Consider the following 115,343-nt stretch of genomic DNA (forward strand, 5'->3'; position numbering starts at 1 on the left):
AAATAAGGAATTAGTTAGTTTAGAATATGTTCATTTTGTATGGTTAAATGGGGGAAGATTATGGATAAATCAGCAATGCTAGATGAAATTAGACTCGACGTAGGACTTGTTTCGAATTATGCTAAGACACAATATGAATTTTACTATGGTATTATTCAAGCCTTCGGTAAATCCATGTTAAAGGGCCATAGTGCAGGAATTTATAAAACGAATGAAGGATATTTTGAATTAATTACGAGTGTGGGCGAAGATCTATATGAAGAAAGAGAGAAATTTGGTCAAGGTTATTTGAGTATATGTGCCATTAAGGGGCAGTTCTACACCATTCCTTTAGGAAGTCGTATCCGAATATTTGCTCCCTTTTATGAAGGTCATCATTTGATGGGAGTGTTAGTTTTTAATGTACCTCAATCAGAGTATATGATTACGGAAGAAGATAGGATATTTCTCCGTGAGATTTGTAGGCATATTGAATTACATCAAGGTCAATATAGTAGGTAGGAAATTAATAATTCAAAATATTTTCACAATTTATACCAAGGCCCTATTGAACGCGAAGGGTTATTGAGTTATAATGATATTAGAATATTAAAAAAATTATCTTTTTAATTACTGGACATAACTATAAGTAAAAAGACGTCTCCTTTTTGTTTATAGTTGTCAATATATTTTTAAAAAAATTTGGAGGTGGACTAAATGAATTTGTTTGAGCGTTTATACGACGAGCAAGAAAATGTGAAAGTACAATTTATTGGGTTTACTACTGACGATGTTCGTTATGATTTTGGCATTGTCTATACAAACATGTTCTTTGGTAAACCTCTTGTGGTTTGCATGCAAACGGGCCGATCTGGACTACTTTGTGCTGATGATGTTAAGAATGTAGACCACATTCAAAAAGTGTTTCATATTAGATCTGCTAAAGAAGCAGAAGATTTAGCGACGTTTTTTGAACAAACGTTGCCGACAATGCCATTGGAGCCGCAATATTAATAAGACATACTAATTAATATAATAGGTTCGATAAGAGAGGCTGGCAAAAATAGTGCCGGCCTCTTAATAATTTATTAAGCGGTTCTTTCTTAAATAGTATAGTTGTTTGAAGTACATTAAACATAAAAAAATAAATGAATGTGTCATACAAATTCGTATTGACAATATGAATGTGTCATATTATTATAAGTACATAGAGATTATAGAAAACGGTTACAAATACATGAATGAAAATAAAGGGGATGGAAATTGTGGGAATTATCGTATGTCAGACTTGCAACACAACAATTGAACATTTCGAGGATGAAAAGGTAACGACTTTATACGCAAAATGCACAGGCTGTGCCAAATGTAAAGAAAAAGCAAAATAATATTAAATAATGAAATGAGGAACTCTGATAACAGAGTCCTCATTTTTTGTGTCTAACAAGTGTATCGATCGAAGAAGGAAACCTCCCAAGTTCCTCATTATTATAATAGATGACGATCGTTTGAGGCTCCCTCCCGTTTTTATCCCCGTATATCTAGAGTTAAGACTCAGACTTTCCAGCTTTGAGGAAATCGGGAATAATTAAATGAACAGAGACGTTGTTACCTCCTTAAAAACGTCTGTGGGACCCACGCCGTGTAGGCCCCTTAACTAATATTCAGTTGGTGATGAGGAAAACCCCTAGTGAATAAAGTTTCACTTTATTGTATTGGTCTTCTTTCTTTGATTACGCGAATTTGTTTAAAAGATGAGTCCTCAGGACCTTGTACTGGTAAACCAGCTTGAAGATTTTCATTAATATAATCAATATTTTCATCGGTAATTACTTCCCCTGGAATAAGAATTGGGATCCCTGGCGGATATACCATCACGAATTCAGCGATAATTCTTCCTGCAGAATATTCAAAAGGTATAACTTCGGTTTCTGAATAAAAAGCATCACGAGGTGTTAGAGCAAGTGTAGGACTATTTGGAACATAGACATAAGCGGTTTCTCTTTCTGCAATTTTTTCTTGATGAATTTCAGATAATTCACGTAAAGCATGAATGAGCGCTGACGTTTCCTTTTCTGTGTCACCGAAAGTGATGATACACAAGATGTTATATAAATCAGAAAGTTCAACTTCAATGTTATGTTGCTCGCGTAACCATACCTCAACTTCGTATCCTGTAATTCCTAAATCTTTAATTGAAATAATTAATTTGGTTGGGTCATAATCATGAGCAGCTTTTGAGCCTAATATTTCTCTTCCTACACAATACATTCCAGGAATTGTATTAATATCTTTTCGTGTATTTTGTGCTAATTGAATAGAATTTTCAATCATTGCTTTTCCAACAGTTGCTAATTGTTTACGAGCAACATCAAGAGAAGAAAGTAATAAATAAGATGTTGACGTTGTTGTTAACATACTAATAATAGCTTGCACTCGTTTAGGGGACACGAGCCCTTCTTTTACATTAAGAACAGAACTTTGTGTCATTGAACCGCCAAGTTTATGGACGCTAGTCGCTGCCATATCAGCACCTGCTTGCATCGCGGATAAAGGTAACTCATCATGAAAGTGAATGTGAACCCCGTGGGCTTCATCTACAAGTACAGGAATGTTAAATCGGTGTGCGATGTTTACAATTTCTTTTAAATTAGCAGATACGCCAAAGTACGTTGGATTAATTACGAGTAATCCTTTTGCATCTGGATGTTGTCTCAATGCTTTTTCTACTGATTGGGTAGTAATGCCATGGGAAATGCCTAAATGCTTGTCAATTTCAGGATGAATAAAGATTGGGTTAGCTCCTGAAAAAATAATGGCAGACATGATTGATTTATGAACATTCCGCGGTACGATAATTTTATCTCCAGGTCCACACACACTCATAATCATTGTCATAATTGCCCCACTTGTACCTTGAACAGAAAAGAAAGTGTGGTCAGCACCAAATGCTTCTGCAGCAAGTTCTTGAGCCTCTTTAATAATTCCATGTGGGTGATGTAAATCATCTAGTGGTCCGATATTTATTAAGTCTATCGATAAGGCATTTAAACCTATAAACTCTCTAAATTCTGGGTCGATTCCATTTCCTTTTTTATGGCCAGGAATATGAAATTGAATAGGGTCTTTTTTAGCGTGATTTTTTACTCCTGAATAAAGGGGAGTTAAATGTTGTTGCGACAACCGATTCACCTCTTCTATCTTCTAATTGCAAGTTGTCACCTTGCACATAAAACAAGATTGAGTATATCAAAAATCAAGTGAAAATCAATCAAAATTTTACGTTTTTCATCAATGGTTATCGATATTTTTTGTAGGGTTTTCCAAAGTGCGTGTCGAAATAAAAAGAGACGGCTTTTATTATTCAATTTGATCAATTCTATATTAGTTTGTTTATTGGAAGAAATGATATACAACATAAGGAGGAATTCAGGTGAATTGGGAAACGAAAGTAACAAAGATGCTAAATATTAAATACCCCATTATTCAAGGTGGATTAGCCTATTTAGCATATTCGGATTTGGCAGCAGCAGTATCAAACGCAGGTGGTCTAGGTCAAATAACAGCAATGTCTCTAAGTACTCCAGAAGAGTTAAGAAAAGAAATTCAATCGGTAAAAAAGAAAACTGACCTTCCATTTGGAGTGAATTATGCGATTGGTCAGCATGGAAGACCATTTGAACATATGTTGGAAGTTGCCATAGAAGAAGAAGTGCCTGTAATTACAATGACAGGTGGTAATCCTGCACCCATTTTTGATATGCTTAAAGGAACGAATACAAAGAAGCTCGTTTTAGTTGCTGCAAGAAGACAGGCTGAAAAAGCGGAAGAGCTTGGTGCAGATGCAGTAATGGTAGTTGGACAAGAAGGTGGTGGACACCTTGGAAGGTCTGATACAGGTACGATGGTCCTTATTCCACAAGTTGTAGATTCTGTGTCTATACCTGTAATTGCTTCAGGCGGGATTGGTGATGGTAAAGGAATGATGGCTGCACTTGCTTTAGGGGCAGAAGGAATTGAAATGGGAACACGTTTTATTGCGACAGAAGAATGTATTCATGCACATGAAGTCTATAAACAAAGACTCGTTGAAGCTAGTGAAATGGATACGGTAGTGATTAAGCGCTCAATCGGTGCGCCAGCAAGGGCAATAAAAAATGAATGGACCGATAAAATCCTTCAAGCCGAAGAAGTAACGCCAACATATGAAGCAATAAAAAACTATATTAGTGGAGAAGCTAATATGAAGTATATCTATGAGGGCAAGGAGTCTGAAGGCTTTGCTTGGGCTGGACAAGTAATGGGGAGAATTAAAGATGTACCATCTGTTCAAGAACTATTTGATCGCATGATGAAAGAAGGAGAAGACATTCGATCGAAATGGAGCAAATAACCTTAAAAAAGGGTGAATTATTAATATGGATATGCCAATGTCCTTAGATTGGAGTAAAGAAGAGGTAATTGATATTATGGCTTTCTTTCAAGCGGTCGAAGACGCTCACGGAAGTGGAGTAGAACGAGCAAAATTATTATCACTATACCGGCGCTTTAAGGAGATTGTTCCTTCAAAGAGCGAAGAGAAACAGCTATTTAAACAATATGAGCGAGAGTCTAGGGTTTCTTGCTATCATGTAATAAAAAAAGCAAAAGAAAATGAAGAGAATCCAAAAATAAAAATGTAAAGAAAAATATAAAAGCCAAGCGTTTGCTTGGCTTTTATAAATGTTCTAAACACACATCGTATAGTCTATTTGTGAACAGGGGTAGTTAATCGATAAAGTGGTGAGAGTGTTGTAAATGTCTTATTTATTTTTTGAATTAGTTTTTCGCCGTCTGAGATGACTGGATCATTTCGATCAATATGTATTCCACATAAAATTTCAGCTTTTTTAACATCACGTAGGCGTTCAAATAACGCTTGTAAATCAGCTTCTCTATGAGAGGTTGCTTCAGGTTTTGTATGATCGCCAGACCAAACAAAATGATCAGGTATTTGTTGTTGGACGTTTTTTATTTCTGATAATAATTGCTCAGCAAATTGTTGCTTGATTGGGCATTCGTAAATAACAGCAAACCAGACAAATAAATGCGTCTCAAACAAGCCAATTTGAAAATGAGGGAGCATTTTATACCCTCGATTGCTATTTGCAATTGCGACCCAAGTGTCTTTCGGTGGGTTTACTTTTCTTCTTGCATGTTTTGCGACATGATAAAACATTTCATCACCAACTAATGATGATAAAGTCGGTGCAAAATGATGACCTAATGCTTCTAGTTTAGGACGAATTTTCTCCTTTAGTTGATCCATTCGAGGTTCTAATCCTTCAATTATAAAAACATCAAAGTCTTCTTGGGTAAATCCAGTAAATGACATACAAATCACCTTCAAAGTTATTTTTTCATTAGTTTACCACAAATATTAAATCGGTTGTGCCATTTTGCAGTGTACCCTCATATGCTATAATAACAAATCAATAATCTGAAAATTCGGTTAAATCATTTTTGGACCCGGTTTAAAATTAATGGAATTTTAAGGGGTGTGTGTTTCTATGGAACAAGTAATCCAAGCGTTCAAACGAAGGGATGCAGAAAAAAGAATCCCAGTCCTCCGTCTAGAAATTGATTATGAGTTAGCAACTCTTCACGATGCAATGTTAGTAGAAGATTTAGAGGTAATAAACAAATGCAAGAGTAAGCTGAAAAAACTTAGTCAAGAATTACTATTATTAGAAGCGTAAACAATCATAGTAGTGCGGATCGATACGGTCCGTACTTTTTTGTGTTTTATATTGATATTCTTTAAAGGGTTAAAGTAACATTGTTTATTTTTAATATCTGTAATTTAGAATTTAGTCGTTGACTCTTTGAACTATGTATACGTTTTCTATCGTGTTCATCCATACCTAATTATAGTATTCTTAATCTTTAGAATTTGTTCATGAATTTTGCCTTTTCTTGAAATGATTATTTGTGTCATAATAAAATGAGTTTACTTGCTGTAGTCAAATAGGGGGTCTATTTTTAATGAATGAATATGATTGGCATAAAATAAAGGAATTGGCGATCACATGGGTAAAGGAAGCAAGTAATCAATTAAAGGCATCATTAGAAGAAACAATACATGTTGAAACAAAGTCTAGCCCTGATGATCTTGTTACTGAAATGGACCGTAAAATAGAACAATATTTCCTTCAAAAAATTCAAATGAACTTTCCGAATCATGCCTTTCTAGGAGAAGAGGGTATTAGTAGTGAGGAATTTGATAATCGTGATACAATCTGGATTATTGATCCCATTGATGGGACGACGAACTTCGTTCATCAACAATATAATTTTGCTATCTGTGTCGCCGTTTACCATAAAGGGGAAGGGAAGGTCGGTATCATTTATGATGTCATGAATGATGAGTTGTTTCATGCAGTGGCAGGGCAAGGTGCATTTAGAAATGAAGAGCGATTAGAATCTTTAGCCCCTGTGAAGGTGGACAAAGCAATTATTGGACTGAATGCGCGATGGCTTCTATATAAAGGTAAAGCGTTTCAACCTATAGTTGTCGATTTAGTCCGACAAGTTAGAGGGGTTCGCTCCTACGGTTCTGCTGCTTTGGAAATGGCATATGTAGCATCTGGACGCTTGGACGGTTATATTAGTTTGAGATTATCCCCTTGGGATTTTGCGGCTGCCCTCGTCTTACTTAATGAAGTAGGTGGATGTTATTCTACTTTTTATGGTGAGCCTTTAGCTATCTTAAAAGCAAGTTCAGTATTTGTAGGTAAACCGCAATTTCATGACGTTGTCATACGTAAATTTGTACAAAAAGAATTAAATTCATGAAATTAGGATGTGTTAGTCCTTATGATATTGTACCTACCTATGGCAACCGTATTAAACTGCACGGAATAATACATACCGAGTAGAAAATGGACGTAATTGGTGTGTTTGTGTAACATCGGCAAGTAAAAATGAAAAAAAGTCGGTAGAGTTTATGATACTCTACCGACCCTTTTTATATTTCTTCGGTTTCTCTAAGTTTCTTTTTTAGTGAGAAACCAATTCCGCAAGCAGCTGTAATGCCAATTAGTGAAAGTAAGCCGATAAAAATACTACGTTCAGCGATTGCAACACCTATAGCCATAATACCGATCACGGTTACAATAGCAAGCGTTAAAAAAAGTACGTTTTCTTTTTTCACTCTATTTCCCCCTGATTTATTTAATCAATTCATAAGTAATTCTATTTTACCTTGAATTGGACAAAAGAAAAAGGCAAAGAATATGACAATATAGTTAAACATCATCGAAATAGTGGAATATTTATATATATTTCATGATAAGTTATCTCTTAATTTTAATTTGTGATATAATTAGACAGTTATATTAACCTGTAAAAGGATAGGAGCGTTTATTTAGAATGAAATTACGTGAAGATATTAGAAATATAGCCATTATTGCCCACGTTGACCATGGAAAAACGACGTTAGTAGACCAACTACTAAAACAATCAGGAACTTTCCGCGAAAATGAACAAGTTGACGAGAGAGCAATGGATTCAAATGCCATTGAAAAAGAGAGAGGCATTACGATTTTAGCAAAAAATACAGCGATTAATTACAATGACAAGCGAATTAATATTTTAGATACACCTGGTCACGCTGACTTCGGTGGTGAAGTTGAACGTATTATGAAGATGGTAGACAGTGTCTTATTGGTGGTCGACGCTTATGAAGGTACGATGCCACAAACAAGATTTGTTTTAAAAAAAGCATTAGAGCAAAAGTTAAGTCCGATTGTAGTTGTGAACAAAATTGATAAACCTTCTGCTCGTCCAGTAGAAGTCGTTGATGAAGTTGTTGACTTACTAATCGACTTAGGGGCAGATGAAGATCAATTAGAATTCCCTGTTGTTTATGCTTCTGCTATTAATGGAACAGCTAGTGAAAATGCAGAGCAGCAAGATGAAGATATGACTTCTTTATTTAATGCAATAATAGAACATACGCCTGCTCCTGTTGATAATAGTGATGAACCGCTTCAATTTCAAGTAACGATGCTTGACTATAGTGACTACTTAGGTCGTATCGGAATTGGGCGAGTTTTCCGTGGAACGATGGAGGTCGGTCATCAAGTAGCATTAATGAAACTAGATGGATCAGTTAAACAATTCCGAGTAACAAAAATCTTTGGTTTCTTAGGCTTAAAAAGAATCGAAATCCAAAAAGCAAAAGCTGGAGATTTAATCGCTGTTTCGGGAATGGAAGAAATTAATGTTGGTGAAACAGTATGTCCTGTTGATAAACAAGAAGCGTTACCAATTTTACGAATTGATGAACCGACATTACAAATGACCTTCCTAGTTAACAACAGTCCGTTTGCGGGTCGTGAAGGAAAACATGTAACAAGTCGTAAGCTAGAAGAACGTTTGAAATCTCAGCTTGAAACAGATGTTAGTCTTCGTGTTGAAGATACAGATTCACCTGATGCATGGACAGTTTCTGGTCGTGGTGAGCTTCACCTTTCCATATTAATTGAGAACATGCGTAGAGAAGGGTATGAATTGCAAGTATCGAAACCAGAAGTAATTATTCGTGAAATTGACGGAGTGAAGAGTGAGCCAGTTGAACGAGTTCAAATTGATGTTCCAGACGAGTATACTGGTTCTGTTATGGAATCACTTGGAGCACGAAAAGGTGAAATGATCAATATGACGAATAGTGGCTCAGGTCAAGTTCGTTTAGAGTTCATGGTTCCTGCACGTGGTCTTATTGGGTATACGACTGAGTTTCTATCGCAAACGCGTGGTTATGGTATTATTAACCATTCATTTGATTCTTACCAACCTATGATTCAAGGTCAAGTTGGTGGTCGTCGTCAAGGCGTGCTCGTTTCTATGGAAACTGGAAAAGCGAGTCAATATGGAATTATGCAAGTTGAAGATCGTGGACAAATTTTCGTCGAACCAGCAACGGAAATTTATGAGGGTATGATTGTTGGAGAACATAATCGTGAAAATGACATAACAGTTAACATTACAAAGGTGAAACAAGCAACAAATATCCGTTCTGCTAATAAAGAACAAACAGTGAGTATGAAGAAGCCGCGTATTTTATCATTAGAAGAAGCGCTTGAATATTTAAATGAAGATGAGTACTGTGAAATTACGCCAGAATCAATTCGCCTTCGTAAAAAGGTCTTAGATAAAAACGAACGGGAACGAATTATTAAAAAGAAGAAGTTGGCTAATCAGTCTAATTAAATAACATACTACTCATCTTGAAAGGGAGAGGATCAGTATGGAAGAAAGACCTGAAATTGATATTGAGGCATTATCATGGTTACCACGAATAGTTGCTGAAAACCCACAAATGGGTCTTTGGGTGTATTTGGCTATTGTCGCCTTATCGATCTTAGTGTTTAACCTGGGATTTGCTCGTAAGCTTCCAGTTTTAAAGTTAGTTATAGTTTATGTGGCACTTTTCGTCGGCTGTATTATCATGTTTTTCTTAGCTTTAATGGGAGCTCCAATTATTGAGGTACTGTTAATTTCAACGGTAATTCTAGGTATTTATAAGTTAAGAATGCTGCAAAGAAAACGTGAAGAGGCAAGAGGGTAATTACGATGAACCTGCAAGATGCATTATATAATTGGTTATCCATAAAAGTAGTTCATGAAGCTAGAACTGATGATAAAGCAGCTTTAGATACGTATGAATTTTTCACGACGATCTTAACGGAAGACCATCGATTAGAAAATATTGAAGTTGAAATTGTAGATCCGATGTATATTGTTCATTATGTGAAAGAAGGACAACAGGAACAAAAACAATTTCCTATTGATCTAATTGAAGCATTATTAGAGCAAATTCAATCAGAACCAAAATATAATTAAGAAAAGACTACTGAGAAATTTCTCAGTAGTCTTTTGCTATGAGGCTCATCGTAGTGTCTAGCAACAGGCTCTAGCTCCTCGAGGTCAAATAACCTGTCAGGACAAAAGTCAAAGAGCGGACTTTAGCCTGCCAGAACATTAGCTTGTCGGAGCTACCCAAGAGCCTTTTGCTTTTCGTAGTGTCTAGCAACAGGCTCTAGCTCCTCGAGGTCAAATAACCTGTCAGGACAAAAGCAAAGAGCAGACTTTAGCCTGCTAGAACATAGCTTGTCGGAGCTACCCAAGAGCCTTTTGCTTTTCGTAGTGTCTAGCAACAGGCCCTAGCTCCTCGAGGTCAAATAACCTGTCAGGACAAAAGTCAAAGAGCAGACTTTAGCCTGCCAGAACATTAGCTTGTCGGAGCACCAAGAGCCTTTCGCTTTTCGTAGTGTCTAGCAACAGGCTCTAGCTCCTCGAGGTCAAATAACCTGTCAGGACAAAAGTCAAAGAGCGGACTTTAGCCTGCCAGAACATTAGCTTGTCGGAGCAGTCAAGAGCCTTTCGCTTTTCGTATCACCAGTCGTTTTCTGTTTTTTTTGGTCTGTATAATCGAAAGTTTCCAGAAGCTTTTCTTTCTTCGGTTCGGTCTGATATACGGTCTGCACATTCATTACACAAATAGGTATGAATAGGCCGATTTCGTAGCTTTTTAGCTAATGGACTAAAGTCTTCTATTTTGTCAATCTTATCACATATAACGCATTTAACTCTCATTTTTCACCTCACAAAAGACGATTTTCAATACTTTTCTCCATTGTATAAGAATACCATTTTATTTATTAAAAATAAAAAAGACTTATTTTGCAGGCAAGGCACTTACTTCACATTCTATTATTTTAACGGTATTTTAAGAAAAAATAAATGAAAAATAAAGCATATATGTTTGAACTGCGATTAAAAATAGGTATAGTATACATATTATGATATTAAGTGGAGGGATTTTATATGGGAAACCAAGTAGAGCCTAAATTAACGGAAGAACTATTACCACTATTACAATCGGAGCGTTTTGTCACTCTAGCTACAGTTGATTATGAGACAGGTACACCAAATGTAAACGCAATTTCTTGGGTTTTTGCTCCTTCTCAAGAGAAAGTACGTTTCGCAGTAGATAATCGTTCAAGAATTGTTGAAAATATTAATAAGCATAATGGTGTAACTTTAAATCTGATAGGGAATGGATCTACATATTCTATAGTTGGCGACGCAGCTGTAATTAAAGAAAAGATGGATAATGTTCCTTTAAAGCTCGCTTTAGTAGAAATTACGATAAAAGAAGTTCGTGATGTGATGTTTTATGGCTCTCGAATTGCTGTTGAGCCTAAGTATGAAAAAACATATGATGCAACTGCTGCAGCGAAATTAGATAATCAAGTAATGGAATCAATGAAACAAGCTTAGTCCTTAGACTAAGCTTGTTTTCTTAGTGCGCCCAGCATGGGTGCAATCTATAGGGTGAAAGTCCCGAACTGTGAAGGCAGAAGTAGCAGTAGCTTAACGCAAGGGTGCCTGTGGTGACGCAGGATCTGAAGGAAGCGAGCGGCAAACTTCCGGTCTGAGGAACACGAACTTCATATAAGGCTAGGTATCATTGGGTGAGTCTGCTAAACAAGACAAAGTCCTTTCTGCCAAAGGTGATACAGAGTAAATGAAGCAGATAGATGGAAGGAAAGATTGTACTCTTACCTGGGGAGGTCTGACTGATAAGCCGAGCACACTCGGTAACCTATTTAGCGATAAATAGCTGAACAGTCAGAAGTCAGCAGAGGTCATAGTACTCGACTAGCTTAAGATAGTCGAGGAAGGGCCGAACATTTAGGAAGAATGTGCGCTAGGCGTTCATTGTTTATGATGATACAGACAATCCAAATTGGACTTACTTAAAGGAGGAAACGGTGAATCCCGTGGGGGACTTTAAGAGGGTGGAATAAACAATGGCACAAATAGAACGGACATTCACGCGAGAGGATGTATCGAAATGATGAAACAACTGTTGTCACGGGACAATCTGATTTCGGCTCTAAAGCGGGTCGAAAAGAATAAGGGTAAGCACGGTGTAGATGAAATGCCTGTAAAATCCCTACGAGCACATCTTCTACTTAACTGGGACGACATCCGAAATTCAATTAAAGACGGAACCTACGAGCCTATGCCAGTCAGGCGGGTCGAAATCCCGAAACCGAATGGTGGCATAAGGTTACTAGGCATTCCTACCGTGACCGATCGTCTCATCCAACAAGCGATTGCCCAAGTCTTAACCCCGATTTATGATCCAACCTTTTCTAAACATAGTTATGGTTTCAGACCAAGAAGAAGAGCCCATGACGCTGTAAAGGAAGCGAGGGCATATATAGAGGAAGGGTACAGATGGGTGATAGACATGGACTTAGAAAAATTTTTCGATAGAGTGAATCACGATATGCTTATGGGTCTTTTGGAGAAAAGAGTCCATGATAAAACGATTCTAAGGCTAATTAGAAAATACTTAGAATCAGGAATCATGATAAACGGTGTGGAAGGTATCAGCGAAGAAGGTGTCCCGCAGGGCGGGCCGTTAAGTCCGTTATTATCTAATATCATGTTAGATGAACTTGATAAGGAACTGGAAAAGAGAGGGCACAAGTTTGTCAGGTACGCAGATGACTGTGCGCCACGAAAGTGTGCGTGAGTAGCGAGACTACTCAAAGCAACTATGCTGTACAAATGATGACGGTGGGCCCGTCGGAGTCGCCATACAGGTGGAGATTTCAAACTACCTTAAGGTGCTGTAGTCAAAAGCTATGGTATTGAGCGTTAAGGAAAAGGCAGTCAATAACTGTCAAGTGCGTGTTATGGAGATGAATGGTCATGTGAACCACTTACGGAAATGTCGAAAGCGTAGAGACTCCATCAAAACTAGGGGGTAGTCGTTAACTTAGGATGAGCTTAGAGGAAACCTGTTTACTGTCTAAGTGGTGGGCGGCATAAAGGTGGCATGAACATAACACAGGCGTTTGTACGGAACGTGGGAACCTACGGACTGATGTTAAGGGAGTATTTCAAGTGGAAGACCCACAAGAAAAGAGTACCGATGCAGTCATAGGGGCAGATTGGGTTGTAGTAGTTATGAAACTTCTGTAATAGAAGCGGAGCAAAGAACCCGAGTTATTCAGTTTCAAAGATAGGTCAACTTTGAAAGGAGGAGGAACCTATGCGAGAAACAAAACCGTTTAGTATTTCAAAGAATGCAGTTCTGACTGCATTTGAACGAGTAAAAGCCAATAAAGGGACATACGGGACTGATGAACAGTCTATTGAAAGTTTCGAACTAGACTTGAAGAATAATCTGTACAAACTATGGAATCGTATGTCCTCAGGAAGCTATTTTCCAAAACCAGTAAAAGCAGTAGCTATTCCCAAAAAGAATGGTGGAACAAGAACACTTGGAATACCTACAGTCGAAGATCGAGTGGCACAGATGGTTGCGAAACTATATTTTGAACCAACAGTGGAAAAATTGTTTTATGAAGATTCTCATGGATACCGACCAAACAAATCGGCAATCCAAGCGATCGAGGCTACAAGGAAAAGATGTTGGCGAAAAGACTGGGTGCTAGAGTTCGATATTAAGGGACTGTTTGATAATATCCGACATGATTACCTCATTGAAATGGTAAAACGACATACAAATCAAGAATGGGTCATCTTATATATACAAAGATGGCTAACTACCCCTTTTCAAATGGAGGACGGGACGTTAGCAGAGCGAACTTCTGGCACTCCGCAAGGAGGAGTCATCAGTCCAGTTCTTGCGAATCTATTTCTTCATTATACATTTGATGATTTTATGGCGAAGGAATTTCCAAGTATTCCTTGGGCAAGATACGCCGATGATGGAATAGCACATTGTACTTCATTGAAACAAGCAAAATATCTTCAACGAAGACTGGAAGAAAGATTTCAATTATTTGGATTGGAGTTGAACTTGGAGAAAACGAAAATTGTCTACTGTAAAGATGATGATAGACAACGGAACTATCCGACTATTACTTTTGATTTTCTCGGATACACATTTCGACCAAGACACTCAAAGAACAAATATGGAAAATTCTTCACAAACTTCTTACCAGCTATTGCTGATAAGGCAAAGAAAGCAATCAGAAAAGAAGTGAGAAGTTGGCGATTACAGCTCAAAGCAGATAAAACTCTGCAGGATATTTCCAACATGTTTAATAAGAAAATCCAAGGATGGATTAATTATTATGGACATTTCTATAAATCAGAAATGTATAGTGTATTGCGTTACATCAATAGCTGCTTGGTAAAATGGGTTCGCCGAAAATACAAGAAGCGAAAACATCGAAGAAGAGCAGAATATTGGTTAGGAGCTATTGCTCGGCGAGAACGCAAATTATTTGCGCATTGGAAATATGGATTACTACCGGCAATGAATAATGGGAGCCGTATGAGCTGAGAGGTTCACGTACGGTTCTGAGAGAGACTGAGGGGGAGGTTCCCTCGGTCTACTCACTGTAATATCTACGTGAAAACACAGAAGTCAGGTCTACGAGTGAAGAGTTCCCTCACAACTTTCATTGAAAAGAAACTCAAGCTGAAAGTGAATGATGAGAAAAGCGCAGTAGATCGACCGTGGAAACGAAAGTTTCTAGGTTTCAGTTTTACTCCTCACCCGTCACCAAAGATCCGTATCGCCAAAGAGAGTATAAAGAGAGCGAAAAGCAAAATCAAAGAACTAACATCACGCTCACACTCCATCTCAATGGAAGAGCGTATTGAGAAGATCAATAAATACCTCGTTGGATGGTGTGGATATTTTGCCTTGGCGGATACGCCAACTCCCTTTAAACGCCTTGATGAATCACTGAGAAGAAGACTTCGGATGTGTTTATGGAAGCAATGGAAATTGCCTAAAACTAAAATAAAAAGGCTTATCTCTCTTGGAGTTCCCAAGGAGAAAGCTTATGAATGGGGTAATTCCCGCAAGAAATATTGGCGCATCTCGAACAGTCCTGTTTTAAACACGACGCTTAACCTAGAGTTTTGGCGAAATAAAAAGCTGAAAAGTCTAGTAGACAGATATAACCACTTACGTCATACCTAAGTGAACCGCCGTATACGGAACCGTACGTACGGTGGTGTGAGAGGTCGGGGGTTAGTCACCCCCTCCTACTCGATTAAGAACTAATTTTTGATTTCCTGATTTATAAAAAGGAGAATTGAAATCAGAGGTAGAAGTTGTATTATATATTGCCTTATTCTTTATAAAGAATAAACATGTCTAATTTAAATAAGGAATGATGACTGAATTTTCTTCTATCTTGGGCTCCATTATCATACAACTATACTATAAGCCATGTTCGCTTAGCTAACGGATTCATTCTAACGTGCATAGAATGATTATAAGTAATGTTGACAAATGAACTTTTAGTCAGGAGGCGCAAATATTGAATAAAGTTTACGTCTTGGATACGAATGTATTACTACAAGATCCTCATGCGATTTATGCTTTTGAAGATAATGAAGTTGTCATACCAGCGGTCGTGTTAGAGGAAGTAGACTCAAAAAAGCGTTATATGGATGAGATTGGCCGCAACGCTAGGCATTTCTCAAAAATGATGGACAGCCTAAGAGGAAAGGGAAAATTGCATGAAGGAGTTGTTATTGAAACAGGTGGTAAGGTACGAGTTGAACTTAACCATCGCTCATTTCAAAAATTAAAAGACTCATTTGCAGAAATGACAAATGATAACCGTATTATTGCTGTTGCTCTTAATTTAATGATTGAAGAAAAGGAAAAGGAGTATGGCAGAGAAGTTATTCTTGTTAGTAAAGATGCGTTAGTCCGCGTAAAAGCAGACGCCTTAAAAATACCATCAGAGGATTATTTGAGTGATCGCGTAATTCAATTTAATGATGTCTACCCTGGTTATGTAGAAGTGTATGTTGAAAAAGAGATCGTCAATCAATTCTTCGTTGATAATGAGATTGCTATTTCAGAATTAGCGAAGCACCCCTTTTATCCTCACCAATTCATTATTATGAAAGATGCGCTCGGAGGTTCCAGTTCAGCTTTAGGAAAAGTTGAACCTGATGGAAAAAAAGTAAAACCATTTCAAGTTGACCCTGATCAAGTTTGGGGGATTAAAGCAAGAAATGTACAACAAAAAATGGCTCTTGAGCTCCTTCTCAGACGAGATATCCCGTTAGTAACATTAATTGGGAAAGCAGGAACAGGAAAGACCTTGCTATCTCTAGCTTCAGGTTTACTCCAGACAGAAGACTTAGGTTTATATAAAAAGTTATTAGTCGCGAGACCTGTCATTCCTGTAGGGAAAGATATCGGCTTTTTACCAGGTGAAAAAGAAGAAAAACTTAGACCGTGGATGCAGCCAATTTATGATAACTTAGAATACCTCTTTAATACTAAGAAGCCAGGAGAATTAGATCAAATATTAGCTGGAATGGGTTCCATTCAAGTAGAAGCATTAACATATATACGTGGTCGAAGTATACCAGATCAATTTATTATCATTGATGAGGCTCAGAATTTAACAAAGCATGAAGTGAAGACCATTCTTACTCGAGTTGGTGAACGAAGTAAAATTGTTCTTATGGGAGATCCAAAACAAATTGATCATCCATATTTAGATGAATATAATAATGGTTTAACCTACGTGGTGGAAAAGTTCAAGGATCAAACGATTAGTGGGCATATTAAGCTTGAAAAAGGTGAACGCTCTGGGTTAGCTCAGCTTGCTGCAGATTTACTTTAAACTTTAACGATGAAATATGGAATAAGGCTGACAATGTCAGCCTTATTTAAATGTAAATTGCTTAACGTTTTTTATAGGTTTCTCTTGATTTGATCCATCACCAAATAAAATGTGAACAGGGCCATCTGCTTTTAGTGGTTTACCAATATGTGAAAATTTTAATATAAACTGTTTGGCCATTTCAAGAGAAAAATTTTCTTTTTTACCATCTTGGGTTTCGACAATCAATTCTGAAACATCATCATAAAGCTGGGCATTATTAATAAACGGCAGAAATGGTATGCCGAACGTTCCATTCTCAAGTTCCTGACGCTTATATTTAATAACATTATCATTTGTTTGTTTTGGTGGTTCTGAGCCTTCTGTTATCTCTTTATCCCATTGTTTTGAGATCGCTTTTGTATATTTAGTTAACTCGTCTTCTTCCTCTCTAGGTAAATCAAAATATGTATTCAAATCAACCTTTCTTTCATCAAAGATCCATACGGATGGATCGATGGTTAAAGGATGGTTGACCTTACCATTAATAAATACTACAAATTCCATGTGTATCCCCCTTGTGCTTTTGACTATCCTAAGTATAAAGGGATAGTCGGATTTTGTCACATCGTGGCTACTAAAGGAGTGGAAATGGTGAATTGTTATCAAAAAGAAGATTTGATTAAAATGGTAGAAGACGCTAAACAGTTAACTCAGAAAGGGAAAGTTGCAGATTACATACCAGCTTTAGGTGAAGCAGATCCATCTACATTAGCTGTAGCTATATATAGTGGAGAGCGAGAATGTATCTATGCAGGGAATATAGATGAAGTTTTCACATTACAAAGTATTTCTAAAGTGTTAACACTGGCTCTAGCACTTATGGACCGTGGAGCTGATTACGTGTTCCAAAGAGTAGGGATGGAACCAACAGGTGATCCATTCAATTCTATTTCTAAACTAGAATCGAGTGTTCCATCGAAACCTCTAAATCCGATGATTAATGCTGGGGCATTAGCAGTTACTGATATGTTGGTTGGAAACACGATAGAAGATAAACTTGAACGTTTATTGAATTTTATTCGTCAGCTAACAGGAAATGATCGTATAACCTATAATCCAGTTGTTGCTCAATCAGAATTTGAAACCGCCGACTTAAATCGGTCGTTATGCTATTTTATGAGACAACATGGTATTGTAGAATCTAATGTTGAACAACTAATCAATCTATATACGAAGCATTGTGCAATTGAAATGAACTGTAACGATTTAGCAAAGTTAGGATTTGTTATAGGAAATGAAGGAAGAGACCCTAATTCAGATCAAAATATTATTCCTTTAGAAATTGCGAGAATTGTGAAGACGTTTATGGTAACTTGTGGCATGTATAATGCCTCTGGAGAATTTGCCATTAAAGTAGGAATACCTGCAAAAAGTGGAGTGTCAGGTGGGATTCTTGGTTCAGTACCGCATGGAGTTGGAATTGGTATTTATGGTCCTGCACTTGACGATAAAGGGAATAGTATTGGTGGTTTAAGGTTATTAGAATTAATAGCAAAACAAAGTAATTTAAGTATTTTTTAACCTGTGATTTGTTATTTCAATTGTAAAAACTGTTAACAATAGGCATTATCGAGCAAAAGGGAGTTCCAACGTTTCTCGGTAAACTGAAGATTGAAAAAATGTGATAAATATCAACACTAAATATTAAAAACATAAGTCAGAATAAATTGCTGCTTTTTCTTCTATGAAAACCATTGCATTTTTTGATTATAGAATATACTATTAGAGTTAAGGCGCTTTATACTAACAATAAAATGATCTCAAGAGTTTTATGTTTAAAGGAGGGATCACGTTCTATGAACACGATGACAGGACATATCGAGAAAGCATATGCCCTTCTTAAATCGGATGCAGAAAAAATCCAAAAACTCATAGAAGTACAGATGGAGAATTTAACAATGCCTCAATGTCCTCTTTATGAGGAAGTTTTAGATACACAAATGTTTGGACTTTCAAGAGAAATTGATTTTGCGACCCGGTTAGATTTAATTGATGAGGAAACAGGTAAGCAAATTCTATCTGATTTAGAACGGCGACTTGCTGCATTACATGAAGCGACAACTAAGAAATAATAAAGAGACTGACTCAAGTAGTGATGTAGGCACTTCAAGTGGGAAATAGTTGCTAGTTATAATAAGCACTATAGTACTTGAGGAGTGTCTTTATCTATAGAGTCAGTCTCTTTTTTTGTTTAATTTAGAATATAAACTACATACAAAGCAAAAGGTATGATACTATAATAAAAATTGTTTGAAAGATTTGAATACAAGAATTATACTAAAAGTATGAATTTTATCATCGGATTATCTGGTTATCAGATGTTTGAAGGGGAATCAAAAAATAATACTCTTGATTTCCACTGAAAACATTTTTAAAATAGTAGAAACAAAACTGAAAATTCTTTCATTTGATCAGGGGGTTTATATGAACAGTTTAAAAAACATTAAGAAGGTATTAGTAGCAAACCGTGGAGAAATCGCCATTCGTATTTTTCGAGCGTGTACTGAACTTCATATACGCACGGTTGCAATTTACTCAAAAGAGGACACTGGCTCTTATCATCGTTATAAAGCAGATGAAGCCTACCTTGTAGGAGAGGGAAAAAAACCGATAGATGCCTACCTTGATATTGAAGGAATAATTGAGATTGCAAAACGTAATGGCGTTGATGCCATTCACCCAGGGTATGGATTTTTATCTGAAAATATTGAATTCGCGAAACGTTGTGATGAAGAAGGAATTATTTTTATCGGGCCAAAGCAAGAGCATTTGATGATGTTTGGTGATAAAGTTCAAGCTCGTCAACAAGCAATTCAAGCGAACATACCTGTTATTCCTGGTAGTGATGGACCCGTCAATAGTGTTTCGGACGTTATGGAGTTTGCTAGTCAGCATGGTTATCCATTTATTATTAAAGCCGCACTCGGTGGTGGCGGTCGTGGAATGCGAATCGTCCGTAGCGAGGGAGAATTACAGGAAGCTTATGATCGAGCCAAATCAGAAGCTAAATCAGCATTTGGTAACGATCAAGTGTATGTAGAAAAGTTTGTTGAAAATCCAAAGCATATTGAAGTTCAAATTTTAGCAGATGCACATGGGAATATTGTTCACCTTTATGAACGCGATTGTTCCGTTCAGCGTCGTCATCAAAAAGTAGTTGAGATCGCACCAAGTGTGTCTCTATCGGATGAGTTACGTGAACAAATATGTGATGCAGCCGTACAGCTTACGAAAAATGTAGATTATGTTAACGCTGGTACTGTAGAATTTTTAGTTAGTGAAAATTCCGAGTTTTATTTTATAGAAGTAAATCCAAGAGTACAGGTGGAGCATACCATTACCGAGATGGTGACAGGAATTGATATTGTTCAATCGCAAATTCTTATCGCGGATGGCGAAGAGCTTCATAGCCCAACTGTCGGTATTCCAACACAAGATAAAATCGTATGTAACGGTTATGCTATTCAATCTCGTGTAACAACAGAAGATCCAAGTAATAATTTCATGCCTGATACAGGTCGAATTAATGTGTACCGCTCAGGTGGTGGATTTGGAGTTCGTTTAGATGCAGGAAATGGTTTCCAGGGAGCTATTATTACGCCATATTATGACTCTTTACTCGTGAAAGTTTCAACTTGGGCATTAACATTTGAACAAGCTGCTGCCAAGATGCTAAGAAACTTGAGAGAATTCCGAATTCGCGGGATTATTACTAATATCCCATTCTTAGAGAATGTCGTTCAACATGAAAACTTTTTAACAGGACAATACAATACTTCATTTATTGATTCGTCACCTGAATTATTTGTGTTTCCTATTAAAAAAGACCGTGGAACTAAAATGTTGACGTTTATTGGTGAAACGATTGTTAATGGTTATCCAGGCTTAGAAAAAATGAAGAAACCAGTTCTTGATAAACCTGTTGTTCCAGGTGTTAAATACACAGATCCAATTTCACCAGGTACGAAACAAATTTTAGAAGAACGAGGAGCTGAAGGTCTTGCGAAATGGGTAAAAGAGGAGAAAAAGGTCCTCTTAACTGATACAACATTCCGGGACGCTCATCAGTCATTACTAGCAACGCGTGTACGTACACATGATTTAAAGAAAATTGCGGAGCCGACAGCAAGATTAGTCCCTAATTTATTTTCGGCAGAAATGTGGGGCGGGGCTACTTACGATGTTGCAATGCGTTTCTTACATGAAGATCCGTGGGAGCGACTCCTTACATTACGAGAGAAAATGCCGAATGTTTTATTCCAAATGCTTCTACGTGCGTCTAACGCAGTAGGATATACAAATTATCCAGATAATTTAATCCGTGAGTTTGTTGACAAATCTGCAGCGGCAGGGATAGATGTTTTCCGTATCTTTGATAGCTTGAACTGGGTTGAAGGTATGAAGTTAACGATCGAAGCTGTACGCGACTCAGGAAAAATCGCTGAGGCTGCAATGTGTTATACAGGAGACATTTTAGATTCGACGAGAAGTAAATATGATTTAGCATATTATACAAACTTAGCGAAAGAGCTTGAGCAATCAGGAGCACATATTCTAGGAATTAAAGATATGGCAGGGTTGTTAAAACCAGAAGCTGCTTATCAGCTCATTTCAACACTAAAAGAAACGGTTGATATACCAATTCACCTTCATACGCATGATACAAGTGGTAATGGATTATTTATGTATTCACGTGCGATTGAAGCAGGTGTCGATATCGTTGATGTTGCCATTAGTTCGATGGCAGGATTAACGTCACAGCCAAGCGCTAATAGTTTGTACTATGCATTATCAGGTTCAGACAGGCAACCTGACGTAAATATTGGTTCGTTAGAAAAATTAAGTGAGTTCTGGGAAGGAACAAGGAAATACTACAGTGGTTTTGAAAGTGGAATGAATGCACCTCACACAGAGGTATACGAGCATGAAATGCCAGGTGGACAATACAGTAACTTACAGCAACAAGCGAAGGCCGTCGGCTTGAAAAACCGATGGGAAGAAGTAAAGAAAATGTACCGAACTGTTAACGATATGTTTGGTGACGTTGTAAAAGTTACACCATCATCTAAGGTAGTTGGTGATATGGCCTTATACATGGTTCAAAATAACTTATCTGAAGAAGATGTATATGAGCGAGGAGCATCGCTTGATTTCCCTGATTCGGTTGTTGAGTTTTTCCAAGGGCAATTAGGTCAACCTTACCAAGGCTTTCCTAAGAAATTACAAGATATTATTTTAAAAGGAAGAGAAGCATTGACTTGTCGCCCGGGAGAATTAATGGATGCTGTAGATTTCGCTCAACTAAAAGAAACGCTTAATGATGAAATTGGTCGTGAAGTATCAGATTTTGATTTAATTTCGTATGCGTTATATCCAAAAGTGTTTATGGAATATGAGCGTTTCCGCCAACAGTTTGGAGATGTCTCTGTTTTAGATACTCCAACTTTCTTCTACGGTCTCAGACTTGGAGAAGAAATAGAGGTGGAAATTGAACAAGGGAAAACATTAATTGTTAAACTTATTTCAATTTCTAAGCCACAAGATAATGGGGATCGTATTGTTTACTTTGAATTGAATGGACAACCACGTGAAGTCATGATTAAAGACCAAGATGTAAAAACTTCTGTTGTGGTACGCCCTAAGGTAGATAAAGGCAATCTTAACCAAATTGGAGCTTCTATGCCTGGTACTGTCGTAAAAACATTAGTAACAAAAGGGGACAAAGTAAAGAAAGGTGACCATCTTATGATTACAGAAGCAATGAAGATGGAAACAACAGTTCAAGCACCATTCGATGGTGAAGTTGTTGATTTGTATGTAAAGAATGGTGAAGCGATACAAACAGGAGATTTACTAATCGAGTTATCGAAGTAATAAATACACAAGTAGGCTGACTCATAACATAATGTTAGGCATTGAACTCAACAATGCTGCATTATGAGTCAGCCTGTTTTCATTTTTTTTTATGTTTTTCCGAAAGAAGTCTCCCTCTTCAAACAACCAGTAAGGGTGGTAAGTGGTGGGTAGTTCACACTTCACATTTTAGTGTAATATGGTTAAATGACCTAATTGAAGAATGATAAGGAGTTGATGGAGTGGAGTTTAGGAAATTAACAAAAAATGATATGGATGAAAGTTTAAATCTATCTGAATTTGCTTTTCAGTACAAATTATCTGATGAAGAACGAACACATCGTCTAAGGGTGACTCGACCAAAGGATACGATAGGATGTTTTTCTGATGGTGAATTAATAGCGAAAATGACAATACTTCCTTTTCAAGTACGAATTAATGGTATTGACTATGAAATGGGTGGTGTGTCAGGTGTTGCAACATATCCTGAACATCGTCGAAGCGGTATAGTAAAGAAACTATTACATATAGGGTTAAAAGAAATGAAGGAAAAAGAACAATATTTATCCTATTTATTTCCTTTTTCAATACCGTTTTATCGAAAATTTGGTTGGGAACTTTTTGTCGACTATCAGAATTTAACATTAACTAGAGAACAGTTACCTCATTTTCAAAATTTTCAAGGAAAAATGAAGAAAGTAGATGAAAAATCATTAGAAGTCATACAAAAAGTGTATGATCAAAATGCATTAACTTATACAGGGATGTTAAAACGTAATAATAATTGGTGGAAAGATTGGGTTTTGTATAGAAAAGGAGGAAGAATAGCTGTCTATAATAATTCTATGGGGGTTCCCCAAGGCTATATAATGTACGAAGTAAAAGATCTGAAAATGACAGTCAAAGAGCTAATAGCTCTTGATGAGGATAGTAGAAGAGGACTATGGAACTTTATTTCAAATCATGACTCGATGGCAGAAGAGTATGTTATTCAACAGCTCCCTTTACATGAACCTTATCCTTATTGGTTGGATGATCCGAAAATAAAAAAAGAAGTCGTACCATACTTCATGGCTAGAATCGTTGATGTTGAGGCGTTTCTCAATCGTTATCCATTTAAAAGTAAAGCAGAGTGTTCGCTATTCCTTCACGTTTCCGATGAATTCGCGGATTGGAATGAAGCGACTTATCAAATTAAGTTTCAAAATTCTGGAAAAGTACAGGTAAAGAAGCATGAACCGAAAAATAAAGGGGTTTGTCAGCAAAAACCAAAGCGGGGAATTATTTGTGATATAAATGCGTTATCTACAATGTTTCTAGCTTATCAAAGTCCAACACAGCTATTACATACTGAACGAATTAAAGGATCAATGGATGAAGTAGAGTTGTTAGAACAAATTATTGTGAAGCAACCACCAGGTTTTATTGACTTTTTTTAATAGAACATTTCCTTAATAGCAAGAAAAAAACGAGGGAGGCTGGGACAAAACTCAGTAAATTGAATTAAAAAAGGCCCCGAGAACATTTTTTGTTCTCGGGGCCTCTTTCGTATGTATTTAAGTTTTTTCATTTTACAAAATAAAAAAAGGACAACCACTGATAAAATTAAAGTTCCTACACAATAACCATCGGAGGTGTGCCCTTATGTATAAACACTATAACATGAATCAAGTAATTTTGCCTTTAAATTTAGAAATGAAACTTCAAGAAAATGATATTGCACTTGCGGTTCATCATCTGGTAGAGCAGATTCCAGAAGAAGCCTTTGCTGGCTTCTTAAGAAAGACCGGGTGTCCTGCTTATCATCCGCGCATGATGATGAAAGTCATTTTATGTGCATACACACAATCTGTTTTTTATGGAAGGAAGATTGAATGCCTACTTAAAGACAGTATACGCATGATGTGGCTGGCTCAAGGTTATGAGCCAAGTTACCGAACAATTAATCGGCTCCGTGTTCATCCGGAAGTTAAAGAACTCCTCCGTAAGTGCTTTGTTCAATTTCGATGTCAAATTGTCGAAGAGAAGGTGATTGACAATGAAGCCATTTTTATTGACGGGACTAAGATTGAAGCCAATGCCAATAAATTTTCATTCGTTTGGCGAAAATCGATTGAAAAATACAGTGCCAGCCTGATCGAAAAATTTTAATCAATGAAAAATGGGAACAGCAAAAGAAGCGAATTCAACAGCTGCTTACAGAAGAGAAAACGGGTGAGATCTATGGCCAACGTAAGGTGGACGTAGAACCAGCTTTTGGATATCTGAAGGCTAATTTGCGTTTCACTCGAATGTCCGTGAGGGGCAACTAGAATGTCAAAAATGAATTAGGGTTTGCATTCATGGCGGTGAACATACGAAAGTACACCGCCATGGACGCCGATCAAGCATCGGATAATAGAATAAATCAACAGAAAAAGGGTTCCAATCATTTTATTTTTATGATTGGAACCCTTTTTTATTATTTTTGGCTAGTTATGTCCCAGCCTCGTTTTACATAGATTTAGTTATCTTTTTTTCTAGTTAAGACCATTGTTAGGTAGCATAATGTGGTAAACAATAAGGAAATAATTAGAGCATGTAACATAGCTGTAAATAGTGACGCTGCAGTAAATACGATAGCAATACCACTAACCAATTGGGCTGTAATGAATAATAGTGATAGACCGGCGCCCCATACAACCGAACGTTCATGGCGGTAATGTCGTAACACCCAAATGAACATTACCAAAATTACAAAGAATAACGCAATTCCTACGATACGGTGAAAATAGTGGGAACCGATAGGTCCTGTAAAACCTGGGAATATTTGACCGTTACATAGCGGAAAACCTGCACAAGCTAATGTTGCTTGAGTATGTTTGACATAAGCGCCTGTGTAGATAACTAAATAACAGTAAATGATGGCAAAAAATACATAATTTCTAAAACTTTTTGACACATTAGGTACAGGTACATTACGCTTGCCATCTTCAAATGCTAATACGGTTAGCAATACTACTGTAGCTAATGAAATGGCTGATATCCCGAAATGTAACGCAAGGATCGCTTTAGATTGACCGAATACAACTGCTCCAGCACCTAGTAAACCTTGGAAAATAATGAAGAATACTGCCATGATTGCTAAAAATTTAGTTTCTCTTAAGTGGGATAGTTTCTTCCATGCCCATATGGCAAAAATAATAATTAAAAGTCCCATAAACCCTGAAACAATCCGATGGCTATATTCAATAATCGTTTCAATTGCTGGAGATGTAGGGATGACTTCACCAAAACATAGTGGCCATGTTGCGCCACACCCTTCACCAGAACCTGTCTTAGTAACTAGTGCACCTTGCATCAGAACAATTAACATTCCAACTGATGTAATGACACCAAATATTTTTAAAAACCTATGCAATTAGTTCACCTTCTTTTCCTTCTTTTCATTTTGAGATAGATGTATTAAACTATATGAGGCTAATATTGATCTTAAAAAAAAAGAGCGGCATAGTCAATTTCTGAGGGATGAACATTTTATGTACACTTAAAAATGTGAAGATAGTGTGAAACTTTGGAATTTGATGAAACAAACTAGATTTTAAGATATAATGTGGTTATGACTCGATAGGTAAAAGATTATTATATTCTTAAAAGAGTCAGCCGTTCTCGAAAAGGGGGTGAAAAGGAGATGAATAAGACCAACACAGTGATAGAAGCTACGAATGTAATTACCACTGAATCAAGTCCTATGACTACATATCAACAAAAGTCATGGAAAGATTACCTTACTTTAGGGAAGATAGGGATTGTTACATCTAATCTTATCACTACATTTGCTGGTCTATTTCTAGCAGCAAAGTATTCGGGTATTAGCTTGACAGATAATCTTCATATCTTTGTTTTCGCACTAATTGGTGCAGCTTTGGTTATGGCTGGTGGGTGTACTCTTAACAATTTTATTGATAGAGACATTGATCCTGTAATGGAGCGTACTAAAGAGAGACCTTCTGTTAATGGAAGATTTCAAGCAAACCATATCCTTTGGGTAGGTCTTATCCAGTCAGCGATTGGTATAATGTTTTTAGCATTAACCAACTCAGTCGCAGCTGTGATCGGAATTTTGGGTTTGTTTGTTTATGTCGTTTTATATTCAATGTGGTCAAAACGCACTCACTCTTTAAATACTGTCGTTGGAAGTATTTCTGGTGCAGTACCTCCTTTAATTGGTTGGGCTGCCATTGACCCGAGCCTTCACACGTATGCTTGGCTGTTATTCTTTATCATGTTCTTTTGGCAACCACCACACTTCTTAGCTTTAGCAATGAAGAGGTGTGAAGAATATCGTGCTGCAGGTATCCCTATGTTACCTGTTGTTGCTGGTTTTGCAGTTACGAAGCGACAAATGGTTCTTTATGTAGCAATATTAATTCCAGTTTCATTAATGTTAGCTCCATTTGGTCTCGTATATACGATTGTAGCTGCAGCATTAGGAATAGGTTGGTTAATTTTAGGAATAGCAGGTTTTAAGATGAAGGATGATATAAAATGGGCACGATTGATGTTCGTTTATTCCCTTAATTATCTTACTATCTTGTTTGTTCTTATGGTCATTGTCCACATATAGAGAGAAAACTATGAGGGGAATAGTGACTGTAAAAATATAAAAACGTAGTATTCACTACAAAGCGAAAGTGAGGATTGATTGTCAGATGAGTAAATGGAAAAATGCATTACGTTTGCTTCCACTTACACTTCTTGTATTTTTTATGACAGGGTGTGGTGAAGCGAACCTTACTGCGCTTGATCCGAAAGGACCACAGGCTCAGTGGATTTATGACAAAATGCTATTGTCATTATTTGTCATGATTTTCGTGGCAGTATTTGTTTTTGCGATATTCTTTATTATTCTAATTAAATTTAGAAGAAAACCTGGCGATGATACGTATCCTAAACAAGTTCATGGAAGTACAACGCTAGAAATTATTTGGACAGCTATCCCTATTCTTCTATTAGCGATCCTAGCTGTACCGACAATTACTGGTTCTTTCATGATGGCAGATACAGAGCCTGAAGGAGATCACACAGTTCACATTAAGGTAACTGGTCATCAGTTCTGGTGGCAATTTGATTATGAAGATGAAGGCTTTACTGCTGGTCAAGATGTCTATATTCCAGTTGGTGAAAAAGTTATCTTTGAATTGCATGCGAGTGATGTACAACATTCATTTTGGGTACCAGCTCTTGGAGGTAAAATAGATAATATTCCAGGAATTACGAACCACCTATGGTTAGAAGCTGACGAGCCTGGAATTTATAAAGGGAAATGTACAGAGCTTTGTGGCCCTGAACATGCTCTTATGGACTTTAAAGTTATTGCTTTAGAACGTTCTGAGTATGATGCTTGGGTAGAAAGTATGCAAGCTAGAGCTGAGGATACTTCTGAAGTAGTTGCACATCAAGGTTATGAAGTATTTGAAACTCAAGGTTGTATCGGTTGTCACGCAATTGGCGGTATGGGATCTGATCTTGGTCCAGCACTGACAAACTTCGGTGAGCGTACTGTTGTTGCAGGATATCTAGAATACAATGATGAAAACCTTGAAGCATGGATCCGTGATCCTGAGTCTTTAAAACAAGGTAATAACATGCCAGCATATCCAGACCTTAGTGATGAGGATATGGCAGCGTTAATTGCTTTCTTAAAATCATTAAATGTACAAGAATAATAAAAATATTGAAAATAAGGAGGTTACCCTCATTGGCTACGACTACATTGGCTAATACAAAGTCAAAAAGTGTAATTTGGGATTGGTTAACTACTGTTGACCATAAAAAGTTAGGCATCCTCTACTTAGTAGCTGGTACGCTTTACTTCGTACAAGCTGGTGTAATGGCATTGTTAATGCGCATCCAGTTGATGTACCCAGAAAGTACATTTATGACTGGTCAAACTTTTAATGAATTACTTACAATGCATGGTACGGTTATGCTTTTCTTTGCAGCCACACCTTTGCTCTTTGGATTTATGAACTATATGATTCCATTACAAATAGGGGCTCGTGACGTTGCTTTCCCATTTGTAAATGCATTAGGTTTTTGGATTTTCTTCTTCGGTGCAGGACTTACTAGTATGAGTTGGTTTTTCGGCGGAGCACCAGATGCAGGTTGGACTGCTTATGTACCACTTGCAGGCCGTGAATATGCAGGTCTAGGTCTTGACTTCTATGTTTTAGGTTTACAGGTTGCTGGTATTGGAACACTAGTATCTGGTATCAACTTCTTAGTAACGATTATTAACATGCGTGCACCAGGGATGACAATGATGCGTCTTCCATTATTCGTGTGGACATCATTTATTACATCGATGCTAATTTTATTTGCTTTCACACCATTAGCAGCTGGTCTTGCTTTACTTATGTTAGATCGTATCTTTGGAGCACAGTTCTTCATTCCAGGTATGGGTGGTAATACTGTGTTATGGCAACATATTTTCTGGATCTTTGGGCACCCAGAAGTATATATCTTAGTACTTCCAGCATTCGGTATTATTTCTGAAGTAATACCTGCTTTCTCGAGAAAGCGTCTGTTTGGTTATACAGCAATGGTTTTCGCAACCATCATTATCGCTTTCTTAGGGTTCATGGTTTGGGCTCACCATATGTTTACAGTAGGTATGGGACCAGTTGCTAACGCAATCTTTGCGGTTGCAACGATGACAATTGCAGTACCGACGGGTATTAAAATATTTAACTGGCTCTTCACGATGTGGGGCGGTAAAATTACATTTAATACAGCAATGTTATTCGCATCTTCATTCGTACCAACTTTTGTACTTGGTGGGGTAACGGGTGTAATGCTTGCTATGGCACCTGTAGACTACTTGTATCATGATACGTATTTTGTAGTTGCTCACTTCCATTACATCATTGTTGGTGGTATTGTACTTGCATTATTTGCTGGTCTATTCTATTGGTATCCAAAAATGTTTGGACATAAACTAAATGAAAAACTTGGTATCATTATGTTTATTCTTTTCTACATTGGATTCCATTTAACATTCTTTATTCAACATTTCTTAGGTTTAATGGGGATGCCACGTCGTGTCTACACATACCTAGGAGATCAAGGTTTAGATACTTTTAACTATATTAGTACAATTGGTGCATTCTTTATGTCTGCTGCAGTTATTGTCCTTGTAATCAATATTGTATATTCTGCAGTAAAAGAAGAGCGTGTGGGTGCTGACCCTTGGGATGCACGTACATTAGAGTGGGCAACTGCTTCACCAGTACCTGAGTATAACTTTGCACAAACACCTCAAGTACGTTCATTAGATCCATTATTCTATGAAAAAATTCATGGTGATGGAAAAATGAAACCAGCTGAGCCAATTGCTCCTATTCATATGCCTAATGGATCTATCATTCCATTTATTATGTCTGTTGGTTTATTTATTCTTGGATTTGGTTTTATTATGATGAATATGGAAAACCCAATTGTTCCTCCATATGCGGTTGTTGCTTTAGGTGCTATCGTAACATTTGGATCAATGATTGCTCGCTCAGTAAAAGAAGATCATGGGTATTACATTCCAGTTGAAGAAATCAAAGAGAAGGAGGTAAGCTAATCGATGGGACACGCGGTAGATACTTCTAAAGGGCTTCCTCCTCATCCGGAGAGGGCAACACTCGAAGGTAAAAATAAGTTTTTAGGCTTTTGGTTCTTTTTAGGTGGAGAAACTGTACTATTTGCTACATTTTTTGGTACGTACCTAGGACTACGTAATGGAGTTGCTGATGGACCAACTGCAGCAGAAATATTCCAGTTACCATTAGTATTTATTATGACAATGCTACTTTTAACAAGTAGTTTAACGAGTGTACTGGCAATGTATGCCATGAAAAAGAATAAATTCAAGGCAATGATAGCATGGTTATGGGTAACAGTATTATTAGGACTTGGGTTCTTGGGAATGGAGATTTACGAGTTCTATGAATATTCAGTACACTACGGTTTAGGTTATACGACAAGTGCATTTGCATCATCATTCTATACATTAGTTGGATTACATGGTGCGCACGTTGTGTTTGGTTTATCATGGATCATCTGTTTATTAATTCGATACAGACGATCTGGTATTACGTTAACAAACGCTCCAAAATTCTATGTGGCCAGCCTATACTGGCATTTTATCGACGTAGTTTGGGTGTTTATCTTTACTGTAGTATATCTTATGGGAATAGGAGGTTAAGTTTATGGCAGACAACTTAAGTACTTCTTTTTCTAAAAGTGCAATGTCAGAAGAAGAGTTAAGGAAGACAAATCAGGAACAGAAAAGGCAAATAATTGCTTTTGCCTTAATGATTTTCCTAACATTATTAGCTTTTGTAGCTGTGGGAGCAGAGCTTATTCCAGCTTCATTTGCTATTCCTTTCATCTTAATCTTAGCTTTTATTCAGCTATTCCTTCAACTGCTTTACTTCATGCATTTGAAGGATAAGGATCATGGATGGGCAAATGCGTTTATGGCATCTGGTATGGTTATTGCAATTCCAGTGATTGCAGCATTAATGCTTTTAATTGGAGTAGTAAAGTACTAATTTGAAAAAAAGTCGGTTGTAATTTTTACAGCCGATTTTTTTTATTTTTTGGACGTTTCACTTTTTCAAAAGCAGTTGGTAATAATGGTTTATGTTGCTCTCGAACTTTTAATTGTTCAATGATTTGTAAAATAAGTCCGTGCAAATAAACCGTTATTTTGTCTAAATTTGTGTATAATAAGAGTGGCTTAGTATTATATAATATGGGAGTGAAACTAATGAAGGATTACGGTCAAAATACGATCAACGGACCGTCATTTAAAAAAAGAAATTATAAACCATGGATTATAGCGATTACCATTGTTATTAATGGCTTAGTTATTATTCTGTCAGGGTTACCTGGTATAGAAAATTTTGATTTATTCGATGTTAAGATATTACCGTTAATGAATGCCATCTTTAATAGTTTTACATTCATATTTTTATTTTTGGCCTTAATTGCAATAATAAAGAAAAATATAACATGGCATAAGCGATTTATTTACTTAGCATTTACAACCACTACATTGTTTCTTGTCACCTATGTTGGTCACCATTTTCTATCTGCGTCTACAACATACGGTGGGGATGGCTTTCTGAAATATTTTTACTATTTTATCTTAATTACTCATATTATTTTAGCTGCAGTTATCGTTCCTTTAGCTTTAACTACAGTTGCAAGAGCTTGGAATATGGAAAATGAAAGACATCGTAAAATTGCAAGGTGGACAATGCCTTTATGGCTATATGTAAGTTTTACAGGTGTATTAGTCTATATTTTAATCTCACCATACTATTAAATAAAAAAGAACTTCTGCAAATTAAATTTGCAGGAGTTCTTTTTATTTAGATTTTCACATTTAATTTAATAATCCCAGCTTCTTTTGCTGAAGTAAATGCAATGACGATTAAAGGTCCAATAATGAAACCAATCACTCCAAAAAGCATTAAACCAACATACATAGCAATTAAGGTTGCTAATGGAGAAAGGCCGATATGCTGTCCCATTACTTTAGGCTCGACAACTCTTCGGATAATTAATAAAACCCCAGCTAGTATTAATAATTGTGTCCCTAAGCTTATGTCGCCTATTAATAAATGAAATAAAGCCCAAGGACCTAAAATTGCAATTGAACCAATAATCGGTATAAAGTCAATGATCCATATAATAAAAGCCATTAGTAATGCTACTTCAGGAACAATAATTAGTAGGCCAATTAAAGAAACAATGAAAATAATAATACTTACTAAAAATTGTGCTTTAAAAAAGCCAGCAATCACATAAGATAGGCGAGAAACCATAAAATTGACTTTATCCGCAGTTTTTTCGGATAAATAAGAGTAGAGTTGTTGTTTTAATCTCGGTAGTTCTAATAAAAATAGAAAGAGCGCAATTAAATAGACAAGAAGGTTAACTAGAAAAGCTGGTATCGTGGTGATTAACGATGTTAAGTCACTAATTAAGTCCCGACTACTTAGTTCCAATCTAAGGTTATTTAATGTTTGTGTCACTTGCTGGTTAATTTCAAACACTACTTCTGGTGGCAAATCTTCGTACTTGTCTTCTAAATCTCGCTGAAATGTTAACCATGCGCGATTAATATCATTTATATAAGTAGGTAAATTTTCAGCTAATTGTACGCCTTGAGTTATTGCTTTGGTTACGATAAAGTAACCACTTAGCCCAATAAAGCATACAAATAAGGTAAATACAATCATTACGGCTAAGTTTCTTTTCATTTTTGTTTTCTCATAAAGAGCCTTTACAGCAGGAGATAGTATTAATGCTGTAAATAATGCTAATATCAGCGGTAAAGAAACAGGTAATATGAAATAACCTGCAATGATTAAGAGTATGACAGTAATTGCTATAATAATGTTTCGTTTAGTGAAAATGGCGGACAATTTCAAACCCCTTTCTAGCTTAAAGGCAACTACTATTATTATAGTACGAACGGAAAACGTTGAACAGACTTTGGAAAGGCTTTCTTAAAATATTAATTAATCATTCATAAAGGAGAATGATATTATGGCAAACCAAACGCTTGTAGGTGGTCAACTTTTTATAAAAGAGAAAGTTATCATCGATCTCATTTATTTTACGTTGCAGAAGCACTTTCCTTATATTAAACCATATAATGAATGGGTGAAACGAGTGAAAAGCTCATTACATCGAAATGAGAAAAACGGAATTACTGTAATTGTTGAGCAAAACTCACTAAAAATAGATGTATGCGTTTCTATATTGTATGGTACGGATATGCGGTATTTATCGAAAATGATACAAAAAGTAATTAAAACAGAAATTGAACATTGTACAGGTTTTTATGTTGATCGTATAAGTATTAAAATTGAAGATGTACATTTTGACGATTAATCGAATGAATAGGCTATTCTATTGAAGTTTAGTTGGATTTGAAGTACTCTTGTAAAAGATTAATAAAAGGAGTACTTAAATAATGAAAAAAATGATCGTAGCATTTATTAGTAGTATAACGTTCTTATTATTATTTACGGGATGTGCGAATACGGAAGAAGGTACATTTGTGCCAGCTTCAGATGAACAAACACAAACTGCAATTGAATTTGTAAATGATTATAAAGAAGATATGATTTATCATACCAATCAAGGTAGTTTTAGTGAATTAGAACCATATTTAGTACCAAATTCTACGTTCTATCATTTAGTGAGACGTCATGTAAGTGATCTTCAACAAGAAAGAAGTACTCTCACGTTAATTGAACATACGGTAAGCGATGTTCTCATCAATGAATTTGATGAATTTCATGTCAATGCTTATGAAATGATAGAAACAACAGACCGACATGGCAAAAAAGTTACTGAGGAATTAAATATCACATATGAACTTATTGAATACAATGATATATTTCGAATTGTAACGATTATGAAACGGTAAAAAGGAGGGGAATTTCCCCTCCTTTTTATTATTTCTCTAACTTTTCTTTGAATAGTTGTAACTTTTTATTACACTTATCTACAATGTTTTTTGGGAATTCTTCGTCATACTCGACACCATGTGGATAGAAATGCTTTCCTAGAATTGGTGTAAGTAATTTTACTTTTGCATCAGGAGCTGGAATATCTCCTTCTACAGCATAAGCAGGTACTCTTAAATAATATGTAACATTCTGTTCGTGCGTGTCAATTTTATAATCAAACGTCACGCGTTCATAGTCCCATTGGCCAGCGTGTACAAGACCAACGGATTCAGCTGCAAATTGTAGCGTTGAAAATTTTATTTCTTTTCCTTCTAACTCTAAACTTTCAAATTTCATTTTTTTCCCTCCTAGACAAATACCCTATACTTAACTAATCATAGTATGAAAAGAACTAAGATGCAACGAATAATGTTGAATATTTAATGAAGAAATGAATTCTAAGTAAATTGTATGGTTCTATTATTATTGGGTAAACTATTGCTTGATATTCGAAAAAGGAGGCCTGCGATTTATGGAGCTATTAAGAGATATTATGACAACTGATGTTGAATATTGTACTCCAGTGGACAATGTGTATGAAGTAGCTGTAAAAATGAAACAAGAAGATTGTGGTGCAATCCCTATTTGCGATGATGGACAATTGCTAGGTATGATTACAGACCGAGATATTGTAATCCGTGGTGTTGCAGAAAAACGGCCAAATTCAACACAAGTTACTGAAATTATGAGTGAAAAATTAATTACAGCTTCTCCAGACATGTCCGTTGATGAAGCCGCAAAAATGATGGCAGAAAAACAAATCCGACGGTTACCTATTGTTGAAAATAACAAGCTTGTAGGGATTGTTGCATTAGGTGATATTGCCATTCATAGAGGAACGATGGACGAGGCTAGCTTTGCTTTAAGTGAAATTTCAGAAAGTCCAGAAGTTCACCATTAATACGTTAATGCTAGTTACCAAATACATGACATAGGGTATTATTAATAATAGTAAATAAGCGTAATGGATAAATTACTCCATTACGCTTATTTACTATGGCTCTATAGTAAAAAAAGAATTAAAATATATCAAACAGTCATAAAATTGCAGGATTATCGCATAAAACAGAGAAAATGATTAGGTACATTAACTACAGGGAGAGGGTAAGATGAAAAGATTAGGGTGTAGCCTATTCGTTCTTATAGGCATCCTGATAATCATTCTTTTTGAATATTTTCCAGGTGAAATTTCCTCAAGGCTATCAGAGTTTAAGTTACCAGATAAAGCAGTTGAAGAACCACAAGAAATTGAACAAAATATTGCAGATACAGAAAGTGAAGACGATGAAAATCTGTATGTATTTTCGGATGGACTCCATGATTTAATGGGTGAGTCGATTAGCCACATTGAAAGCAATTTTGGAAGCCCTTCACGGATAGACCCTTCAGCCTACGGCTATGATTGGTGGATTTATGATAATTTAGAGAAAGGATATATGCAAATAGGTGTTAGCAATAATCAAGTCGTGACTATTTATGTTATGGATGTAGGGGATTTATCCCAACCATTTGTGAGTGGGACTGATTATAATCAACTTTACCATTCATTTTCATTTTCATTTTCAGATTATGTTTCTGTGAATAATAAGATGGGCTCTTATCGATTTGAATTAACTGAAGCTGAATTGTTTAGTCGTCCCTTACTTCAAATGGAAGAAGATACATGGCTCCAGCTTTATTTTGATACGTTTACGAATAAGCTTTCGAGCGTTAGATATTTATCTACTGACGTCTTGTTAAAACAGCGTCCGTATTCAGTTACTTATCGAGGGGAACTTCCGAAAGAAGAAGATTTTTCAACGGAGAAATGGAGGGCAATTGAAGAAGGTGCAGAAATTCAAATATTAGATTTTACAAACCAAATTAGACAAAGACACAATTTATCATTACTAACATGGGACAGTGAAGTTTCAATAGTCGCATATGGTCATAGTCAAGATATGTTTGAAAATAACTATTTTTCACATACTTCCCCTACTTTTGGTGAGTTAAAGGACCGACTAGAACGTGGCGATGTATCTTTTTACTTTGCAGGTGAAAATATAGCGGCACAGTATGTGGATGGTATAGAAGCTGTTGAAGGTTGGTTAAACAGTGAAGGCCATCGAGTTAACTTGTTAAATGAAGAATTTACGCATTTAGGTGTAGGTGTATATGAAAAATTTTATACTCAAAACTTTATGACCCCTTGGGCGATTCACTAAAAATGGTTGAAAATAGTTCTAATCTAAATACCAGGAACATTTATTATATTAATACTCAAAAAATCATCTAGAATTAACATGAAGGAGGAGTGAATGAAAAATCCAGGTATTGCTGCAGTGTTAAGTTTTTTCTTTGCAGGACTAGGACAGATTTACAATGGTGAAATTGCTAAAGGGATCGCATTTATCATTGCTTACTTTATTTCTGGACTATTGATGTTAATTTTAATTGGGTTTATTACAACCCCAATTCTTTGGATATGGGGAATGGTCGATGCTTACAAGTCAGCAGAGCGAATAAATGCAAGTGAATAAAAAGAAGGTGCTTCAGCAACAAATTCAATTGCAGGGAAAAGTATAAAACACTAGGAAACTCAAATGTGTCCTAGTGTTTTTTCATTTTAGAAAAGCTTGTTATGTGCTAATGCTTATTCAACTATTATTCGATTAGCTAAGAAATTGGATCCATCCCACTGTCCGTAACATTTTAAAGTGCCGTTAGTTGATACGTCTAGAGGTGGTGTATCTGATACAGCTGGTTTTTCAAAAATAACCTTTATGGTTTGTTGATGGTCTAAAATAAATAGCTGAATACTCCAAATGTATCGATGATGGTAAAATTTCTTTTTTTCTATAAAATATCGGGTTAACTTTCCCGAGACAATCACTTGCTCCTGAATTGCCCCTACTTCTTTCCACTTCTGTTCATAAGAAGCATTATTTCTTTTCACAATGAAATAAAAAACCACAAATAAAATAGGTATTACTATTGCAGTAACCAACAATTTATCACTCCTTCTCACCAAGGCACTGTCTGTTAATGATTACGGTTTTAGGGCATTAAAATTGAATTAACAGAGTTTGGATTAAGTACGAGGAATGACAAAAAAAGTTCCAGAACCTGAAGCGATTAGTTTATCTTTGTCATTGTAAACTTTAGCTTCTGAAAAACAAAGTTGTTTTCCTAAGTGTAAAATAGTTGCAATACAACGAAGATATTTCCCGCGGCCAGGTTGAATATAGTTGACTTTTAATTCTGTTGTTACACAAGCCTTATCTTCTGCAATTTTTAAATTCAGCATGGACCCCATCGCAGTATCAAGTAAAGTAGCTGTAATCCCACCATGTGTCATTTTTAGAGGATTTTCGATAAGTGGTTGTATCGGTATAATGACCTCAAAGCTACCATCGTCAAGAAATTGACTACTAACTTGAGTAATTCCAGATAAATAGGTTGCACATTCTCCTCGTTGTTTCTTTCTTATCCCTTTTATCATTGAAGATAGGGCGTCTTTATCTTCTTCTGAGCCGTTTTGAAAAATTTCTTTTATTTCATTAAGTAATTGGTTATCCATATTTTGTTCCTCTTTCTATTAGTTTCCTCACCTATTTTAGCAATATGAAGAAGATGTATCAATTTTTACAAATCAATAAATTTGGGCGAACACTAAACTGGGCAAAACGATATGATGTAGAGAGATGATTATTAGGCAGAGGAGGAAAAATGTTATGACATCTAATTCAAAAAACTTACACCCTTCCATCCAACAATTTAAGATGTTTGTAAAACAGCATCCACTATTAATCCACGAAGTAAGGAACGGAAATAAAACGTGGCAAGATTTTTATGAAGAATGGACGCTGCTAGGTGAAGAGCACCCGAATTGGGAACCGTATCGTCGAGCGGCAAACCAAGATACTTATAATACTAATAACAATACGGGAAATAATGGGAATTTTAATACGGCGAATGATACTAACAATAGTGAAGAAAATGGAGCTTCATCTTCATCTGAAACAACATCAACTAATATCCTAGGGTTATTAAAAAATATTAATTTTAATGATTTACAGCATCATATGGCACAGGTGAGCAGTGTGATTTCCAATGTACAAGGACTTATGCAATCATTCCAAGGGAAAAATCAAACTCATCAACCACAACGTCCAGATGATCCTTTCTCATTCAGAAGACATTAGAATTTGTTTAATAGGGAGGAACAAAGAATGAGGAATGATATTAACATGCTATTGAGAAGTCAACCAGAATTAAAACAATTTATCCGTCAGCACCCACAATGGTATCGTAAATTAAGTCGAGATCCTTATCAAATAAAGCAACTTGAACTTGAAGCCAATCAATTTTATGGGAAAACTTTCCCGCAACGAATGGAGAAAATCCAAAGTAATCTACAATTAGCTATGATGCTCGTTCAAATGTTACAAATGAATCCTTTTGGAGGCGCTCCAGACCAACAACCAACGAATATAGATTATTAATAAGCTAACTCTGAGTGTCTATTAATTCCAAATTAAAGGGACGAGACACTTAAACTAGAGTTTGGCTTTTTTTATACAGAAGGAAGACAAGCATCAGGATATTTTTACTCGCTCTTGGCAACAATACTGTTGAAATAAGGAGGTTCTTTTGATGAAAAAACTTATACCCTTTTTGTTAGTAGGTTGCATCAGTTTTATCAGTCCTGTTGTACAAGCAGCAGAAGATTTTCAAGATATTCAAATTGTCCCTATATATGGGAATGGAATAGTTCATGTTTCAGTAAATAAAGACCAACGATTGATGAACGTGAATCATGATGTAAAAGGGTCTGATGTTTATGTAGAGTGTGTTATTGATCAGTTTACCTTTGCTAAAGAAAAGGCGGGAAAAAACCACGTTGATGGTGAAGGGCACCTTCATTTATTTGTCGACGGACAGAAGGTTGATTCCATTTATCAAGCAGCATTTATCATTAAAGGGTTACCGAGCGGGGAACACTCCATTAAGTTAGAGCTTGTAAAAAATGATGATGAACCGTATGGAGTTTCCGAAGAGTTTTCAGTGCAAGTTCCTTAAGCTTTTCATGAAGGAGGTTCAGATGTGATTGTAAATTTCGGTTATGTTGCTATGAGTGAAATCTTATCGAATGCATCTCCTTCTCAAACAATGACGGCTCAACAATTTGCTAAAATATCTAACAAAGATGCTGGTTTGAAGAGACTGGAAAGGATTGCAATTCATAATATTGAAAATTGTCTAAGATTATTAAAACATAATAATGCACATGATATTTGTTTTTTTCGGTTTTCATCTCGACTTATCCCCCTTGTAAATCACCCATTAACTGAAGGTTGGAAATATGAGCGCCCTTTAATACCGCTGCTGCGGGAGGTCGGTGAATATGTTTCAAGTCATAACATGAGAGTTGGTTTCCATCCAGACCACTTTGTTGTCTTAAACAATTCCGATGATGAAATATTGAATCGTTCCTTACAAACATTGCTATATCATTATAAATTATTAAAAGCGATGAATATTGACCCGACTCATCGGTGTGTTCTTCATATCGGTGGAAAAAAAGAGGGGAAGGTTCAAGGGTTAGAAGCTTTCATTGAGAATTTTTCAAATATACCATCTTCACTGTCGAAAATGATTATCCTTGAAAATGATGATACAGTATACAATTTAGAGGACGCTTTATACTTGGGGGAGAAGCTTGGTATTCCCGTGGTCCTAGATCTGCATCACCATGATGTAAATTATGGAGAATGTCATTTAATTGAGTTATGGCCAAGAATTATCAAAACATGGGAAGGAAGCCCATTACCTGTCAAGATTCATATCTCTAGTCCTAAATCATCACCTGAAGATAAACGACATCATGATTATATTAATAAGGATCGACTACTCCAATTTTTAGAAATGGCTAGGGGAAGTTCTAAAAGCATAGATGTTATGATTGAAGCAAAAAAGAAGGATAAAGCATTATTTAAATTGATGGAAGAATTAAAACTGGAAAAGGGTTGTGAATTTATTTCCCAAGCAACTATTCAATTTAATCGAACGTAGTCATTCGCCTAGAAGAACATCTCATGTTATAATAAGAACTAGGAGGTGGCTAAATGGTAACGTCAATGACGTCGTTTGATATATTAGAAGAAACATACCAATTATCTCAGGCCATTTTATCTTCTGATGTTTTTTATCACTATAAAGAGTGTAAAAATAAATTACAGCAAGATAAAGAAGCACAATCTTTAATTCGACGTTTTAATCAATTAAAGGAAGACTACGAAGAGGTCCAACGATTCGGTAAATATCATCCTAATTTTCATGATACTTCTAAAAAGGTACGGGAACAAAAGAGAGAACTTGATCTTTACCCTATCATTGCGGAATATAAGAAAGCAGAAACTGAGTTAGAGCGTTTATTTAATGAAATTAGTAGCATTATTGCTAGTAATGTTTCACCACATATAAAAGTTCCTACAGGTAATCCTTACTTTGACCAAATGTCTTGTAGCGGTGGTTGTGGTAGTGGTGGGAGTTGTGGCTGTAAATAATACATGCATTAATTAAGGGGTTGATGTTATCATCAACCCCTTGTTTCTTTTTCAAAAAATATTCTATGCTTGATAGCGGATACAATCCATACAACCATTACCACAGCAAAACATTTTTTTGTTAGGCACTAAGAAACGAAACCGGTAAACGAACGTATCTTGAGATGTTCTCACATAGACCATTTCAAGAGTTAACCGTTTTCCCTTCATAACATTCATAGCTGTCATTTTTATTGTTTGTTCTAGGTCATGAAGATTGTCTTGAGATTGAATATAGAGAAAAGGAAGGTTCGCAAAACTCTTTTTTGTAACAGTAATGATACTTGGATGGTTTTTAAGTCCTTCTAAAAATTCATTCCAGACGGTTTCAAGCGCCATAATACCCTCCCTATTTTTTTGAAAACATTTATAGGACATTATTTATTAGCATTCTTACTATAAATTTGTATTTTTCTAATTGAATTGTACCTATTTCCTTTATTAATTTCCACTATAAGGACGTCATCTATTGCTCGATAGATATAATTCTGCTAGACTAAAGTAGTTATATGTTATGTGAAAAGGGGAAATATTTATGCTGACTAGTCACAGACAAGGCATGGCGGTATGGCTGCATTCGCTAAAATATGCCAGACAATTGCGAAAGTTCGGCAACGTTCATTATGTTTCAAAAAAAATGAAATATGTTGTTTTATACTGTGACCAAGAGAATATTGATGGTTTAGTTGATCGGTTACAATCTCTTCATTTTGTAAAAAATGTGGAAGTTTCGATGCGACCTTTTGTGAAAACACAATACCAAAATGCAAAGCCTGATAAAGCGAAAGAGTACGATTATAAAATGGGAATATAAAAAAAGGAGGCTGATGATCAGTCTCCTTTTTTTATACAATAATAGGTTAATCTTAAAACTTTAATGGCGGTATAAAATGGTTCATGCGTAATACACCAATAATGTATTGATAGTATAATGTTTTTTCGTTAAAAGAAGTAGAAGGTTTCACTTCAAGTTGAACAATTTCTTGGTTTAACTCATTACTTATCGTTTCAAACAACGTAAAGCGCTTATTTTCTTTCCATTCCGGCTGAGGAATTCCTTCTCGGCAAATGTAAAGAGGCATATAATTTCCGGGCTCTACAGGTTTAAGTGCGACCACTAGGGAAGTCACCTTCTGACCATCAATAGTACTATCGAGACGAATGAGATAATGTAGGCGATTTTGATTGCTTTTGGCAATTTCAATTAACTCATATAGGTCTGAATATCCTTCTCCTAATTCAATAAAACGTTGTAACATAATAAGTATGTCTCTCCTTATCCGTCCTTTTTATCATACAATTTAAATAGTAGCATCGAAAAAAAATCCTCGCAAGGATTACCTTGCGAGGTGCCCTACAACATACTACTGTATGTACAAGGCTATGGGAGAGGAGAAACCGGAGGAAGAACTTATGGGGAAACGTAAGTCTTCTCCGCGGTTGTTGCAACATCTCTCAATGTTGCTAATCTTATTATGGCCACAATAATTTTGACTAATACATCGTTTCCGAATTTTTTTCATTGATAGTGAAAGGTTCTTTTTTAAAAGGTGGTTGTTAGTTGAATTTTCTCTGGTATAGTGTCCTAAACATTTATTTTACGCACTTATTTATATAATTCACTCAACTTTCGCACCAATAAAAGTTCAATAAGTTCAACCAGCAGTAGTTGCTGAGGTCATTGAAATGCTTTCATTGACACGAAAAAATTGCATGAAAAAACACCCATTCTTTTGGTATAGTTGATTTGCCTAGAATCAAATACCATACAGAAGAGGTGTCCTCTATATGATAGCGAATAATGACCAACCTAAGCAACTACCAAATGAAATAAAATCTACATTTATAGAACTAAAAGTATTGAAACATCTTAGAAAAGCTGGAATTACTAAGTCGTTTGGCTTTACCTGTGCTTATTTATTTCAGCTCATTTTCTGTTTGATCTTTGAAAACAAAAACTGGTTTCGTACACTCGAAAGCAAGAAATCTACAGATATTCCAGCTAAAGATGCGATCTACCGTTTCTTAAACCGTTCTACTTATTCATGGAGAAGATTTCTACTTTTATTAAGCGCACACTCAATTGAAAAAGTAAGTAAACTTACGAATCATGAGCGTGTTAAAGTATTGATTGTAGACGATTCTTCCTATGACAAAAATCGAAGTAAATCGGTTGAACTCCTAGCGCGATGCTTTGATCATGCTTCTCAAAAAATACGCTTTTACAAAGGGTTTCGTATGCTTACTTTTGGATGGTCTGATGGTACAACGTTTATGCCTGTAGACTTTTCTTTATTGAGCTCTAAAAACAGTGTCATCAATGGAATATCAGATAAAATTGACAAGCGCAGTTCGGGTTACAAGCGACGCCTAGAAGCTTTACAATCTGCACCTGACCAAATTCCTACAATGATACAACGTGCATTGAACACTGGAATCGAAGCCTCTTATGTGCTGATGGATACGTGGTTTACACATCAACCGCTTATTAAAGAGATCAAAGATCAAGGTCTTGATGTGATTGGCATGGTGAAAAACTTGAAGCAACGATATATCATGAATGATAAACGAGTAAGCCTAAAGGAACTGTATCAATTAGCCAAGCCTATCCAAGGGAAGAAAGGGATTCTTCGGTCGATTCAAACGACACAAGCTAATGGCATTCCAGTTAAGATTGTATTTGTCCGTAACCGTAATAAAAAGAGCGAATGGTTAGCTATTTTAAGTACAGATTGTACACTAAGTGAACAAGAAATCATTCGTATTTACGGTATTCGCTGGGACATCGAAGTCTTTTTTAAAACAACAAAGTCATTATTAAAGCTACAAAAGGAGTTTCAAGGTCGTTCGTATGACTCCTTGATTTGTCATACCACAATCGTCTTTACTAGATACATTGTACTCTCTTGGCAAAACCGTTGCAGTACAGACCAACGGACATTAGGTGGTCTATTTTATGATCTTTGCGATGAAATCAGTGACCTCGATTGGGCTGTCGCACTGGGGCAGCTACTCGAGCTTCTTCAAGATGACTTGAAAGAAAGTAACAAAAAAATACAAAAGTTAATCAAAAGTCAACTACAACACTGGATTGCGGCCTTACCTAATTACATCAAAGTCTACCTGCCTATATCAGTGTGCGAAAGTTGAGTAATTCAGATATTCTAGAAGCTTATAGGTTTTGCAAAATTTTAAAAAGTAAAAAAATATATAAAAATAGTCAACGAAAAAACATGATTATCTTTAGTTTTTAAATTTTTTATGATAGGATAAAAAAACAAACAGGATTGCTAGCGACCCATAAAGGTAAGGTGTGTACATTGAGAGTCATTTCAGGTGAAAAGAAAGGTCAGCCGTTAAAAGCGGTACCAGGATCGACAACGAGACCAACTACAGATAAAGTGAAAGAATCGATATTTAATATCATCGGTCCTTATTTTTACGGTGGGTGGGTACTCGATCTATACGGGGGAAGTGGTAACTTAGGCATTGAGGCACTGAGTAGAGGTGTTGAAAAAGCCATTTTTGTTGACCAGAACAGAAAAGCGATTGATATTATTAAAGAGAACTTAAGTTTATGTTCGTTTTCAGATCGTGCAGAGGTTTATCGAAATGATGCGAAACGAGCATTGAAAGCGCTTATTAAGAGAGAGATTTCATTTACATATATTTTTTTAGATCCACCGTATGCAGAGCAAAAAATAGAAGCTGAAATTGGTATCATAAACGATTTTCAGTTGTTAGAGAATGGTGGAACAATTGTTGCAGAACATGCTGCATCAATTGAATTAGCTAAGTACATAGGTTCTTTCTCCTGTAAAAGACGTGAAGTGTATGGAGACACAGCTATATCATTTTATATGTATGATTAATTTTTAGATATGAAGAGGAGGAAGGAAAATGGCAAGTGTTGCAGTTTGTCCAGGGAGCTTTGATCCTGTTACTTATGGCCATCTGGATATTATTACAAGGGGATCAAGGGTTTTTGATAAAGTTATTGTTGCTGTTCTAAATAATAGAAATAAAACACCGTTGTTTACAGTTGAGGAACGGGTAAGGTTGCTCCATGAAGTAACTTCTCATATTGAGAATGTTGAAATTGACTTTTTTAACGGTTTGCTAGTCGATTATGTCAAACATAAAAATGCAACAACTATTATCCGGGGATTGCGAGCGGTTTCTGATTTCGAGTATGAAATGCAAGCGGCTTCAATTAACAGAAAACTTGACCCTGAAGTTGAAACTTTCTTTATGATGACGAACAATCAATACTCGTATTTAAGTTCTAGTATTGTTAAAGAAGTTGCGAAATACGGTGCCAATGTATCAGATATCGTTCCTGATGTGGTTGAAGCAGCATTAAAAACAAAATATATAGACCAAAAATAAAGAGGTTGACTCATAAGTGTTTTGTCCTACCATAACTGTTGTTTTTAAACAATTAGATTATGGGCGAGGGCCTGACACTTTATTATTGAGTCGCCTCTTTATTTTACGGCTAACGCTCGCTTAGAACGAATGATTATATAAAGAACCAAGGAAAAGACCGTAATCATTGATCCGAACTGTACGATTCCATTCCAACCTGTTAGTAGCCAAGACCAAGTTTGTTCTTGTAGAAATACTGGAATGGTCCCATCACTTGATGCTCCAACTTGATTTACATAAAATGGTTTCCATAAAATGATAACGACCAAAGAAGCGATAAAGCCATGCATTATTCTCGCGATGAAATAAGGTTTAAAGCGAATATCTGTATCTGCTAATATACTAGCAACTTGAGCTTGAACGGAAAAGCCACTAAAAGCTAAAATGAAGCTAACAATAATTACTTGTTGTAGTAATAGAACGTTTTCAGCTTCTGATGTCATTTGGCTTCCAAGTGTAATCTCAAACAAACCAGAAATGAGAGGTATACTTAGTTCACTTGAAATGGATAGAAAAGTAAGGAAAATGGAAGTAAAAGATGATAATACCGTGATCACTCCTATTAAACTTAAAAGCTTATTTAATACTGAAAATAAAATAATAAACCCGCCGATCATTAATAGAGTATTGATCGACGATTGAACAGCGTCACCGAGTAGTTTTCCAATGGGGCGGCCATCTTTTAAACGTTCTCTATGCAAAGAATTGAGAGCGTGCTTTAAACCCTTACCTTGATTTTTTTCTTCTTCTTTAACCAATATTTCCTTTCCACCATGAAATCGCATAATAAAACCAACACAAAAATTACCAATATAGTGTGCGAGAGCAAGAATAACCCCTAATGCTGGGTTATGAAAAAAGCCGACTGCTACTGCCCCGAATATAAAGAGAGGATTAGAGGCATTTGTAAATGACACAAGCCGCTCCGCTTCTAATCGAGTAAGCTGTTTTTCTTGGCGTAATCTTGCTGTTAATTTTGCGCCTGCTGGAAAGCCTGAGGCTAATCCCATAGCCCAGACAAAACCTCCAACTCCAGGTACTCTAAAAACAGGTCGCATGAATGGATTTAGAAGTGTCCCAATAAATGTGACGACACCAAAGCCAATAAGGAGTTCAGAAACGATAAAAAAAGGTAATAATGAAGGGAAAACAACTTCCCACCACATCGTTAAACCACGTAGAGAAGCTTCGAATGATTCTTTAGGGTATATCATTAAAGAAGCAGTTAGTGAAGTTGCTAAAATGGCAAGTACGATTGTTTTTAACATTGAAAATTTCAAGAGGGTTTCCTCCTAACTATAAATCAAATCCAACCTGTCCCATTAATCAATATACGTATAGCTCGTCAATTTAGACCATATGATTGAAAACAGGGGTTGTAAGCTGTAAGATAGGAGTTGATATTTTTGGAACGTCCTAAAATTGGATTAGCTTTAGGGTCTGGTGGAGCAAGAGGTTTTGCACATATCGGAGTATTAAAAGTATTAGAAGATGCGAAAGTCCCCATTGATGTTATTGCTGGCAGTAGTATGGGGTCTCTTGTTGGTGTTCTATATGGTGCTGGACAATCCACAGATCATCTTGAAAGGTTCGCGAAACTTTTTCGACGAAAATATTATTTAGATTTTATCGTACCGAAGATGGGGTTTGTTGCGGGGAAAAAAGTTAAGGAACTCATTCATATTTTAGCAAAAGGGAAAAACCTGGAAGACTTATCGCCTCCAGTTTCAGTTGTAGCTACTGATTTACTTAAGGGAGAACGAGTTGTTTTTAATAATGGCCCTGCAGCTCCTGCCGTTCGAGCGAGTATATCAATACCAGGTATTTTTGTTCCTGAGAAATTGAACGGACGTCTTTTAGTAGATGGTGGTGTGATCGACCGTGTACCTGTGTCCGTAGTGAGAGAAATGGGAGCAGATATAACGATCGCGGTCGATGTTTCTTTCTTTCAAGATGAGCCACCTATTTCATCGATCTACGATGTTATTTTACAAACGATGGATATTATGGAACGAGAGATGGTTCGGTATCGAGAAATTGATACGGATGTAATTATCCGTCCGATGATTAAGCAAGCAAGCTCAATTGCTTTTACGAATGTAGAAGAATATATTAAACTTGGGGAGGAAGAAGCAAAAAAACACCTTGACGACATTCACGAACAAATAGACAGGTGGAAGGAGAAACAATCCAATGGTCATTGAAAAAAAGAAAAAAATAAGTAAAGTTTGGATTATTGGTGCCATATTAATCATACTTCATTTTTATAAACTCCCTTTTTATTACTCGCAACCAGGAGATGCTAAAGAACTAGCGCCATATGTAGAGGTAGAAGGCGGATATAAGGAAGAACAAGGATCTTTTATGTTAACAACTGTATTAATGGGGCAAACGAATGTTTATTTTTATGCTTGGGCTCATTTCAGTGAATTCCGTGATATCTACCCAGAAGATCAAGTTAAGCGTCCTGAAGAAACAGAAGAAGATTATCATCACAGGCAACAAATGATGATGAATACTTCGCAAGACGCTGCAAAAATTGCTGCCTATAACTTCGCAGGGAAGGACATTGATATATCGTATAATGGAATAATGATTACCTCATTTATTGAGGGGATGTCTGGTGAAAAGTACTTAACTTATGAAGATCGAATATTAAAAGTAGATGGTTATCGTGTCCAAACTGTTAATGAATTAAATCAACGACTAGCTGGTAAAGAGTTAGGAGATGAGGTTATATTAACTGTCATGAGGAATAAAGAGGAAGTTGATCTTACAGTTCCATTATCGCTGTTTCCAGACGATATTGATGGCGGTGAAGGTAGAGTAGGAATTGGTATTATGTACCCAGTAACAGATCGAACGCTCGCCTTTGATCCTGAAGTAACGATTGATGTCCGCAACATCGGCGGTCCATCAGCGGGGTTCATGTTTTCATTAGAAGTTCTTAATCAATTAACTCCAGAAGATTTGACGAAAGGATACCATATTTCTGGTACGGGGACGATTGACGAAGAAGGAAATGTAGGTAGGATTGGTGGTGCTAAACAAAAGGTAGTGGCAGCACATAAGGCAGGATCGGACATTTTCTTTGTACCACGAGAAGGTGGTCGTGAAGATTCAAATTATGAAGAAGCGTTGGCTACGGCAAAAGAAATTAAGACTACTACTAAAATAGTAGGGGTTGACACAATAGCAGAAGCCGTTGAATATTTAGAGCAACTGGAAAGACAAGACTAATATAGGAGGGGGATAGTAGATATCACCCCTCTTTTTTAATGTTCAGTAAACCGAATAGGCGAGTGGATGGTTTCTTCTTTTAAACGTTCACTTTGGACTTCTATTGGTAGTCCGAGTGTATAAATGGAAGCCACCTTTTTATCCAATTCGAGAAGAGGATGATCAAAAGCGTTCAACTTTGTAATAAGCGGAAGTTCGATTGTTTTTTTTATTTTATTTAAGTAACTTTGTCCTTTTGAATTCATACCTAGCAAACGAAGATAAGGAGGAGGATTCCCGTTATTTGCCCACTCCATCTCTTCTTTTTTGGTGTTCGTTAAAATATGTAAACAATATCGTTGTAGTCGATTCCAAGTGTAGCGTTTTGTTTTTACTAAATTCATGAATTCCAAAAAGCTATTTGCTGAACGAATATTTCGTTTGAAGCGGTGTTCTAGCCCTTCTTCACCTTCATATATGGCAGCGAGTTCTGTTTCGGATAAAGAGAGGATCTTATATTTAAGTAATGGGAAGTATCGCTCCCAATCATGTAGTGTATCGTACACTGTCTCGTAATCTGATAATAATTTTAATGTACTAGTTGGTATGACTTGATGGATCGTATCTTTTGAGTTTTGATTTTGGTTAAATATGGCTTTCCTAATACTTGTAGCGCTAGCTATCGTTTCTGAGGCGAAACCCTCATCGTGATATTGTGCTGATTTCCTTTGGATCGTTCTTCCAATCATTTTTTGACCTAATCGGTGGATGGCTTCAACATAGTGATAACCTAAAATATTATTAGGTTGAGACAAGTCTAGCATTTGTTGATTACCTTTTATATGAAGGAAAGCTAATGAAGTTGCTTTTGGGTAACTATTTCCTTCTCGCATAAACAACTGGACCTTTTCGTTAAATGCTTGTTTGTTTTCTATCATAAACTCATATAGTTCGTAAAAAAGATGGATGTCACCTGCTTCACTTCCAAAACAAATTTCACGAACTCCAATCGCTTGTAAAAGTGAAATGGAACCGAATGCGAATATTTCTGCTTTTTGGGTAGAATAGGCATAAGGTAGTTCAATGACGATATCAACACCTGCAGCTAAGGCCATTTTCGTTCGTTGCCATTTAGAAACGATTGCTGGCTCCCCTCTTTGCAAAAAGTGACCGCTCATGACAGCAATGACAACATCGCCATTTGTTATACGTTTTGTTTCTTGTAAATGAAATAGATGTCCATTATGTAAAGGGTTATATTCAACAACAACTCCGACTGCTTTCATATTTGTACCTCCAAAATAATTACCTACTAAATTAGTATAAACTGTGTGATCAAGTAATAGACGTTGTTGGCGTAAATAAAAGGATTTGGATATAAAATCTCTTTAATAAAAAGTATAGCATCTATAAAAGAACTTGCAATTTAAAGGGGAAAAATGATAAAGTAAACACTTGAAAAGAGTGTAAAGAAAATAAGTTGACAAATATTAATTACACAGCTATAATTACTCTTGTTGCCTTGAGGTGATTCTTTTGAAATGGACAGTTCAACAACTGAATGGTTTGAAAAGTAAAGGATTAACGATTGATGAGATTGTAGATCTCAATGAATTAAAAAAGATTGATCCACAAATTCGTGAAATTAGTCCAGTTCATGTGACTGGTGAAGCGATATTTTCTAAAAATCTAATCTCGTTTCCTCTTGATATAAAGGGAGAAATGACTTTACCTTGTTCAAGGTCGTTATTAGATGTAAAGTTTCCTTTTCACATTCAAGTGAAAGAAGTTTTTAGTTTAGACGATTATGCATGGGTAAGCGAAGATGAAGCAGAAGATGTTCATACTCTTGAAGGAGATACCCTTGATCTTGTTCCATATATTATGGAGCACATTCTTCTTGAGATCCCACTCCAACTTATTAGTGAGAAAGCGGATGAAAAAGGTCTTCAATCTGGTCAAGACTGGGAATTAATTACGGAAGAAAACAAGCAAGATCGTATTGATCCTCGTTTGGCAGATTTAGCGAAATTCTTTGATAAACAATAGTATTGGGAGCATCGGCTTTTTCGGCCTTAATTGTTCTGGTTAGCACCACTAACCGCATAAATAGCATATTTGCAAAATTTAAAGTAACAGTGATAGCCCTTTAAGGAGGTGGGAATGATGGCAGTACCTTTTAGAAGAACTTCAAAAACTCGCAAAAGAAAACGTCGTACTCACTACAAATTAGCAGTACCAGGTATGGTAAAGTGCCCAGAGTGTGGAGAGTTAAAGATTGCACACCGTGTATGTAAAGAGTGTGGATCATACAAAGGCCAAGACGTTTTAAACAAATAATAAATGAGTTTCATAAATAATAAGCAGAGGGCAGAGCCTTTTGCTTATTTTTTATATTTGGAAGGAAAATTAAAAAATATGTCGAAAGAATTATTTTAAGAGATAAAGGGGGATTGGAAAGTGGAAAAAGTACAGTTAATTCGTGAGGCAGGTATAGCATGGTTAATTATTAACCGAGAAGATAAAAGGAATGCAGTAGATTATGATGTAATGGACCTACTTACAGAAAAGTTAGACGAAATTGAAAAAAATGAAGAAGACAAACTTGTTGTTATCAGGGGTACAGGGAATCAAGCTTTTTGTTCGGGTGGCGATCTTTCGATATTTCATGCATTACATACGAAAAAACAAGCAGAACATATGCTTTCGAAAATGGGAGAAATTTTGTTCCGACTATTTTTCTTTCCAAAGCCAACAGTGGCGGCAATCAATGGTACGGCTGTAGGTGGAGGGTGTGAGTTAGCCACTGCGTGTGATTTTCGGCTAGCAGCCCCGCATGTAAAGGTAGGGTTCGTTCAAGGAACACTTGGAATAACAACAGGATGGGGCGCATCTACCATGTTGTTTGAACGTGTTAATCAATCAGATGCAATGAATATGCTCATGACAGCTAAACGATATGATGCAGAAGAAGCAGTTGACGTAAATTTTGTTCAACAAATTATAAACACGGAGAACTTTGACGAAGGGTGTAAAGAATGGTTAGCTCCGTTCTTAAAACAGTCGACACCTGTTCTAAGAGCTTATAAAAAGCGTTGGAATGATCGTTTTGATAAAGCGAGTGTAAAAAATAGGTTTATAAAAGAAATTGATGAATGTTCGACACTTTGGGAAACGGATGAACACCATGCAGCGGTTGAACGGTTTTTATCAAAGTAAACGATTTAGTATCGTTCTTGACAAGTGACAGTGTTAAGCATAAACAGCGACTTAAAGCTCTCATTCTTGTCAATAGGAATACTTTGATTAAATCAAGGACATAATCCTTTAATAGAACATAAAAGTCTATCTTATCTAGTAGATGCATAAGTATAGACAAAAGATGTTTTAGGAGGGAAAATAACATGTCTATTATTCGGCAAGACGCATGGACGAATGATGAAGATTTAATCTTAGCTGAAGTGGTTTTACGTCATATAAGAGAAGGTAGTACGCAGCTTGCTGCATTCGAAGAAGTGGGCGAAAGGTTACAACGGACGTCGGCTGCTTGTGGGTTTCGATGGAACTCAGCTATTCGGAAAAAGTATGATGCGGCTATTACATTAGCGAAAAAACAACGTAAAAAAGGTAAACTTACGCAAGAGCAAGAAGTTGAACAAGCAAACTATGAAGTGGAAGCAAGTCAAGAAATGGAAGGTTCAACGATCGTAAATTCCGTAAAGAAAGAAGAGGAAACGGCTGTTCTTTCTGAAGATAAACAAGCATCTACTAAAGAGATGACGCTCGATGATGTCATTAATTTTCTTCAACAATATACTAGTAAGCTAGGACATCATGACCGATTAGAAGACGAGAACCAGAAGTTAATACAGGAAAACCAAAAATTAAAAGAATCTAATGAAAAGCTGAAAAAAGAAATAAAAGTTGTAAAAAAAGAAAAAGAAACTATTAACGATGATTATAGGACGTTAATTAATATTATGGATCGTGCAAGAAAGATGGCTGTACTACCTGAAGAAAAGAGTACTAATTAGAAGAATAACAAAAAAAGGCAACTCAACACTGAGTTGCCTTTTTTTGTTATTCTTCTGGTAACATCTGTTCTTTTACGCCTTCTGGATACCATACATAAGGGTTTTCGCCACGGTCACGGGATGATTGATAGGTTACAGATTCAAACCCCATCTTATTCCAAAAATCATCTGAACGTTGTCTTGCGTTTGTTTTAATTGGTAAATTGAAGCTTTTTGCGAAATCTACTAAAGCTTTTCCATATCCTTTTTGCTGATAGGACTCTAGTACTTCAAGTTTGAATAATTCTAAATAATCTTGTGGTGGCTCGAAATATTTATCAAATTTTTCTTCTACACGGTAAAGACTCATTCTTGCAATTAGTTTATTACCGTAATAAATTCCATAGAATGGGGATTCGCTATCATTTTCAATGATATTTGCTTGAAGGTCCTCCCTCATCGAGAGTTCTGGGGCTCCGTATTCACGAAAGTTTTGAAATTCCTCTAACGTTTTAAAATTTATAAGTAAGCGCTTAACTTCTAGTTTCTCCATAAGATGACCTCCCTGATTGATAGTAGTAAATGTGGAGCAAGCAAAAAATTATTCACCACGTGTTCTATTTTACTACAAAAAGGTAACGGTAACTTGAAAAAACTAAAAATGATACTAGAATTAAAAAAGTAAAAATTTTTAGAAAATATTATTAAATCCAAAGAAAATTATGATTTGGTCATTCGTCTTTCTTTTCAATTGTGCTATTATTTACATTAAGTAAAGCTTTAATTGGTATTCGCATTTATAAACTGAAAAAATGGTGGTTTCGCTTGGGATACATGGCTTTTCAGTTTTCAAAAAAGATGGTTTGAGCGGAGTGGTTTTGTGAACATAGGTGTTATTGGTGGTGGAGCAATTGGACTTCTTTTAGCCGCCTATTTAAGAAAATCAGGGTTTAACGTAACGTTATATACTCGGAGTCAAAAACAAGCAACGCAACTAGAGGAGTCTGGAATTAAATTGCGAACTAGGGAAGGTTCTGAAATGGTCTCAGTCGTTTCTAGGACAATGGAAGACGTATGTGTCTTAGAGGAAGATTTAATTTTTGTAACCGTAAAACAATTTCACTTAAAAAAGCTTTTCGACTCCATTGATCTTTCTAAACATCCTCAAGCAATGGTCTTCTTGCAAAATGGAATGGGGCATCTTTCAGTGATTCGAAACCTTCCTGTCCAATCGCTATTTGTTGGGGTTGTTGAACATGGGGCGATGCGGACTTCGATGACTGATGTCCATCATACAGGAATTGGGGTAATAAAGATCGGGGCTGTTAGGGGTGAGATCCAAAGATGGAGTAATGTTTGGAAAGTCTTATCAGAAAATGACTTTCCTATTACCGTATTAAACAATTGGTTAACGATAATGGAACGAAAGTTAATTGTAAATGCATGTATTAATCCGTTAACTGCGTTATATCGAGTAACAAATGGAACTCTAGTTTCGAACCCACATTTTCAAAAACTGATGCGCTCTGTCTACGAGGAAACGGTTGCGAGTCTCGAATTTAGAAACGATGATGGTATGTGGGAAGAAGTACTTGCGATTTGTGAAAAGACAGCAAACAATAGATCATCGATGCTACGTGATATTGAAAATAATAATGAAACTGAAATTGATGCTATTACAGGGTATGTGTTACAAAAAGGGGAAGAAAAAGGGATACCTATCGCTATAACGGCATTTTTATATGAAAGTATTAAAGGAATAGAAAGGGAAGCGAGGGAGAAGGTTGAGTAGTGCTTTCGCATGGTTTATTGCTACGGTTGTGACGCTACCTATTATAGGTTGGTACTTAGCGTATATTATAACAGTTAAAATTACGAAGAAAAAAAGTTATTCAGTTCGTCTTGCGGCGGATCTCTCCTTAGTCCTGTTTATAAGTGCAGTTTACTTTATTAGTTACGAAATATGGGATCAATCCTTCTTGTGGATCATTCTCATCGCTTTTTTCTTAGTTGCAATTTGTTTTACTGTCGTCCATTGGAAAGTGGCGAATGATATTCACTTTGTTCGTTTGGTTAGAGGAATATGGCGGTTTAATTTTATTTTATTTTTTATTATTTATCTTGTACTAAGTACGTATGGTTTCGTTTTGAGACTGATTAGTTAACTTAGGTAAGCATTTTATTTTGTGTACGGTTATCTGTTTGCTATAATCAAATCGTTCGAATGTTAAGTTTTTAATGAAAGGGCGTTACATAATGAATGTGAAAGAAGTTGAACTTTCACCAACAACTAAAATAGCTAAAGCGTATATAGAGGAAGATCCACAAATCCATTCGTTCTTTGAGTATGACTATTTAGAACGATCTACATATGCTTCTCGTTATGAATACATAAAAAATCGTACATATGATCGAGACCTTCTAGCGGATGCGTTAATAACGTATAATGAAAAGCTTATTTATCACGAAAAAAATTTATTGCAAATCGAACGCCTTCGTGATCCTAACAGTGTAGTCGTAGTTACAGGACAACAACCTGGATTGATGACGGGGCCTTTATACACGATATATAAAGCGTTGACGGTGATCGTATTGGCAAAAGAACAAGAGCGACAATTAGGTGTTCCTGTTATCCCTGTGTTTTGGGTAGCAGGAGAAGATCACGATTTCCTGGAAGTAAATCACTTGTTTTTGCAAGGGAAAAACCAATTGGTGAAGTATCAATTATTTGACAGAACAGATGATGTAAAATCACCATTGTCAGAGAGACCGCTCGCTTATGAAAAAACGAAGAATTGGATTGAAGACGTTTTTGCTTCAATGCCAGAGACGAACTATACAAAAGAGCTTCTTGAAGTTGTAACATCGTCACTAAAGAATTCAACGAGCTATTCACATTTTTTTAGCCAGTTAATGGCGTGGTTTTTTAAAGAAGAAGGTCTCGTTTTGCTTGATGCAGCAGACGTTAATATACGCTCGATTGAAAAACCTATGTTTTTATCGCTTATTGAGGAAAGTTATGCCATTCAGAAATCTTTTTTGACGCAGTCTGAGCAACTAGAACAATTTGGTTTTGGAACACCAATTGATCGAAATGAAGAAAATGCAAACCTTTTTATCATAGAAAATGGCCAGCGTCACCGATTAGATCGAATTAGTGAAACAACATTTGTGGCCAATCAAAAAATTTATTCAAAACAAGAATTGCTTTCTATTGCTCAAATGACCCCAGAGCGATTAAGTAATAATGTCGTTACTCGTCCAATAATGCAAGAATTTCTATTACCCGTACTTGCTTTCGTTGGAGGTCCTGGAGAAATCGCTTATTGGTCAACGTTGAAAAAGGTATTTAAATCATTAGAAATGAAAATGCCACCGATTGTTCCCCGGCTTTCTATTACGTTGCTGGAGAAAAAGCATAGTGAGTGGTTGGAGAAAAAAGGTATAATGATTAATGAGGCATTATCTAATCCGTTATCTAAAATGAGAGATGAGTGGTATGAGAAACAAAAAAAATGGGATATAGAAAAGGTCGCTACCGATGTTAAACTTCAAATAGAAAATGTTCACAATCCACTTCGTCAAATTGCTGGACAATTAGATGAAACATCAGAGAAGCTTGCAAATAAAAATATCCAAATTCTTTTGGACCAAATAGATGTACTTTATCAAAAATTAGAACGTCAACAAAAAGAAAAGTATAAGTATGAGTTCATGAAGTATGATGCAGTTGAACAAATGGTCTTTCCAAACCAGAAGCCACAGGAACGCATATATAATATATTTCAATTTATTAACCAGTTTGGTTTTGAACTTATCGATCAGGTAAAGGCACAAGAGATAAATGTAAATCGATATCATAAGATTATTGAACTTTAAGGAAATTGACGATAAAAAAATGAATAAAGATGAAAAAAATCCTGTGTAAAAGCAGGATTTTTTTTTTATGGAGAGAATTAGAAAATCTAGTGGTATAAAGTGGGGGGATGTGGTAACTTAGAGGTATAAAGTGGGGGATGGTGAAACGATTATGTTCATGGGAGAGTATCGGCATAATGTCGATGAAAAGGGAAGACTCATTATTCCTGCTAAGTTCCGTGAAGAACTTGGTGACTCTTTTGTTGTAACACGTGGACTTGATCGTTCGTTATTCGTCTATCCACAAGGCGAGTGGAAAATTCTAGAAGGGAAATTAAAGTCACTCCCATTTACAAAAAAAGATGCCAGAGCCTTTACTCGATTTTTCTTTTCTGGTGCCACGGAATGTGAGCTTGATAAACAGGGTAGAGTAAATATTGCCTCCCCACTTAGGGAATATGCACATATTGAAAAAGAGTGTGTCATTATTGGGGTTTCTAACCGGGTAGAAATTTGGAGTAAAGCAATCTGGGAAGACTATTTTATGGAATCAGAAGAATCATTTAGTGAGATTGCTGAAAACATCGTAGATTTTGATCTTTAACGAATGCATCTAAGAAAAGCATAGAAGAGGTGGTAGTAAGTGTTTAATCATATTACTGTGTTAAAAGAAGAGTCAGTAAACGGATTGAATATAAAAGAAGATGGAATTTATGTAGACTGTACCCTTGGTGGAGGAGGTCATAGTGAATTAATTTTGTCTAAACTTAATTCTGATGGTCATTTATTTGCCTTTGACCAAGATGATGTAGCCTTAGCCAACGCAAAAGAAAAGTTAAGTAAATATGAGGGTCAATTTACTTTAATTAAGAGTAATTTTCGTTATATAAAAGAAGAGTTGCAAGCTAGAGGAATAGAACAAGTCGATGGGGTACTGTTTGATTTAGGAGTATCTTCGCCTCAATTAGATGAAGCGGAACGTGGTTTTAGCTACCACCAAGATGCACCATTAGATATGAGAATGGATCAAACCGCTGCTTTAAGTGCTTCTGAAGTCGTGAATGAGTGGGAATTTGGTAAGATTGTTTCCATTATTTCAAGATACGGGGAAGAAAAGTTTGCTAAACAAATTGCTAGAAAGATCGAAGCGGCAAGAGAGAAAAAAAAGATCGAAACGACAGGTGAATTAGTTGAGATTATTAAATCAGGAATACCCGCTCCTGCCAGAAGAACAGGAGGTCATCCTGCAAAGCGAACATTTCAAGCGATTCGTATAGCAGTTAACGATGAATTAGGTGCATTTGAACAAGCATTAGCTGATTCGATTGAAATTACAGCTCCTAAAGGTCGTATATGCGTGATCACGTTCCATTCATTAGAAGACAGAATGTGTAAAGACATGTTTAAAAAAGAGAGCAAAGGTCCTGATCTTCCTCGTGGGATGCCAATGATCCCACAAGGGTATGAACCTAAACTCACCATGATTACAAAAAAACCAATTATTGCAAGTGTTAATGAACTAGAAAAGAATAACCGAGCTCGCTCAGCAAAACTACGGATTGCAGAAAAAAATTAAAGGAGGAGACATTATGAGTAATTTAGCTCGACAGTATCAGCAACACCCTCAAAAGGTTCAAGATCAGCAACAAAAGCAATTAAAGGCTCCTAAACAACGAAAGTTTTCTGTTACAAAAGGCGAAAAAGGATTAGTCTTATTAGCTGTTGTTGCGTTTTCTGTAGCCGTTACGTTCATTATTGCAAACTATGCATCCGTCTACTCAGTTAACCGAGACATTCATAATTTACAACGAGATATACAACAACAAACACAAGTAAATGATGGACTGCAACTACAGGTAATTGAGTTAAGCGCACCTGATAGAATTCTGCATATCGCAACGGAACAACTTGGTATGTCTTTAGACGACAATAAAGTAAGAGTAATACAAAACTAGTTCCGTTGTGAGCTAGTTTTCTTTTTAAGGATGTGATTATAATGGATATTCATAAACGACCTGTAACTAACAAGAGAGCTGTATTCATTATGGGTATTTTCCTCTTATGTTTTGTCATACTTATCGGGAGAATTATTATGATTCAAACAACAAAAGAAGTGGCCGGTCATGATTTAAAAGTAATGGCAGAACAAAGGTGGATGACTAAAAATGAAATTGAGGGGAATCGCGGAACCATTTTCGACCGAGAAGGAAGTCCGCTTGCCCAAGAAATTAACTCATATACAATGTTTGCGGTATTAGATAAAAGTCAAAGCCGCTATGTAGAAGACCCAAGGGAGACAGCGGAAATTTTATCACCTTATATTAATATGTCGGTTGAAAACCTTGAACGGCTCCTATCAAGTGACCGCTTCCAAGTGGAATTAGGTGCTGGTGCAAAAAATATGAGTCATGAGAAAATGAAGGCGATTAAAGATTATGAGCTTCCAGGTATTGAATTTAGAGAGGAGCCGCGCCGGTACTATCCAAAACAAACGTATGCTTCTCATGTAATCGGCTATACAGAACGAGATATGGAAAAGTCGAGAATGGGGCTAGAGCTTAGCTTGGATGAATTATTACGTGCAGAAAATGGGTCTGTCGTTTATCAGAGAGATCGGAAGGGGATTCGGTTGCCGGACCCAAAGGAAACGGTTGAACCTCCAAAGCACGGTCATGATGTTTATTTGACACTCGATTCCAACATTCAAACTGCTTTAGAACAAATTATGACGAAAGTTGAAGAAGATTACGACCCTGAAAAAATGATTGCAATTGTAGCTGACCCTCAAACAGGACAAATCCTAGCGATGAGTAATCGACCTAGTTTTAATCCGAATCAATACGAAGATATTGAAAACTATCGAAATTTTGCGGTTGTTGATCGATTTGAACCTGGTTCCACTATGAAAATTTTTACATTAGCTGCTGCTATTGAAGAAGGTGTTTATAATGGGAATGAACAGTTTCAATCAGGTCAGTACCGTATAGGAAATAGGGTTATTTCGGACCATAATCAGGGTAGAGGTTGGGGACCGATAACGTATGATGAAGGAATGCAACGTTCTTCCAATGTTGCTTTTTCAAAAATTGCCCATGAAAAATTAGGGACGGATAAATTTTATGAATATCTTGATAAGTTTGGTTTCACAAGCCAAACGGGAATTGATCTACCAAGTGAAGCGACGAGTTTAATTGCTGAAAAGACAGCTTCTAACGCGATATCTACAGCATTTGGTCAAGCGACAGCTGTCACTCCAATACAACAAGTTCAAGCCGCAACAGCGATTGCAACTGGTGGACAGATCATGAAACCTTATGTAATAGATCGAATTGTAGATGGTGAAACAGGAAAAGTCATTCAGAAAAATGAACCGACACTAGTTAACCAACCAATTTCTGAGGCTACTGCAAAACAAATGCGAGACATATTAGAAACAGTCGTAACCTCATCTGCTGGAACGGGAACGCCTTATTATATTGAGGGCTTTGATGTCATAGGGAAAACAGGGACTGCTCAAATTCCTAATCCGAATGGTCCTGGCTACTTACGAGGACATGGAAAGAACCTTTTCTCGTTTTTAGGTATGGCACCGAAAGAGGATCCTCGAGTTATCGTTTATGTGGCTGTTGAACAACCAAAATTAAAGCAGACAGAGTCAGGTTCCGCGCCTGTATCACAAATTTTCAATACGGTGATGAAACATAGTTTACAATATTTAAATATCAATCCAAGTTTTCAAGAAGTCGTTGAAAGTGAAGAAGTTGGATTTAAGTTGAAAGACTATAAAGGGAAATCTATAGAAGCTGTTAATAGTGAGTTAATGAATTCAGGAGTAGAGGTTATCATCCTAGGTGATGGAAAGAAAGTAGAAGAACAGCAACCGGTGTCAGGGCGATATGTAATGGACAATGAGAAAGTTGTTCTTGTTACATCAGGTGATCAATACGAAATGCCGAATATCGAAGGTTGGTCGTTCAGAGATGCAATGAAACTATCGAAAGCATTGGATCTCAATATGAATATATTTGGAACAGGTTATGTTACAAGTCAAAGCATATCTACAGGAAGTAAAATAGAGATGGGAGAACATATTACCATCGAATTACATTTGCCAGGTCAAGAAGGTGAATTTGAAATGACAGAAGTCGAAGAAGACGGGCGTATCGAAGGCCAATCATGACAATAGCCCCCTAATTGTTCTAATTATCTAGTAATACGCATATAAGTTAAACAAGCATGACAAGCCTTATATATGTGAAATCTAGGTTGGAAAATGGGGGTACAGGAAGTGCGAGTGTCCAATGTTACTGTACGAAAACGTTTAGTATTTGTATTAATATGTGGATTAATTATATTCCTTATCATTGCTATCCGCCTTGGGTATGTGCAATTTGGTATGGGGAACTGGCTAACAGATCGAGCAGAAGACTCATGGAGTCGAGATATTCCATTTGAAGCAAAACGTGGAGAAATTTTAGATCGAAATGATGAAATACTAGCTACAAATGTTAGTGCACCATCCATCTTAGTTGTTCCACGTCAAGTCAAAGAACCAGCTGATACTGCAGAGAAATTAGCAAACGTCTTGAATATGGATAGACAAAAAGCCTATGAATTAATTACGAAAAGTGCTTCGTCTGTAAGGATTAACCCTGAAGGTAGGAAAATTTCAAAAGAAAAAGCAAATGAAGTAAGGTCTCTTGATTTACCTGGCGTGTATGTTGCAGAGGATAGTAAAAGACATTATCCGAATGGCAAATTTTTATCACATGTTTTAGGGTTTGCGGGTATTGATAATCAAGGGTTAACAGGACTTGAATTATTTTATGATGAATATTTAAGCGGAAAAAAGGGACATGTTTCGTTTTTTTCGGATGCAAAAGGTAAGAGGTTACCAGATTTGGCAGATGAGTACACTCCTCCAGTAGATGGTCTTAACTTAAGGCTGACAATAGATACTAAAGTGCAAACGATCATTGAACGAGAGTTAGATATTGCAGAAGCAACTTACAATCCAGATGGTGCGATTGCGATTGCGATGAATCCAAATACAGGGGAAATTCTTGGGATGTCAAGTCGTCCTCATTATAACCCTGAAAACTTTAGAGAAGTTCCACCAGAGATCTATAACCAAAACAAGCCAGTGTGGATGCAGTATGAGCCAGGTTCAACCTTTAAGATCATTACGCTTGCAGCTGCTATAGAAGAAGGTGAAGTGGACTTACACAAGGAAACTTTCAATGACCCAGGATTTATCGAAGTATCAGGTCATAGGTTACGGTGTTGGAAAAAAGGTGGGCATGGTCACCAAACGTTTCTAGAAGTTGTTCAAAATTCATGTAACCCAGGCTTTGTTGTCCTTGGAGAACGATTAGGTAAAGATCGATTGTTTGATTATATTGAAAACTTTGGATTTGGCCAAGAAACAGGGATTGACCTTCAAGGTGAGGGAAAAGGAATTCTTTTTAAACGCGATAGAGTAGGTCCATTAGAATTAGCGACAACAGCTTTTGGGCAAGGGGTTGCTGTAACACCTATCCAACAAGTAGCTGCTGTTTCAGCAGCGATTAATGGAGGATATTTGTATCAACCCTTTATTGCAAAAGACTGGGTAGACCCAACAACAGGTCAAGTTGTAAATTCACAAGCACCAGTTTCAAAAAGAAGAGTCATTTCAGAAGAAACATCTAAAGAAATACGTCATGCGCTAGAAAGTGTTGTTGCCCTCGGGACTGGTAAGGGAGCATTTGTCGATGGTTATCGTGTCGGTGGAAAAACAGGAACAGCGCAAAAAGCGAAAGATGGACGATATTTAGAAAATAATCACATAGTCTCATTTATTGGAATGGCTCCAGCGGATAATCCAGAAATCGTTGTATACGTAGCAATTGATAACCCAAAAGGAACGGTTCAATTTGGTGGAGTCGTTGCAGCACCGATTGTCGGTAAAATTATAGGCGATAGTTTAGCTGCAATGGGCGTTGAAAAACGTTCGGATCAGATCGAAAAAGAAAAAGCTTGGAATGATGAGCCTATTGTTGAAACTCCAGATCTTGTTGGACTTTCCATACGAGAAATCAATCAAGCGTATTACGATTTAAAAATAGACGCTTCTGGAAGTGGGTCCAAAGTGTTAGCCCAAGCACCAGAACCTGGAGTAAAAGTAAAAGCAGGTTCAACAATACGTATTTATATGGGTGACAAAACAGACACAAACGACTAAAATGGTTCTGTAACACTTCTATTCCCTCCGGCATTTTTTCGGGGGGATTCATTGTGTAGCGGGGTTATAGTAGGAAAAGGGACTTCTTCTATGTAGATTAACATACATTTGTAAGAGTAAATCATCATAATCATCAAAAAAATGATTAAAATGATCTTGTTTGTCCTACGATAGATATTAAATGTACGTGATAGAAAGGGTTTATACTATGAAATTAGATCAATTAGTACAACGATTACAGTATGCGAATATTTCAAACGCCCAATTAAATCCGATGATTTCATCCATTGAGATGGACTCTAGAGAAGTACAAAAAGGTAGTTTGTTTATTTGTATTAAAGGGTTTACTGTAGATGGGCATGACTATGTAGATCAAGCAATCGCTAGGGGAGCAAGTGCGGTACTGGCTGAACATGAAATAGATGCGACTGTACCTGTCATTACCGTTAACGATACAAAGCGAGCCATGGCTATTCTATCTAATCATTTTTATGATTATCCAACAAAGAAGTTATCGCTAATTGGAATTACAGGAACGAATGGAAAAACGACAGTAACTCATCTCATTGAAAAAGTATTAAATGATAACGGTGAAACCACTGGGTTAATCGGGACGATGTATACCAAGATTGGGCAAGAAACATTTGATACGAAAAATACGACACCAGAATCACTTACACTACAAAAAACATTCAAACAAATGGTAGACAACAAAGTGGATACCGCTATAATGGAGGTTTCTTCCCATGCTCTTCATCTAGGGAGAGTGAGAGGTTGTGACTTCAATATTGCCGTATTCACAAATTTAACACCAGATCACCTTGACTATCATGAAACGATGGAAGCCTATAAATATGCTAAAGGTCTTCTTTTTTCACAACTAGGAAATACATATGATCAGTCAACATCAAAAATAGCAATATTAAATGAAGATGATCCAGCGTCAGAAGAATACAAAAAGATGACGGCGGTTCAAGTTTTGACGTATGGCATTAATGATACCAGTGATGTTCAAGCGAAAAATATTAAAATGACTGCAGCAGGAACTACATTTACGTTATCTTCACCAGAAGGATCTACGGAAATCAACTTGCGTCTAATTGGAAAATTTAGTGTGTATAACGCACTAGCTGCAACCGCAGCTTGTTTAGTACATGGTATCTCTTTAGACAACATTAAACAAAGTTTAGAAAGTATAGAAGGTGTTTCTGGCAGGTTTGAAACAGTTGATGTAGGCCAAGATTTTTCGGTCATCGTAGATTATGCCCATACTCCAGATAGCTTAGAAAATGTTCTAACTACTGTTAATGAGTTAGCGAAAGGGAAAATTTATTGTGTAGTAGGCTGCGGCGGAGATCGGGATCGTACGAAACGTCCAGTTATGGCACGAATCGCTGTTAAATACAGTGATCATGCTGTTTTTACGTCTGACAACCCGAGAAGTGAACAGCCAGAAGCAATTTTGAAAGATATGGAAGTAGGCATACAAAGTTCGAATTATACGTCCATCGTTGATCGGAAAGAAGCCATTGAATTTGCTATTCGACAAGCAACTGCAAATGATGTTGTTTTAATCGCAGGCAAAGGACATGAGACATATCAAATAGTCGGGAAAAACGTCTTTGACTTTGATGACAGGCAAGTAGCACAGGAAATGATCGAGGAGAGAATGAAATGAAATTACCTGGACATTTAATTGAAGCAATTTCAGAGCGGTTGCTACCAGAAAAGGCAAGTATATCATTTACAGGTGTTTATACGGATAGTCGTCAGCCGATGGAAAATGGGTTGTTTGTTCCGATAGTAGGCGAAAGATTTGATGGGCATAACTTTATTCATTCAGCTATTGAAAAAGGAGCTAATGCCTCCTTGTGGCAAAAAGATAAACCTATCCCGAAAAACATTCCTGAAAACTTTTATCTTTATTTGGTTGAAGATACGTTACAAGCATTACAACAGTTGTCAAAAGCATATTTGAAGTTTATTGATCCAATTGTTGTCGGAGTCACTGGAAGTAATGGGAAAACAACGACGAAAGACTTATTAGATGCGGTTTTATCAACTACGTATAAAACGTATAAAACGCAAGGGAACTTTAATAATCATATTGGTTTACCATTAACAATACTAGGAATGGAACACGATTGTGAACTTCTAATATTAGAGATGGGGATGAGTGGTTATGGAGAAATTGAATTATTAAGTAACATTGCTGAACCTCATTTTGCAGTTGTCACTAATATAGGAGAATCTCATATTGAACAATTAGGAAGCCGTGAAGGAATCGCCAAAGCGAAAATGGAGATAACTAAAGGCTTACGAAGAGATGGAAAAGTGATCATTGATGGAGATGAGCCTTTGCTTCACTCTTTCTATAGTGAGAATGTAAGTACTTGTGGTTTTGCTCATACGTGTAAATCACAAATTATGAATATCTCTTCTACCGAGTTTGGCTATACTTTTTCGATTAACGGGGAAGATACCCTTTTTGAAGTTCCACTCCTCGGTCGTCATAACATTAAAAATGCAGCATATGCCATTATCATTGGAAGAGAACTTGGGTTAACAGAAGAAAGTATTCAGAGTGGGTTAAAACAAGTGAGTTTAACAGGTATGAGGTTAGAAAGACTTAAAGGTTTAAATGGTTCTACCATAATAAATGATGCCTATAATGCAAGCCCAACTTCGATGAGGGCTGCTATTGAAGCGATTAAAGAATTGCCAGGTTTTTCAAAGAGAATCTTAATTTTAGGTGATATGTATGAACTTGGACCTGATGAAAGTGCGCTTCATAAATCGGTAGCTTCTGTGATTGATAAGCCGATTACACATTTATTTACAGTAGGAGAAAAAGGACAATGGATTCTCGACGCATTTAATGAGAAAAAAGACCATACGCTTATAGTACAACGTTTTTTAAATAAAGAAGATATCGTTGAAACTGCTTTAAAACTCTTAGATGAAAATACGGTTGTATTAATTAAAGCTTCAAGGGGACTCCAATTAGAAACGATCACTAAACATTTAATGTAATAGAAAGGAGGCAATGACCCATGTTTGAACAGATTACATTACTATTTACATTAATCGCGTCCTTCCTCATTGCCGTAATATTATCCCCCATTATTATTCCTTTTCTGAGAAGGTTAAAATTTGGACAAAGTATTCGTGACGAAGGGCCAAAATCACATCAAAAGAAAAGTGGTACTCCGACGATGGGCGGTATTATGATTTTATTATCTATTCTTCTTACAACGGTTATAATAATATCGAAATTCTTAACGTTTACAACAGAAATTTGGTTACTTCTGTTTGTTACTTTAGGGTATGGATTATTAGGTTTTCTTGATGACTTTATTAAAGTCGTCATGAAAAGGAACTTAGGGCTAACGTCAAAACAAAAATTAGTAGGGCAGCTTGTAATAGCAATTATCTTTTATTTAGGATTACGCATGCTTGACTTTTCAACAGAAATTGTAATTCCAGCCACGAATTTATCCATTGATTTTGGTTGGCTTTATTTCCCGCTTATTATTGTTATGCTAGTTGGGGCATCTAATGCAGTCAATTTAACAGACGGATTAGATGGTTTACTTGCTGGAACAGGTGCAATTGCCTTTGGAGCATTTGCTGTCTTAGCTTGGAATGCAGAAATGTTTGATGTAGCAATATTCTGTGGGGCAGTTGTTGGTGCGGTATTAGGATTTTTAGTATTTAATGCTCATCCGGCAAAAGTCTTTATGGGGGATACGGGCTCACTTGCTTTAGGTGGTGCCATTGCAGCGGTTGCTATTTTAACTAAGCTCGAAATATTACTAGTGATTATCGGTGGAGTCTTTGTTATTGAAACACTTTCCGTTATCATTCAAGTTGTATCATTTAAAACGAGAGGTAAGCGGATTTTTAAAATGAGTCCTCTTCACCATCATTATGAGTTATCAGGATGGTCTGAATGGCGAGTGGTCGTTACATTCTGGTTAGTAGGTATGCTTTTTGCTGTATTAGGAATTTATTTAGAGGTGTGGATCTAGATGAGAAATGAACAACAATTTAAAAATCAACATGTACTCGTTCTCGGTTTAGCCAAAAGTGGTGAGGCTGCAAGTCGCCTCTTATACCGATTAGGAGCTCATGTAACGGTAAATGACTCAAAGCCAATGGAAGAAAACCCTCAAGCGAGGGATTTAGAAACTTTAGGAATTAAAGTTGTTTGTGGTGCTCATCCATTAACATTATTGGATGAGCCCGTTGATTTTATTGTTAAAAATCCAGGAATTCCTTATACTAACCCCCTCGTTGCAGAAGCACTTAAACGAGGAATTTCTGTCGTAACTGAAGTAGAATTAGCATCAAAAATTTCAGAAGCTGATATGGTAGCTATTACAGGGTCTAATGGAAAAACAACAACGACAACGTTAATTGTAGAAATGTTAAAAAATAGTGGGAAAGAGCCACTTGTTGCAGGGAATATTGGAACCGTAGCTTGTGAGGTAGCAGAAAAAGCAACGGATCAAAATATTATCGTGACTGAAGTTTCAAGCTTCCAACTACAAGGCACAGAAAAATTTCATCCCAAAGTGGCTGTGTTATTGAACCTTTTTGATGCGCATTTAGATTACCATGGAACGAAAGAATCGTACGGACATGCTAAAGCTAAAATATTCGCAAACTTAACTGAAGAAGATTTTTATGTTGTAAATGTCGACGATGATTTTGTCGTAAAGCTTGCAGAAGAGGTTAAAGGAATAAAAGTTCCATTTTCTACTACTCAAGAAGTAGTAGAAGGAGCTTATGTCAAGGAAAGTACCGTGTATTTTAAGACCGAAAGAATAATAGATAGGTCTGATATTACTCTTCCAGGTAAGCACAATTTAGAAAATATATTAGCCGCTATTGCAGCTGCAAAAACTATGGGTGCACGTACGGAGCAGATTGTTAAAGTGTTAAAAACGTTTACAGGCGTCGAGCATCGAGTTCAATATGTAAAAACAATTGAAGACCGAAAGTTTTATAATGATTCGAAAGCCACGAACATTTTAGCAGCTCAAGCAGCTGTTTCAGCTTTTTCAGAACCTGTCATTCTATTAGCAGGAGGATTAGATCGAGGGAACTCATTTGATGCGTTTATCCCATCATTACAGAAAGTGAAAGCTGTTGTAACGTTTGGGGAAACGAAAGAAAAGATCATGGCAGCTGCTAAAGAAGCTGGTGTCGACGTCATCAAACCTGTTTTAAATGTGGAAGAAGCAGTCCCTGTCGCTTTTGACCTTTCAGTGGCGGGAGATATCATATTACTTTCGCCTGCTTGCGCGAGTTGGGACCAATATAAAACTTTCGAACAACGAGGCGAGAAATTTATTCATGCCGTTGAGCAGTTAATCCAAAGATAAAAGGACATGTTCTTACCGTCTGGTGCATATGTTTAGGTATTAGAGGTTGTACAATTAACTCCTAATTGTACGAACACTTTTAGTAAGTGAGGTGTTTCTAGTTGCCTAAAACAAAAACGGCACCAGATTTTCTTTTGATGATTGCAACAATTGCACTATTAACAATCGGTGTTATTATGGTATATAGTGCTAGTGCAGTATGGGCTCAATATAAGTTCGACGATTCATTTTTCTTTGCGAAACGTCAATTTTTCTTTGCAGGTGTAGGAGTAGCTGCAATGCTTTTCATTATGAATGTTGATTATTGGACGTGGAGAAAATGGTCTAAAGTATTACTCATCATTTGTTTTATTCTTCTCATTATCGTATTAATTCCTGGTGTTGGACTCGTACGTGGTGGAGCAAGAAGTTGGTTAGGTGTAGGAGCTTTTTCAATTCAACCGTCAGAGTTCATGAAAATGGCGATGATTGCGTTCTTGGCAAAGTATTTATCCGAAAACCAAAAGAAAATCACGTCTTTAAAACGAGGGTTAGTTCCATCATTATCTCTAGTTCTTCTAGCGTTTGGTCTTATCATGCTTCAACCAGACTTAGGAACTGGAGCAGTAATGGTAGGTACGTGTGTAATTATGATTTTTGTTTCTGGGGCGCGTATTGCTCATTTTGTTGGTTTAGCTCTCATCGGTGTCGCAGGCTTCGTTGCTTTAATCATTTCTGCGCCTTATAGAATTAAACGAATTACATCGTTTCTTGACCCATGGTCTGATCCTTTAGGAAGTGGCTTTCAAATTATCCAATCTTTATATGCGATTGGCCCAGGAGGATTGCTAGGCTTAGGATTTGGAGAAAGCCGGCAAAAGTATTTTTATTTACCTGAGCCGCAAACCGATTTTATTTTTGCAATAATAACTGAGGAATTAGGGTTTATCGGTGGGGCTGTAATTATTTTATTATTCGGTATTTTAATGTGGCGAGGTATTCGAGTTGCTTTAGGAGCCCCTGACTTATTCGGTAGCTTTTTAGCGGTTGGTATTATTGCTATGGTTGCTATTCAAGTTATGATTAACATAGGGGTTGTTATTGGACTTATGCCAGTCACTGGAATTACCTTACCATTTATTAGCTACGGTGGGTCGTCATTGACGCTCATGCTAGTTGCTATAGGTGTACTTCTAAATATAAGTAGATTTTCAAGGTTGTAACATACCATCCCTCTGAGTAGGATCATCCTAACTAGAGGGATCTTTCTATTTTCCTCAATAAACTTTTATTAAATTTTACATAATCCTTTAAAAGCAATATGTATAAACCAAGTTACCGTTCTGATAAAATGGTAATAGTGTGTAGTATACTAAGTTGTTATTGCCCTAGTAATTGATATTTGGTAAGACGATAAATATTCACGAGGACAGAATAGATGGAGGAAATAAATGAGAGTAATTGTTAGTGGTGGAGGAACTGGAGGACATATTTACCCTGCCTTGTCATTAATCCAAGAAATAAAAAAACAATATGCTGATGCAGAAATATTGTACATAGGTACGGAAAATGGATTAGAGAGTGAACTCGTAACCAGAGAAAACATCCCGTTTCAAACGATAAAAATTACGGGGTTCAGAAGAAAGTTATCTTTTGAAAATGTAAAAACAATTTATCGTTTTCTTAAAGGTACAAATGACTCAAAAAAAATGATTAAACAATTTAAACCAGATGTTGTCGTAGGAACGGGAGGGTATGTTTGTGGCCCAGTTGTTTATGCAGCTTCCCAATTAAATATACCGACTGCTATTCATGAACAAAATAGTGTTCCAGGGCTAACCAATAAATTTTTAAGTCGATATGTTGATAAGATTGTTTTATCCTTTCCAGAATCGAAAAAGCTCTTCCCAGAAAAAAAGACCGTGTATTTAGGAAATCCTCGAGCCTCAGAAGTTATCTCTACAGACGCAAACCGTGGTCGAGAGTCTGTTGGACTAAAAGAAGGGAAAAAATCTATATTAATTGTTGGTGGTAGCCGCGGAGCGAAACCGATTAATGATGCTTTTTTAGAAGTGTTACCCGAAATGAAAAACTTCGATTATCAGTTTTTATATGTGACGGGGCAAGTTCATTATGAAAAGGTAATGGAAGCAGTGAGAGCGAAAGGAAACCCTGATAATGTCATTATAAAACCGTTTATTCATAACATGCCAGAAGTATTAGCTGGTGTAGATTTAATTGTGGCAAGAGCAGGTGCGACAACTTTAGCTGAGATCACAGCGTTAGGATTACCAAGCATTTTAATTCCGAGTCCATATGTAACAAATAATCATCAAGAAAAAAATGCGCGTTCACTTAGCGTAAAAGGTGCTGCAATTGTTCTTCTTGAAAAAGAAATGAGTGGGAAAGTATTGCTTGAAGATATTGATTCCATTTTTAAAAAGACTGGAAAATGGGAAGAAATGCATAAAGCAGCTCTTTCTCTTGGAATGCCTAAAGCTGCGGAACATTTTGTAGAGTTACTAGCCGAATTGGCAAAAAAATAACCTTTATTTTGCTATATATAAGTACTAATATTATTTACTATATTTATGAAACACAGCTAATTAGGCAGGAGCATATATTATAGTAATTTGAAATGAAGGATTGTTAAATTAAACCATTGAAATGGTCAAAGTAAAGAATAGAAAAGACATCGCATTGGCCCTTCGTGGCAGTGTTGGTGCTTTTCTTAAGAAGTGAGGAGATATAAGACGATGGAACCGTTTATTCAGCAACTTAGAGATAAAGATATTGGTAAAGTCCTCGTCCAGGAACCGTTGGCCAATCATACGACTTGGAAAATCGGTGGCCCAGCTGAAGTATTAGTTGAGCCTAAAAATATAGCAGCATTGAAGAAGTTAATGGGGATTATTCGAAGAGAGAATATCCCTTGGCGTGTTATTGGAAGAGGTTCAAACTTACTTGTCAGTGATCTAGGAATTGAGGGAGTTGTCATCAAATTAGGAGACGGAATTAGTCACCTTGAAATTGACGGTGAGGAAATTACCGTCGGTGGTGGCTATTCAGTAATCAAACTGGCCATGGTGATAAGTAAAAAAGGCCTTTCAGGATTAGAATTTGCTAGCGGGATTCCTGGGTCGGTCGGTGGTGCTGTTTTTATGAACGCAGGTGCTCATGGATCTGATATATCGCAAATTTTATCGAAGGCGCATATTCTATTTGAGGATGGCACAATGAAATGGCTTACAAACGAAGAATTAGACTTTTCTTACCGAACGTCTAAATTACAAAAGGAAAATGGAATTTGTGTTGAAGCGACTTTTCAACTAAAAGCAGGAAACCGTGACGAAATTGTGAGAGTGATGCAAAAAAATAAAGATTATAGACGTGTTTCTCAACCGTGGAATTACCCGTGTGCTGGTAGTGTCTTTAGAAACCCTTTACCTAATTATGCTGGTCAATTAATTGAAAAAGCGGGGTTAAAAGGATTTCAATTAGGTGGTGCTCAAGTTTCAGACATGCATGGAAACTTCATTGTGAACGTTGCAGATGCAAAGGCAGATGATGTACTAAGTCTTATTCAACATATAAAAAACACAATACGTGAGAAGTTCGCTGTAGAAATAGAAACAGAAGTTGAGATTGTAGGAAAAAAAGAAAACAACGACTGAGCAAATCCGTTGTTTTGTGCTATAATACAAAGATGTAAACACAATTCTCAAAATGAAACGGCATAAATCTTTTATGCCGTTTTCGAAATATGGGCGTGTATAATGGAGGTTGGACTATGGCTGATGAAAAAGTCATTACCATCAACGACAGAATTCCTAAGTTAAAGGAACAAAGAAAGCAACGAGCGAACCGAAGATTAATTTTCTTTTTGTCTTTCTTTTTTTTACTCATCCTCTTAGTAATATATTTTCAATCTCCGTTAAGTCACATTAAGACGATCGAAGTCCACGGAAATGATTACTTACCTAAAGAGATAATCGTCAATAGTTCGAAATTAAGTAGTGGGACAAGCATTTGGCAACTTGATAAAGAAGAAGTAATTGCCCGAATAGTTTCTTTAAAGGAAATTGAGTCAGCAGACATTTCAAGAAAGTTTCCAAATAAGATTGAAATCCATATCGTTGAATATCAACGAGTGGCGTATATGTACCAAGAAGGAAAGTATTATCCGATTTTAAGTACAGGGGCTTTTTTAGAGGAATTACCCCCTAATGTAATGCCAGTAGATGCTCCTATCTTAAGAGACTGGGAACCTGGACCAGTTGCCCAAGAGCTAGCAGCTGAACTAACAAAGTTATCCGATGGACTTTTTAATAGAATCTCAGAAATTTACTATACACCTACGGAAGCCGATCCACTAAGAATTATTGTTTTTATGAATGATGGGCATGAAGTGCATTCAACCGTTCGGGATTTTTCCGATAAAATTGCACCTTATCCTTCAATTGTTAAAGAAATAGACCCAAATAAGATAGGGATTATCCATATGAGGATGACTCCTTATTTCGAAGAGTTTGACGTTGAGGAGGAAGAAGAAGGTGAAGGTGAGGGGTAAACACGTTATTCTTTCCCTTGTCTTATTGGTAACGGGGTTTATCATAGCATTATCTTATCAATTTGCTAATGAGCATCAAGATACAAATCCAATCTCACAGCGCCAATGGAGACATGAAGATGAATTACGTAATAATATTATACTAGAGCAAGCAGTCAACCGTAATTTACAAGAAGACTTACGAGGGTACCAAGCTCAACTAAGAGAAATTGAAGCTGAAATTGCAGATTTAACGGAAGAACAAGAAGTTAGAGTAGCCTCTTTAATTGAGGATTTAGACAGATTGAGAAAAATAGTAGGTACTGTTAAAGTTAATGGGCCTGGAGTTGAAGTCACATTAGCCGACAATTCATATGTTCCCGATGGAGCTAACCCTAATGATTATATTGTTCATGAAGAACATGTTCATAAAGTCGTTCAAGAATTATTAGTCGCTGGCGCTGAAGCTGTTGCGATTAATGGGCACCGTCTATCGCACAATTCATTTATTCAATGTATTGGACCTGTTATTTATATTGATGGTCATACGTCTTATGCGCCATTTGTAGTTACGGCCATAGGAGATTCTTTAAGTTTAGAAGGCTCAATGACATTACCTGGTGGAGTAAGGGACCAGTTAGTGAATGATCTTATCGAAGTAAGGGTGCAACAAAAAAATGAAGTTATTATGGAACCTTACTTATCTGAAAGCAGGTGACATCATTGAGTAAACAAGTCATTTTTATGATTGTGACTCTTATTATTGGTTTTATGTTAGCAATTCAATTTCAATCAACAAAAGAACCTGTAGTCAGGGATACGAGAGATATTCGAGAATTGCGTAAAGAATTACGTGCAGAACAGGACAAGCACCAGCAACTAGTACAAGAAATTGATAAATATGCTTCATTAATAGATCAATATGAAGTTTCGTTAAATGACCATAAGGAAAACGTTGAAAACGTAATGGAAGACCAAATTGATAGTCTAAGAAAAGAAGCGGGTTTAACAGAAGTATCGGGTGAAGGAATTATCCTTATAATCGAGCCCCTATATCATGATCAATTTTTTGGGAATCAAAGGCACTCAGTATCTCCAGTTTTACTTCGTTTTCTTGTTAACGAGTTAAATTTTAATGGAGCTAAAGAGATTGCGATCGGTAATCAAAGAATTATTTCAACAACTGCCTTTCGAGAAGTAAATGGAGTAACTCGTGTTAATAATAGGAGACTTCCACCATTACCTATAGAAATAAAAGTTATATCAAACGATGCTGAAAAACTTCATAATGAAATGGTCGTTTCTGAATCAGTAGAGTATTTTGAAATTGATAATTTAAAATTAACGTCTACGCCAATTAACTATCTTGAATTACCAGCTTTTGATGATACACCAAGGGTGAGGTATATGGAGCAAATGAAGGAGGATTAACTGACCGATGTGGTTACCAATTATTGGTCTAATTTTAGGGGTAATTTTAGGATTTTTTACAGAGTTTCGTATACCTGATGAGTATTCCAACTATTTGTCAATTGCGGTATTAGCTGCATTAGATACATTATTCGGTGGAATACGTGCTCATTTACAACACAGCTTTGATTCCAATGTTTTTTTAACAGGTTTCTTTTTTAATATCCTTCTTGCTGCAGGTTTAGCTTTTCTAGGTGTTCATCTTGGTGTAGACTTATATTTAGCAGCAATATTTGCTTTCGGTGTAAGACTTTTCAATAATATTGCAGTTATACGTCGGATGTTGTTGTCGAATTGGAACGAAAGAAGGAATGAAAACAAGGCTTAGAAAACGATATAATGGTTCTCTTAAGTTATGAAAACAAGAGGATTTTTGAAAAAAAAGTGAGAAATGTAAAGAAAAACAAAAAAAATAAAAGGGAAACTACATTTAATGTTGAATTATTTTATAGTTAGATGAATTTCTCTTCATATTCTCTCACTAGAACTTTTTAATCGTTAACGCAATTGATAATCACAGAAGTTTCAGTTAAAAATATAGCAGTGTTTTTATGCTATACAGAATAAAAAGGAGGTGCCACAGATGAACAACAATGATATTTATGTAAGCTTAGACATCGGTACATCCAATGTAAGAGTTATCATTGGAGAAATGGCCAATGGAACACTAAACATCATTGGTGTTGGAAATACGAAGTCCCATGGGATAAAGAAAGGCTCCATTGTAGATATTGATGAAACTGTAAAATCAATTAAGAGAGCTGTCGATCAAGCGGAGCGCATGATCGGTTTATCGATAAAGCAAGTTATAGTAGGTGTTAATGGGAATCATGTTCAGTTACAGCCTTGTCATGGTGTGGTTGCTGTCTCTAGCCCTGACCGTGAAATTGGTGATGAAGATATCGCTCGAGTCATCGATGCAGCCCAAGTGGTATCAATTCCACCAGAACGTGAAATCATTGACGTTATTCCACGTCAATTTATCGTTGATGGTTTAGATGAAATTAATGATCCACGAGGAATGATCGGTGTAAGGTTAGAGATGGAAGGCACTATTATCACTGGATCCAAAACTATATTACATAATTTGTTGCGGTGTGTAGAGCGAGCTGGTTTACAAATTGCTGACATATGCCTTCAACCACTTGCAGGTGGTGCAGTTGCGATCTCTAAAGATGAGAAAAGTCTTGGAGTAGGCCTTGTCGATATTGGTGGTGGTTCAACTACTGTTTCTATCTTTGAACAAGGGACACTGAAAACTACTTCTGTTATACCGATTGGCGGAGACCATGTTACGAATGATATTGCGATTGGGTTACGTACTTCTAGTGAAGAAGCAGAACGTATTAAATTAAAGTATGGACATGCCTACATTGATGAAGCATCAGATGCAGAACTGTTTAAAGTGGCTGTTATCGGAAGTAATGATCAAGATGAATTTTCGCAGTATGATATTGCACACATTATTGAAGCACGAATGGATGAAATATTTGAACTCATTGAAAAAGAAGTTCATCGGTTAGGGTATCGTGATTTACCGGGTGGCTATGTACTTACTGGAGGAGCAGTTATGGTTCCAGGAGTTTTAGAATTAGCTCGTGAAGTGTTACAAAGTAATGTAAGAATTGCTATACCTGATTATATTGGTGTTCGTGAACCTCAATATACAATGGGTGTTGGATTAATCCAATTTGCTTATCGTAATGTTAAAATTCAAGGAAAAGAAGTTGCAGCCTCGGTTTCTGACTTGAATCAAGGAGAAAAGACGAATCCTAAGAAGGAAAAAGCAGCTCCTAAGGCGAAAGAGGATAAAGAAGGTATGAAAAAGGTGAAGAATTGGTTTAAAGTATTCTTTGAATAATCGTGATTTACGGCATACATGATGAATTAGGAGGACCTTACATGTTAGAGTTTGAAATGGATATGGAACAACTAGCGACAATCAAAGTCATCGGTGTTGGCGGTGGCGGAAGTAACGCTGTTAACCGTATGATCGAAAATGGTTTACAAGGCGTTGAGTTTATCGCTGTAAATACAGATGCACAAGCTTTGCATTTATCGAAAGCAGAAATCAAGCTACAATTAGGTGGTAAATTAACTCGCGGACTTGGTGCAGGTGCAAATCCAGATATCGGAAAAAAAGCTGCAGAAGAAAGTAGAGAGCAACTTGAAGAAGCGTTAAAAGGCGCTGATATGGTGTTTATTACAGCAGGCATGGGTGGAGGTACAGGAACAGGTGCTGCACCAGTAATCGCTGAAATTGCTAAAGAATTAGGAGCATTAACAGTAGGTGTTGTAACGCGACCATTTACGTTTGAAGGACGTAAACGTTCGACACAAGCTGGTGGTGGTATCGACGCTTTAAAAGAGAAAGTTGATACATTAATTGTTATTCCTAATGATCGCCTTTTGGAAATTGTTGATAAAAATACTCCAATGCTAGAAGCGTTCCGTGAAGCGGATAATGTTCTTCGTCAAGGTGTACAAGGTATTTCCGATTTAATTGCAGTTCCAGGGCTAATTAACTTAGACTTTGCAGATGTGAAGACAATTATGGTTGATAAAGGGTCTGCGCTAATGGGGATTGGTATTGCAACAGGTGAAAATCGAGCTACGGAAGCGGCTAAGAAGGCCATTTCAAGTCCTTTACTTGAAACTTCAGTAGATGGTGCCCAAGGGGTATTAATGAATATTACAGGTGGTTCAAACTTAAGTTTATACGAAGTTCATGAAGCTGCTGAAATTGTTTCTGCTGCTTCAGACTCTGAAGTAAATATGATTTTCGGATCTGTTATTAATGAGAACTTAAAAGATGAAATCGTTGTTACAGTAATTGCAACGGGATTTGAAGATAGTGAAAGTAACACGGTTAACAACAGACAACAGTTGCAACGTCCTTCGGTACAACCAAAGGCTACAACTACACAAGCACAACCAAAGCAAGAAGAAGTGAAGGAGCCGAGATTTAATCCACAAGCTCAGCAACCTGAACAAGCGGATACACTTGATATTCCAACGTTTTTACGTAATCGAAAAAGACGTTCAAAGTAAATGAAAAAGAAGTTGGCCTATGAGCCAACTTTTTTTTTTACCTAAAAAGATTAACGATTTATATGGAATGGGAGACAAATGATTTTATTATTATTGAAAATTATTATTCATAAAAAATATTGTCAAATCGTAAATATGTTACTTTGACAGTATATGTGAAAATCTATCAAAATAACTATTTTATCTCGTCATAAACTGACAGACTTATAAATAGAATTTGATATATACTTGGCTAAACATTACCAAATTGCGATTGAGAGGACATGCAATGACCATTTATTTGGATGTAATTTGGGTTCTTAATCTATGTATTGACTTTCTCTTAATTTGGATAACTGCAATAACACTAAAAAGAACGGTACATATATGGCGGTTATTCCTAGCAGCTCTATTTGCGTCACTAATCGTTTTTTTGATGTTTACACCATTTGGTCATTTGTTTTATCAACCATGGATGAAATTTTTATACTCAATGGCCATTGTTTTAATTGCCTTTGGGTTTCACCGATTGATCTATTTTATTCAAAACTTATTTATGTTTTACTTTGTAACTTTTATGACGGGAGGAGGCTTATTTGCGCTTCATTTCTTTTGGCAAACTGAGTTTGAAGTTTTAGATGGTGTCATGTTTACGAAAACGTCAGGGTTTGGTAGTACGTTTAGCTGGTTATTTGTGTTAATTGGTTTTCCACTCGTCTGGCTTTTCTCAAAACATCAGTTAAAACAAGTTGAGACTAGAAAAATTCATTATGAACAAGTCGTTACTGTTGAAATCTCAATTGGTCAAGAAACGATAGAACTGAAAGGTCTCGTCGATAGTGGGAATCAATTACATGATCCTATTACTAGAGCCCCTGTTATGGTCATAGAAAAGGATGCATTACATTCTATGCTAAATACTGATGAAATTGAACTACTTCTCTATTATGAAAATTTAGAAAGAATTTTTGAGATGAAACATCCATTAGCAGAAAGAATTAGAATTATACCATATCGAGTCGTAGGGAAAGATCAACAATTTATGGTCGCAATTAAGCCAGATTATGTTAGAGTGACGACGGCCGATGAACAGCATCTTGTTAAGAAAGTACTGATTGGGATTAACGATATGAAACTATCAAATGACGGAGACTATCAATGTATTGTTCATCCGAAGATGCTTGTTGCAGGACAAGGGAAAAAATTAGCTTAGTTTCACTTTATTGAGGAGGCAATAACATGCTAAAGTTGAAGTTTACATTGATGTGGCAAAGAATTTTATATCGCTTAGGAATGAAACCAGATGAAATATATTACATAGGTGGAAGTGAAGCACTACCTCCACCTTTATCTAAAGAAGAGGAAGCACACTTGTTAAGCAAATTACCTACAGGGGATAAAGCGGTTCGAGCGATGCTTATTGAACGAAATTTAAGGCTTGTCGTCTATATTGCCCGTAAATTTGAAAATACAGGAATTAATATTGAGGACTTAATTAGTATTGGAACAATTGGTCTTATTAAGGCAGTGAATACATTTAATCCCGAAAAAAAGATCAAATTAGCAACATATGCTTCACGCTGTATAGAAAATGAAATTTTGATGTATTTACGTCGTAATAATAAAATTCGTTCAGAAGTTTCTTTCGATGAACCTCTGAATATTGACTGGGATGGAAATGAGTTATTATTATCAGATGTTCTCGGAACAGAAGATGATATTATTACAAAAGGTATTGAAGAAAAAGTCGATCGAAAATTGTTAGTTAAAGCTTTGCACACTTTAAATGATCGAGAAAAACAAATTATGGAACTTCGTTTTGGTTTAGCGGGTGATGAAGAAAAGACACAAAAAGATGTAGCCGATTTACTCGGGATATCACAATCATATATATCACGTTTAGAAAAACGCATCATTAAGCGGTTAAGAAAAGAATTTAATAAAATGGTGTAAGTTCGAAAAAAAATATTTTATTGCTCAGCAACGTAGTTATACCATGAACTCATTCGTTTTTATTCAAAATTAACTAAAGAGTTATCGTGCATATTTTTCCCTCTCAAGGAGATACTTTACATGAACATCATTCTCCTGTTGGGAGGGAAAGAATTGACACGAAATAAGGTTGAAATTTGTGGAGTTGACACAGCGAAATTACCTGTACTGACGAACAAGGAAATGCGCGAATTATTTACACAAATGCAAAGTGGTGATATTAGTGCCCGTGAGAAGTTAGTCAATGGTAATCTTCGTCTTGTCCTAAGCGTAATCCAACGCTTTAATAACCGTGGTGAATATGTAGACGATCTCTTTCAGGTTGGTTGTATCGGGTTAATGAAATCAATTGATAACTTTGATTTAGGCCAAAATGTAAAGTTCTCTACATATGCTGTCCCTATGATCATCGGTGAAATAAGAAGGTACTTAAGAGATAATAATCCTATTCGAGTATCTAGGTCTTTACGTGATATTGCTTATAAAGCGTTACAAGTTCGAGATCAGTTAATGGCTGAAAAGAACCGAGACCGAGAGCCGACGGTGCAAGAGATTTCGAAGGTGCTTGATGTTCCAAAGGAGGATGTTGTTTTCGCTTTGGACGCTATTCAGGATCCAGTTTCATTATTTGAACCGATTTATAATGACGGTGGAGATCCAATTTATGTGATGGACCAAATTAGTGATGATAAGCAAAAAGATGTAAATTGGGTTGAAGAAATTGCCTTGCGCGAGGCAATGATCCGCTTGAACGACAGGGAAAAGCTAATTTTAAATATGAGGTTTTTCCAAGGGAAAACACAAATGGAAGTAGCCGATGAAATTGGAATTTCTCAGGCTCAAGTATCTAGACTTGAAAAAGCAGCAATTCAACAAATGAATAAACACGCACAAAGCTAAATAAAAGACTGAGTGGCATAAATTAATTTATGTGCTCGGTCTTTTTCATGCGATTTAATATGCCAGAAGGGGGCAGGAGTAGGACTTTCGCTTTTCTATGTCTAGCTGCAGGCGCCAGCTCCTCGAGCTCAAATAACCTGTCAGGACAAAAGTTAAGGAGCGAACTTTCGCTAGCCAGAACATTTGCATGTCGGAGCTAATCAGGCGCCTTCCGCTTTTCTATGTCTAGCTGCAGGCGCCAGCTCCTCGAGCTCAAATAACCTGTCAGGACAAAAGTCAAAGAGCGACTTTCGCCAGCCAGAACATTTGCATGTCGGAGCTAATCAGGCGCCTTCCGCTTTTCAATATTTTAGAGATATTATTGGTTGTTTTATCATATAGATAAAGTAATACAGCGTGGTCAAGAAGGAAGGTGGGCTTAAATATGATGAAAATATCTGACTTACAATCCAAAGACATCGTAAATATGGAAAATGGGAAACGTTTAGGCCATTTAACGGATCTAGATATTAATTTAACGACAGGTCAAATTGATGCCATCATTATAAATGGAACTGGAAAAATGATGAGTTTTTTCAATAGAGATACAGAAGAGTTTGTAATACCTTGGGGAAACATCGTTAAGATTGGAAACGATGTCATATTAGTACATGTTCCAGAACCATATCTGCCTTATCAATCAGGTTAAAATTAGCAAAAATCGCATTACACCACGAAACTTCATACTATTTGCATGAAAAATATGCTAAAATAGATAAAAACAATCAAAATTTTGGCAGTTTATGTTGAGAAAATTATGAAATCCATGGATAGGAAGTGATTTTTTGATCCATGAACCGTTTATCCAAACGGAACACCATTTATTAAAGATAGCAGAATGGGAAAAGAATGACAGAAACTTAACGGCAGGTTTTACAACTCGAATTGGAGGGGTAGGGCAACCACCATATCACTCCTTAAATGTTGGCCTTCACGTAGCTGATGACGATACTATTGTATTAAAAAATCGTGAACACGTTGCAAGAAAGCTTAATATTCCTATAGAACAGTGGGTAGTTGGGGAACAAGTTCATGATGCAAAAATTAATAAAGTTATGAGGAATGATGTTGGAAAAGGTGGACAGTCTCAAAAGACAGCTATAAAAGGAGTAGATGGGTTATATACTCGAGAAAAAAATATATTACTTGTGAGTTTATATGCTGACTGTGTCCCATTGTACTTTTATGTACCTAAACAGCAATTGATTGGATTAGCTCATGCAGGCTGGAAAGGAACCGTTAGTCAAATTGGTTCGAAGATGGTAGAGATCTGGACAAACATTGAGGGAATTAACGCCAGTGAAATATTAGTTGCAATTGGTCCATCTATTAGTCAAACCGAATATGAAGTGGATCAAAATGTAATACAATCTGTTAACAAAGTATTACCTCAAGGCGAAGAAAGGCCGTATCAATTAACGAGACCAGGACATTATCTACTAGATTTAAAAACGTTAAATGAACAAATACTTGTTCGTGCTGGAATTCCTAAAGAAAATATAATCAAGAGCCAGTATTGCACGGCTAGTAATACTAACTTATTTTTTTCGCATCGAAAAGAAAAGGGTAAAACTGGGAGAATGATGAGCTATATCGGTTTAAAGGGTGGATTAAGCCAGAAAGAAAGGAGAACGCTTGATTGACAGTTAAAGAAAATCTACAAAAAATTGAAGATGAAATAATTGCAGCCTGTCAACGTTCGGGTCGAGACCCTGATGTAGTAAAGTTGATTGCGGTTACAAAATATGTAACTGTCGAGAGAACACAAGAAGCAATTGACTCAGGCATTTTCCATATCGGTGAAAATCGAGTTGAAGGTATTCTTGAAAAAGAAGAAACCATCACTGGAGCAATCAATTGGCATTTTATTGGGTCATTACAGTCAAAAAAAGTAAAAAAGATTATCAGCAAAATTCACTACCTTCATTCTCTTGATCGGTTAGCGTTAGCAGAAGAAATTCAAAAAAGATGGAGTAAATCAGAACCATTAAAATGTTTTGTTCAAGTAAATGTTTCGGGAGAAGAATCAAAATCAGGTCTTAATCCTAAAGAAGCCATCACATTTGTAAAAAATCTTGAACAATATCCAGCAATTGAAGTGGTGGGCCTTATGACAATGGCACCATTTGTAGAGGACCCAGAAGAAACACGACCTGTATTCAAGCAACTTCGATTATTACAACAAGATGTACAAGCCCTAGCACTTCAACATGCACCATGTGAAGAACTTTCGATGGGAATGTCCAATGATTACATAGTTGCAGTAGAAGAAGGAGCTACTTTTTTACGCATCGGCTCTTCGCTTGTCGGTTAGAAAAGTTGAGATTTAAGGAGGATTTGAAATGGGGATGAAATCGAGATTCAAACGATTTTTTGAACTAGAAGAAGATACGCAAGAATACGAGTCCTACAGTGAAGAAGTGGCAGCAAGTCAGGAGGAAGTGCCTCAATATCGAAGAGGTGATAAACAGTCCAAAAGTCAAAATATCGTGAGCTTACAAAGTGTCCAAAAGGCTGCCAAAGTGATACTAATTGAACCTAGAACGTATGATGAAGTTCAAGACATAGCAGATCATTTAAAAAATCGTAAAGCTGTAATTATTAATTTACAGCGAATTTCAAATGACCAAGGAAAACGGGTTGTCGATTTTTTAAGCGGAACGGTGTATGCTATAGGGGGAGACATTCAAAAACTTGGTATGCAAATATTCCTATGTACTCCAGACAATGTGGACGTTTCCGGTTCAATTACAGAAATGATCCAAGAAAGATTTGAACAACGTTAGAATGGTGGTGGATTAGTTAATGCAAGGAATTGGAGCTTTACTAAATTTGGCAATCATGGTTTATTCTTATATGATAATCGCTTATATTTTAATGTCATGGTTTCCTAATGCGAGAGAGTCATCGATCGGTCAGTTTTTAGGTTCAGTCGTCGAGCCATACTTAGCACCGTTTAGAAAATTTATTCCTCCATTAGGGATGATTGATATTTCCCCAATTGTAGCTATTTTTGCTTTATCATTTGCACGATATGGGGTTGCTGCGTTATTTGGAATGTAAGTGGTGTTAGAGTAGCATGAGTATTTATCAGCACTTTCGTATTGAAGAACGAATATTTGTAGATCAAGTGTTAGATTGGAAGCAAGACGTTATTGTTCAATATACTTATAAATTAACTGATTTTCTTGATCCGCGGGAGCAAGATATTTTAAAGACTATTATTGGTAAGGATGAAGAAATTAGCCTCTCCTTTTGGGGAGGCGCTTCTAGTACTGAACGAAAACGTGCTATGCTGTTTCCTTCTTATTTTGAACTGGCTAAAAATGACTTTCAGATTCAAGCGTTTGAACTACGTTATCCAAGAAAATTTATAACATTAGAACATCGAGACATTCTTGGTTCAATAATGGGTTTAGGTATGAAACGTGAAAAATTTGGTGATATTCTTATAACAGATGAAGTTATTCAAGTATTAGTTGCAAATGAAGTTGCTAGCTTTATTGAATTAAATCTACAAAAAGTTGGACAAGCTAAAGTTAAAATTGTACCTATTAATGAAGAAGATATTATAGAAAACGTTGAAGAGTGGACAGAAGAGTCAACCACTATTTCTTCCTTGCGTTTAGATACACTTCTTTCAGCCATATATAATATTTCACGAACTAAATCTTCTCTTTATATTGACAGAGGACTAGTTAAGGTTAATTGGAAAACGATTGAAGACGGTGCTTTCCAAGTTCAAGAAGGAGATTATTTATCTGTAAGAAATTTTGGGAGAAGTAAATTATTATCGATTGCTGGCTCTACAAAAAAAGGTAAAATCCGCATCGTTTTTGGAAGAAAAAAATAAATTAATAATAGAAAAAGAAGGAAAAGTGCTTTTCCTGTCGAATAAATATTAAGAATTATTACGACTAGATTTGGAGGTGGAGTTCGTGCCTTTAACACCGCTTGATATCCATAATAAAGAGTTTACTCGCGGATTCCGTGGTTACGATGAAGATGAGGTTAATGAGTTTCTTGACCAAATCATAAAAGACTACGAAGCTGTACTACGGGAAAAGAAGGAAATGTTTGAGCGAGTTCAAGACCTTGATGGGAAACTAGAGCATTTTAATAAAATTGAAGAAACATTAAATAAATCAATTTTAGTTGCCCAAGAATCCGCTGAAGAGGTTCGTCGCAGTGCTCAAAAAGAAGCACAGTTAATTGTTAAGGAAGCAGAAAAAAATGCTGATCGAATTATTAATGATGCCTTGACGAAATCAAGGAAAATAATGATGGAAATTGAAGAGTTAAAGAAACAAGCATCTGTATATCGTATTCGGTTTAAAATGCTTGTTGAAGCCCAATTGGAAATGCTCCAAACAGAAGATTGGGACGACTTAACAAAGGTGGATAACTCGTTAGAAAAAGAAACGGTAGAATAACCGTTTTCTTGACGAGTAAATGAATTTATTTTAAACTTTAAGAAAGTTTGACTACTTTTGATGAGAATGAAAAAACGGTATCATTTTCAACTGACCGTACGTTTTCTCATCGTTTACTAAAATTAAAAATATTGTACAAAACTATGATAGGGAGAGTACTTTATCATACTTCAATGTAGCGAGTCGGGGATGGTGAAAGCCTGATATTGAAGTGGTATGGGAAGATCACCCTTGAGTTCTATACCGAACGGTAATTCAAGTAGGCTATAGCGATTCATTCACGATACGAATGATGAGTGAGTAATAACATTTGATGTTTTTATTCAATAGGGTGGTACCACGGGTAACCTTCTCGTCCCTATAAGACGAGAAGGTTTTTTGCTGTCTTCTAGCTTCCCTTTAGCCCAAAGCGACTTCACTCACCTCCTACGATAAGTCAACATCGCATCGTCTACCCTGCGTGTTTCCTTTATCTTACCTGGAGGCTTTAGTCCATATATGGTGCTATCGGTTTGATATTGTTTTACTTGTTTACATAATAATTAGGAGGAACAAACATGGAGTATAAAGATACATTACTAATGCCTAAAACGGAGTTTCCAATGCGTGGAAACTTGCCAAATCGTGAACCAGAAATGCAAAAAAAATGGGATGAAATGAATATCTATGAAAAAGTTCAAAAACGTACAGAAGGGCGCCCATTATTTGTCCTTCATGATGGACCACCATATGCGAACGGTGATATCCATATGGGACATGCTTTAAATAAGGTATTAAAAGATATGATTGTTCGTTACAAATCAATGAGCGGGTATCATGCACCGTATGTTCCAGGTTGGGATACTCACGGCCTTCCAATTGAAACGGCACTAACAAAAAATAAAAAAGTAAAACGTAAAGAAATGACGGTCGCTGACTTTAGGAAACTTTGTGAAGAGTACGCTCTTGAGCAAATTGATCGTCAACGGGAACAATTTAAACGACTAGGTGTTCGGGGAGATTGGGAAAATCCCTATATTACGTTAAACAAAGAGTATGAGGCTCAACAAATAAAAGTTTTTGGGGATATGGCAAAAAAAGGTTATATCTATAAAGGTTTAAAGCCAGTGTATTGGTCTCCTTCTTCAGAGTCTGCATTGGCAGAAGCTGAGATCGAGTATCATGATAAGCGGTCTCCTTCAATTTATGTTGCATTTCCTATTAAAGATGGTAAAGGCTTATTAGAAGGTGATGAAAAAATTGTCATCTGGACGACAACACCTTGGACAATACCAGCAAATCTTGGTATTACCGTTCATCCTGACCTTGATTATAGCGTTGTACAAGTCGAGCAAGATAAGTTTGTCGTGGCTTCTGGATTACTTGAAACATTGGTAAAAGAATTAGACTGGGAACACTACGATGTAGTGAAAACATTTAAAGGTGAGCAATTAGAATTTGTCGTTGCAAAACATCCAATATATGATCGTGATTCACTCGTGATGTGTGGTGATCATGTTACGCTTGATGCAGGAACAGGTTGTGTACATACGGCACCTGGCCACGGGGAAGATGACTATATCGTCGGACAAAAATATAATTTAGACGTATTATGTCCTGTGGATGATAAAGGTGTAATGACAAGTGAGGCAGAAGGGTTTGAAGGTGTTTTTTACGATGAAGCGAATAAACCAATTACTGAAAAATTAACAGAAGTAGGTGCTCTTTTAAAGCTTTCGTTTATTACGCATTCGTACCCACACGACTGGAGAACGAAAAAGCCAGTAATTTTTAGAGCAACGGCGCAATGGTTTGCCTCAATCAAAGATTTCCGAGAAGAATTGCTTCAAGCGATTAATGAAGTAGAATGGATTCCAACATGGGGTGAAACACGTTTATATAACATGGTCCGTGACCGAGGTGATTGGTGTATTTCCCGACAGCGTGCATGGGGCGTTCCGATTCCCATTTTTTACGGCGAAGACGGAGAACCAATCATTACCGATGAGACTATTGATCATGTTTCGACTTTGTTTAGAGAGCATGGATCGAATATTTGGTTTGAATGGGAGACTGAGCAACTTCTACCTGAAGGTTTCACTTCTTCTCATAGTCCAAACGGCAAGTTTACTCGTGAAATGGATATTATGGATGTGTGGTTTGATTCTGGTTCATCCCACCAAGCAGTACTTGTAGAACGAGATGACTTACAACGTCCTGCAGACTTATACCTTGAAGGGTCAGATCAATATCGTGGTTGGTTTAATTCTTCGTTATCAACAAGTGTAGCCGTTTCTGGAAAAGCTCCATATAAAGGAGTTTTAAGTCACGGGTTTGCTTTAGATGGTGAAGGACGTAAGATGAGTAAATCTTTAGGAAATGTCGTTGTTCCGAATGATGTGATGAAACAATTAGGTGCAGACATCCTTCGCTTATGGGTTGCATCTGTTGACTATCAAGCAGATGTCCGTGTATCTGATAATATTTTAAAACAAGTTTCTGAAGTATACAGAAAAATCAGAAACACGTTCCGTTTCCTTTTAGGTAACTTGAATGGATTTAATCCAGAGACAGATTCTGTATCAATTGAAGACTTACCTGAACTCGATAAATATATGCTTGTAAAATTACATGATGTAATTGGTAAAGTGAATAAAGGATATGAACAGTATCAGTTCTCAAATGTTTATCATGCATTAAATAACTTCTGTACCGTTGAGTTAAGTTCTTTCTATATGGATGTGGCAAAAGATACATTATATATTGATGCACCGAATAGTCATGCTCGTCGTTCTATTCAAACCGTAATGTATGAAACAGTAGTTGCACTAGCCAAGCTTGTTTCTCCAATCTTATCTCATACTGCAGATGAAGTTTGGCCACACATTCCTGGTGTAGAAGGGGAGAATGTTCAACTAACAGATCTGCCTAAACCAGAAACATTTACAAATGTTGAAGAGCTTGTTCAAAAGTGGGATCGTATCATGAATGTTCGTAATGATGTTTTAAAAGCATTAGAAAATGCAAGAAACGAAAAGAAAATTGGAAAATCATTAACAGCACAAATTGTTTTATATCCAACAAACCATTTGAAGGAAACATTTGAAAATGTAGATTTACAAAAATTGTTTATCGTTTCTCAAGCCGTAATTGGCGGTGACAAAGAAGCGGCTCCTGCATTTGCCGATGTTTATGATGATCTTGCTATTGTCGTTGATAAAGCTGAAGGAGAGACGTGTGAACGTTGCTGGGTGGTTACGAAAACGGTTGGAGAAAATGAAAAACATCCAACATTATGTACTTCTTGCGCAACAATCGTTACAGAAAATTACAATGGATAATTAAATTCAGGTTGTTCCATACAAAAGTGTCAAACAACTCCATTTTTAAATGGTAAGTTTAACACTTTATGGAGCAACCTCTTCTTTATTTTACAGACATAACAAATGTTGTTTCGGCTAACAACAATCATTCTGGTCAAACTAAAGAGGTACATGTTCATCGTAAAAGGGCTTGTACAAAAAGGGGGAGAAGAATGGGACAATATGATCAATTGAGAAGAGAACTTGAACAACGTCAAGCTAACTTAAAGGAAAGAGTGAAAGAAGCCGATTATTATGGTTTAGCAGTTACATCAAGCTTCTCAACAGGAGAGTTGTCACAGTATGATAATCACCCAGCTGATACTGCTACTGACTTATATGAACGTGAAAAAGACATTGCCATTTACGAAAAATTGGAAAAGGAATTGGAAGATGTCGAATATGCGTTAAATAAAATGGATAATGGTTCATATGGAGTTTGTGAAGTAACGGGTCAACAAATCCCTTATGATCGTTTAGAAGCTAACCCAACTGCAAGGACTGTTGTTGAACATTCAAATGGTCAATTGGCACAGCATCGTCCAGTAGAAGAAGATGTGCTAGGTAATTTTGAAAAGTATAATTTTGACAATCGGGATGACGAAACTGAATTTGACGCTGAGGACGCTTATCAATCGGTTGCATCTTTTAATGAAAACAGTATGGTTTTTGAAGATTCTTCATTAGATCGTACAGGGGAGTTAGTTGGTTATGTAGAGGAATTAGAAGCATTTGCTTCTACTGATATTTATGGTTATCAAGGTGATGATTCCGTCGAATTCCAAAGAAACATTCATTATGATCAATATCTAAACGAAAAATAATTTACAATAAGTGAAGCTGACTATTGTCGAAGTGGCTAAAACACCATGTGAATTGTTGACACTTCGAGTCAGCCTCACATGGTGAATAATAAAAATAAGTCATAGTTGAACAAGTAGAAAAAGACACTTTCATCATTTTATGCTAAAATGCTAACGTATGCATAATGAGATGGAGGAAATGATTTTGATTTGGTTATATTATGTTATTGCACTAGTAATTATCTTGTTAGACCAATGGACGAAATGGATCGTTGTACAATCGATGGAAATAGGTGAACGAATTTCACTTATTGAAAATTTCCTTTATTTTACATCCCATCGTAACCAAGGAGCGGCCTTTGGAATTCTCCAAGGACAAATGTGGTTTTTCTATATTATTACAGTTATCGTCGTTGGTTTCATCGTGTATTATATTCAAAAAGAAGCTAAGAGCAGTTGGTTGCTCGGGATTTCTTTAGGGTTGATATTAGGTGGTGCCATTGGTAATTTTATCGATAGGGTTTTTCGTGGCGAAGTTGTAGACTTTATTGATACATTTATTTTTACATACAATTTCCCTATTTTTAATGTAGCTGATTCTGCCCTATGTGTTGGTGTAGCATTGATTTTCATTAAAATAATAAACGACGAAAGACTAGCAAAGGGGAAAAAATGATGGAGCAATTTGAATTTAAGATTTCCGAAGAACAAGCAAATGAACGAATTGATAAACTAATGACCACTTTTCACCCTGATTGGTCACGAACACAAATTCAGCAATGGATTAAAGAAGGAAATATTACCGTTAATGGTGAGACCGTAAAGACCAATTATAAGGCCCAATTTAATGACAAATTGGAATTAGAAATTCCAGAACCTGAACTTTTAGAAGTGGAACCAGAACCGATTGATTTAGAGATCGTATATGAAGATGAGGATGTAATTGTTGTGAATAAACCACGTGGGATGGTTGTTCATCCTGCACCTGGGCATTCTTCAGGTACTTTAGTAAATGGTTTGATGTATCATTGTAAAGATTTATCAGGCATTAACGGTGTTATTCGTCCAGGTATTGTTCATCGAATTGATAAAGATACATCAGGTTTATTAATGGTAGCTAAAAACGATCGGGCACATGAGTCATTAGTTAACCAATTAAAAGCTAAAACTACAAAGAGAGTATATAAAGCGATTGCTCATGGTGTGATTTCACATGATGTGGGTACAATTGAAGCGCCGATTGGTCGTGACAAAAAAGATCGTCAAAGCATGACAGTAACTGAAGATGGTCGTGATGCTGTTACCCACTTTACAGTTCTTGAGCGGTTCGACAACTATACTTACGTTCAATGTGAACTTGAAACAGGAAGAACACATCAAATCCGTGTTCATATGAAATATATTGGTTTTCCAATAGCGGGTGATCCGAAATACGGTCCAAAAAAAACATTGAATATTGAAGGGCAAGCTCTTCATGCAGCTGTTTTAGGATTTGAACATCCACGGACAAAAGAAAACCTTTTATTTGAAGCACCCCTTCCACAAGAAATGGTAACCTTACTTGAAGAGTTACGACAATAAGATGTAAGAATTGTTTTAATTTTTGTAATACTAAAAAACAGATTGACTTTATTGTCGAACAGTGGAATAATAACGATAACAAGTAAATAGATCCTTTAACTACAGTCCCGTGAGGCTGAGAAGGAAGCGGAATGAAGTAAATTTATGGGCGAAGTATGTCCTTTTACTAAGAAACCACTAAACCTCTCATCAAAACGGTGAGAGGTTTTTTGTTTATACGAACCGCTTTCGCGTGAGGACAGTAACAAAAAAAGTGGAGGTGTTAATTTTGGCTAGAGTCATTCTTGACGATCAAGCAATTCGAAGAGCAACAACTCGGATAGCTCATGAAATCATTGAACGAAATAAAGGGATTGAAAATTGTATTCTTGTCGGAATAAAAACACGTGGCATTTACGTAGCTAAACGTTTAGCAGAACGGATTGAACAAATTGAAGGAGAAAAAATTCCAGTAGGTGAAGTTGATATTACTCTTTACCGAGATGATTTAACCGTGAAAACCGAAGACCAAGATCCGCTTTTAAAAGGATCCAACGTTCCTACAGACATTACGGACCAGAAGGTAATCTTAATTGATGATGTGCTTTACACTGGGCGAACTGTTAGAGCAGCTTTAGATGCCTTAATGGACTTAGGAAGACCTTCACAAATTCAACTAGCTGTCTTAATCGATAGAGGGCACCGAGAATTACCTATTCGACCTGATTATGTTGGTAAAAATGTACCAACTTCAAAAAGTGAAATTATTGCTGCTAAGCTTAAAGAAGTAGATGAAATTGATGAAGTAAGTATAATTCAACAATAAGGAACTAAATAAAGTAATACTCTTTAATTCGGTCCTGTGAGGCTGACAAGAGACAATTATGCAGTATCGACAGGATTACACTGTTCCTTCTGCGTACACTTGCCTCTTTGTCATCCTAAAGACGAAGAGGTTTTTATTTTTTGTAGAAATAATAAAAAATAGGTCTTCTTCAAAAGGTTGGTCAATACATCTATTAATAATGAATAAGATTCATTTTACAACAAACGCTTACTAACAACAGACATTAAGGGAGGAAAAGGAATGTCACATCAAAAAGAGATTGGTATTCAAGAGGTGCCACGTTTTGATAAATGGTTAACCTTTAGTATTCAGCATTTATTTGCGATGTTCGGTGCAACAATATTAGTGCCATATTTAGTTGATTTAAGTCCAGCAGTTGCTTTATTTTCAAGTGGATTAGGGACATTGGCTTACTTATTAATAACAAGAGGACAAATTCCAGCATACTTAGGTTCCTCATTTGCGTTTATCGCACCGATTATAGCGGCGACAACAATCGGTGGGCCAGAAGGTGCAATGATCGGTAGTTTTCTAGCAGGAATTATTTACGGGATCGTAGCGCTTTTAATTAAAGCAAGTGGGGTAGGTTGGCTTTTGAAAATTTTACCCCCTATTGTCGTAGGTCCTGTTATTATGGTTATCGGTCTTGGATTGGCAGGTGTTGCGATTGACATGGCGATGAACGTACCAGGTACGGGACAATATAGTGGTACATTGTTCTCCGTGGCGATTGTCACATTAGGTATTACTGTTTTATCAGCATTTTTCTTGAAAGGGTTCTTCGGACTTATCCCATTTCTATTTGGTATTATTGGTGGGTATATATATGCCTACATTATGGGAGTTATAGATTTCACCCCAGTAAGAGATGCGGCAATATTCGCAGTTCCAGACTTTATCGTTCCTTTTGTAACGTATACACCGAGTTTTAATTGGCATATTGCTGCAATTATGGTTCCAATAGCGGTAGTAACAATTTCAGAACATATTGGAGACCAGATGGTTCTTAGTAAGGTTGTAGGGAAAAACTTTATAAAAAAACCAGGTTTACATCGCTCTCTATTAGGGGATGGAGTTGCAACGATGATTGCTTCTGTCTTAGGTGGACCACCAAATACAACGTACGGTGAAAATATTGGTGTGCTAGCTATTACACGAGTATTTAGTGTATTTGTGATAGGTGGTGCCGCAGTACTGGCAATGACACTGGCGTTCTTTGGAAAGTTTGCAGCTTTAATTCAAACGATCCCAACAGCGGTAATGGGGGGAGTATCAATCCTTCTCTTTGGGGTTATCGCATCATCAGGTTTGCGTATGTTAATCGAAAATGGCATAAACATGGGGTTAAAGCGCAACTTAATTATATCTTCCACTATTCTAGTTATCGGGATTGGAGGAGCTTTCATCCAAGTATCGGATGAAATTCAAATCGCAGGTATGGCATTAGCAACCATTATCGGGATTGTTCTTCACTTAGTCTTACCAAATAAAGAGGAGAGTTACGGTACGAAATCGATGTTTGAAGATGATCAAAAAGTAAATCAATAATACAACCTTTAATACAAGTCCTGTGAGGCTTTGAAGGGGGTTAGAAGATCGCTAGTAGTTGTGATTTCAACTGCTCTCTTCCAAGCACCCTTTTGCAAAAAAAGGGTGCTTTTTTCTAGGTAGATAAAAATGTAGTGAAAATCATAGAGAGGAAGATGATGATGCACGTATTAACGATGCCATTACTTGAAACGAATGAAATTCATCAAATTTTGCATGAAGCTCAAGCATTTTTAAATGGTGAACGATGGATACCAAACCGAGAAACATTTGTAACCAATCTTTTCTTTGAGCCTAGTACGCGAACGAAATTTAGTTTCGAGGTAGCTGAAAAAAAATTAGGTCTTCAAGTTTTGAATTTTGAAGCCCAAACTTCAAGCGTTACCAAAGGGGAAACTTTGTATGATACAGTAAAAACGCTTGAAGCTATTGGGACAAATATAGTGGTTATCCGCCATCAGCAAGATCATTACTTTGATGACCTGGTTGGGAAAATATCAATTCCCATCATAAATGGTGGAGATGGTTGCGGACATCATCCTACTCAATCTTTACTTGATTTATTAACAATAAAGCAAGAGTTTGGCACATTTGAGGGTTTAAAGGTCGTCATAGTAGGTGATATTAGGCACAGTCGAGTTGCTCGATCGAATGCAGAAGTACTTCATCGATTAGGTGCTAGCGTTTGGTTTTCAGGGCCGCGTTCATGGATTGACGAGTCAATCCCATATGGAAACTTTATTGATATTGATGATGCTGTAGAAATGGCAGATGTCATGATGATGTTACGGATCCAGCATGAACGTCACGCCGTAAAAATGGTGACTACAAAAAGTGACTACCATCAACAATATGGTTTAACAATAGAAAGAGAACAACGAATGAAAAATGATAGTATTATTATGCACCCTGCGCCAATCAACCGTGATGTTGAAATCGCAAGTGAACTTGTTGAATGTCCACGCTCAAGAATTTTTAAACAAATGACAAATGGAGTTGCCGTAAGGATGGCAGTTTTGAAACGTGCAATTGAAAAGGGAGGGCTTAAATAATGAAAACATTAATTAAAAACGGGAAGCTTCTTAATGAGTCTGGTGAACTTTATAATGGTGATGTCTTATTAGAGGATCAGAAAATTATACAAATTGGTAGTGATATAGATGGACAAGCAGATGAAGTGATCGATGTTAATGGAAACCTAGTTATTCCAGGAATGATTGACTTACATGTCCATTTAAGAGAGCCTGGTGGAGAACATAAAGAAACGATCGAAACGGGGACTTTAGCTGCTGCCAAAGGTGGATTTACAACAATTGCTCCCATGCCAAATACACGTCCAGTACCTGATACGAAAGAACAATTAGACTGGCTTCAAAACAGAATTAAGGAAACAGCACATGTTAGAGTACTACCTTATGCTTCCATTACAATCCGTGAATTAGGACAAGAATTAACAGACTTTGCGGCATTATCTGATAGTGGTGCATTTGCTTTTACAGATGACGGCGTTGGGGTCCAAAATGCTGATATGATGCTTAAAGCGATGAATGAGGCAGCCAAAATTAAAAAAGCGATTGTGGCTCATTGTGAAGAAAATACACTTATTCATAAAGGTGCTGTCCATGAAGGAACGTTTTCAACTAAACACGGGATTAATGGGATACCGTCTGTTTGCGAATCTGTACATATTGCTCGTGATGTGCTACTTGCTGAAGCTGCTGATGCTCATTACCATGTATGTCACATCAGTACAAAAGAATCTGTACGTGTCGTTCGTGATGCGAAAAGAGCAGGAATTAAAGTTACAGCAGAAGTAACACCACATCACTTATTACTTTGTGACGAAGATATACCAGGTTTAGATCCGAATTATAAAATGAACCCACCATTAAGAGGGAAAAAGGATCTTGAAGCTTTAATAGAAGGCCTAATGGATGGAACGATTGATTTCATAGCGACAGACCATGCTCCTCATAGTGCAGATGAAAAAGCAATAGGAATGGAAAAAGCACCATTTGGAATTGTTGGACTTGAAACAGCCTTTCCATTGTTATATACAAATATGGTTGAAAAAGGAATCATAACATTAAAGCAACTAGTAGATTGGTTAACAGTAAAACCAGCAGAGACGTTTGGTTTACCATATGGTACGCTATCAGAAGGTGTTGATGCTGATATTACTGTCATTGACCTTGAAGAAGAAGAAGCGATTAATCCAGAAACGTTCGTCTCTAAAGGGAAAAATACACCATTTGCTAATTGGAATTGCAAAGGTTGGCCGACACACACATTTGTCGCTGGTAAGCTTGTATGGAAAAAGGGGGAGCAGCAATGAAAAGACAGTTAATTTTAGAAGATGGAACTGTATTTGTTGGAAAAGCATTCGGAAGTGAACATGAAAAAGAAGGAGAAGTTGTTTTTAATACAGGGATGACAGGATACCAAGAAATATTATCGGATCCTTCTTATTGCGCACAAATCGTAACACTAACGTATCCTTTAATTGGTAACTATGGCATTAATCGTGATGATTTTGAGTCGATTGAACCTGCCATCCATGGACTAATTGTGAAAGAAGCGGCTATTTATCCAAGTAACTGGAGATGTGAAGAGTCGATCGATGATTTATTAAAAGCAAAAGGAATTCCAGGATTAGAGGGAATTGATACGAGAAAGTTAACTAGACTCATTCGTAAGCATGGTACGTTAAGAGGAAGACTTTGCAGCATGGAAGTGAATGTTGAGGAAGTAGTAAAAGAGTTGAATGCCGCAGAAGAACCGAACGATCAAGTGAAACGTGTTTCAACTAAGGATCCATACCACTGTCCTGGACGAGGGCACCGCGTAGTTTTAGTGGATTTTGGTGCAAAACACGGTATTATTCAAAACTTAATTCAACGAGATTGTGATGTTATTGTCGTACCGTACAATACGTCGGCTGAAGAAATTTTACGTTTATATCCAGATGGCATTATGTTATCAAATGGTCCTGGTAATCCAGTAGATGTGCCAGAAGGTATTGAAATGATTAAAGGTTTATTAGGAAAAGTGCCGATTTTCGGAATTTGTTTAGGACATCAACTCCTTGCATTAGCATGTGGGGCAAAATCTGCAAAGTTAACGTTTGGTCATCGAGGATCAAATCACCCAGTAAGAGAATTAGAAACTGGCAAAATTGATATCACATCACAAAATCATGGATATACAATCGAAAAAGATTCACTAGAAGATACGCGATTAATTGTGACTCATATTGCTGTTAATGATGAGACGGTCGAAGGTGTTGCTCATTTAGATTATCCAGCATTTAGTGTTCAATATCATCCAGAAGCATCACCAGGACCAGAAGACTCAAACCACTTGTTTACGAAATTTATCAATTTAATCGAAGAACATAAACAAAGCCGCGTTCGCGTTTAACAAATAAGGGGGATTCAACATGCCAAAACGTACGGATATTAACAAAATTTTAGTAATAGGGTCAGGACCGATTGTCATTGGACAAGCAGCTGAATTTGATTATGCAGGTACACAAGCGTGTCAAGCATTAAAAGAAGAAGGTTATGAAGTTATACTAATTAACTCTAATCCAGCGACGATTATGACAGATACAACGATGGCTGACCGAGTATATATAGAGCCGATTACGTATGAGTTTGTTAGCCGCATCATTCGTCAAGAACGCCCAGATGGTCTACTTGCAACATTAGGTGGACAAACAGGTCTTAATATGGCTGTTGAATTGGAAGAATCAGGGATATTAAAAGAATACAATATCGAATTGTTAGGAACACATCTTGATGCCATTAAGCAAGCTGAAGATCGTGATTTGTTCCGTTCATTAATGAATGAATTAAATGAGCCAGTTCCTGATAGTGATATCGTCCATAATCTTGAAGAAGCGTATCGCTTTGTGGAGCGTATTGGTTATCCGATTATTGTTCGACCAGCGTATACGCTTGGTGGAACAGGTGGCGGACTTGTTTATAACGAAGAAGACCTCATTGAAATTGTAACGAGTGGACTTAAATATAGTCCTGTAACTCAATGTTTATTAGAGAAAAGTATCGCAGGATTTAAAGAAGTTGAATACGAAGTGATGCGTGATGGTAAAAACCAAGCGATCGTTGTTTGTAACATGGAAAATATAGACCCAGTCGGTGTTCATACAGGAGACTCAATCGTTGTCGCACCAAGTCAAACACTATCTGATCGTGAATATCAAATGCTACGTAATTCATCTTTAAAAATCATTCGCGCATTAGGAATTGAAGGTGGATGTAATGTTCAGTTCGCGCTTGATCCTGATAGCTACCAATATTATATTATTGAAGTAAATCCACGTGTAAGTCGCTCATCTGCACTTGCATCGAAAGCAACAGGTTATCCGATTGCGAAAATCGCTGCAAAAATTGCTGTTGGTTATGCATTAGATGAAATTATGAACCCAATTACGAAAACAACATATGCGAGTTTTGAGCCAGCGCTTGACTATGTCGTCAGTAAAATACCACGATGGCCGTTTGATAAGTTTGAGTCAGCCAACCGTACACTTGGAACACAAATGAAAGCGACAGGGGAAGTTATGGCAATTGGTCGTAACTTAGAAGAATCCTTGTTAAAGGCCATCCGTTCATTAGAAGCAAATGTTTTCCACTTAGAAAGAAGCGGCTTAGAAACACTTGAAAATGATGAAATAGAAAAACGTGTAGCGGTTGCGGACGATGAGCGTTTATTTGTCATAGGAGAAGCATTCCGTCGTGGATATACAGTAGAACAGTTATGGAAACTGAGTCAAATTGACCGTTTCTTCCTTCATAAAATGGAAGATATCGTTAAATTAGAAAAGTTATTAAAAGAAAGTAAAGGGAACATAGAATTATTAACTGAGGCAAAAGAAAAAGGATTTGCGGATGTTACGATCGCTAAATTATGGGAAATGGAAGAAGGCGATATCTTCGACCTACGTGAAAAAGAAGGACTAATGCCAGTTTATAAAATGGTCGATACGTGTGCGGCTGAGTTTGAGTCTGCAACTCCATACTTCTATGGTACGTATGAAGATGAAAACGAATCATTCATTTCAGATAAAAAAAGCATTCTCGTTTTAGGTTCTGGCCCAATTCGTATCGGACAAGGGATCGAATTTGATTATGCGACAGTTCATACCGTATGGGCAATTAAAGAAGCTGGATATGAAGCGATTATTATTAACAACAATCCAGAAACAGTTTCAACTGATTTCAGTACATCTGACAAGCTTTACTTTGAGCCATTAACTCTTGAAGATGTTCTGCATGTAATTAAGCAAGAACAACCAGAAGGTGTAATCGTTCAGTTTGGTGGTCAAACAGCCATCAATTTAGCGGCTGGTTTAGCAGCACGTGGTGTGAAAATTTTAGGAACAGCACTCGAAGATATGGACCGTGCCGAAGACCGTGATAAATTCGAACAAACGTTACAAGAGTTAGCTATTCTACAACCGTTAGGAAAAACAGCAACATCTGTAGAGCAAGCTGTCAAAATTGCTAGTGGAATTGGGTATCCAGTTTTAGTTCGCCCTTCTTATGTACTCGGTGGACGTGCAATGGAAATAGTCTATAAAGAAGCTGAATTACTAAACTATATGGAAAATGCTGTTAAAATTAATCCGAAGCATCCCGTTTTGGTTGATCGCTATTTAACGGGTAAAGAAATCGAAGTCGATGCGATTTCAGATGGTGAAAACGTCTATATTCCTGGAATAATGGAGCATATTGAGCGTGCAGGTGTTCACTCAGGTGACTCGATTGCTGTTTATCCTCCACAAACGTTATCTACTGAGATTAAAGAAAAAGTCATAGAGCGTACGATTGCCTTAGCTCGTGGATTAAAAATTGTCGGACTTTTAAATATCCAGTTTGTATTGCATGATAACGAAGTTTACGTACTAGAAGTAAACCCACGCTCAAGTCGAACGGTTCCGTTCTTGAGTAAAATCACGGGAGTAGCTATGGCAAACCTTGCAACTAAAGCAATCCTAGGTAAAAAGCTACCTGAATTAGGGTACGAAACAGGCTATCATCCTGAAGGAAAAGAAGTATCAGTTAAAGTACCTGTGTTTTCATTTGCGAAGCTTCGTCGTGTCGACATTTCGCTTGGGCCAGAAATGAAATCGACTGGGGAAGTTATGGGGCGTGACTATACGCTAGAAAAAGCTCTATATAAAGGACTAATTGCATCTGGAATGAAAATTCCGAAATTTGGATCAGTCTTATTTACGATAGCGGATAAAGATAAAGAAGAAGGCTTGGAATTAGTTCATCGTTTCCATCGAATTGGCTATAACATTTTAGCTACTGAAGGAACGGCGCAAATGATTAAGGAGCTCAACATTCCAGTTACAACAGTTAATAAAATTGGTTCTGAAAAACCGAACTTGCTTGATGTGATCCGTGAAGGACAAGCACAATTTGTTATCAATACATTCTCTAAGGGGAAACAGCCAGCTCGTGATGGTTTCCGCATTCGTCGTGAAGCGGTGGAAAATGGAGTTGTATGTTTAACCTCCCTTGATACAGCAGAAGCTTTACTAAAGGTTATTGAGTCGATTACATTTGCTTCAGAAAGTATGCCAGCAATGCAATAAAAAGGGGGAAGTGTAGAGTGTTAAAGGATAACTTAACGATCGTTCACCAAGAAAAAATCGCCGATCAGATATTTGAACTCGTACTTGAAGGTGAACTCGTTTCAAAAATGACATCACCTGGTCAATTTATTCATGTCAAAGTTGATCGTGGTATTGATCCACTGTTACGCCGTCCAATAAGCATTTGTAACGTTGATCTAGAGCAAAATCGACTGACGATGTTATACCGTGCTGGAGGAAAAGGAACGTCACTTTTAGCTGAGCGTGTCAAAGGGGAGCTCGTCGATGTTATGGGCCCTCTTGGCACTGGTTTTCCAGTAGAAGAAACGAAAAAGGGAGATGTCGCCCTTTTAGTTGGTGGGGGGATCGGTGTTCCTCCCCTTTACTACCTTTCACAGCAGCTAAAGGAAAAAGGGGTAAAGGTGGTACATGTATTAGGCTTTGCCTCAGCGAAAGATGTTTTTTATGAAGAGAAATTTAGAGATCTTGGAGATACGTATGTGACAACTGTCGATGGAACTCATGGAACAAGCGGTTTTGTTACGGATGTGATCGAACAACAAGGACTTGATTTTGACATTTTATATTCGTGCGGACCCACCCCCATGTTAAAAGCACTTGAAGATCGTTTCCGTGACAAAAAAGCGTATTTGTCCCTTGAGCAACGAATGGGCTGTGGAATTGGAGCATGTCTTGCGTGTGTTTGTCATTTGCAAGACGACCCAACAGGAACGTCATATAAAAAGATATGTACAGATGGTCCTGTATTTCCGATTGGAGAGGTGATCCTATGAGTCGTTTAACAATAGAATTACCAGGCTTATCCATGAAAAATCCGATCATACCTGCTTCTGGTTGTTTTGGCTTCGGTAAAGAGTATGCGAAGTTTTACGATTTGAGCAAGCTCGGTGCGATTGCCGTCAAAGCAACGACTTCAGAACCACGTTACGGAAATCCAACCCCACGTGTAGCAGAAACCGCAGCAGGAATGTTAAATGCTATCGGTCTACAAAATCCTGGATTAGAAAAAGTCGTTACGGAAGAGCTGCCATGGCTAGAAAAGTACGATGTCCCGATTATTGCGAATGTAGCTGGATCAGAGATGGAAGACTACATTGAAGTAGCTGAAAAGGTTTCGAAAGCACCGAATGTAACAGCATTAGAACTGAACATCTCATGCCCAAATGTTAAAAAAGGTGGAATTGCATTTGGAACGATCCCAGAAGTGGCTGCCGAATTAACGAAAGAAGTAAAAAATGTATCTTCCGTTCCTGTATATGTAAAGTTATCGCCGAATGTCGCTGATATTGTTGGTATGGCAAAAGCGGTTGAAGAAGCTGGTGCTGACGGCCTTTCTATGATCAATACATTGCTTGGGATGCGAATTGATTTAAAATCAAGAAAGCCGATTTTAGCTAACGGAGCAGGTGGTCTTTCTGGACCTGCAGTAAAGCCAGTAGCAATCCGCATGATCCATCAAGTGAGTCAAGCAGTGTCTATTCCCATTATTGGAATGGGGGGAATTCAATCAGCTGAAGATGTCATCGAGTTTTTCTTAGCGGGTGCGGATGCTGTTGCAGTTGGTACGGCCAATTTCGTCGATCCATTTATATGTCCTGAGATCATCGACGCTCTTCCAGCATTATTAGATCAATTTGGAGTTGATCATATTTCAGAATTGACGGGAGGGAGCTGGAAATAATGAAGAGACCGGTTATGATTGCTTTAGATTTTTCCAGTACCGATGCTGTAGAAGAGTTTTTATCGAAAATGCCGAATGAATCTCTTTTCTTAAAAGTAGGGATGGAATTATTTTATAGTTCAGGTGTTTCACTGATTCATCAGTTGAAAGAAAGAGGACATCAAATTTTCTTAGATTTAAAGTTGCATGATATTCCGAATACGGTAGAAAAAGGTATGAAGGCACTTGCTAGGTTGAATGTTGATATTGTTAATGTTCATGCAGCTGGTGGTTCAGAAATGATGAAACGCGCGTTGGAGGGTCTACATGCGGGAACTCCAACTGGAATTGAACGGCCGAAGCTCATAGCAGTTACTCAATTAACGAGCACGAGCGAGCAAGTAATGCAGCAAGAACTGAAAATTCATGGAACGATGAAAGAAACGGTTCAAGCATACGCAAAGTTAGCGAAGGAGAGCGGCTTAGATGGAGTAGTGTCTTCCCCATTAGAGGTACCGTTAATTCATGAAGCTTGCGGAGAAAGCTTTTTAACCGTAACACCAGGTATTCGTCTTGCAGGCGATGCAGTTGGAGACCAAAAACGAGTGACAACGCCAATTGATGCTAGAAAGTTAGGAAGCTGGGGTATTGTTGTCGGTAGAAGTATTACAGCAAGTGCTGATCCAACGAAGTCTTATGAAAAAGTCGTAGCAGAATGGGAGGAACAATCATGAAACAACAAATTGCATCACACTTACTAGACATTAATGCTGTATATTTACGTCCAAATGATCCATTTACGTGGAGCTCTGGAATGAAGTCTCCCATTTATTGTGATAACCGTTTAACACTTTCTTATCCAAATATTCGTAAAGATATTGCCAACGGTTTAAGACAGCTTATAGAAGAAAACTATGCTGAAGTTGATGTGATTGCAGGGACTGCAACAGCGGGAATTCCGCATGCCGCTTGGGTTAGTGATTTGATGGAAAAACCGATGGCTTACATTCGTAGTAAAGCGAAAGGGCATGGGAAAGGAAATCAAATCGAAGGTAAAATTGAAGCAGGCGATAAAGTCGTTATTGTCGAAGATCTCATTTCTACTGGAGGCAGTGTCATTACTGCTGCTGAAGCGGTTCGTGAAGCAGGTGGAATTGTTATTGGTGTCGTTGCGATTTTTACATACGGACTGGAAAAAGGTATTACCCAACTCGAAAAAGCGAGATTGCCATTTCAAGTACTTACCGATTACGAAACTTTATTACAAGTGTCACTGGAGCGAAATGATATTAATGAAGAAGAACTAAAAAAACTTAAAAAATGGCGTGAAAATCCATCTTCAACCGATTGGATGAACGCATAATGAATGAAGAGGCCAACTAATTCTCGAGTTGGCCTCTTCAAATTGTCAAAAGTGAATCAGGTGTTATCAAATATAGAATGAATAATAGTGAGAATGAAATGTAACGAAATAACCTCCCTTTTACCCCGCATAATGCTAGCGCTAAAGGAGTTTTCATCTAATGAAACAAATATTCTATTTCCAAACATGAAAAAAATGGATGTTTGCAGCCTTATTTTTCAAGAATTTCCTATTTTTTTATTCAGAGTAGTTCCTCACGTAGTATAATAAAAACGAAAGTTCAAGTGATTATATGACATCGAGGGATAAAAGACTTGAGCCAGCTAGTGTGTGCAATATTAATAAAAAGAGGGAGGGGGAACACAGATGCGAAAGATGAATGGAGAGGAATTTGATCCATTAGTTCCTTTTTTTGATGCGATGGCCTGTACAAATTGGTTAAGTGACGTCCACTTTCAATTAAAACAAGCAACAGGAAGTTGGGTTGGAAAAAAAGTGTTAGATGTTGGGTGTGGAACAGGGCGTTTACTCTTAAGAGGGGTTGACGAAGCTAGTCAAGTCGTTGGTGTCGACTTGTCTGAAGGAATGATTCAAGCAGCCATTGAACTTTACAATGAGAAGAGTAAAAATAATAAAGCGTCTTTTCAAGTTGGAGATGCGTATCATTTACCTTTTACAGAAAATGAGTTTGACTTAGTTCTTTCAACTTGTGTTTTATTCCTATTACCAGAGCCTGACAAAGGAATGAAAGAAATGATCCGTGTTGTAAAAGACGGCGGGATGATTGTGACGCTAAATCCTTCTGAGCATATGAACCAACTTGCGGCAGCAGACTATTGTAAACAAAACAATATTACACAATTTGAGGAAACAACATTATTAAAGTGGTCTAATATTTCGACATTACGACATCGTTATAATTCAGAAGAGCTTTCAACTTTCTTAAGAGATTGTGGTGCAAAAGAAATCAACCATTTACCAGTGGTTGGTGACTTGGCTTTGATTACGATATGTAAATTCTAATTAAAAAGCTAGGGATTTCAAATCCCTAGCTTTTAGAGTTTTATCACTATCATCATAGGAAGAAATGTAAAGTTTTTTAGTTTAGTATAAAGGGTTTTTACAGAGTTTGTCGAATATACAACTTTAGTTAATAGGTATATATAACTATGAAAACAATGAGATGAAAGACAGCTATGAAGGGAGAATACAAAAAGTTGAACGAAAAAGTTAAAATTTATACAGAAAAATTAAAGACGGATCGTAGTGCTGCAAATCAGTATTATCGTGAGCATTTATTTGAAGAGGTGTCGCAGTCTTTTATAAAAAAAGTTCATGATAAACAAGAAAAGAACGAGTTTAAACAATACGATTATCTAATTATGTCTGTCGGGTTTAGTATCGGGCCGTTAGTTATGTGGATACGAGCACTACGTCCGAAAGAAGTCTTCTTTATCTGTTCAGAAGAAACAGAAGACCTTGTAAATGAGATTTGCATGTTATCAAATTTAAAATTTACTCAATGTGATCATACGATTGTTCGCCGTACCAATGGGAAGGACGTTTATGAAAAGATTAATGAATATATTGATAAACATCGTATAAAACAACAAGGGCTATTGAACTTAGTAGCGATTGATATTACGGGTGGGAAGAAAAATATGGTATCGGGATGTAGTCTTGCTGCCAACCATTTAGGAATTGACTTATTATATATCGATAATAATGGCTATTTACCAGGAGTGAGGAAACAACTTCCTGGAAATGAAGAGCCAATTCTTCTAGAAGACCCGCTCGAAGTCTTTGGGGACCGCGACTTATTTAAAGGTATTACGAAATTTAATAGTGAAGATTTTGAACAGGCAACAGAAATTTTTAGAGGCATTAAAGAAAGGGTAGTACAAACGAGGAACTATGAAACTTATGAACAACTGTCAATCGGATATAGCCATTTAGAAGGGATGCGTTTTCATAAAGCTCATTATCACATTTCTCAAGCGATTGAATGGGCAGAAAAACTAGAAATGACAAATATTCCACTTCCTTTATTAAAACAACAGTTAATTGCCATTGAGCCACTTATAAAACTTCACGAAATACCTGAGCGTCAAGTCCTTTCAGACAACAGGTTATTTTGGCACTTATTTGGATATTTATTTAAAATGGCTGACCACTATATGAATGGAAAAAAATACGATATAAGCGCATTGTTAACGTATCGATGTTTAGAATTTATTGTTCAATCTTTATTGTTAAAACAATTTGATATTCATCATTCAAATCCACGCTATACACATCTTGATACAAAAAAAATCTTAGAAAAATTTAATGAAATTTCTAATGACGTATATCACGACTATCGCCCTTTACATCGACTGCCTAACAAAGTTACGTTAATGACAGGGTTAATTATGCTTCGAGCGTTGGATGAGCCAATGATTCGAAATGTTAATATTCGATCAATGAATGAATACATAACAGCAAGAAATAAAAGTCGTCTAGTTCATGGATTTGATTTGCTTGATAAGTCTCAAGTAGAGCCGTTTATTGGCAGAGTTCGAGGACTTGCGAGTTATATATGGAACCACGAAAAACATGAACTTAGTTTTACAGAAGGGTTTGATCGTTTTGCAAGTCGATATGCTTTTGTAAATATTGAGTTAAATCGAAACCCTCAGCAGGTGCCTCACCATTGAAAACTAGTACTTTATATACATAACCAATCCTTTTTGGAGGAAATTTACTAGTTTTGTCGAAATTAGGTATTATTAGTATCTAAGAAAAAACAACTATGAGATCATACTCAATGAAAATGGGTATCTTAGTTGATTGATATTGTACTTTTTCTAGGTATTTTACATTAGCTAAGTAATTGAGACAGGAGAGAACCATGATACAAATCAATACAAGAGTATTAATGATATGGCTGATATGTTTTATAACCTTAGTTCCAACCATTTCGTATGGAGAGGAGACTGTCGTAAAGAAAAGGGTAGTTACTCTAATCTATGATGACTCAGGTAGTATGTGGTTTACGTATGACGATCAAGGAGAACAACTACCGAGTGATAACTGGAAGTTTGCTAACTACTCGTTACAAAGTTTAATCGGACTACTAGGCGAAAATGATCAGCTTAATGTTGTCAGAATGACAGACGAACATCAACTTGATACGATTGAAGGTACTTATTCTCAAAGACAACGTGAAATCGAACGAATCTCTAATTGGGATAAACGCGGTTGGACACCGTTTGATACCGTAATAACAGCTACTGAACAATTAAAAACAGCTGTTCAACAAGAAGAAGATGCGGAATTTTGGTTTATTATTGTTATGGATGGCGTTTTCAATGATTTAGACTATTTACAAGTGACGGATGAAAAAGAATTAGCACGAAATTATGAGCTTGCTATTCAAACATTACAAGACTACTCTTTATTTATGCAGGAAAACAATGTAAAAGCTAATAGCATTTTAGTAACAATTGAGTCGTTTTTAACTCCTGAAGAAGTAGAACAAATGATGATTTTTAAAGATATTTGGGAAGAGACTACGGGTGGATTGCAGTTAACAGCAGCTAATGAAGAGGAGATTATTGAGCGAATTAATGAAGTTGCTGCATTAATCACGAATCGTGACCCGAATGCGGAAAAGAGTAATGTTGATTTGAGTCCAAGTTTTGAGGGAAGTAAAGTTTTTCTCGATTCTCCTTATCCACTAAAACGATTAACATTGCTTCAACAGTCCCCAGGACAACGGTCAAATGTTTCATTATCCGATGTAACGATAAATGATGGAACAACACCTTTACATATTAATGGTCCTTTTCAAATAGAATCTCCCTATGATGAATTTGAGCTAAGAGACGATTTGTTCGGTACCATTACTCACATTGGGCATGCTCAAAAAGATGGGGTTAATGAAGAAGGTCAATATATTATTGAGTTTGACCGTGAAATTCAACTCAATGAACAACAATATTTTCATTTTATTGCAGAACCTGCGATTGATTTCCAAGTGAGTTTGTTGAAACAAGAAGAGGATGGCACGTTACATACTGATCAAGAAACGTTTTTCTATGGAGCAGATATGAAAATGGAAGTGGAGCTCATCCGCAGTGGTAATTCAGATAAAATTTCATTTACAAATCGAAATGTCAGTGAGGAAGTGGAAGTTACAACTCGGATTGGTGAAGACGTGATCCAATTAATTTGGAATGAGGAAAGGCAAAGCTTTTTAGGTGATTTCACAATGCCTGATGAATATACTGAAGCCCTAGTTACAACGCTCGTTCATGGGTTTTATCAAGAAACAAAACGTGTATCTCTTCAAGGCGTCGGTGGTAGAGAGATAGAACTCATTTTATTATCAGAAAACTGGTCAAGTCAACTTGATGTATTAGGGGACGCAACACCGATTCAAATTGAACCACATATTAACGGTCGTCCAATGACAACTGAAGAGTTATCAGAAGTGTTTTCAACAATAGAAGTGACTAGTGAACAGCGAATACAATTTCGATATGAACAAAATGATCAGTGGATTGAGATTTATCCAACAATAAACTGGTTACCGATGCTGACCGATGTCGGAACACTAGATGTTAACGTTCAAATAGCTGGGAAGTATTCAGGGGAACAAGCAAGTTTATCTTTTTCCATCATGATTGAAGATATTTCGTGGTGGAATAAATATGGAATTTATTTAACGTACTTATTGGCCATTATTGCATCTATTATTTGGCTCATTGGAATTATAAAAAAGCCGCGTTTTGCAAAAAATGCATCTTACGTTTCGTTAACTACGAAACAAATGTTAAATGGTCGAACATTAGGAGAATATACGAGTACTGAACAATTTCAGACGAATTTCTTTGGGCGCTGGTTTGTTCCATATATACCAGAAAAAGCAGTGATCCAAGGGCTAACGTTTAAAGCACACCCAAATAAAGATCGAATTTTACTGGTAAAATCATCACAATCACCAGAAATGATTGTTCAAGATCGCAGATTAGAAGACGATAGTGGTAGAGATGATATTTTAATTTTTAGCAACGATACAATTGTAATCGAATACCATCATCAACAAGAAATCTACCAATTTATCAAAGATTAAATTGAAATAGTGGAAGGGGATAAATATGAGTCATAATGTACCTACTATATTAGTTGGATTAGGTGGACTAGGAAGTTCTATTGCCAATACGGTTTACGGTCGAATTCCTGTTGAAAGTAGAGGGAATGTCGCAATCCATGCTTTTGACACGGATGTTAACACGATAAAAAAAATGGAACACATCGCAAATAATATTACGCAAACAAGTACAAGAAAGTCGGTCGGTGAATATTTACATCAAAATCCCTCGTTATTAACGTGGTTCCCTGATAATCCTCATTTACGTAAAAAGACGATGACCGAAGGAGCGGGGCAAATTCGATCAGTTTCTCGTTTAGCTTTTCGTGCGGCAATGGGAGAAGGAAAAATGAATTCTCTCTGGGAAGGAATAGACAGTATTTTTCCAGTGAACAGTGACGCGATGACATACGGAGTCCGTGTAATTATCATTAGTTCAATGGTAGGTGGAACAGGGTCGGGTATATTCCTACAAGTAGCGATGTACTTGCGTGAAATGCTTGAGCGGAAATTTGGTCACTCCAGTGTTTTAGTACGTGGAGCTTTTCTATTGCCAGATGTATTAGTTCGGACTAATACGTTAGATGAACGTGAATGGGAATCGGTACGTGCTAATGGCTATGCGAGTTTAAAAGAGTTAAATGCGATTACGATGAGTGCTGCTAATCAGTTAGCAAGTGAAACAGATGTAACCATAGATTTAGAATATCGTCCGAACCAAGTTGACCTTGAAGGTCGAACTACTCATGCAATTACAGAAAGACAATTACCGTTTGACTTTGCCTTTTTATATGATTATGAGAACTTACGTGGACAACACTTAAATTCTGTTTCACATTACATTGATCAAATGGCGAGAACTATTTATTTGCAATTGTTTAGCCCTATTTCTGCTAAACATTTTTCGCAAGAAGATAATCAAATCTTAGAAATCATCCGTTCAGAAGGACAAGGAAGATATTGTGGAGCAGGGGCGGCAACATTAACTTATCCGTATGAAGATGTTGTGGAATACTGTGCATTGCGTTGGGCAGCTTCGGGTCTTGATGATTCTTGGTTAATGTTAGATCGTATGTTTGAAGACGAACGTCACCGTTATGAATTAGACCTTCGTAGGGGGATTAATCGAGAACGTCCAGAGCGTGGGAAACGTTATATGTGGAATTTAGAACAACTCGTAAACGATGATAAACCTCAACAGTTCTTCAAGCAAGTGTATCAACAAGTTCGAGAAGAATTAGATCAAGGAAAGCTTGGTGAAGCAAAAGCTACACGTTTTGTTAATGCAGTAGAGGCTAGAGTTGACCAAGTTTTAGCAGGTGATCCCGAATTACGTGTATTTGAATCCAATTGTCGCGTAAATGAAGGAAATTTAAAATTAAAACAACAAACAAAGCGAGAAATTGGAAAGATTGAATCAGCCTTGAGTTTTTATAATGAACAAATTAACAAAAAAGTCTATGAGTATCGTACATTTATTACTCACCAAATTGTTGATCAAGATTGTGATGCTCCAAGTGGTGCGGAAGGTCAAGACTATCGTTTGAATACGTGGTTTATGCAAAAACCAAGTCCACTTCATCCTGTTGCGACGAGGTTTATGCTATATCAAATTAGTGATGAAATAAATCAACGGATTCTTAAGCTACGTAAAGATAATGAAACGATGAAGAAGGAGATTGACCAATATAAAGAAGCTTTCAACATTAAAGACACAGAGACGATTGAAAACGCACTACAAAGAGTAGACACTGCCCTAAAGCAAGGTTTATTAGGAAGTCTATTTAAAAACGAATTTAAAGTTTTTATAGACGAATATGCGCAAAAGTCTTCAAGACATTTAAACACTTTAAACCGTTATAAAAAAGGGTTACTATTAGAACTCGTATATACGTCAGTCGATCAAGCTGTTCAAAGTATGATTCGTGATTGGGAACGTTTCTTTGAAAACTTAAAAGATACCCGAGATAGTTTGCTAGCTGAGATTAATCAACGTTCAGTTCAATATGAAAACAGCACCGATCAAACGAAAGAATTTGTCTTAGCAACAAGAGAGTTTTTAGACCAAACGTGGGAAAGCTTACGTTCATCAGTCGATCAAGGAACATTGCCAGAAGATATATCTCAACAAATCTATTTAAGTCATTACCGCCAATATTGTAAACGAAATGAACAAACGTATACAAATTATATTGAAGAGATTAAAGTTGAGGAATTGTATCGAGAAAATGTATTAGGATATTGTCGTGAAGAGTTGACGTCTAGATACCGTGATCGTCTTGATTTAACGGTCATTCAAGCTTTACGTCGTGAAGCTGCGTATAAAGGTGAAGAACCAACGAAATACATCGAAAAGCGAATTTCACAACTTGACCATTTGGCGAGTCCGTTTATTCCAAAAATTGAAGAACATCGTGAACTTAAATTCTGGGGAATTCATTCCGAGAGTTTACAAGACTTAGGAGAAAGCAGTAGTCAAGAAGTGTTTGAAGGAAAAGAAGTGAAAGATGATGCATTTTCCAAATACGAAGTCGTTTGTTACCGTGCTCATTATGGGTTAGGAGTGAAAGACTTTGCTAAGTTTTCCTCTGGAGACAGTTCGGACTTACACAATCGTCAGCCTGGTGTTTATTACGAAGCTTACCGTAGAAGAATTGATCGGTTAAACCGTGGTGAAGCAACAGTAACACCGCATTTAGATCGTCGTTGGCATTTACCAGCGTTTATGCCAGATTTAAACCCTCAACAAGTGGAGTTGGATACAGAAAGAAACGATCGCGCTCTACTGTTAGGGTTAATTCATGGCTGGTTAGTGCTCGTTCGAGATGCTGGGCGTTTCGTTTATCAATATAACGGGTTATCTGGCTCTTCACTCATCTTGAAAAGTGGAGCTGTCGTAACAGAAGAAACATACAATCTTCACCAGGCTTTAAATCATAATCCAGCCATTTATGAAGAAATTTTAGAAAGAGCAGAAGAACAAAAGCTGCATGACAAACGTCGATCAGCTAACATTTTAGAGCATGCTTTCATTCAAGGGGCAAAACAAATATCAATACAAAAAGATAGCATTTCTAGTATTCTTGATATTACGCTAGCTTATGAAACTGAAGGATTAGGAAATGAAGCACTCCCTGAAAGAGGTACGCGTCTACGTACCCGTTTATTAAATGAAATTGTTAATTATTATAAAGCGATTTATGGTAACCATCGTGCGTATCAAGCGCAAATCGATGCAGCAGCAATGATCGAAGAACTATGGCTCGATTCAACTTTCCGTCAAATTTCGGATGAAGGCTCATCAGAATATTCCAATTGGAAAAATACAATTGATAATACCATTCGTAAGCTCAAGCAGCATTCATAAGGATGATGACCAATGCATACTATTGTTATACATTTACAAGATCAGCCCCAAGATTGGCACCTTATAGAACCTTTTTTCTATAAGGCCCAATCTTCTGGGCTGCTGTCTTTTTTTCAATGTAAACCTAACTTTAATCGAGAAGATGACATCGAAACGGTTTATAACGATATTATTCACCATTTAATTCAGCAAAGAATTTCTCACTGGAATTTTGTCGTTATGATGTACATCCCTTCGCCGATGTATAGTAACAAGAGGTTAACAGTCCAGCTGAATCAAATTAAAGAAACATGGTTACGAAAATTTACTGATCATGATATGAGTCCGCAAACAGTAACAGCACTAATACTAGATCCGTTAAGACGAGACTCTATGGAAGCACCAGAAGATGGCATAAGTCATAGCTACTGGCAAATCGATAATTTTGGATATTTTCATGATGAGGAAAAAATTGGAAACCCTCAAAATATGTTTGTAGCTTCAGAACTTACTGAACTAAATGAAATATGGGGGAATCCTATAAATTTACAAGAAGCAGGTCTTCTAGAAAAACCGAACACGTCTTTTCTAGAATTACTCTTCGATAAACGAACAAGAGTAATTGACAGATTTCAGACACAAATACATGAAAAAAAACGATATGCAGAAAATCTTGAAATTGAACCTGTACTACATAAAGCAAACGTTTTATCTACTGAGATGTTAACTGAAATTGAAGAAATGTTTGTAAATCAAGTGACGACGATGTTACAGAAACGGCCTCTTCCAAAAGAAATTGATGCTTTTTCTCCAGGTCAATTACTTGAGAACATTTTAAAAGAAAAAATTGCGCTCCCTTCTGTCATTTCTGATTTTAGAGTCATTCGTCAATTGTCTTCCATTCATTCCGTTGAACGAAGAACCAAAGCATTATTATCGGTTGCGCTGTTTATCAATGCAATTACAACAACGAACGAGTTCATAAAAAAGTTGCCAAAGGGAACAACATACGAATTGCTTACAGTGGTCAATGATGCCGAGTTAGAACAGCTATTGTCTGATTACTCTGCTAGTCTTCAAACCGCGGCAACAAAAGTAGAAAATCAAATTTTACAACGAAAGTCAATTATGAAACGTAGGTTTGAACCGATAAAAGTAACGCCTCACACGGCTAATTTTTTAACGGAACCTGACTTTTCAGTACCTCCTTTTAAGGTACGAAACCAAAAAACGTATTATCAAACATGGGAAGTATTTGTACAAGAAGTTGAAGAGGAGTTACAACGACGTGAACGCTCGATGTTAAGAGAAGCTGCAAAAGGAGCCGATGTATTATCGGTAATTAAAAGGCAGAAGCCTATTACTCGTGATGAACAAGTTGATCTTCATGAGTATATGGAGGAGCTTCAGCAGCAAATGGATGTCATTTATTCGGAATTAGAGGAAATTGGACCTGGTGTTTCTGAACTAGACTCGAGTTGGGAAACGTATGCAGAAAAGGCAAACTTTGAAATGGATATTCACGTTAAAGCATCCCCAACCAAAAAGCAAGTTGCAGTTGCTTTATCATTATCAATGTTGTTCTTACTAGGCCCCCATTTATATGTTCAAAATTGGGAGTTCTTGTTATTTCAAGAAAAATGGTTAGACTTTTTAGTGATTCCATTATTGACAGCAATTGCGGTATTGTCGTGTGGTTATATAGTAAAACAAAAAATGGTTAAACCAATTGAAAAAATTATTTCAATTACTAAATCGGAAAAGAAGAAACTGTATGATGAACAGCTCAGTCGTCAAAGTCAATACAATCAATATTTAAATAAGCTGTACGAATTGTATCGAACGATGCAACAGTATTTTCTTATCAAAGAAGAATACGACAAAGAGAAGCGTGAGAATTCGCTTTATCGCTACCACTTAAGTGAGATCCAGGATTATTTGGAATCCTGTGAAAATTTAATTCGGAACCTTGGATTATTGGTTTATCAAGAAAACCAAAACTCGTATCATCATTTTGATGCAAAGTTTAAAGTGACAAAAAATATTGAAAATAACCCGATCTATTCTCCTTTTGATTGTGTTTCGTCGACAGTTCAAAAAAATAATTCGTTCGATCTCCATATCGGTCAAAAGAAGTCAACATATAATAGTGGTTATTTAACTGTGCTTGAACGTTTGAAATTTGAAAAAGATCAGGTGTATAAGTTATGAGCGAATGGAAATTAATTACTTACTCAATAATTGGTTTTATTTTGGTCATTCTTTTTTTAGCTGTTACTAACTATAAGAAAGATGAACGATATAAACAAATATCGTTCCCATTATTAGCGGTAGGATTTTCGTTCATCGTCATAAAGACTGACTTTATAATGAACAATCCGGTCACTGCCTATTTGTTTTCATTGTTTCCTAGTTTAGAAGGGCATACGGTTTTATTGTATAACTTTGTCATACTTTCAGTTTTTGGAGGCGTAAAGTTAGCTTGGAAGTTTTCAGATAAGACAATAGTTTGGGTGACAGGAAAATTGAAAAAAGGGCACTCCATAGGAGAAAGAAGCTTTTGGGCGAACCTATTTGCTAAACTTGTTCAAACCTTACCTGAAGATTGGCGTTTACGTTTTATACGTAAAAAAGGTGGAGATCGAACGGTTGCGATTGCTTATCAACAAAATATTCGAGATGTCACCTTAAAACCAGAATGGTTTTTTCCTAGAAAACTGTTTTTAGTGATGAGTATCATTCCTCTAATAATGATCGTCTTTTATATCGTTAGTATTCATGTCCAATTATTTGATTGGTTGATGCTACTTTTACCGACCTACCCTGCGTTATCGATTATTTTATTGTTGGAATGTGCATGGTTTTTAGGTGGGAAAACACCTGAGTTTCGAAAAGAAACGATTACAGGTAGAGATGTGGAAAGTAAAATTCATACCGAATATGAAGCACTTTATGAAGAGTATCAGGAGAAATGGCCAGATCGGATATTAGCAAACGATTATATAAAATCCCCTTCAGCGATACAGGAAGGATTGCCTTATCACGTAGAAATGATGCATTCAACTAACGAAATTAAACAGCAGTATGATGAAATTTGCCGTAGACTTCGGGCAAAAAAAGTGAATCTATCAGCAAATGATAGTGAAATTTTAGGTCAACTCTTAGAGGGAAAAGATGTTCTTATTGAAGACCCGGTTTACGGACATATCGAACATATTCTTTTTCCAGCATTATTAAATTTACTCGTGCAAAATAAAAAACTACTTGTTATTACGAAAAATAGTGAGGCTACCAATGATTGTAAAACGTGGCTAAGAAACGGATTCAAACAATCCAACGGATTTGAATTTTTATGGAAAATTTCATCACTAGACGAAGCGCTTGAAGACAATGTGGATACGGATGTGCTCATCGTTTCCGTGGATAAAATTACACAAAACGTTTGCTATGATTTTATTAAAAATGGTAACGGTACAACGCAATATGAAGCTGTACTGATTTTAGAATCTGAGCAAATCATTTCGCAATACAATCTTTTGTTACATACTTTTTTTCACCGACTAGAAGATATCGTGAAGAAACGTCCACAGTATATTCTGTTATCGCAATGGTATGAAGATTTGGAAACGTCCGCTCGGAAAGTAACAAAGACGACAATGGTTAATAAGGACGCTAGAAATTCACGAAGTAAAAATTTATTCTATATTATTTGGCAAAAAGAAGGGGAAGGTCGTTTTCAAAAAGCAATATTACCGCGATTTACCCATCGTACGATTGAACCAGAAGCTGTTTTGGCGGCTTTAGCATTAAAATATCAAATTGAACAAATTCGCTTTATCTACCAAGATAAAAACCCAATTCATGAAAGTATCGAAGAACTGATCCATAATAAGGATCAGTTGAAAAATATTGATGTACCGACAGTTGCTTTAGATACGATCCGGCATAGGAGTGTATTTCATAAACAGTACTGGTTAGTACCATACGGTGATTATGCATTCTTAATATTGCGAGATGTTAATTATAATTTAATTGATACACTATCACAGTGGTGGTCGAATGCGAAAAATGATTTATTCGTGCAAATTGTTAGTCCGCCTTATTTATTAAGAGATTATTTAGCAGCTACTATTGATTTTTACTTAGATAATAATCGGAAAATATCTCCAATTGCACCACGCTTAGCACAAACGAAATCAGCAACTGCTTACGCTTTATTAGAAAGAATGTCACAATCCTATTTAACGGAAGAGGAAGTTCACTCGTACCTTGTCCGTGTTGATATTAAGAAGGGTTCAATTATTGATGGAGTAAATATGTTATTTCAAGAATGTTTTCAGCGGGGGGAAGATTATCGTCATGCCATTGAAGTGCGAAAAGCTTCCGTTTTTTACCCAGCCAAAAATAAGTTCCAAGATGAAATTACATATAAAATTACGACGAGAATTAGAGAAAGACTTTTAGAACACCGTCATCAGTTTATAGAAATTAAAACGCATGCAGGTAAGGTATTAGGTCATCTATTTGAAGGGCATTTGTATCAAAACTATTTATTCGGGCAACTTCATGCTTTTGATGGCCACTTGTATCGTGTTCGCAGTTATGATGAGAAATTAGCTACGTTAAATGTAAATTTCGAAAAAATTGTGGATACGGGCATGTACCGGCAAAATCGAACGTATCAATTAATGGATTGGAAACATGCTGAGCAAAATCTATATGAAAAATGGTCAACGATGGAGTGGCAATTTGAATTGGCTGAAGCAGAAGTGAATGTTATGACAGAAGGTTATTACACATTTGATCAACAAATTACGTTTAATGAAAATAAAGCTAAATATCATTTTTTAACA

110 protein-coding genes, 3 pseudogenes and 1 other annotated feature (1 of these 114 running past the window's edge) are annotated in these 115,343 nt (G+C 36.7%); of the genes and pseudogenes, 98 read left to right on the forward strand and 15 right to left on the reverse strand.

The window, feature by feature from the left end; all coding sequences use genetic code 11:
* Positions 1 to 60: 60 nt before the first annotated feature.
* The 3 genes from BK574_RS25520 (at position 61) to BK574_RS25530 (ending at position 1,364) form a co-directional block, all read left to right on the forward strand.
* Positions 61 to 501 carry a hypothetical protein gene (locus tag BK574_RS25520; protein WP_078430616.1) on the forward strand — a complete coding sequence of 147 codons (441 nt, stop codon included), beginning with the start codon at positions 61 to 63 and terminating at the stop codon, positions 499 to 501.
* Positions 502 to 696: 195 nt separating this feature from the next.
* Complete coding sequence (locus BK574_RS25525) at positions 697 to 993, forward strand: DUF3055 domain-containing protein (protein WP_078430617.1); 297 nt, start codon at positions 697 to 699, stop codon at positions 991 to 993.
* A 251-nt stretch (positions 994 to 1,244) separates the two neighbouring features.
* On the forward strand, positions 1,245 to 1,364 hold the full coding sequence (locus tag BK574_RS25530; RefSeq protein WP_075385490.1) for a GapA-binding peptide SR1P: 120 nt from the start codon (positions 1,245 to 1,247) through the stop codon (positions 1,362 to 1,364).
* Between the two features lie 319 nt (positions 1,365 to 1,683).
* On the opposite strand, the gene BK574_RS25535 is transcribed toward BK574_RS25530, so the two are convergent.
* The gene (locus tag BK574_RS25535) at positions 1,684 to 3,159 is read right to left on the reverse strand and encodes an aminotransferase class I/II-fold pyridoxal phosphate-dependent enzyme (protein ID WP_078430618.1); all 1,476 of its coding nucleotides are present in this window, start codon (positions 3,157 to 3,159) and stop codon (positions 1,684 to 1,686) included.
* Positions 3,160 to 3,409: 250 nt separating this feature from the next.
* Between BK574_RS25535 and BK574_RS25540 the strand changes: the two genes are divergently transcribed.
* The gene (locus BK574_RS25540; protein ID WP_078430619.1) at positions 3,410 to 4,369 is read left to right on the forward strand and encodes an NAD(P)H-dependent flavin oxidoreductase; all 960 of its coding nucleotides are present in this window, start codon (positions 3,410 to 3,412) and stop codon (positions 4,367 to 4,369) included.
* Between the two features lie 25 nt (positions 4,370 to 4,394).
* Positions 4,395 to 4,658: a UPF0223 family protein gene (locus BK574_RS25545; RefSeq protein WP_078430620.1), complete on the forward strand. Its 264-nt coding sequence runs from the start codon at positions 4,395 to 4,397 to the stop codon at positions 4,656 to 4,658.
* A 65-nt stretch (positions 4,659 to 4,723) separates the two neighbouring features.
* Here the strand turns inward: BK574_RS25545 and BK574_RS25550 are convergent, their stop codons facing one another.
* Entirely contained in the window at positions 4,724 to 5,350 is a 627-nt protein-coding gene (locus BK574_RS25550) for a YktB family protein (protein WP_078430621.1), read from the reverse strand.
* 175 nt (positions 5,351 to 5,525) lie between these two features.
* Between BK574_RS25550 and BK574_RS25555 the strand changes: the two genes are divergently transcribed.
* Both BK574_RS25555 and BK574_RS25560 read left to right on the forward strand, forming a co-directional pair.
* The gene (locus BK574_RS25555) at positions 5,526 to 5,714 is read left to right on the forward strand and encodes a hypothetical protein (protein WP_075385495.1); all 189 of its coding nucleotides are present in this window, start codon (positions 5,526 to 5,528) and stop codon (positions 5,712 to 5,714) included.
* Positions 5,715 to 6,000: 286 nt separating this feature from the next.
* The gene (locus tag BK574_RS25560) at positions 6,001 to 6,810 is read left to right on the forward strand and encodes an inositol monophosphatase family protein (protein ID WP_078430622.1); all 810 of its coding nucleotides are present in this window, start codon (positions 6,001 to 6,003) and stop codon (positions 6,808 to 6,810) included.
* 172 nt (positions 6,811 to 6,982) lie between these two features.
* On the opposite strand, the gene BK574_RS25565 is transcribed toward BK574_RS25560, so the two are convergent.
* Positions 6,983 to 7,168 (reverse strand): DUF5325 family protein, encoded by a 186-nt coding sequence (locus BK574_RS25565; protein ID WP_075385497.1) that lies wholly within the window; start codon positions 7,166 to 7,168, stop codon positions 6,983 to 6,985.
* Positions 7,169 to 7,386: 218 nt separating this feature from the next.
* Between BK574_RS25565 and typA the strand changes: the two genes are divergently transcribed.
* The 3 genes from typA to BK574_RS25580 are packed head-to-tail and all read left to right on the forward strand — an operon-like array spanning position 7,387 to position 9,861.
* Positions 7,387 to 9,228, forward strand: coding sequence for a translational GTPase TypA (typA, locus tag BK574_RS25570; RefSeq protein ID WP_078430623.1), 1,842 nt, complete (start codon positions 7,387 to 7,389; stop codon positions 9,226 to 9,228).
* Positions 9,229 to 9,265: 37 nt separating this feature from the next.
* On the forward strand, positions 9,266 to 9,586 hold the full coding sequence (locus BK574_RS25575) for a YlaH-like family protein (RefSeq protein ID WP_075385499.1): 321 nt from the start codon (positions 9,266 to 9,268) through the stop codon (positions 9,584 to 9,586).
* 5 nt (positions 9,587 to 9,591) lie between these two features.
* Complete coding sequence (locus tag BK574_RS25580) at positions 9,592 to 9,861, forward strand: hypothetical protein (protein WP_078430624.1); 270 nt, start codon at positions 9,592 to 9,594, stop codon at positions 9,859 to 9,861.
* A 552-nt stretch (positions 9,862 to 10,413) separates the two neighbouring features.
* Here BK574_RS25580 and BK574_RS25585 read toward each other — a convergent pair.
* Positions 10,414 to 10,614 carry a YlaI family protein gene (locus tag BK574_RS25585; protein WP_075385501.1) on the reverse strand — a complete coding sequence of 67 codons (201 nt, stop codon included), beginning with the start codon at positions 10,612 to 10,614 and terminating at the stop codon, positions 10,414 to 10,416.
* A gap of 231 nt (positions 10,615 to 10,845) precedes the next feature.
* Here BK574_RS25585 and BK574_RS25590 point away from each other — a divergent pair, with 231 nt between their 5' ends.
* The 5 genes and pseudogenes from BK574_RS25590 to BK574_RS25610 all read left to right on the forward strand — a co-directional run bounded on the left by BK574_RS25590 (position 10,846) and on the right by BK574_RS25610 (position 16,673).
* Positions 10,846 to 11,301, forward strand: coding sequence for a pyridoxamine 5'-phosphate oxidase family protein (locus tag BK574_RS25590; RefSeq protein ID WP_078430625.1), 456 nt, complete (start codon positions 10,846 to 10,848; stop codon positions 11,299 to 11,301).
* A 577-nt stretch (positions 11,302 to 11,878) separates the two neighbouring features.
* A pseudogene (gene ltrA, locus BK574_RS25595) lies at positions 11,879 to 12,547 on the forward strand (group II intron reverse transcriptase/maturase); the annotation flags it as partial.
* A gap of 543 nt (positions 12,548 to 13,090) precedes the next feature.
* Entirely contained in the window at positions 13,091 to 14,353 is a 1,263-nt protein-coding gene (gene ltrA, locus BK574_RS25600) for a group II intron reverse transcriptase/maturase (RefSeq protein WP_078427988.1), read from the forward strand.
* Between the two features lie 57 nt (positions 14,354 to 14,410).
* Positions 14,411 to 15,001 (forward strand): annotated as a pseudogene (locus BK574_RS25605) (group II intron maturase-specific domain-containing protein); the annotation flags it as partial.
* Positions 15,002 to 15,344: 343 nt separating this feature from the next.
* Positions 15,345 to 16,673 (forward strand): PhoH family protein, encoded by a 1,329-nt coding sequence (locus tag BK574_RS25610; protein ID WP_075385503.1) that lies wholly within the window; start codon positions 15,345 to 15,347, stop codon positions 16,671 to 16,673.
* Positions 16,674 to 16,715: 42 nt separating this feature from the next.
* On the opposite strand, the gene BK574_RS25615 is transcribed toward BK574_RS25610, so the two are convergent.
* Positions 16,716 to 17,219 carry a hypothetical protein gene (locus BK574_RS25615; RefSeq protein ID WP_078430626.1) on the reverse strand — a complete coding sequence of 168 codons (504 nt, stop codon included), beginning with the start codon at positions 17,217 to 17,219 and terminating at the stop codon, positions 16,716 to 16,718.
* A gap of 87 nt (positions 17,220 to 17,306) precedes the next feature.
* Between BK574_RS25615 and glsA the strand changes: the two genes are divergently transcribed.
* The 6 genes and pseudogenes from glsA (at position 17,307) to BK574_RS29345 (ending at position 24,880) form a co-directional block, all read left to right on the forward strand.
* Entirely contained in the window at positions 17,307 to 18,236 is a 930-nt protein-coding gene (glsA, locus tag BK574_RS25620) for a glutaminase A (protein ID WP_420797004.1), read from the forward strand.
* A gap of 275 nt (positions 18,237 to 18,511) precedes the next feature.
* Positions 18,512 to 18,787: an Fpa/YlaN family protein gene (locus BK574_RS25625; RefSeq protein WP_075385506.1), complete on the forward strand. Its 276-nt coding sequence runs from the start codon at positions 18,512 to 18,514 to the stop codon at positions 18,785 to 18,787.
* 352 nt (positions 18,788 to 19,139) lie between these two features.
* Positions 19,140 to 22,589, forward strand: coding sequence for a pyruvate carboxylase (gene pyc, locus BK574_RS25630; RefSeq protein WP_078430627.1), 3,450 nt, complete (start codon positions 19,140 to 19,142; stop codon positions 22,587 to 22,589).
* Between the two features lie 221 nt (positions 22,590 to 22,810).
* Positions 22,811 to 24,007: a GNAT family N-acetyltransferase gene (locus BK574_RS25635; protein WP_078430628.1), complete on the forward strand. Its 1,197-nt coding sequence runs from the start codon at positions 22,811 to 22,813 to the stop codon at positions 24,005 to 24,007.
* Between the two features lie 205 nt (positions 24,008 to 24,212).
* Positions 24,213 to 24,713 (forward strand): annotated as a pseudogene (locus tag BK574_RS25640) (transposase); the annotation flags it as partial.
* A gap of 47 nt (positions 24,714 to 24,760) precedes the next feature.
* Positions 24,761 to 24,880, forward strand: coding sequence for a hypothetical protein (locus tag BK574_RS29345; RefSeq protein ID WP_420797005.1), 120 nt, complete (start codon positions 24,761 to 24,763; stop codon positions 24,878 to 24,880).
* A 191-nt stretch (positions 24,881 to 25,071) separates the two neighbouring features.
* Here the strand turns inward: BK574_RS29345 and BK574_RS25645 are convergent, their stop codons facing one another.
* Positions 25,072 to 25,968, reverse strand: a complete 897-nt coding sequence (locus tag BK574_RS25645) for a COX15/CtaA family protein (RefSeq protein WP_075385509.1) — start codon at positions 25,966 to 25,968, stop codon at positions 25,072 to 25,074.
* A gap of 270 nt (positions 25,969 to 26,238) precedes the next feature.
* On the opposite strand from BK574_RS25645, the gene cyoE reads away from it, so the two are divergent.
* The 6 genes from cyoE (at position 26,239) to BK574_RS25675 (ending at position 31,929) form a co-directional block, all read left to right on the forward strand.
* On the forward strand, positions 26,239 to 27,174 hold the full coding sequence (gene cyoE / locus BK574_RS25650) for a heme o synthase (RefSeq protein WP_078430629.1): 936 nt from the start codon (positions 26,239 to 26,241) through the stop codon (positions 27,172 to 27,174).
* An 85-nt stretch (positions 27,175 to 27,259) separates the two neighbouring features.
* Positions 27,260 to 28,276, forward strand: a complete 1,017-nt coding sequence (coxB, locus tag BK574_RS25655) for a cytochrome c oxidase subunit II (protein ID WP_075385511.1) — start codon at positions 27,260 to 27,262, stop codon at positions 28,274 to 28,276.
* A gap of 32 nt (positions 28,277 to 28,308) precedes the next feature.
* Positions 28,309 to 30,177 carry a cytochrome c oxidase subunit I gene (gene ctaD, locus BK574_RS25660; protein WP_142248042.1) on the forward strand — a complete coding sequence of 623 codons (1,869 nt, stop codon included), beginning with the start codon at positions 28,309 to 28,311 and terminating at the stop codon, positions 30,175 to 30,177.
* A 3-nt stretch (positions 30,178 to 30,180) separates the two neighbouring features.
* On the forward strand, positions 30,181 to 30,801 hold the full coding sequence (locus tag BK574_RS25665; protein WP_075385513.1) for a cytochrome (ubi)quinol oxidase subunit III: 621 nt from the start codon (positions 30,181 to 30,183) through the stop codon (positions 30,799 to 30,801).
* Positions 30,802 to 30,805: 4 nt separating this feature from the next.
* Complete coding sequence (locus tag BK574_RS25670; RefSeq protein ID WP_075385514.1) at positions 30,806 to 31,150, forward strand: cytochrome C oxidase subunit IV family protein; 345 nt, start codon at positions 30,806 to 30,808, stop codon at positions 31,148 to 31,150.
* 218 nt (positions 31,151 to 31,368) lie between these two features.
* Positions 31,369 to 31,929 carry a DUF420 domain-containing protein gene (locus BK574_RS25675; protein WP_078430630.1) on the forward strand — a complete coding sequence of 187 codons (561 nt, stop codon included), beginning with the start codon at positions 31,369 to 31,371 and terminating at the stop codon, positions 31,927 to 31,929.
* A 46-nt stretch (positions 31,930 to 31,975) separates the two neighbouring features.
* On the opposite strand, the gene ytvI is transcribed toward BK574_RS25675, so the two are convergent.
* Positions 31,976 to 33,034, reverse strand: a complete 1,059-nt coding sequence (gene ytvI / locus BK574_RS25680; protein WP_075385516.1) for a sporulation integral membrane protein YtvI — start codon at positions 33,032 to 33,034, stop codon at positions 31,976 to 31,978.
* A 124-nt stretch (positions 33,035 to 33,158) separates the two neighbouring features.
* Between ytvI and BK574_RS25685 the strand changes: the two genes are divergently transcribed.
* A complete protein-coding gene (locus tag BK574_RS25685) occupies positions 33,159 to 33,506 on the forward strand; it encodes an Asp23/Gls24 family envelope stress response protein (RefSeq protein WP_078430631.1) in 348 nt (115 codons plus the stop codon).
* 82 nt (positions 33,507 to 33,588) lie between these two features.
* Complete coding sequence (locus tag BK574_RS25690; RefSeq protein WP_075385518.1) at positions 33,589 to 34,047, forward strand: TcaA NTF2-like domain-containing protein; 459 nt, start codon at positions 33,589 to 33,591, stop codon at positions 34,045 to 34,047.
* 28 nt (positions 34,048 to 34,075) lie between these two features.
* Here BK574_RS25690 and BK574_RS25695 read toward each other — a convergent pair whose 3' ends face one another.
* Positions 34,076 to 34,426 (reverse strand): YugN family protein, encoded by a 351-nt coding sequence (locus tag BK574_RS25695; RefSeq protein ID WP_075385519.1) that lies wholly within the window; start codon positions 34,424 to 34,426, stop codon positions 34,076 to 34,078.
* Positions 34,427 to 34,601: 175 nt separating this feature from the next.
* On the opposite strand from BK574_RS25695, the gene BK574_RS25700 reads away from it, so the two are divergent.
* From BK574_RS25700 to BK574_RS25710, 3 genes are all read left to right on the forward strand, one after another.
* Positions 34,602 to 35,030: a CBS domain-containing protein gene (locus BK574_RS25700; RefSeq protein WP_075385520.1), complete on the forward strand. Its 429-nt coding sequence runs from the start codon at positions 34,602 to 34,604 to the stop codon at positions 35,028 to 35,030.
* Positions 35,031 to 35,238: 208 nt separating this feature from the next.
* The gene (locus tag BK574_RS25705) at positions 35,239 to 36,333 is read left to right on the forward strand and encodes a CAP domain-containing protein (protein ID WP_078430632.1); all 1,095 of its coding nucleotides are present in this window, start codon (positions 35,239 to 35,241) and stop codon (positions 36,331 to 36,333) included.
* A 93-nt stretch (positions 36,334 to 36,426) separates the two neighbouring features.
* Positions 36,427 to 36,648 carry a hypothetical protein gene (locus BK574_RS25710; protein ID WP_078430633.1) on the forward strand — a complete coding sequence of 74 codons (222 nt, stop codon included), beginning with the start codon at positions 36,427 to 36,429 and terminating at the stop codon, positions 36,646 to 36,648.
* 113 nt (positions 36,649 to 36,761) lie between these two features.
* On the opposite strand, the gene BK574_RS25715 is transcribed toward BK574_RS25710, so the two are convergent.
* Together BK574_RS25715 and BK574_RS25720 are read right to left on the reverse strand one after the other, a co-directional pair.
* A complete protein-coding gene (locus BK574_RS25715) occupies positions 36,762 to 37,115 on the reverse strand; it encodes a hypothetical protein (RefSeq protein WP_078430634.1) in 354 nt (117 codons plus the stop codon).
* An 84-nt stretch (positions 37,116 to 37,199) separates the two neighbouring features.
* Positions 37,200 to 37,688 (reverse strand): PaaI family thioesterase, encoded by a 489-nt coding sequence (locus BK574_RS25720; protein ID WP_078430635.1) that lies wholly within the window; start codon positions 37,686 to 37,688, stop codon positions 37,200 to 37,202.
* Positions 37,689 to 37,842: 154 nt separating this feature from the next.
* Here BK574_RS25720 and BK574_RS25725 point away from each other — a divergent pair, with 154 nt between their 5' ends.
* From BK574_RS25725 to BK574_RS25745, 5 genes are all read left to right on the forward strand, one after another.
* Positions 37,843 to 38,313, forward strand: coding sequence for a YlbD family protein (locus tag BK574_RS25725; RefSeq protein WP_158211769.1), 471 nt, complete (start codon positions 37,843 to 37,845; stop codon positions 38,311 to 38,313).
* Positions 38,314 to 38,340: 27 nt separating this feature from the next.
* Entirely contained in the window at positions 38,341 to 38,613 is a 273-nt protein-coding gene (locus BK574_RS25730) for a YlbE-like family protein (RefSeq protein ID WP_078430637.1), read from the forward strand.
* A 151-nt stretch (positions 38,614 to 38,764) separates the two neighbouring features.
* Positions 38,765 to 39,190 carry a hypothetical protein gene (locus BK574_RS25735; protein ID WP_078430638.1) on the forward strand — a complete coding sequence of 142 codons (426 nt, stop codon included), beginning with the start codon at positions 38,765 to 38,767 and terminating at the stop codon, positions 39,188 to 39,190.
* Between the two features lie 24 nt (positions 39,191 to 39,214).
* Positions 39,215 to 40,183, forward strand: coding sequence for a UV DNA damage repair endonuclease UvsE (uvsE, locus tag BK574_RS25740; RefSeq protein WP_078430639.1), 969 nt, complete (start codon positions 39,215 to 39,217; stop codon positions 40,181 to 40,183).
* Between the two features lie 53 nt (positions 40,184 to 40,236).
* Entirely contained in the window at positions 40,237 to 40,677 is a 441-nt protein-coding gene (locus tag BK574_RS25745) for a YlbF/YmcA family competence regulator (RefSeq protein ID WP_078430640.1), read from the forward strand.
* Positions 40,678 to 40,740: 63 nt separating this feature from the next.
* Here the strand turns inward: BK574_RS25745 and BK574_RS25750 are convergent, their stop codons facing one another.
* Positions 40,741 to 41,055 carry a hypothetical protein gene (locus BK574_RS25750; protein ID WP_078430641.1) on the reverse strand — a complete coding sequence of 105 codons (315 nt, stop codon included), beginning with the start codon at positions 41,053 to 41,055 and terminating at the stop codon, positions 40,741 to 40,743.
* Positions 41,056 to 41,251: 196 nt separating this feature from the next.
* Here BK574_RS25750 and BK574_RS25755 point away from each other — a divergent pair, with 196 nt between their 5' ends.
* On the forward strand, positions 41,252 to 41,530 hold the full coding sequence (locus BK574_RS25755; protein ID WP_078430642.1) for a YlbG family protein: 279 nt from the start codon (positions 41,252 to 41,254) through the stop codon (positions 41,528 to 41,530).
* A gap of 52 nt (positions 41,531 to 41,582) precedes the next feature.
* On the opposite strand, the gene BK574_RS25760 is transcribed toward BK574_RS25755, so the two are convergent.
* Positions 41,583 to 41,975: a DUF7147 family protein gene (locus BK574_RS25760; RefSeq protein WP_075385531.1), complete on the reverse strand. Its 393-nt coding sequence runs from the start codon at positions 41,973 to 41,975 to the stop codon at positions 41,583 to 41,585.
* A gap of 529 nt (positions 41,976 to 42,504) precedes the next feature.
* Between BK574_RS25760 and BK574_RS25765 the strand changes: the two genes are divergently transcribed.
* The 3 genes from BK574_RS25765 (at position 42,505) to coaD (ending at position 45,105) form a co-directional block, all read left to right on the forward strand.
* The gene (locus BK574_RS25765) at positions 42,505 to 43,866 is read left to right on the forward strand and encodes an IS4 family transposase (RefSeq protein ID WP_078430643.1); all 1,362 of its coding nucleotides are present in this window, start codon (positions 42,505 to 42,507) and stop codon (positions 43,864 to 43,866) included.
* Between the two features lie 170 nt (positions 43,867 to 44,036).
* Positions 44,037 to 44,588: a 16S rRNA (guanine(966)-N(2))-methyltransferase RsmD gene (gene rsmD / locus BK574_RS25770; RefSeq protein WP_078430644.1), complete on the forward strand. Its 552-nt coding sequence runs from the start codon at positions 44,037 to 44,039 to the stop codon at positions 44,586 to 44,588.
* Between the two features lie 28 nt (positions 44,589 to 44,616).
* Positions 44,617 to 45,105: a pantetheine-phosphate adenylyltransferase gene (gene coaD, locus BK574_RS25775; RefSeq protein WP_075385533.1), complete on the forward strand. Its 489-nt coding sequence runs from the start codon at positions 44,617 to 44,619 to the stop codon at positions 45,103 to 45,105.
* A 98-nt stretch (positions 45,106 to 45,203) separates the two neighbouring features.
* Here coaD and ylbJ read toward each other — a convergent pair whose 3' ends face one another.
* Positions 45,204 to 46,424, reverse strand: a complete 1,221-nt coding sequence (ylbJ, locus tag BK574_RS25780) for a sporulation integral membrane protein YlbJ (RefSeq protein WP_142248043.1) — start codon at positions 46,422 to 46,424, stop codon at positions 45,204 to 45,206.
* 126 nt (positions 46,425 to 46,550) lie between these two features.
* Between ylbJ and BK574_RS25785 the strand changes: the two genes are divergently transcribed.
* Entirely contained in the window at positions 46,551 to 47,348 is a 798-nt protein-coding gene (locus tag BK574_RS25785; RefSeq protein ID WP_075385534.1) for a patatin-like phospholipase family protein, read from the forward strand.
* The gene (locus tag BK574_RS25790; protein WP_078430645.1) at positions 47,338 to 48,384 is read left to right on the forward strand and encodes a SepM family pheromone-processing serine protease; all 1,047 of its coding nucleotides are present in this window, start codon (positions 47,338 to 47,340) and stop codon (positions 48,382 to 48,384) included. The genes BK574_RS25785 and BK574_RS25790 overlap by 11 nt, the downstream gene beginning before the upstream one ends.
* 35 nt (positions 48,385 to 48,419) lie before the next feature.
* On the opposite strand, the gene BK574_RS25795 is transcribed toward BK574_RS25790, so the two are convergent.
* Positions 48,420 to 49,649: a nucleotidyltransferase gene (locus BK574_RS25795; RefSeq protein WP_078430646.1), complete on the reverse strand. Its 1,230-nt coding sequence runs from the start codon at positions 49,647 to 49,649 to the stop codon at positions 48,420 to 48,422.
* Between the two features lie 250 nt (positions 49,650 to 49,899).
* Here BK574_RS25795 and BK574_RS25800 point away from each other — a divergent pair, with 250 nt between their 5' ends.
* The 4 genes from BK574_RS25800 to BK574_RS25815 all read left to right on the forward strand — a co-directional run bounded on the left by BK574_RS25800 (position 49,900) and on the right by BK574_RS25815 (position 52,397).
* Positions 49,900 to 50,412 carry a YceD family protein gene (locus tag BK574_RS25800; RefSeq protein WP_078430647.1) on the forward strand — a complete coding sequence of 171 codons (513 nt, stop codon included), beginning with the start codon at positions 49,900 to 49,902 and terminating at the stop codon, positions 50,410 to 50,412.
* A 117-nt stretch (positions 50,413 to 50,529) separates the two neighbouring features.
* The gene (rpmF, locus tag BK574_RS25805) at positions 50,530 to 50,703 is read left to right on the forward strand and encodes a 50S ribosomal protein L32 (RefSeq protein ID WP_075385538.1); all 174 of its coding nucleotides are present in this window, start codon (positions 50,530 to 50,532) and stop codon (positions 50,701 to 50,703) included.
* A gap of 120 nt (positions 50,704 to 50,823) precedes the next feature.
* On the forward strand, positions 50,824 to 51,582 hold the full coding sequence (locus BK574_RS25810) for an enoyl-CoA hydratase/isomerase family protein (protein ID WP_078430648.1): 759 nt from the start codon (positions 50,824 to 50,826) through the stop codon (positions 51,580 to 51,582).
* Positions 51,583 to 51,767: 185 nt separating this feature from the next.
* Entirely contained in the window at positions 51,768 to 52,397 is a 630-nt protein-coding gene (locus BK574_RS25815; RefSeq protein WP_075385540.1) for an RsfA family transcriptional regulator, read from the forward strand.
* A gap of 46 nt (positions 52,398 to 52,443) precedes the next feature.
* Here BK574_RS25815 and BK574_RS25820 read toward each other — a convergent pair whose 3' ends face one another.
* Entirely contained in the window at positions 52,444 to 52,929 is a 486-nt protein-coding gene (locus tag BK574_RS25820) for an N-acetyltransferase (RefSeq protein ID WP_078430649.1), read from the reverse strand.
* A gap of 327 nt (positions 52,930 to 53,256) precedes the next feature.
* Here BK574_RS25820 and BK574_RS25825 point away from each other — a divergent pair, with 327 nt between their 5' ends.
* The 51 genes from BK574_RS25825 to BK574_RS26075 all read left to right on the forward strand — a co-directional run.
* Complete coding sequence (locus tag BK574_RS25825; RefSeq protein ID WP_075385542.1) at positions 53,257 to 54,168, forward strand: 2-dehydropantoate 2-reductase; 912 nt, start codon at positions 53,257 to 53,259, stop codon at positions 54,166 to 54,168.
* Complete coding sequence (locus BK574_RS25830; protein WP_078430650.1) at positions 54,161 to 54,541, forward strand: DUF3397 domain-containing protein; 381 nt, start codon at positions 54,161 to 54,163, stop codon at positions 54,539 to 54,541. The genes BK574_RS25825 and BK574_RS25830 overlap by 8 nt, the downstream gene beginning before the upstream one ends.
* Before the next feature lie 91 nt (positions 54,542 to 54,632).
* Complete coding sequence (gene bshC / locus BK574_RS25835; RefSeq protein ID WP_158211770.1) at positions 54,633 to 56,255, forward strand: bacillithiol biosynthesis cysteine-adding enzyme BshC; 1,623 nt, start codon at positions 54,633 to 54,635, stop codon at positions 56,253 to 56,255.
* A gap of 151 nt (positions 56,256 to 56,406) precedes the next feature.
* On the forward strand, positions 56,407 to 56,838 hold the full coding sequence (mraZ, locus tag BK574_RS25840) for a division/cell wall cluster transcriptional repressor MraZ (protein WP_075385736.1): 432 nt from the start codon (positions 56,407 to 56,409) through the stop codon (positions 56,836 to 56,838).
* Between the two features lie 39 nt (positions 56,839 to 56,877).
* On the forward strand, positions 56,878 to 57,810 hold the full coding sequence (gene rsmH, locus BK574_RS25845; protein ID WP_078430652.1) for a 16S rRNA (cytosine(1402)-N(4))-methyltransferase RsmH: 933 nt from the start codon (positions 56,878 to 56,880) through the stop codon (positions 57,808 to 57,810).
* A gap of 13 nt (positions 57,811 to 57,823) precedes the next feature.
* Positions 57,824 to 58,189 carry a cell division protein FtsL gene (gene ftsL / locus BK574_RS25850; protein WP_078430653.1) on the forward strand — a complete coding sequence of 122 codons (366 nt, stop codon included), beginning with the start codon at positions 57,824 to 57,826 and terminating at the stop codon, positions 58,187 to 58,189.
* A gap of 41 nt (positions 58,190 to 58,230) precedes the next feature.
* Positions 58,231 to 60,414, forward strand: a complete 2,184-nt coding sequence (locus tag BK574_RS25855; protein WP_078430654.1) for a penicillin-binding protein — start codon at positions 58,231 to 58,233, stop codon at positions 60,412 to 60,414.
* 108 nt (positions 60,415 to 60,522) lie between these two features.
* On the forward strand, positions 60,523 to 62,457 hold the full coding sequence (locus BK574_RS25860) for a stage V sporulation protein D (protein WP_075385548.1): 1,935 nt from the start codon (positions 60,523 to 60,525) through the stop codon (positions 62,455 to 62,457).
* A 208-nt stretch (positions 62,458 to 62,665) separates the two neighbouring features.
* Entirely contained in the window at positions 62,666 to 64,135 is a 1,470-nt protein-coding gene (locus tag BK574_RS25865) for a UDP-N-acetylmuramoyl-L-alanyl-D-glutamate--2,6-diaminopimelate ligase (RefSeq protein ID WP_078430655.1), read from the forward strand.
* Positions 64,132 to 65,490 (forward strand): UDP-N-acetylmuramoyl-tripeptide--D-alanyl-D-alanine ligase, encoded by a 1,359-nt coding sequence (locus tag BK574_RS25870; protein ID WP_078430656.1) that lies wholly within the window; start codon positions 64,132 to 64,134, stop codon positions 65,488 to 65,490. Before BK574_RS25865 ends, BK574_RS25870 begins: the two co-directional genes overlap by 4 nt.
* A gap of 20 nt (positions 65,491 to 65,510) precedes the next feature.
* The gene (mraY, locus tag BK574_RS25875) at positions 65,511 to 66,488 is read left to right on the forward strand and encodes a phospho-N-acetylmuramoyl-pentapeptide-transferase (protein ID WP_075385551.1); all 978 of its coding nucleotides are present in this window, start codon (positions 65,511 to 65,513) and stop codon (positions 66,486 to 66,488) included.
* Positions 66,489 to 67,847: a UDP-N-acetylmuramoyl-L-alanine--D-glutamate ligase gene (gene murD, locus BK574_RS25880; RefSeq protein WP_078430657.1), complete on the forward strand. Its 1,359-nt coding sequence runs from the start codon at positions 66,489 to 66,491 to the stop codon at positions 67,845 to 67,847.
* A gap of 101 nt (positions 67,848 to 67,948) precedes the next feature.
* Positions 67,949 to 69,049, forward strand: coding sequence for a stage V sporulation protein E (gene spoVE / locus BK574_RS25885; protein WP_078430658.1), 1,101 nt, complete (start codon positions 67,949 to 67,951; stop codon positions 69,047 to 69,049).
* 228 nt (positions 69,050 to 69,277) lie between these two features.
* Entirely contained in the window at positions 69,278 to 70,372 is a 1,095-nt protein-coding gene (gene murG / locus BK574_RS25890) for an undecaprenyldiphospho-muramoylpentapeptide beta-N-acetylglucosaminyltransferase (protein ID WP_078430659.1), read from the forward strand.
* Positions 70,373 to 70,582: 210 nt separating this feature from the next.
* A complete protein-coding gene (murB, locus tag BK574_RS25895; RefSeq protein WP_078430660.1) occupies positions 70,583 to 71,500 on the forward strand; it encodes a UDP-N-acetylmuramate dehydrogenase in 918 nt (305 codons plus the stop codon).
* A gap of 116 nt (positions 71,501 to 71,616) precedes the next feature.
* Positions 71,617 to 72,396 (forward strand): cell division protein FtsQ/DivIB, encoded by a 780-nt coding sequence (locus BK574_RS25900; protein WP_078430661.1) that lies wholly within the window; start codon positions 71,617 to 71,619, stop codon positions 72,394 to 72,396.
* Positions 72,380 to 73,093, forward strand: a complete 714-nt coding sequence (locus BK574_RS25905; RefSeq protein WP_075385557.1) for a DUF881 domain-containing protein — start codon at positions 72,380 to 72,382, stop codon at positions 73,091 to 73,093. The genes BK574_RS25900 and BK574_RS25905 overlap by 17 nt, the downstream gene beginning before the upstream one ends.
* Entirely contained in the window at positions 73,090 to 73,806 is a 717-nt protein-coding gene (locus tag BK574_RS25910; protein WP_238458095.1) for a DUF881 domain-containing protein, read from the forward strand. The genes BK574_RS25905 and BK574_RS25910 overlap by 4 nt, the downstream gene beginning before the upstream one ends.
* 7 nt (positions 73,807 to 73,813) lie before the next feature.
* Positions 73,814 to 74,173, forward strand: coding sequence for a small basic family protein (locus tag BK574_RS25915; RefSeq protein WP_075385558.1), 360 nt, complete (start codon positions 73,814 to 73,816; stop codon positions 74,171 to 74,173).
* 255 nt (positions 74,174 to 74,428) lie between these two features.
* A complete protein-coding gene (ftsA, locus tag BK574_RS25920) occupies positions 74,429 to 75,706 on the forward strand; it encodes a cell division protein FtsA (protein ID WP_075385559.1) in 1,278 nt (425 codons plus the stop codon).
* A 41-nt stretch (positions 75,707 to 75,747) separates the two neighbouring features.
* A complete protein-coding gene (ftsZ, locus tag BK574_RS25925) occupies positions 75,748 to 76,896 on the forward strand; it encodes a cell division protein FtsZ (protein WP_075385560.1) in 1,149 nt (382 codons plus the stop codon).
* A 268-nt stretch (positions 76,897 to 77,164) separates the two neighbouring features.
* Positions 77,165 to 78,088, forward strand: a complete 924-nt coding sequence (gene spoIIGA / locus BK574_RS25930) for a sigma-E processing peptidase SpoIIGA (protein WP_078430663.1) — start codon at positions 77,165 to 77,167, stop codon at positions 78,086 to 78,088.
* Positions 78,089 to 78,114: 26 nt separating this feature from the next.
* Positions 78,115 to 78,828, forward strand: a complete 714-nt coding sequence (gene sigE / locus BK574_RS25935) for an RNA polymerase sporulation sigma factor SigE (protein ID WP_075385562.1) — start codon at positions 78,115 to 78,117, stop codon at positions 78,826 to 78,828.
* 120 nt (positions 78,829 to 78,948) lie between these two features.
* Positions 78,949 to 79,767: an RNA polymerase sporulation sigma factor SigG gene (gene sigG, locus BK574_RS25940; protein WP_180320604.1), complete on the forward strand. Its 819-nt coding sequence runs from the start codon at positions 78,949 to 78,951 to the stop codon at positions 79,765 to 79,767.
* Positions 79,768 to 80,191: 424 nt separating this feature from the next.
* Positions 80,192 to 80,455 carry a YlmC/YmxH family sporulation protein gene (locus tag BK574_RS25945; RefSeq protein WP_075385563.1) on the forward strand — a complete coding sequence of 88 codons (264 nt, stop codon included), beginning with the start codon at positions 80,192 to 80,194 and terminating at the stop codon, positions 80,453 to 80,455.
* Positions 80,456 to 80,591: 136 nt separating this feature from the next.
* On the forward strand, positions 80,592 to 81,449 hold the full coding sequence (gene pgeF, locus BK574_RS25950; protein WP_142248044.1) for a peptidoglycan editing factor PgeF: 858 nt from the start codon (positions 80,592 to 80,594) through the stop codon (positions 81,447 to 81,449).
* The gene (locus BK574_RS25955) at positions 81,446 to 82,120 is read left to right on the forward strand and encodes a YggS family pyridoxal phosphate-dependent enzyme (RefSeq protein ID WP_075385564.1); all 675 of its coding nucleotides are present in this window, start codon (positions 81,446 to 81,448) and stop codon (positions 82,118 to 82,120) included. The genes pgeF and BK574_RS25955 overlap by 4 nt, the downstream gene beginning before the upstream one ends.
* 28 nt (positions 82,121 to 82,148) lie before the next feature.
* Positions 82,149 to 82,592 carry a cell division protein SepF gene (locus tag BK574_RS25960; protein ID WP_078430664.1) on the forward strand — a complete coding sequence of 148 codons (444 nt, stop codon included), beginning with the start codon at positions 82,149 to 82,151 and terminating at the stop codon, positions 82,590 to 82,592.
* 19 nt (positions 82,593 to 82,611) lie between these two features.
* Positions 82,612 to 82,869 (forward strand): YggT family protein, encoded by a 258-nt coding sequence (locus BK574_RS25965; RefSeq protein WP_075385566.1) that lies wholly within the window; start codon positions 82,612 to 82,614, stop codon positions 82,867 to 82,869.
* A gap of 16 nt (positions 82,870 to 82,885) precedes the next feature.
* The gene (locus tag BK574_RS25970) at positions 82,886 to 83,659 is read left to right on the forward strand and encodes a YlmH family RNA-binding protein (protein ID WP_078430665.1); all 774 of its coding nucleotides are present in this window, start codon (positions 82,886 to 82,888) and stop codon (positions 83,657 to 83,659) included.
* 85 nt (positions 83,660 to 83,744) lie between these two features.
* A complete protein-coding gene (locus BK574_RS25975) occupies positions 83,745 to 84,239 on the forward strand; it encodes a DivIVA domain-containing protein (RefSeq protein ID WP_075385568.1) in 495 nt (164 codons plus the stop codon).
* 134 nt (positions 84,240 to 84,373) lie between these two features.
* Positions 84,374 to 84,602, forward strand: a binding site (T-box leader).
* 194 nt (positions 84,603 to 84,796) lie between these two features.
* Entirely contained in the window at positions 84,797 to 87,559 is a 2,763-nt protein-coding gene (ileS, locus tag BK574_RS25980) for an isoleucine--tRNA ligase (RefSeq protein WP_078430666.1), read from the forward strand.
* A 194-nt stretch (positions 87,560 to 87,753) separates the two neighbouring features.
* Entirely contained in the window at positions 87,754 to 88,404 is a 651-nt protein-coding gene (locus BK574_RS25985; protein WP_078430667.1) for a TraR/DksA C4-type zinc finger protein, read from the forward strand.
* 187 nt (positions 88,405 to 88,591) lie between these two features.
* Positions 88,592 to 89,059, forward strand: a complete 468-nt coding sequence (gene lspA, locus BK574_RS25990; RefSeq protein WP_238457490.1) for a signal peptidase II — start codon at positions 88,592 to 88,594, stop codon at positions 89,057 to 89,059.
* Positions 89,059 to 89,964, forward strand: coding sequence for an RluA family pseudouridine synthase (locus BK574_RS25995; RefSeq protein WP_078430668.1), 906 nt, complete (start codon positions 89,059 to 89,061; stop codon positions 89,962 to 89,964). The genes lspA and BK574_RS25995 overlap by 1 nt, the downstream gene beginning before the upstream one ends.
* Before the next feature lie 268 nt (positions 89,965 to 90,232).
* Complete coding sequence (gene pyrR, locus BK574_RS26000) at positions 90,233 to 90,769, forward strand: bifunctional pyr operon transcriptional regulator/uracil phosphoribosyltransferase PyrR (protein WP_075385573.1); 537 nt, start codon at positions 90,233 to 90,235, stop codon at positions 90,767 to 90,769.
* Positions 90,770 to 91,030: 261 nt separating this feature from the next.
* Positions 91,031 to 92,338, forward strand: coding sequence for a solute carrier family 23 protein (locus BK574_RS26005; protein ID WP_075385574.1), 1,308 nt, complete (start codon positions 91,031 to 91,033; stop codon positions 92,336 to 92,338).
* Between the two features lie 158 nt (positions 92,339 to 92,496).
* Positions 92,497 to 93,390, forward strand: coding sequence for an aspartate carbamoyltransferase catalytic subunit (locus BK574_RS26010; RefSeq protein WP_142248108.1), 894 nt, complete (start codon positions 92,497 to 92,499; stop codon positions 93,388 to 93,390).
* The gene (locus tag BK574_RS26015) at positions 93,390 to 94,673 is read left to right on the forward strand and encodes a dihydroorotase (RefSeq protein ID WP_078430670.1); all 1,284 of its coding nucleotides are present in this window, start codon (positions 93,390 to 93,392) and stop codon (positions 94,671 to 94,673) included. Before BK574_RS26010 ends, BK574_RS26015 begins: the two co-directional genes overlap by 1 nt.
* Positions 94,670 to 95,758 (forward strand): carbamoyl phosphate synthase small subunit, encoded by a 1,089-nt coding sequence (locus BK574_RS26020; protein WP_078430671.1) that lies wholly within the window; start codon positions 94,670 to 94,672, stop codon positions 95,756 to 95,758. Before BK574_RS26015 ends, BK574_RS26020 begins: the two co-directional genes overlap by 4 nt.
* Before the next feature lie 19 nt (positions 95,759 to 95,777).
* Positions 95,778 to 98,966 carry a carbamoyl-phosphate synthase large subunit gene (gene carB, locus BK574_RS26025; RefSeq protein WP_078430672.1) on the forward strand — a complete coding sequence of 1,063 codons (3,189 nt, stop codon included), beginning with the start codon at positions 95,778 to 95,780 and terminating at the stop codon, positions 98,964 to 98,966.
* A gap of 17 nt (positions 98,967 to 98,983) precedes the next feature.
* Positions 98,984 to 99,760 (forward strand): dihydroorotate dehydrogenase electron transfer subunit, encoded by a 777-nt coding sequence (locus tag BK574_RS26030; protein WP_238458096.1) that lies wholly within the window; start codon positions 98,984 to 98,986, stop codon positions 99,758 to 99,760.
* On the forward strand, positions 99,757 to 100,668 hold the full coding sequence (locus tag BK574_RS26035) for a dihydroorotate dehydrogenase (RefSeq protein WP_075385580.1): 912 nt from the start codon (positions 99,757 to 99,759) through the stop codon (positions 100,666 to 100,668). Before BK574_RS26030 ends, BK574_RS26035 begins: the two co-directional genes overlap by 4 nt.
* Positions 100,668 to 101,381: an orotidine-5'-phosphate decarboxylase gene (pyrF, locus tag BK574_RS26040; RefSeq protein WP_075385581.1), complete on the forward strand. Its 714-nt coding sequence runs from the start codon at positions 100,668 to 100,670 to the stop codon at positions 101,379 to 101,381. Before BK574_RS26035 ends, pyrF begins: the two co-directional genes overlap by 1 nt.
* Positions 101,378 to 102,010 carry an orotate phosphoribosyltransferase gene (gene pyrE / locus BK574_RS26045; RefSeq protein WP_078430674.1) on the forward strand — a complete coding sequence of 211 codons (633 nt, stop codon included), beginning with the start codon at positions 101,378 to 101,380 and terminating at the stop codon, positions 102,008 to 102,010. Before pyrF ends, pyrE begins: the two co-directional genes overlap by 4 nt.
* A 366-nt stretch (positions 102,011 to 102,376) precedes the next feature.
* Positions 102,377 to 103,033, forward strand: a complete 657-nt coding sequence (locus tag BK574_RS26050) for a class I SAM-dependent methyltransferase (RefSeq protein WP_078430675.1) — start codon at positions 102,377 to 102,379, stop codon at positions 103,031 to 103,033.
* A 194-nt stretch (positions 103,034 to 103,227) separates the two neighbouring features.
* Entirely contained in the window at positions 103,228 to 104,706 is a 1,479-nt protein-coding gene (locus tag BK574_RS26055) for a TIGR02710 family CRISPR-associated CARF protein (protein ID WP_158211771.1), read from the forward strand.
* Between the two features lie 194 nt (positions 104,707 to 104,900).
* Positions 104,901 to 107,126, forward strand: coding sequence for a hypothetical protein (locus BK574_RS26060; protein ID WP_078430677.1), 2,226 nt, complete (start codon positions 104,901 to 104,903; stop codon positions 107,124 to 107,126).
* Positions 107,127 to 107,151: 25 nt separating this feature from the next.
* Positions 107,152 to 110,511 carry a tubulin-like doman-containing protein gene (locus BK574_RS26065; RefSeq protein ID WP_078430678.1) on the forward strand — a complete coding sequence of 1,120 codons (3,360 nt, stop codon included), beginning with the start codon at positions 107,152 to 107,154 and terminating at the stop codon, positions 110,509 to 110,511.
* Positions 110,512 to 110,523: 12 nt separating this feature from the next.
* Positions 110,524 to 112,701, forward strand: a complete 2,178-nt coding sequence (locus BK574_RS26070) for a hypothetical protein (RefSeq protein WP_078430679.1) — start codon at positions 110,524 to 110,526, stop codon at positions 112,699 to 112,701.
* On the forward strand, positions 112,698 to 115,343 hold the 5' portion of the coding sequence (locus tag BK574_RS26075; protein ID WP_078430680.1) for a hypothetical protein. The gene runs 1,194 nt beyond the window's last position; 2,646 of the gene's 3,840 nt are visible here — the first part of the coding sequence; its start codon is at positions 112,698 to 112,700; its stop codon lies beyond the right edge, outside the window. Before BK574_RS26070 ends, BK574_RS26075 begins: the two co-directional genes overlap by 4 nt.

The sequence above is a fragment of the Alkalihalobacterium alkalinitrilicum genome (genome assembly GCF_002019605.1).
GTDB lineage: Bacteria > Bacillota > Bacilli > Bacillales > Bacillaceae_F > Alkalihalobacterium > Alkalihalobacterium alkalinitrilicum.

Coding starts and splice junctions, on each gene's coding strand:
- BK574_RS25900 (WP_078430661.1), top strand. CDS start 71,617: ATGGCTGATGAAAAAGTCATTACCATCAACGACAGAATTCCTAAGTTA.
- BK574_RS25695 (WP_075385519.1), bottom strand. CDS start 34,426: ATGAAATTTGAAAGTTTAGAGTTAGAAGGAAAAGAAATAAAATTTTCA.
- BK574_RS26015 (WP_078430670.1), top strand. CDS start 93,390: ATGAAAACATTAATTAAAAACGGGAAGCTTCTTAATGAGTCTGGTGAA.
- typA (WP_078430623.1), top strand. CDS start 7,387: ATGAAATTACGTGAAGATATTAGAAATATAGCCATTATTGCCCACGTT.
- BK574_RS25725 (WP_158211769.1), top strand. CDS start 37,843: ATGACATCTAATTCAAAAAACTTACACCCTTCCATCCAACAATTTAAG.
- coaD (WP_075385533.1), top strand. CDS start 44,617: ATGGCAAGTGTTGCAGTTTGTCCAGGGAGCTTTGATCCTGTTACTTAT.
- BK574_RS25790 (WP_078430645.1), top strand. CDS start 47,338: ATGGTCATTGAAAAAAAGAAAAAAATAAGTAAAGTTTGGATTATTGGT.
- sigG (WP_180320604.1), top strand. CDS start 78,949: ATGAACATCATTCTCCTGTTGGGAGGGAAAGAATTGACACGAAATAAG.
- murG (WP_078430659.1), top strand. CDS start 69,278: ATGAGAGTAATTGTTAGTGGTGGAGGAACTGGAGGACATATTTACCCT.
- BK574_RS25750 (WP_078430641.1), bottom strand. CDS start 41,055: ATGGCGCTTGAAACCGTCTGGAATGAATTTTTAGAAGGACTTAAAAAC.
- BK574_RS25755 (WP_078430642.1), top strand. CDS start 41,252: ATGCTGACTAGTCACAGACAAGGCATGGCGGTATGGCTGCATTCGCTA.
- pyc (WP_078430627.1), top strand. CDS start 19,140: ATGAACAGTTTAAAAAACATTAAGAAGGTATTAGTAGCAAACCGTGGA.
- BK574_RS26065 (WP_078430678.1), top strand. CDS start 107,152: ATGAGTCATAATGTACCTACTATATTAGTTGGATTAGGTGGACTAGGA.
- BK574_RS25555 (WP_075385495.1), top strand. CDS start 5,526: ATGGAACAAGTAATCCAAGCGTTCAAACGAAGGGATGCAGAAAAAAGA.
- BK574_RS25735 (WP_078430638.1), top strand. CDS start 38,765: ATGAAAAAACTTATACCCTTTTTGTTAGTAGGTTGCATCAGTTTTATC.
- ftsZ (WP_075385560.1), top strand. CDS start 75,748: ATGTTAGAGTTTGAAATGGATATGGAACAACTAGCGACAATCAAAGTC.
- BK574_RS25870 (WP_078430656.1), top strand. CDS start 64,132: ATGAAATTACCTGGACATTTAATTGAAGCAATTTCAGAGCGGTTGCTA.
- ftsL (WP_078430653.1), top strand. CDS start 57,824: ATGAGTAATTTAGCTCGACAGTATCAGCAACACCCTCAAAAGGTTCAA.
- BK574_RS25730 (WP_078430637.1), top strand. CDS start 38,341: ATGAGGAATGATATTAACATGCTATTGAGAAGTCAACCAGAATTAAAA.
- mraY (WP_075385551.1), top strand. CDS start 65,511: ATGTTTGAACAGATTACATTACTATTTACATTAATCGCGTCCTTCCTC.
- BK574_RS25820 (WP_078430649.1), bottom strand. CDS start 52,929: ATGGAGAAACTAGAAGTTAAGCGCTTACTTATAAATTTTAAAACGTTA.
- ileS (WP_078430666.1), top strand. CDS start 84,797: ATGGAGTATAAAGATACATTACTAATGCCTAAAACGGAGTTTCCAATG.
- BK574_RS25615 (WP_078430626.1), bottom strand. CDS start 17,219: ATGGAATTTGTAGTATTTATTAATGGTAAGGTCAACCATCCTTTAACC.
- BK574_RS25670 (WP_075385514.1), top strand. CDS start 30,806: ATGGCAGACAACTTAAGTACTTCTTTTTCTAAAAGTGCAATGTCAGAA.
- ltrA (WP_078427988.1), top strand. CDS start 13,091: ATGCGAGAAACAAAACCGTTTAGTATTTCAAAGAATGCAGTTCTGACT.
- BK574_RS25705 (WP_078430632.1), top strand. CDS start 35,239: ATGAAAAGATTAGGGTGTAGCCTATTCGTTCTTATAGGCATCCTGATA.
- BK574_RS26070 (WP_078430679.1), top strand. CDS start 110,524: ATGCATACTATTGTTATACATTTACAAGATCAGCCCCAAGATTGGCAC.
- BK574_RS25765 (WP_078430643.1), top strand. CDS start 42,505: ATGATAGCGAATAATGACCAACCTAAGCAACTACCAAATGAAATAAAA.
- murB (WP_078430660.1), top strand. CDS start 70,583: ATGGAACCGTTTATTCAGCAACTTAGAGATAAAGATATTGGTAAAGTC.
- BK574_RS25995 (WP_078430668.1), top strand. CDS start 89,059: ATGGAGCAATTTGAATTTAAGATTTCCGAAGAACAAGCAAATGAACGA.
- BK574_RS25665 (WP_075385513.1), top strand. CDS start 30,181: ATGGGACACGCGGTAGATACTTCTAAAGGGCTTCCTCCTCATCCGGAG.
- BK574_RS25915 (WP_075385558.1), top strand. CDS start 73,814: ATGTGGTTACCAATTATTGGTCTAATTTTAGGGGTAATTTTAGGATTT.
- BK574_RS25525 (WP_078430617.1), top strand. CDS start 697: ATGAATTTGTTTGAGCGTTTATACGACGAGCAAGAAAATGTGAAAGTA.
- BK574_RS25590 (WP_078430625.1), top strand. CDS start 10,846: ATGGGAAACCAAGTAGAGCCTAAATTAACGGAAGAACTATTACCACTA.
- BK574_RS25865 (WP_078430655.1), top strand. CDS start 62,666: ATGAAATTAGATCAATTAGTACAACGATTACAGTATGCGAATATTTCA.
- BK574_RS26060 (WP_078430677.1), top strand. CDS start 104,901: ATGATACAAATCAATACAAGAGTATTAATGATATGGCTGATATGTTTT.
- BK574_RS25575 (WP_075385499.1), top strand. CDS start 9,266: ATGGAAGAAAGACCTGAAATTGATATTGAGGCATTATCATGGTTACCA.
- BK574_RS25815 (WP_075385540.1), top strand. CDS start 51,768: ATGTCTATTATTCGGCAAGACGCATGGACGAATGATGAAGATTTAATC.
- BK574_RS25970 (WP_078430665.1), top strand. CDS start 82,886: ATGAGTATTTATCAGCACTTTCGTATTGAAGAACGAATATTTGTAGAT.
- BK574_RS26005 (WP_075385574.1), top strand. CDS start 91,031: ATGTCACATCAAAAAGAGATTGGTATTCAAGAGGTGCCACGTTTTGAT.
- BK574_RS26010 (WP_142248108.1), top strand. CDS start 92,497: ATGATGCACGTATTAACGATGCCATTACTTGAAACGAATGAAATTCAT.
- BK574_RS26035 (WP_075385580.1), top strand. CDS start 99,757: ATGAGTCGTTTAACAATAGAATTACCAGGCTTATCCATGAAAAATCCG.
- BK574_RS25625 (WP_075385506.1), top strand. CDS start 18,512: ATGAACACGATGACAGGACATATCGAGAAAGCATATGCCCTTCTTAAA.
- BK574_RS25685 (WP_078430631.1), top strand. CDS start 33,159: ATGGCAAACCAAACGCTTGTAGGTGGTCAACTTTTTATAAAAGAGAAA.
- BK574_RS25795 (WP_078430646.1), bottom strand. CDS start 49,649: ATGAAAGCAGTCGGAGTTGTTGTTGAATATAACCCTTTACATAATGGA.
- BK574_RS25580 (WP_078430624.1), top strand. CDS start 9,592: ATGAACCTGCAAGATGCATTATATAATTGGTTATCCATAAAAGTAGTT.
- bshC (WP_158211770.1), top strand. CDS start 54,633: ATGAATGTGAAAGAAGTTGAACTTTCACCAACAACTAAAATAGCTAAA.
- BK574_RS25545 (WP_078430620.1), top strand. CDS start 4,395: ATGGATATGCCAATGTCCTTAGATTGGAGTAAAGAAGAGGTAATTGAT.
- spoIIGA (WP_078430663.1), top strand. CDS start 77,165: ATGACCATTTATTTGGATGTAATTTGGGTTCTTAATCTATGTATTGAC.
- BK574_RS25550 (WP_078430621.1), bottom strand. CDS start 5,350: ATGTCATTTACTGGATTTACCCAAGAAGACTTTGATGTTTTTATAATT.
- cyoE (WP_078430629.1), top strand. CDS start 26,239: ATGAATAAGACCAACACAGTGATAGAAGCTACGAATGTAATTACCACT.
- BK574_RS25560 (WP_078430622.1), top strand. CDS start 6,001: ATGAATGAATATGATTGGCATAAAATAAAGGAATTGGCGATCACATGG.
- carB (WP_078430672.1), top strand. CDS start 95,778: ATGCCAAAACGTACGGATATTAACAAAATTTTAGTAATAGGGTCAGGA.
- BK574_RS25520 (WP_078430616.1), top strand. CDS start 61: ATGGATAAATCAGCAATGCTAGATGAAATTAGACTCGACGTAGGACTT.
- BK574_RS25985 (WP_078430667.1), top strand. CDS start 87,754: ATGGGACAATATGATCAATTGAGAAGAGAACTTGAACAACGTCAAGCT.
- pyrE (WP_078430674.1), top strand. CDS start 101,378: ATGAAACAACAAATTGCATCACACTTACTAGACATTAATGCTGTATAT.
- BK574_RS25760 (WP_075385531.1), bottom strand. CDS start 41,975: ATGTTACAACGTTTTATTGAATTAGGAGAAGGATATTCAGACCTATAT.
- BK574_RS26020 (WP_078430671.1), top strand. CDS start 94,670: ATGAAAAGACAGTTAATTTTAGAAGATGGAACTGTATTTGTTGGAAAA.
- murD (WP_078430657.1), top strand. CDS start 66,489: ATGAGAAATGAACAACAATTTAAAAATCAACATGTACTCGTTCTCGGT.
- BK574_RS25720 (WP_078430635.1), bottom strand. CDS start 37,688: ATGGATAACCAATTACTTAATGAAATAAAAGAAATTTTTCAAAACGGC.
- pyrF (WP_075385581.1), top strand. CDS start 100,668: ATGAAGAGACCGGTTATGATTGCTTTAGATTTTTCCAGTACCGATGCT.
- BK574_RS26050 (WP_078430675.1), top strand. CDS start 102,377: ATGCGAAAGATGAATGGAGAGGAATTTGATCCATTAGTTCCTTTTTTT.
- BK574_RS25945 (WP_075385563.1), top strand. CDS start 80,192: ATGATGAAAATATCTGACTTACAATCCAAAGACATCGTAAATATGGAA.
- BK574_RS25855 (WP_078430654.1), top strand. CDS start 58,231: ATGGATATTCATAAACGACCTGTAACTAACAAGAGAGCTGTATTCATT.
- BK574_RS25745 (WP_078430640.1), top strand. CDS start 40,237: ATGGTAACGTCAATGACGTCGTTTGATATATTAGAAGAAACATACCAA.
- BK574_RS25965 (WP_075385566.1), top strand. CDS start 82,612: ATGCAAGGAATTGGAGCTTTACTAAATTTGGCAATCATGGTTTATTCT.
- rpmF (WP_075385538.1), top strand. CDS start 50,530: ATGGCAGTACCTTTTAGAAGAACTTCAAAAACTCGCAAAAGAAAACGT.
- sigE (WP_075385562.1), top strand. CDS start 78,115: ATGCTAAAGTTGAAGTTTACATTGATGTGGCAAAGAATTTTATATCGC.
- BK574_RS25675 (WP_078430630.1), top strand. CDS start 31,369: ATGAAGGATTACGGTCAAAATACGATCAACGGACCGTCATTTAAAAAA.
- BK574_RS25960 (WP_078430664.1), top strand. CDS start 82,149: ATGGGGATGAAATCGAGATTCAAACGATTTTTTGAACTAGAAGAAGAT.
- BK574_RS25585 (WP_075385501.1), bottom strand. CDS start 10,614: ATGAGAGTTAAATGCGTTATATGTGATAAGATTGACAAAATAGAAGAC.
- ftsA (WP_075385559.1), top strand. CDS start 74,429: ATGAACAACAATGATATTTATGTAAGCTTAGACATCGGTACATCCAAT.
- BK574_RS25700 (WP_075385520.1), top strand. CDS start 34,602: ATGGAGCTATTAAGAGATATTATGACAACTGATGTTGAATATTGTACT.
- coxB (WP_075385511.1), top strand. CDS start 27,260: ATGAGTAAATGGAAAAATGCATTACGTTTGCTTCCACTTACACTTCTT.
- mraZ (WP_075385736.1), top strand. CDS start 56,407: ATGTTCATGGGAGAGTATCGGCATAATGTCGATGAAAAGGGAAGACTC.
- BK574_RS25690 (WP_075385518.1), top strand. CDS start 33,589: ATGAAAAAAATGATCGTAGCATTTATTAGTAGTATAACGTTCTTATTA.
- BK574_RS25710 (WP_078430633.1), top strand. CDS start 36,427: ATGAAAAATCCAGGTATTGCTGCAGTGTTAAGTTTTTTCTTTGCAGGA.